The organism is Stutzerimonas stutzeri, assembly GCF_024448895.1.
Taxonomy (GTDB): Bacteria; Pseudomonadota; Gammaproteobacteria; order Pseudomonadales; family Pseudomonadaceae; genus Stutzerimonas; species Stutzerimonas stutzeri_Q.
Map to the genome: position 1 here is coordinate 1 of NZ_JAMOIC010000006.1, position 115,343 is coordinate 115,343.

The window sequence follows — 115,343 nt, forward strand, 5'->3', positions numbered from 1 at the left end:
AGTCACTGCTGGAAAACGTCTTCTGCTTGATTGGTTTTTCTGGTGACGATCCAAATTTTCTCCACTGGTTAGGCTGGGTTCGCGACATGCTGAACAAGCATGCGCTGCCGGTCTACCTATTCTTAGGAGAGGAACCGACCCTCGGTGAGCGTAAGTTGTATGAAGCCCGAGGCGTAGTTCCAGTTCTCCTCCCTATCGGCGCGAATGGCGATAGGAAAGATTATCAGACACGCTACTGGAAGCTTTTCAAGGATTTGGAAACTCCACTCTCCGACTCACCGCTCGACTGGGGAGATTATCCTTTGCTTCATTCTCTCCAGCAGGGCGACTCGACAAATAAAGAATTGTCCTGGTTCCTTTGCCAACTGCCTGCCCTAACTGACTACCGGAGCACATACCCCGGTTGGTTAGTTGCCCCAAGCAACATCCGGAATAGATTCCGTGCTGTCGCTAATTGGCTGGAATCATTTTTGCACCAAGCTCTGCGCCGCGAACAAATAGCGGCCTTACCCCCTCAAACAGTTTTTACGATCATTGAACTGTACTGTTGGGTTCAGCAGGTAGTGCTTGCACCGCTGGACGATAACCTTGCAGCGATCGGTCGCGATGCAGTATTAGCGCAAAACTCACACGCAATTGAGAATCTTCCAGAGGAAACGTCTCGTTTTTTGAAAAATATGGGCATTTCGGATGCGAGTTGCTTGCGAAAGACGTGGAAGCAAGCAGCTATTGCGCTCTTGGCGTGGGCACGACAGTCGCACCGGGCTGTGCCGTACAACGAACTCAGGGAAAAACTCCAGCAGGTGGCGAAGCAAGACCCGGTTATTCAAGACCGACTTGTCTACGAAGATGTCCTGCGCCACCTTCAAAACGCAGACCGTGTTTCTGCACTGGAAAGTGTCACGAAGTGGCGGCCAAAAAGCTCCGACACTTTCATTCAGGTACTCAAGGCATCACTGCTCGCGGAAGTCGGAGATCCATCGTCGGCTATTTCACTTTACGAGCAAGCCATTTTGTCTCTTCGGCGCCAGCAGCGCTCACGCCCCGACGATCCGGAACTCATATCGAAAGAAGCTTGGGCTTGCTTGATTGCAAGTCTCATTCAACGTGCCGTGGAATTTTCCGAAACATTACAAACGGCGTCGCGAGGGGTAGTGCAGGACGAAGGATATGAGGAGGAGCGTGAGCAACATGCCAAGGAGGACTTCAATGACCGCGTCAACGCTCTGGGTGCTAGAGGTTACTCTGCCCGAGAAGAGCTCAAGATATTAATGGCAGCGCTAAACGCTGAAGCTGAGATTCCGAGTTCGAATAGGCAGCGAGTAACGCACTTCGACCTAGGCTCTACCTCTATAACCACCCGACATGGCTCCCCATCGGACCTCCGCGAGAAAATCTCAGCCAGCTTCGCATGGCTGGAGCTCATTGAGCGGATCGGGTTGATGCCATACACACGGAACGGGAATTTCTACGCGAAGGAAATGCTGCAAGCTGCTTGGTGGGCACGCTTCGCTGACAGACCTGAACGCTCTACGGGGCTATTACTGCGAGCTAATCAAAAAGACGCCCTTAAGCCTCGCGACATTGCCCTACCCCCGCATCGGACGGGATGGCTCAATCGTTATGAAATAGCCCTGCTTAGCGAAGATACTGCTAAAGATCTCGTGCAAGAGCTGATTCGACTCATCACAGCTGAGTTCAATGGACGGCAACAAGCGTCTGGAACTAGCGGCCGAACAGAATTCCTCATCGAAGTGTTCGGGCGTCTCGTTATCCGCATAGGAGATGAGTCGCTTCTTTTGCACTTGGCACAACAGCTAATTAGTCTACATAGCACTGCATCCTTCCAATCTACGCCATCTATGTGGAAGCCAACATGCCAGGCTCTTTCTAGAACACTGGAGTCGATGTCCAATAGAGCTCAGTCCCGCACGCTATTTCTAGTTTTTCAACTTCCAGTGGCACCTTCGATTGGGATTAACGATTACCATCTAGAGGATTGGTTCAACGTACTTGAACTCACAAGGCACTTCTCGGCGGACGGAGAAAGGGACACCTCGCTTGATTGGCGCCTAATTGCCCGAGACCTCATATTCAAACTGAGGGCACCAAGAAGCAGTGAGCCCTCCTGGTTAGTTTGGCGTCGCTTGGAGGAACTGCGCCAGGTTGGTTTGCTTACACCAGAGGAGACGCAAGAGGTGGGCGACTTGCTTTGGGGAACTGTAGAGCCTGGACAATGGCCGGTGATTCCTAACTCTAGGGCTGCCCTCACGTTGAACTGGCCGGTGCCGTCTGGTGACGCCGCTTCTCAGTTTCTTGACAAACTACTGAACAACACACTTAGACCGTTCGGTAGCGGATACATGCAGCTGAGCCCCGCGCATGGGCGACGTAGTTACAGCATTGGCGGAGCAAGCCTTCAACTATCAGAAATATGGTTCGCATTAATGCGTAGCAAGCCATCGACTGCCCAAATTTCTAAGCTCCTTGATGTAGTCGAGGAGTGGATCAGCGTAGATCAAGATGATCTTTTGAATGATCTCAATGCCAGTGATGACCTTCGAGACTCCGTGGGACTAATCATCGACTATCTAGACGAGATTCTGGCTCATTGCGTTCATCTCTGCTCTCTAAAAAAGAAGGACCGTCAGATTGCAAAGATAAGGACGCGAGTGCTCACACTTGATGAAAAGCTGAAGAAATTTTCCTTTGAACGGATGAAACTTCATTTCTCCCTCATGAGCAGTGGAGATAGGACTGAGGGAGAGTTGGACGATCTGCTGAGAAATATCGTCTGCAATATCAATTCTGACTGCACAAGAACTTCAGGCCAAGCTGTAAGAGTTGCGGCCACCCTCTTGATGGACTCGAGCGAGAACTTTCAGGAACGCTTCCAGCCCATTTTTGATGCAATGGTAGCGAGCGTATACGCACGTCGCATGCCTTCATTGCCCAAAGCACTGGATATATTGGCAAGTTTGCGACAAGAAAATTGGAATCAACGGCTGGATAGCCGCTCTCTACTGTTTCTTGATGTCGCTCTAGATGACTTGGCAATTCAGCTAGCCTATGGCTCAACCTCACGGGATCCATCAATCCCTGAGGAGTTAGTACCTCTGCTGCGGTATAAAACCGTTCAACTCGCGTACTCGATCATTGAAACCGCCGGTGCTGAGTCGGACGGAGCGATGCTGTGGCTGAAGCACGCACCTGATGATCCACTGCCAGAGTTACGCTTAGGTCGGTATAAGGTTTCCAAGTAGCCCAACCTTAAGTGACTCGCGGAGCGATACTGCTCAAACGGGCCTAACGGGTTCAACGATTGGACAATAGGGGGCGTGCATAACTAAGGGGGCGGAGTGGTTTATTTTTAACCACTCCGCCCCCTTTAGTTACGCTTCACTGCGGGAATCTCCATAAATAGTGGCGCAGATAATATTTATTCCTTGAACATTGACTTGAGCTAATCATCGCTAGGCCCGCGCATGGCAGTTTCAAATAACTTGAGGTCTTCGTCTGAGGGGACGATCATTGCCGGTATCGCTCGAATCCCATCCGCAATGTCTCTGCGGCTCAGATTGCAGATGATCACCTGGCCGCTGTTGATCTGGTATTCCAAGGAGCCACACCAGCGATTCATGTACCCAACGGTAGGTGTCAGGACAGCAGCGCTGGGACGCTTTCTCATCTGATGCTTTGCTAGCGACATCCGCAGGATCTCCATCTGAGTGAACAGCATTTGAGTACGCTTTAGGTCATCCCTCATCGTCTCGACGAACTCTGGATTCTCGATGAGTAGGGTAATTTCATCGATGCGTCTTTGGATCGTGTAGTTCTCGTAGCCTATGGGCTTCTGCTGCTCCTTCAGCTTTAGCGGAAGGCCGCCGTTGTCTGCTGCTTTGAGGTACTTACTTATTTTCTCACGCCATGTACGCATCAGCTCGTAAGCAGAGAAAATCCACATCTGTGACTGCGCAGATAGGAACATCGGCTGGTAAGGCGTATTTGTCTCATCGAATTTACTACGAAGGTATCCGTACTCAAGATCCATGATGAACTCATCCACAATCGTGAGATTCATCGCTTGGTTGCTGAAGTCGAGATTGTTTGCGAAGAACACCAGGCTGTTTAGGGCTGAGTAAATCGCCATTTGACCAATATCTTCAGGGTTCTGGTAAGGAATTTCTTCGTCGTACTCTTCGTAGTCATCCATGGTTTAAGCCCCGATCCCAAGTGTTAGCAGTAAGGTAGCTTGGATAAGAATTGGCGGAAACCGCTCTGCGGTTTTTCACCCTGCGCAAACTTTGGAGCTGTGTAGAGTGAACAACTTTTACTTGTCCACCAGCCTGCGACCGGCCGCTCCTGGCCGATAGCCGCCGGTTACAACGGACAGCTGTCGGCCACAGCGGACGCTCCTAGGGATGGTCTGAAGTAGCCCTGCATTTCCGGCCCAATTCTACCCTTGCCGATTTTTAAAGCGGCGACTTGCCGAAAATTGATCAAGCCATCCGTTCATCTCTGTGTTTTTTGCCGCCGCGAGCACCTCGCGGTAGCCTTTTCCCACATTACAGGCGCACCTCTCCTGCATTCGTCAGTAAATGTCGGCGTGCCATCCATAGGTTCGACAACGCAAGATAGTGTCACCAGTTGCGCCGTGTTCTTTGCCAGACCCCGGAAGCGCGTCTTCATATAGCCGAACTGGCGCTTGATCACTCGGAACGGGTGCTCGACCTTGGCGCGCGCTTGGGCCTTGGCCTTTTCGATGTTGCGCTTGGCCTTGTACAACACGCTGCGCTTATCGAGTTTCTTGTATGTGCTACGACGGGCGGCGATCTGCCAGATCACCTCGCGGCCTTCATGCTCAAGACGTTTCTCAACGCCGGTGTACCCCGCGTCGGCACCTACCATGTTCTCTTCGCCGTGCAGCAGTTTGTCGACCTGCGTGACATCCGCCACGTTGGCGGCCGTGCCCACCACGCTGTGCACTAAGCCCGACTCGTCATCAACGCCGATATGCGCCTTCATACCGAAGTAATACTGGTTGCCCTTCTTGGTCTGGTGCATCTCCGGGTCGCGCTTGCCGTTCTTGTTCTTGGTCGAACTTGGCGCGTTGATAAGCGTGGCATCGACGATGGTGCCTTGACGCAGCGACAGGCCCCGGTCACCCAAATAACCATTGATGACGGCCAAGATGCCAGCAGCCAGCTCATGCCTCTCCAGCAGCCGACGGAAGTTAAGGATCGTGGTTTCGTCGGGGATACGCTCCAGACTCAGCCCGGCAAACTGACGCAGGATAGTGGTCTCGTAAAGCGCTTCTTCCATCGCCGGATCGCTGTAGCCGAACCAGTTCTGCATCAGGTGCACGCGCAGCATCGCCATCAATGGGTACGCCGGACGACCGCCTTCGCCCTTCGGGTAATGAGGCTCGATCAGGGCAATCAAACCCTTCCACGGCACCACCCGATCCATCTCAAGCAAGAACAGTTCTTTGCGGGTCTGCTTGCGCTTGCCGGCGTACTCGGCATCGGCGAAGGTCATCTGCTTCATCGGAAAACTCGGCGGGGTGGAGTTCGGGCATTCTGCCAAAATCAGCAAGTCTTCTTCAGAGTTTCCCTAGCCGCTTAGGGCCTGTCACTACAAGCTGAACACGGCCAGGAGCGGCCTTTCTCTATTTCCCGAAAAATGGCTGTGGTTGCGAAACCTGCGGCTGAAATATCTTTCATGATGAGCCATTCTGTGTGGTAACAGTTGCCAGCCTAAGTGAAATAGCTTGAACTGACAGTCATTGTATTAACGCAAACCTAAACTGTTTTTCAGATAATAGTCGGAATATCATGGCTCAAATTTCTTATGTCCTAATAGCTCCTATCGATGAAGATGAAGATGAAGACACTATTTTTCAAGGATGGCAACGCGGCGTGGCCTCTGAGGATTTTATTCCGCTCCTAGTAAGCGCTGCTCTTGCGCCAATAGATTCTGCGGAGATTTTCTTGTCTCAAGATGATCTAATTTCATACCGTACTAGCGGTGTGTTCAAAAACATAATTACTATTGGATCCCACTTAATAGATGCAATAGCAGAATTAACTACTGGCGACTTTATTATAATAATCACGCCATCCGAATATCTTGACAAGATAATGACGCTAGATATTTCAAAGGAAAAATCTGTACTCGTGGCAGCGCCTAGCGAGTCCCCGGGTGTAATCAATCTTTCTAAAGTACATTCTTCTGACTTGATTTATGCGTTTGACAAGGCAATACATGAAGAGCTCATAAAAATCTCGCGCGACTCTGGTAGCCAGCAAGATATACCAGCACAAACTCGTGCTAAATATACACGCTCCGCAAATTGCCCCTATTATGGCTCCGGGGCCACCCTGGCAAATGAGATTCTGCATCTGTCGCTTGGGTTCAAATTCACAACCCATGACAGAATCCCGCCAGATCAAATTAACGAATTTTACAGCGCAATAAAATGCGGCGTTGAGTCGATAATTGGACTGATCCCCAAGAAGGGTGCTGGCGAGGCAATTGTTTATAGCCCGTCGATTATGGGGCTTTATTATAATACGAACTCAATTTTCTGGAATCAGCTATTCAGGCAGGTCAGAGCTCCGTGGCAAAGGGAGTTTGTAAGAAATGGTCTTATCAAGAACCCTGGATACTCTGGCATCTCTATATCATCAGATATGGGTAAACTTGAAAATCCCTACGACCTGCCATATATAGGTGAGATACTTAGAGAAAGGCAGCTGGAGCTAGCTGCTACAAATTATTCAATTGGGCTGCTTGGCACCAATGAGTGTATTCCGGCTATTCGATTGCCTAACGCAGTAAATCTGCACCAGGCAAAGCTAAAGGACTTAGAGTTCACTCACAAGAGAACAGACCCCAAGTCGCTTCGCCAGCTGCAATTGAAGTTTAAGTCGCTTTCCGACGAGATTAAATCCAATATCAGTGACCAGCTCACCGATTTGATAGTGACTAATTTTGATAGCTGTAAGATTTGTAGCGATGCCCCGTTAGAGTGGGTGTATTTGGGGAACTTGCCATTGATGATAAGTCATGAGGTAAGTAAGATTCCCATGACTCCGGGGAATATGCTTCTTCAATTCGCCGCCCTTGGCGCACCTATAACATTGCCAGCCCAAGACCTTCACAATGTGCTTGTGATTCGCTCATTTACAAACCACGATAAAATTAGAAAGTTTCTTGAGGTTGCCATCGATTGCTTTCCGTTAGAAAACGGTACCAGCGTCCAATTCGTCGATGTTAGTTCCATAGCTGAAGTCATTGCGGCCCTAAACAGTTTTAAGGGTTCTATAGTCATCTTCGACTGTCACGGCGACCACGGCGGACTTACGCAGCCAGGTTGGCTTCAAATCGGGAAGGAAAAATTGGATAGCTGGAAACTGTTCAACCAGGCCCGTGTGCCGCCTATTGTCATGCTTAGCGCTTGCTCGACTTCCGCTGTTGGGGGATCTCATGCTTCAGTGGCCAACGGCTTTTTACGCTCAGGAGCTTTAAGCGTAATCGGAACAATGCTACCAGTTGATGCCGTCAAATCATCAGCATTTATTGCTAGAATTATATTTAGAGTGGATGCCTTTCTACCGGCAATACATAAGCTGGGCTACAATCTGATATCTTGGCGCACACTCATATCACTGTTTTTTCGAATGTCGTATGCAACTGATGTGCTGCATCAATTTAGGGATGTGGAGCGCATCATCACGCCTGAACAGTATGCTGAGATTCACTCTGATGCGAATCAGCATATAAACCTACTTAACCCTTCTTGGTATGAGATTATGCTGGAGCAAGTGTCCGAAGCTTCTGGACTGATGGTTCCAGAGGTTCTCTCCATGATAAAAGACAATAAGCCATTCTTAGAAACAATGCTCTATTGTCAGCTAGGGCGCCCAGAACTTCTGAATATATTTCTAGGCGGCGAAGAGCGAGCGTAGTCATTATATCGTGCATATAGGCTTCGGCGTCAGCGTGGACTGCTCGTTTTTGATCCCGCAACCAGGCAATTCAGCCGGGTTTTACGATGTGCTGACATCGGGTCGGGATCTGCGGTAGCGCTGCCCGATGAACTGCTTGTATGGGCGAATAGCGTCTACAGAATCGCCGATAATATGCACCATAGCTTGAGCGGCGAGCTTGGTATTGAATTCAACGACGATTGCCTCGTCGACTAGATTCTTACCCTGGCTAAACCGCGTCGAATCGCAAATCGCGTATGCGATTCGAGGTGAAATGGGGTAATGAAAGTCGGCGTATTCGGGTGCTATTAACTCGGTTTCCGACACGCGTGCATGGACATTCACGACAGGCTGATCGCTGGTGATGAAAGGCAGCTTGGTATCGTTTATCAAAAGGGCATGTTTAGCAGTGTGGCGGCCGGCGTAAAGGTCGAAACCAATGTTCATCCCAAATACGTAGCTCAGAAACCACCATGCCTGGGCCATCGCGTCTCCTCGGTCGATCTCCATTGTGCTGTTTCGAGAAAGCGCCTGAATGGCACTGTCGCGAAACGTTTTAGTACGGGTTATCTGTTGGCCCAAGAAAGCCATGAAGTTAATCATGTGCTCCTTCTTTTCGAGAATGTCGAAATTTTCTTTGGCCAAGGCGGCCAGTACAGGGAGCGCGTCTTTTTCATGGGAGGCGTGAAGATTTTCCAGTAGGTTGTTCTTCAGTACATCAAGTTGCCGCTCGATCTCACGATCCTGGATACCTGATTGTCGGTACATTGCCTCTCCTGCTTGAGCCGACAGGAACTCTGCGAGGTAGGCTCGATGCTCCTCACGCAGACCCTTGCAGCTTTGTCTGATTACGGACTCAATGACTTGAATATGCTGACGACTAAGGAAGGTCGTCGTATAGAAGTAGTCGTCTATGACCAAGCCGCGCACGCTGTCGTGCGCAAAATTCCCGAGTTTCGTCGTGTAGGAGACATTATTCGTCCCGTTCCCCCAGCGAGTCAGGTAGTTTGCCCACACATAATGGTGACGTTTCTTCACTTCTAGACGCTTGCTGGGCATGGCGTGAGTCCCGACTGATGCTGGCCCAAGAGAGGCAGCGCACTGCCAGTCTGACATATCGATGTGTGCCTCAGCGGCTCCATGTGCAACGGGAAAAATACGATTTGGGCTGAAGCTTTGGCGTCTAAGCGAGAGAGCAAAATCTGATCGAGCGACCTGAACATCACCAAGGGGTGAACCGCTAACTGGTACAAAAACGTATTTAAGTAAGTGTCGACAAGTGAGTTGCGAAAGGAGCATCAAAGGATTGCTTCTGGCTTGGCCCAATGACTCCTATTGGCCGAGAGCGGCCTTTCGAATTCGCCCTCAACAAGATTCACCAAGCCTCCTCTCAACTACGCCCCAGCATGTTTGCCCTTCACTAACCCCCGCGCTAGACTGCGCCGGTCGTGGTAAATCCCGCGACCGGGTGTGACAACCTGAAACCGTTCGAGGGCGCGGCAGCGCCATAAATGTCCGGCCGGCACTTCACTGTGTCTGGTTCCGGCATTCTATGGTGGGCCGTGCGGGGCAGGCTTCGGCCTGGCCGGTTCCCTCGGACGCCGGTTTGTCACCCCCGTGCGGTCCACCTCCATTCCGCGTGACAACGGGTGGTTGTGGCTCCTTAACCAGTTCGAGGAGCATAAGCAGAATGCGCTATCCCCTTTTTACGCCCGCGCTCCACCTTGATTCCTCAGCTCTGATTGATGTCGCCTCTTCGGAGGTGTGCCATGGCTGATCTTGAATCCAGGCTTCTCCCCTTCCCTCACCGTCCGAGAGCGCCTTCGGCGCCGTCATTATCTGTGTGTTCGTCTGCACGACAGCCCGTATTGGCTGAGGCCGAACTGCGTGCCGACATCGTCAAGGATCTGCTGCAGCAGATTGGCGGGCCTGACGGGTTCTATCCCCAGGACGTGCGGCTGAAGATGACGCTGTATGCCGCCGAAGCGCTGCTCGACGAAATGGTCGTGCTGTATCGACGAGCTGTTTCTGGCATGGCTACAGGCTAGGCTAGGTCGCGGGCCGTTCCTTTGGGGCGGCTCGCCTCCTTTCATAGCGTTAGTTGGAGCGTCCTAATCGGTTCGCTGAGCCCGTGCGTCATCGTGGCGGATCAGTGTTAGCCGCTCTTGATTTGGCCGTCACTGTTTTTTATCCAACGGACAGTGCTGATGGCTTTGAATTGACTGATCCCAACCGAACCGCGCTCGTTTCGGGCCTTTGATCCAGGCTTGGTCAGTAATGCTTCGACAGCAACGCGTTCGGCTTCGTACATCACAAGGGCATTCAGATCCATATCCAATAAGACCAGCAGTACGGTATCGAACGGCTGCCTGAGGTCGATCTTTCCAACCCGTCCTGTTACGAGCTTCGGATCAGCGATGCATCGTCCTTTGATCTGTACCCGAACGAGCTTCCCCTCTCGCATCTCGGTTGCGTCATACCCAGCGGTTCGGGCCGCGTGCAGATCCAGACCAAGAATCGCCGCTGCCACAAATTCTGCAACTTCCCCCGTAATGCCCAGCGGCTTGCCGGTTAGCTGGCGGTAACGCACCGCAAGGACTTTGGCCTGGCGCAGCAGCTCCACGACCTCTTGGTTGTCACCGCTAGCGTCCTCTATTGCATGGCTCATGTCGCACGTCCTTGTTCGAATGGGTGAACGCTTTCGGTCTGCTTAGCTGCTTAGCTTGGGGGATCGAAGTGGCTATCAGCTGTTGTTGTTGGGATAGTCGTATGGCGAAGCCCGGTGTTGAAGTAGGGGTCTGTTATTCACCGCTTTTGCGTTGCATGAACTCGAAGAAATCATCCGATGCGTAGCCCATGCTGCCGTTGGCCTCGAACGGTGCGTCGACCTTGTGCAGGACCATGGTGCTAGCTTCGGCAGGTGACGTTGGGAAAAACGCACCACCCGGCTCTGAATGCATATAGAAGTCGCCGAGCTTCGCCCCGCAGTGCTCGCAATGATTCATGAAGTAGGTTTCGCCAGCCTGCTGGCTATAGGCAGGCTTGTAGCGGCTTGTATGGGTTCGAAGCTGCGCTACTACCGAGAGAGACAAGCCATAGACGTTAGACACCTTTCCCCTTTCACCGTAGCGCTCCCAATAACCGCGCGGGCTGCCTAGGGTGAACCCCTCGTCCTCCTCGTCTGCGTATTCGAACTGCTCGTGCCCCTCGGGCAACATAAATGCATGCACACGCGTTGAGCTGCCGCATTTCCAACAATCGGATTTCGACTCGACAACAAAGTAATAAGGCGACCGTATGGGGTATTCAGGCTCGGGTTCGAGATCCGACTCGTGGTGCTGGGGAAGCCATCTCGCCAATGGTGCTAAATCTCTACCGTCGGGGACGTACCAGGCTTTCGCCTGCGGATCCCAGCGGGCGCCGAGTGCTTTCGCCTCGTCTTTTTCAGAAAACGGAACGTTTAGGTCAACGCGAGCCAAACGGGATCTCCTTGAGAATCAATAGCCCCCAGGGCCGGCAATGGGTTTGTTCTAGCTGAGGATAGCAGTCGCCCTGTTCCGCTAGTCCGCTCTGAATCGTCCCCTCGGCATAAGCTGTGTTTGCGCGGCGTGCGGCGCTTCCCTCTGTCGCAGAGACGCGACAGTTGTCGCAGCTGTGCGACGGTCCGGTTGCGACAGAGCGCTTTAGCTGTGGGGGTATGGGATTGCGCCAGGCCTCGCCATGCCTGGCTTTGCGGCCTTATTTGAATGGCTGGCACAGCGGTTGCTCTCTCTGAAAGACCTGCCCCACGGGGCGGCCAGACCAATAACAAGAGAGAGCCTTCGATGAATCAATTCGATCCCTGTTCGGGCCGACGGCCCACCGCCCTGCTTGGCGCCAGCCTTGCCGCCCTGCTGTCCCTGCCGCTGCACGCCGCCGATGTAGACGGCAAGCGCATTGCCAATGCCGACGCTGAACCCGGCAACTGGATGAGTCACGGTCGTGACTACGGCGAGCAGCGCTACAGCCCGCTGAAGAAGATCACCGACGGCAACGTCGACGAGCTCGGCCTGGCCTGGAGCTACAAGCTCGACATCGACCGCGGCGTGGAAGCCACGCCCATCGTGGTCGACGGCGTCATGTACACCACCGGCCCCTTCTCCATCGTCTATGCGCTCGACGCCCGCACCGGCAAGGAAATCTGGAAATACGACCCTCAATCCGACCGCTCCCGCGCCGGTGAGGCCTGCTGCGATGCAATCAACCGCGGCGTCGCCGTGTGGAAAGGCAAGGTCTATGTCGGCGTGCTCGACGGCCGCCTGGAAGCCATCGATGCCAAGACCGGCGAGCGTGTCTGGTCGGTCGATACCCGCTACGACAAGGAGCGCAGCTACTCCATCACCGGGGCCCCGCGAGTGGTCAATGGCAAGGTGGTAATCGGCAACGGCGGCGCCGAGTTCGGTGTGCGCGGCTACGTCACCGCCTACGATGCCGAGACCGGTGATCAGGCCTGGCGCTTCTTCACCGTGCCCGGCGATCCGGACAAGCCCGCCGAAGGCAAGGGCATGGAGATCGCCAAGAAGACCTGGCACGGCCGCGCCTTTGTCGAACAAGGCGGCGGCGGTACCGCCTGGGATTCCTTTGCCTACGACCCGGAGCTGAATCTTCTGTATATCGGCGTCGGCAACGGCTCGCTGTGGGACCCGATCTGGCGCAGCGAGGGCAAGGGCGACAACCTCTTCCTCTCCTCCATCGTCGCGGTCAACGCCGACACGGGCGAATACGTCTGGCACTACCAGACAACCCCGGGCGATGCCTGGGACTACACCGCCACGCAGCACATGATCCTGGCTGACCTGGAGATCAAGGGTAAGCAGCGCAAGGTGCTGATGCAGGCGCCAAAGAACGGCTTCTTCTATGTCATTGACCGCGCCACCGGCGAGCTCCTGTCAGCCGAGAATATCGTGCCGATCAACTGGGCCAAGGGTGTGGATCTGAAGACAGGCCGCCCGATCGTCGACGACGAAGCCGCCGCTTATTGGAAGGGTGAGAAAAAGGCCAAGCTGGTCCAGCCGGGCTTCTGGGGTGCGCACGACTGGCACCCCATGTCCTACAGCCCAGATACTGGCCTCGTCTACATCCCGGCACACATCATGTCCGCCTGGTACGAGCACGTGCCGGATGCGCCGGCGCGCAACAAGTTCAAGAGCATGTACCAGCTGGGCCTGAAGACCGGGATGATGCCGGAGGACCCCGAAGGCCTCGGCAAGTACGCCGACACCTGGTCCGGCAAGCTGATTGCCTGGGACCCAGTCAAGCAGCAACAGGCCTGGGAAGTGCCCTACGTCACCATCTTCAACGGCGGCACCCTGAGCACCGCTGGGAATCTCGTGTTCGAGGGCAGCGCCGACGGCCGTGTCATTGCCTATGCCGCCGACACCGGCAAGAAGCTCTGGGAGCAGCCCGCTGCGAGCGGTGTCATGGCTGCCCCCATCACCTACAGCGTGGACGGTGAGCAGTACGTGACCTTCATGGCTGGCTGGGGCGGTGCCTTCTCGACCTTTGCCGGCGCTCTGTCGCTGCGCGCCGGTGTGCAGCCCTATGCACAGGTGCTGACCTACAAGCTCGGCGGTACGGCCGAACTGCAGGAACCCGCGCCGCGTGAGGATGCGCCCAAGCCACCGCCTTTGACCGCCGATGCGGCGACGGTCGAGGCCGGCGCCAAGCTCTATGACGGCTACTGCTCGCAGTGCCACGGCATCCACGCCGTCAGCGGTGGCGTGCTGCCGGACCTGCGCATGCTCTCGCCGGAAACCCACAAGCAGTTCCTCGGCATCCTCCACGGCGCACGCATCCCCGACGGCATGCCCTCCTTTGGCGAGGCGTTCGATCAGGAGCAGATGGAGCAGATCCACCAGTACCTCATCAAGCGTGCCCACGACCGCATCGAGCACGGCCCGGACGACCTGCCGCAGCCCACCCCGAAAACGGCCAGCAACTGACCCTCAGGAGACCGACATGACTGATCCAATCACCTACCAGAACTACATCGACGGCGCCTTCGTTGCCTGCGACAACCACATCGAGGTGCGCAATCCGGCCACCGGTGCGGTGCTTTCGCGCGTGCCCGAATCCGACGCCGCCACCGCTGAACGCGCCATAACCGCTGCCCGCGCCGCGCAGAAAGGCTGGAGCCAGAAGCCCGCCATCGAGCGCGCCGGCCACCTGCGCGCCATCGCCAGCAAGATCCGCCAGAACGCCGAGCGTCTCGCCCGCGTCATCACCGAGGAAGGCGGCAAAATCCAGAGCCTGGCGCTCGTGGAAGTCAACTTCACCGCCGACTACCTCGACTACATGGCCGAGTGGGCGCGGCGCATCGAGGGCGAAATCATCACCAGCGACCGCCCGGGCGAGAACATCTTCCTGTTCCGCAAGCCGCTGGGCGTGGTGGCCGGCATCCTCCCGTGGAACTTCCCCTTCTTCCTGATAGCCCGGAAGATGGCCCCGGCGTTAGTGACGGGCAACACCATCGTCATCAAGCCTAGCGAGGAGACGCCGAACAACTGCTTCGAATTCGCCAAGTTGGTAGCCGAGACCGACCTGCCCAAGGGCGTGTTCAATGTGGTCTGCGGCAGCGGTGCCGGCGTTGGTAGCGCGCTGACGACCAGCGACAAGATCGACATGATCAGCTTTACCGGCAGCGTCGGCACCGGCCAGCGGATCATGGCCGCTGCTGCTCAGAACGTTACCAAGCTCAACCTGGAGCTGGGCGGCAAGGCCCCGGCAATCGTAATGAACGATGCAGACCTGGACCTTGCGGTTACCGCCATTCGCGCGTCGCGAATCATCAACACCGGACAGGTCTGTAACTGCGCCGAGCGGGTCTACGTGCAGCGCGGCGTGGCCGAGCAGTTCATCGAGCGCATGGCCGGCGCCCTGGCCGAGACGCGCTATGGCGATCCCATCGCCCAGGCGGACGTTGAAATGGGCCCGCTGATCAACGAGGCCGGCCTGCGCAAGGTCGAGCAGATGGTACGGACCGCCCAAAGCCAGGGCGCGCAGCTGGTCACCGGCGGCGCCGTGGCGGACCTGGGCAAAGGCTTCCACTACCAGCCGACGCTGCTCGCCAACTGCTCGCACGACATGGAAATCATGCGCAAGGAAGTCTTCGGCCCGGTGCTGCCGGTGCAGATCATCGACGACCTGGACGAAGCCATCGCCCTGGCCAACGACTGTGAGTACGGCCTCACGTCCTCGATTTACACCCGTGATCTTTCCACCGCAATGAAGGCGGCCGCCGGTCTGGACTTCGGCGAGACCTACATCAACCGCGAGAACTTCGAGGCGATGCAAGGCTTCCACGCCGGAGTGCGCAAGTCAGGCATCGGCGGTGCGGACGGCAAGCATGGCCTGTACGAGTACACCCACACCCATGCGGTGTATCTGCAGAGCTGAGTGACTTGAGGTGACCAAGACCCCCGCCCCGGCGGGGTTCTTGTTATTAAGCCGAGCGAACGTCTGGTTTTAAGAAGATGCCGAGTTGCCTGCGAGACATCACGTGCGCAGCACGGCCAGGCCGTAACGGTGCAGTTTGCGATACAAGGTGGCGCGGTTGATGCCGAGCGAACGCGCGGCCGACGTGACGTTGCCGCCGTGGCGCTCAAGTGCCGATTGCAAGACGGCCGCTTCGGCAGCGTCTCGGGTCGTCTCAAGCGACTGCGCCACCGACGGCTGCTCGTTGGGCACCGACATGACCTCCGGCGGCAGGCAATCGAGATCGATCATTCCGTCGTCCGCCAACGCGACCGCACAGCGCAGCACGTTGATCAGCTGGCGCACGTTGCCGGGCCACCCGTAAGCGGTCAGATGCTCCGTCGCCTCGGCCGTCAGCTCTACATGTTCATCCCCAGCCTCACGTTGCAGAACGCGACGGATGAGCCCCACGCGATCCGCCCGGTCGCGCAACGCGGGCAGCCTGACCGTCAACCCGTTGAGTCGGTAGTAAAGATCCTCACGAAACTCGCCCGCGCCCACCATGGCTGGCAGGTCGCGGTGCGTCGCACACACCAGCTGCACGTTCAGAGACACCGGCGTTGCGCCGCCCAGCGGCACCAGTTCCCGCTCGGCCAGCACGCGCAACAACCGCGTCTGCAAATGCGCCGGCATATCGCCTATTTCGTCGAGGAACAGCGTCCCGCCATTGGCCTGTTCCAGCTTGCCCTTCATCCCCTGTCGGCTGGCCCCGGTAAAGGTACCGGCGCGATAGCCGAACAGCTCGCTCTCGATCAGCGACTCCGGAATCGCCGCGCAATTGAGCGCAACGAAGGGGCCCTTAGCGCGCACGCTGGCCTGATGGATCGCCCGCGCAAACGCTTCCTTGCCGGTGCCCGTTTCGCCCGTCAGCAACAGCGAAATGTCTCGATCAAGCACGCGTCGCAGCTTCTGGACGGAGCGCTGCAGGCCTGGGTCCTCCCCTGCCAAGTGCTCAAGCGTCGGCTCTGTCGGGGTGACGCTCAGGCCGCGCTCGTTCCTGGCGCGCCGCGCGGAGGCTGCCGGCATACGCAGCGTGACCTCCAGCGCCGGCCCGCCGGCCAGCCGCAGAGAAGCGCTACGCTGGCCACCGTGGGTCAGCGTGATCAGTTCATCCAGTGACACCGACAGGACATCCTGAACCGCCTCGCCCAGCAGTGCGCGGTCTTGGCCGGCTGCCACAAAAGCCGCACGGTTGGCTCCGAGAATCCGGCCAGTCACATCAAGCGCCACCAACCGCTCATTGCCCAGGTCCCCTGCATCGCCGCCCAGGGTCACCATGGCGCTACTGGCGTAGCGCTGGCGGAAACTGGCGTTTTCGATAAGTCGCGCGTACAGGCTCACCAGCTGAAGTGTCAGGTACTGCGCCTGCTTCGGCCCGCCGCTGTTCAGACACGAGGCGTTGAGGCATCCCATCAAGTCGCCCTGTGGGTCGAACAGTGGCGCGACTGAGCAACTCAGCATGGCGTTGCTGCTAAAGAAATGTTCGTCCCGATGGATGATCAGGGGTTGGCAGGCGGCCAGCCCCGTGCCGATGCCGTTGGTTCCCACCAGCGACTCGTCCCAGCAGCTACCGATCACCAGCCCCGAGTCCGCGTAGGGACTGTGTTGGCCGGGGAGCCTTGCGTCGAGCGTGATACCGCGACGATCGCTGAGCAACACCGCAAACCCCGCCGGGTTCAGACGGCGCGACAGCCCTTCCATGCCCTGGCTCGCAATGGCCAGAAACTCATGGTGCTCCTCTTGATGCAGCCGGATTTCCTGATGCTCAAGCTGAACGTGAGAAGCGGATTGAGCGGGATTGAGCCCATGTTCGTGGACGCTGCGATACCAGGATTCCGCAATCAGCCGATCCGGACTGGATGCTCGGCCGGCGAAATGGGTAGCGACGAATGCTGAGAGCTCGGTTGGAAGCTCTGATGGCGGACGCGCGATCATGCGGGACTCCAAACAAGGCGCCGAGTCGGGCCATGCATAATTGTTCGTATCGGCTTGTGGGAACAGCCAAAACCAAGCCTAGCACGGCCGTTCAACGACGGGCTGGCTCCAGCAATGCGTTCTTTAGCGTTGCTTGATCTGTCTTCTTAGGCCTGGCGAATACCGCTCGCACTCCGGGGCAACTGGCTAGATTCAGATTGCTTCGGGCAGCCTCTCGGCCACATGCGGATGATTTTTCCGCGAGCGGGACATGTGAGAGAGCCAGACATGGCAATTTTTCGTCAGCTCTTTGCACGCATCCCAAGGCAGAAATTCTTCCGATAGTCAGCTGGCGACGTACCGAGCTGAGCGCCGAAGTGTTGTCTCAATGACACAGGCGTTCCAAACCCTACTTCCCCGGCGATGCATTCAATGGGGAGTTCAGTCGTCTCCAGCAACGCCTGCGCTCTGGCAACACGTTCAGCACTTACCCACTTGGATACGGTTGTGCCGGTCGATTCCTTGAACCGGCGAGTAAAGGTGCGCCTGCTCATTTTCGCCATGCTTGCCAGGACGTCGAGTGACAGATCGTCAGCCAGATTCATGCGTGCCCATGCCAGCACGTCAGAGAAATGGGTCTCGCTGGATAACTGCGGCACCGGATGCTCCACGTACTGGGCCTGGCCTCCCTGCCTGTGTGGCGGCGTCACCAGCATCCTTGCGGTGCGATTCGCCACCTCGGCACCGAGGTGCTGGCGTACCAGGTGCAGGCAACAATCGATCGCCGCTACGGTTCCTGCCGACGTCACGATGTTGCCGGCACTGACATAGAGATCTTCCGGCCTATACCGAACCTTGGGAAAACGACGGGCAAACTCGCTTCGGGCGGCCCAATGCGTGGTGGCTTCCTTGTCGTCGAGCAGCCCCGCATCTGCGAGCACAAACGCGCCTAGACATAGCCCGACTATCAGCTTGCCTTGGGCGTCGGCGCGCTGGAGGGCTTTTATGAGCGGAGCAGATGCCTCGACCGACTGGTCGCCCCAGGCTGGAATGATGATCACATCGGATGTTTCCATCAGTTCCAGACCGGCGTTTACCGACAGCCCAATGCCCTGATCACAGCTCACCGCTCCGGGCCTTTCTGCGCAGTAATTGATCTCATAGCGAGGCTCGCCAGGTGCGGCTTGAGCTGTTCCCAGCACAACGCCTGGTACGGAGAGGTGGAAAAGACTTACGCCGTCGAAAGCGAGAACAGCAACGCGTATGGGCTGCATCGGGAGCCTTGGATTCATCTGGCCTTGGGGTTGATGGTGGCGCTCGGGGTGACGACTGCTTAACAGGCGAGCAGACCGCGGGAGCGAGACGTGGCCCGATTATATCGGAATATGTCATTCAGGCCACTGTCAGGCTCTGGGCGGTTCGGCAAGAATGACTTCTCGATGTGTACCAATAGGATGATCGTTATGAAATACAAAGCGCTTTCTCTCGCCCTCGGTATTGCATATGCCGCCCTCGCTGCACCAGCGTTTGCCGGCGCGGATGCCTCCGACGCTCCCAAAGCAGTGCATAAAGTGGATCTACAGCAGATTCGTAACGCAACGGTGAAGATCTCGTACGGCGGTACGACCTTCCTGATTGATCCCATGCTGGCTAAAAAGGCTGCCTATCCAGGGTTTGAAAACACCTACCGAAGCAACCTTCGCAATCCGTTGGTTGATCTGACCGAATCACCAGAACAGGTCATCTCCGGTGTCGACGCAGTAATCGTCACCCATACACACCTGGATCACTGGGACGAGGCTGCGCAAAAAGCCCTGCCGAAGGACATCCCGTTATTCGCCCAACATGAAGACGATGCGCAGCTGATTCGTTCCCAAGGGTTCAGGAATGTACGCGTACTGACTGACGAAGCGGAGTTCGGCGGCGTCAAGCTCACCAAGACTGGAGGCCAACATGGTACTGACGAAATGTATGCCGTGCCCGCGCTCGCAGAACCGTTAGGCGAAGCGATGGGCGTCGTTTTTCAAGCCCCAGGCTACAAAACCCTTTACCTGGCAGGTGACACGATCTGGCGTAAAGAAGTCGATGAGGCGATCGAAACGTTCCGCCCGAAAGTTATCGTGCTCAATGCAGGTAAGGCGAAAATGATCGGGTTCGAAGGCGCGATCATCATGGGCGAGGAAGACGTTCTGCGTGCTTCCAAGGCAGCGAAAGACGCGAGAATCGTCGCCGTGCACATGGACGCAGTGAACCACATGTCCCTGAGCCGCGAAGACCTGCATACCTACGTCAGAAAGCAGGGCATCGAGAGCCGCGTTGATATTCCTGAAGACGGCGCTTCATTGGCGTTTTGACTCATTTAGCAAAGCTCGTCGCTGAGGCAGTTGGATTCGCCCGACCTGTAGAGATCTGGCCATTCGTGCTCCTCTCTACAAGCCCCTGCACTCGACGAGCAGCCCACTCGCCAACACTACGTTGGTACCTGCCATCGAGCGAGCAAACCTGAATCGCCGCCTCAGCATAAGCATGTGATAACGCGGCGTGCGGCGCCGCCCCCTGTCGCAGCTGTGCGACGGTTCGGTTGCGTCAGACCGCTTCAACTGTGGGCCCATCGCTGGTCAGTCGGGGACCCTCTGTTGAGCAACCGCTCTCGTCTTGAGAACCGCCCCTTCTCTGCGAGAACTTAGCGTCTCGGTCTTGTTCACATAAAAGACAGTCCAACGGGAGAACGAGAATGAAAAAACCAGTTTCCGCTCTACTAGGCTTGGTCTTCGCTATTCCAGTCCTCGCCCAGGAGCCCCTGGTTGCCACGCGACTGCACGGGATGGACCTGGAACTCGAAGAGCTGGGCGTGCCTTCGGCTTCGTCGGAGAAAGTCGATCTGAAGGGTGTCCCTGCCATCAAAGTAAAAAACAGAAGCCAAGAAATTGCCTCGTGTCAGTTTCACGCTCTGCCAGAAGAAACGGCAATGACTGCCACGCCCGCTGAGTCGATCAGTCCCAATGAAGAGGTCGTCATGCAGGTACCGGGCAAATATTCAGCTGGCGGGCCGATCGCCTTGCTGGTTTGCCAGCCAGAGGGCGCTTAAATCGTTGATTTATGCGAAGGCGGTTGCATGATGTGCTGGCACGGACGGCCGCCTCATAAGGTCTGTTCATCACACCTTAGGCGCGAGACAGCAGCTTTCTGGCAGCGAAACCCTGTGGCAGCCGTAACGGCAGACCGCCACCTACGAGTTTGCTGTTAAAGGGGCAAAGCTCGAATATCTCAATTATCTGATGCTGACCTGTAACTATAGAATTCAGGCTAGCAACCGATACCCTAGATCAGGACGATGTCGCGAAGCGTCGCTCGTGACCTGTGAATAAAGCACTGCCGATAGTCGACGTTTCTACAAAAGTTGAGCCTTTCTCCGGCTACAGCGTCGACAAAGGGGGACGATACTGCGATCGAGCCATGCCGCAGTAAACTTGTTGCTGAGCACATCGAAGCCAACAATCATGAGCACTTCGAACACACCGCTTCTTTCCGCCGTCTGGTCCACGGACGAGCTGGGCATCTGCGTCGCCAGTCAGGAAAGCCCTTGCGGACTTATCCCCGCAATGGAGGGCTTAACGTTATGTGCATGGCTGGCAGCGATACAGGCTGATGACGACCCAGAGATCGCGATGAACCTTGCGGTGGCCTTGGAGCGAGTCACTCCTTTTCAAATCGAAGCGCCCATTCATTGCATGGACGGAACGACGCGGCGTGTGATTATTTCAGGCCTGCCAGATTGCCGACTTGGTGCTTCTGGCATGCATTATCAAGGCTTCATTCTGGACATAACCGGGCACCGGGAGGCATTGGAGGACGCGCTGCGCACCGCGGCGGAGTACCGTCTGTTGATTGAAAACAGCACCGACCTGATCGCTCATTGCAACACCGACGGCAGGTACGTTTCGATATCGCCGTCTTACAGCAGAATGATAGGTTGGCCAGGCGATGAAATAGTGGGCCAACGGGTGTTGGATTTCCTGCATCCCGAGGACCGCGCACCTGCAGCGCATGCTCTGGATCAGATCTTAAACGGGGCCGTGCTGCCGGACGCAGTGGAGGTGCGCAAGCGGCATCGCGATGGCTACTACATTGCGCTTGGCACCAAGGCCTGTAGCGTCATCGATCCTCACACCGGCAACAGCATCGGTGCCGTACTGGTTTCGCGTGACATTACCCGCGACAAGGAAAAGCTTGGGAAGCTCGTGCACATGGCAACCCGAGACACGCTAACTGGATTGCCAAATCGCGCCTGGATCACCGATCGGGTCGGATGCATGCTCGCCGAGGGCGACGATCAGGCATACACGACCGTCTTTTTTATTGACCTCAATGGATTCAAGGCAGTCAACGACTCGATGGGACACGCGGCAGGAGATACTTTGCTGCAACAGGTAAGCGAACGGCTACAGCGCTGCATGCGCCCAGGTGACTCGGTGGCACGCCTGGGCGGAGACGAATTCGTAGTAGCAGCGACGTGCAGCGATCGCCAGGTGGCATCTGGAATCGCTCAGCGTCTGCTCGACTGCTTGGAAGTGCCATTCACCATCGATGGCAGGGAAGTAGAGATCGGGGCGGCTGTTGGCATCAGCCTGGCTCGATTCGGGACGGCATCGACCAAACTGTTATTTGAACGTGCCGATACCGCGATGTACCAGGCCAAAGCACGAGGTGATCGATCATATCGATTCTTCGAACCGCCAACGCCGCCTCTTACCTAATACACGTTGTTCTGGTTCCGGCATCGCCGCTCGCGATGAAATGCTTGAAATCATAGCAAGCCTTCAATCAGACATTCATACGCCCTCCTGGCCAAAAGCAGACTTGCGCCAGCCACAATCAATTCGATTGGCTAGCGCAGTCCGTTTTGCGCGCATCGTTGCTAATACTTACCTACCGCGTTGAAAAACCATCCTTGGCTTCGGTATGAGAGGTCGGTCAGATCGTCACTGAAATCGCTGAAGTTATAGCCGACCCCCGCTTTGAAGTGGTTGCCAAAGTGGCGGTACACGCCCACCAGCGCACCGGTTTTACTGTCTCTGGCCTCAGACTCCTCGCGACGACGCAACTCCATCATCAGGTCCCATTTTTTGACCACATGCCAGTCGACCCGGGCGGCGTAGAGTTGACCGCGACTGTCGAACCAGTCGGCCGAAGTGTCACGGCTCATGCGCAGCTCGCTCAAGCGATACGCGTATTTACCGCCCACGCTCCAGCGTTCGGTCAGATCGTAGATGCCATCGATGGCGAACACATGGCTGCGCTGGGCGTAATCGACGTTCGAGCCAGTGGCGGTCGACACCTGATCCGGCGGCGGCAGGTCTGCCAGATACGTGTACTTTGTCAGCAGGTTCAGGCGGTCGTTGAGCACCGGCCGATAGGCATAGCCGAGCGATGCCTCGACGAAGTCGCCATCGAAATAATCGCCACGGTCGGAATCACCGATCGAGAAGTCGAGCCTGCCGAGGAATCGCCAGTCCGGGTTCACCTGATAGCTCAGGTTATTTCGCATCAGCCACACCGACAGATCCTGAACCTGGCTGCTGTCCTGACGATACTCCAGCCGGCTCGCATAGCGCAGGTCACCGTTGCTGTAACCAACCTTGGCCCCGTAAGCGCGACGCTTGAGCTCGTACTCTGTTTCGGTATTGAAGGTACCAAACTCGGTGGTGATGCCGTAGTTCCAGTGTTCATCCGGTGCGAAATCCAGCCCATAGCCCTGTATCAGGCCTGCCTGATCACCGTGCTGCATTCGTTGCTCGGCATACACACTGGTGCTGTCTGCCCAGCGAGAACGGGCCCCTGTTACGACTTGCCCGGTACGGCCAGTGCCCACCAGCCCGCTGCGGCTGGCAAACCCGTCGTCGCCGCGGTCGCTGTCGAGCTAGTAGATGCCATCTTGACCGGAGTCGCCGCTTCATTGAGCAGGCTAAGATCAGTCGAACCTGACTATTCGGTCGGCTCGCGACTTGCTACACGAGGGCGCCACCCTGCAGATAGGATTGCCCTAATGCCTAACGTGTACTGCGCGACCTGCAACCTCATCGTGCCGTGACAACGTCGACCCGAACTTTAAACCCAATGAAAACAGCGGCGAGCAGCATCACAACGCCTGCGGCAATAAATACGCCTGTTACGCCACCGAATCCAAAGACTAGTCCACCCAGAGCCGCGCCCGCCGCGATCGAGAATTGTACGGAGGCAACCACCATGCCACCCGCTGTTTCCGCTTGATCCGGAACAGCGCGAGCAACCCAGTTTGACCACGCTACCGGGACGCCACCGAATGCCAATCCCCACAACGCCACCAGCAGCACCAGACCCGTTGTCTGGACGGGTAGCCAGATCATGGCAAGCGCTGCTACGCCCACCAGTGCAGGCATCGATATCAGAGTAGCGCGCAAGCTGCGCTGCATTAGCCAGCCGGCCAGCAGGGTACCTACGAAATTGGCCACTCCGAACCCAAGCAGCATCAAAGACAACCCATCTACGTCAATTCCAGCGATGCTTTCAAGACCAGGGCGAATGTAGGTGAACAGCGCGTACTGCCCTGTATGTGCCAGTATGCATCCCAGCATTCCCATTGCTATGCCGTGGCGGCGGAGCAACTCCATCACCGATGCTGCTCTTACGGTTTTGCGTGGGGCCATGCTGGGGAGCGTGAATAGCTGGAAGAGCAGAGTCAGTGTGCCAACGGCTGCTGCCGCTACAAAAGCACTACGCCATCCATATAGCCCGCCCATGTAGCTTCCTAGCGGTACTGAGACTACGGTACCGACGGCGATACCGCTGAAAATGATGGAGAGCGCACGTGGAACGAGATTCGCCGGAACCAGGCGCATGGCAATGGCTGCGGCCATGCTCCAGAACCCACCCAATGCGATGCCCAATAGGACTCGCATTGCCAGCAGAACAGTGAGGCTTGAAGAAAGCGCCACCAGTAGGTTGGAGACAATCATAAGTACCGTGAAGCCCAGCAGTACCAAACGCCGATCAAGCTTGCGAGTCAGGCCAGGAACCAGCAAGCCAGCGAACAGCGCCACCACTGCCGTTACGGTCACAGCCTGGCCGGTAAGTGCCTCCGAAACGCCAAGGTCTTCAGCCATCGGTGTCAACAGACTAGCGGGTAGATATTCCGCGGTCAGTAAACCGAATACCCCCATCGCCAGCGAAAAAACGGCCATCCAGGCCGACTCTGTCGATTCCGCATTGGCCGAATCGCCTGGCGCAGCATCAATCACTTCATTGCTCATCTGAATAGATCCTAGATAACGATTACAGCTCAAAGTCTAGGGACGAGCGCTAGGATGAACTATGATGTCGAGTCCGGTTTTTTTGATCAAAACACCTAGATGACTGAATTCGAACAGTTCGCCTTGTCGTCCGATCTCATCAGCGAGCTGTTGACGGGCATGCGCCTGCGGGGCGTTCAGTACCGTCGCATTCAAACCGGCCCATCGTTTGGCCTCGGCTTCGGTGACAGACCGAAACACGCGCACTTTTATTACCTCGCGGTTGGTACCGCCTACCTGCGTGAAGGTGGCGGTGCTGTACACGTGCTCTCGGCTGGCAGCGCAGTGTTCATGCCCCAAGGTACAAAGCATCAGTTGCTTTCGGACACGCAGGTAACGTCTCAACAGATCGACAGCTTCGAGGCCGTCCCTTTAGGGGAGGCTGTTAGCGGGGTCGATACATGCCCCAGTACTCACCCAACGCCAAGCGCAGTCCTTTTTTACGGTTGCATGGAGTTCGACCTCGGCGGCATGCAGGGTCTCGGAAAGCTGATGCCTGGCGTCATGGTGGCTGACACCGAGGGGCGGCGTTACGATGGCCTGCTGCCCATTCTGGACGCCATGAAACGTGAAATCTGCGCTGGGCGTATCGGCTTTGCTGGGATTCTGGCTCGATTGGCCGAAGTAGCCGCCGCAATGATCGTTCGTGGGTGGATCGAGTGCGGTTGTGAGAACGCCTCCGGCCTTGTAGCGGCATTGCGCGACCCACGTCTTGCACGCGCGATACTGGCACTGCATCGCCACCCTGGGAAGGAGTGGACTGTTGCTCAATTGGCTGAACAATCCTACGTCTCGCGTTCTGTTTTTGCCCAAAGGTTTCAGGCCACGATAGGAGTGCCGCCGCTACGATATGCAACGGAGTTGCGAATGCGCCTTGCCAGCCAGTGGCTCAGCCAAGAAAAGCTGCCGATCGATACCGTAGCTCATCGTCTTGGCTATGCATCTCAAGCTGCGTTCAGTCGGGCATTCAAGCGGATTACCGGGCAGTCACCGGGAGCCATTCGGCAAACGCTTGTGTAACCTGAAGCTAGCATGGTGCCCTATCTATTCGATGCGGTGCGAGGCTAGATAGTTACCTTCAGAAGCGGTGGCGCCTGACGTTTTCCGTTAGGCGCTCCCGGTACCGTTTCTACCTGGATGGCTGCTTCTAGCCGAGAGCGGCCCATTCAAACCTGTCACCGGCCGCCCCGACCGAACTTGCAGTCAGAAAGTAAGCAAGACTGGCCAATCATTACTCGTCCAGGCGCATGATTGGCGGCGTGCTTGGATCGACCGCTAGCCGCTGTCTCGAATGGCGCCAATCGCTGGCACCCTATGCATCATCAAGCGGAATTCCAGCGCTTAAACAACACGCTGGCGTTGACGCCGCCGAATCCGAAGCCATTCGACAGGGCGTAGTCGATCGGCATTTTTCGCGCGATCAGGCCAACCAGATCGAGTCCTTCGGCTGCCCCGTCGGGGTTATGCAGGTTGAGCGTGGGTGGCACGACCTGATCACGTAATGCCAGGACAGTAAAGATGGCTTCGATGCCCCCGGCCGCGCCCAGTAGGTGGCCGGTACTGGACTTGGTCGAGGAGATGGCAACACCCGATCCCGACCCGAAAACCGACCGGATGGCTGCCAATTCGCCCCGGTCGCCCACCTGAGTGGAGGTCGCATGGGCGTTAATGTGCTGAACCTCATGTGGAGATACGCCGCCCTGCTTGAGGGCCTGCTCCATTGCTCGTCGCGCACCGTTTCCATTGGCAGGGCCGGCTGTCAGGTGATAGGCATCGGCACTCGTCCCGTAACCGACCAGCTCAGCCAGGGGCTGTGCGCCACGCGCTAGCGCGTGCTCGAGCGATTCGATGACCAGCAAGCCCGCGCCCTCGGCCATGACGAAGCCCTCCCGGTCGCGGTCGAACGGTCGAGACGCCTGCTGCGGCCGGTCATTGAATACGGTTGAAAGTGCCCGTGCCGCCGCAAAACTCCCCAGAGTGACGCGATGAATGGCCGCCTCGGTCCCGCCGCAGATGGCAATGTCCGCTTCGCCGCTGCGGATCAGCCGCGCCGCATCGCCAATGGCTTGCACGCCGGCAGCACAGGCCGTGACAGGTGCGCCGAGCGGGCCCTTGAAACCATGCTGGATGGAGATGTGCCCGGCCGCCATGTTGGCGAGAAACGACGGCGCCGTGAACGGTGAGAGCCTGCGAGGTCCCCGACTGTCCGTGGTGCGCACCGCCTCGGCGATGGCATCGAACCCACCGACCCCTGAAGCGATAATGGTCGCGGTTCGCGCCTGCCCCGCCTCATCGGCCGGATGCCAGCCTGCTTGCGCAAGCGCCTCCTGCGCAGCCACCAGCGCAAACTCGATGAAACGATCCATCTTCTTGCGGTCCTTTGCAGCGATGTAGCGATCCGGGTCATAGCCCGCCTCGCTATCCTCCGCCACGCTTGGCACGCGCCCCGCGATGCTGCACCCCGTCCCCTCTGCCAGATCCTCAGGCAGTGCACGAATGCCCGACTGCCCAGCCAGCAGACGTGACCACGCAACCTGCGTCCCACAGCCCAACGGGCCCACGAGTCCAGTTCCCGTAACAACTACACGGACGGCATTTCCAACACTCATATCAAACCTCGTTTTCTTTGATGACCGCGATGGGGTCAGAGACCCCGCCTCCCGGTCTTGGCGGTGCTTACGTGTTCGTGCGCACTGACGCTGAATCTGCGTTGCGGGCGGTTAACCTCACGCGCCGGCCCCAAGAATCAAGCAGCTGGTCGAGCCGATGGCATAGAGGCGATCGTCCACGTCGTACAGCCGTCCCTCGGCCACCGCAGTAGAGCGTCCGACATGCACCACTCTCCCCTCTGCACGCACCGGTCCGACGCCGGCACGCAGCGCGCGGATGTAGGTCGTGCGCAGATCAGTCGTCGTATAGCCCTGCCCTGCTTCCAATCGGGTATGCACGGCGCATCCCATGCAGGAGTCGAGCAACGTCGCGGCATACCCGCCGTGAACGCTTCCCAGCGGGTTGTAGTGGCGCTCATCAGGTGTGCCCTGAAAGACGAAATAGCCTGGCGCCCACTCCACCGGTACGAAATCCATCAGGTCGCCCATGGCCGGGCGCGGCAGCTCACCTCGGCCGATCGCCTCGAAGAAGTCCAGCGGGGCCAGCCCCAGCGCCTTGCTCGGTGGCACGGTGCCGACCGGTCCCATTCGGGCACGAATGGCCTCTTCGGCGTCCAGCCAGGCGGCTAACCGGGCTTCACGATCTGCGTAGTTCATAGCGAGTCCTCGACTATCGGCGGTTTGAGCGCATTGGATTATGACCAGCATATAAAGCATATGATGCCCATCATGTAAAGCGTCAACCGGTGTACTTTCGATTGCTTTGCCGCCGCAACGGCAACGAAAGATTATGGGGCCTACCAGTCAGAGGCAGTGCTGGGAGAACTGGCGCCGGGGTGGCGTGCGAGTGCGAGCAGTGCTGCCCAGCATCACGCGCAGCGAGATATGGAAGCGCAGCGTGGCCGGCCTCGGGCAGTTGTCTAGCAACAGGTGATAGACGTCGAAGCGGTGGAGCACGCAGCCTTGCACGGCTGGAATCTGGGCGGTCCGTTACCCTTCCCTCATCGCCGGATGCCAAGGAGCGGAACGAATGTTGGCAGTGCGCGCAGCGCTCGGACCGAGCCTGTCGCGTGCCCAAGTAGCCCCCGCTATCGAAGCGAGTTCTAGGTCCCGGGCTGCTCGGCGCCGATGAGCCTAATCAGGCTGGCGCGGGTTTCATCAAGCAGGCGATCGGACAACTCGGGATCAACTACGCTGCGCGACAGCAGCAATGCGCCAACCATGGCACTGAGGACCAGCGCTGTATCCTTGCTGCCATCCATGTGATCGCTTATCTGAGCAAGCCGTTGACTCACCGCCTCGTCGGTAACTGGACTGGCCTGCCCGCGTCGGCCCAACTCAGCCGAGATGGTCGGGAATACGCACCCCTTAGCAGGCTCGGCTCGATGGGTCTTGGACAGATAGCGGCGGATGAAGGTCTCCAAAGGCTGGTCGCCGCCCAGGCGGGTGGGCGTGACCGCATCGAGCTCGGTTGCGCAATAACGCAGCGCCTCGTCAACCAGCTCGTCCTTCGATTTGAAATGGGCATAAAATCCACCATGTGTGAGGTTCAACGCCTTCATCAGTGTCGGCACACTGGTCGCGCTCACACCATCGCGACGAAAGCGGCGCGCGGCCTCTTCGACGATGCGCTGGCGAGTTTGAGCCTTGTGGTCTTCGGAATACCGCATGGTCGGCCTCGATAGTTCATATGCTGGGCGTCATGCTACGCCTCTGGACCGATTCGGCAAGGCGCGGCCAGGCGCCGCCGGAAGCCACGCGTCGACTGGGTTCAGAAGCAATGCGTTGCACGCGACAAGATGCGCCGGTTACCGGCCTGGGGTCGCATCCCTTTGCTCAAACTGGCGGGCAACATGCTTTACAGACGAAGCTATTTGCCATTAGCGGAACCCATATGACCCGAGGCAGGACGCTACCTCGACGTATCGCCGTTACCCTCTTCACCTTGTCGACGCTATGTGCCGCACTGCTGCTAGGTGTTAGCTATTGGGCGAAACCAACGGTCATCGTTCGAAACCATTCGAGCCTCACCGTGCAGGTTGAAGCTCTATGGAGCGCCAGTCGTAAGCAGCCTCCTGCCATCGCTCCAGGCGCAAAGCGAACGTTCAAAGTAGCGGGCGAGTCGTCGATAGCGCTTGTGGTGACTTATCCCGACGGAAGACAACTGACCAGTGCGCCAATGTACTTCACTACAGCCATGACGGTGACAGCTGTCGTCAACGATAACCACGTGGATGTAACCACGGAGCTTTGATAAATGTCAGTGCAATCCGCGCGGGTGAGTCTCATACGTTACGATCTAACTGAAGCCTGCCCCGCGACCAGTTGCTCGCTCAACGATCTCGTGAGCTCTGCAACATCAAACGGCTTGGACAGTACCCTGAAGCCATGTTCTGACACTGCCCGCTCCGTATATCCGGTCGCGAGCACAATCGGCAGGTCAGGATGGCGCGCACGAACAGCCTGCGCAAGAGCGACTCCATCCATGCCTCCGGGCATCACGATGTCCGATAGCATCAGGTCAATCGCTGGCATCATGTCCGACTCAAGTCGTTCCAGAGCAGAGTCGGCATCGATGGCTATATCAACCGAATAGCCGATCTGCTCTAACATCGACGCGATCACATCACGAACCTCCGGATCGTCATCTACTACCAGCACTCTCGCGCTAGAAGACGTCACCTCCGGATGAGATTCGAGCCAGAGCGCCTCAGGTTCACCTTCATTGGTAGCGGGTAGAAATATTGAAACGGCGGTCCCAGAGCCAACAGCGCTAGTTATCGAAACGGTACCGCCAGACTGTTGCGCAAATCCGTAGACCTGAGCGAGCCCAAGCCCGGTCCCCGCTCCGACCGCCTTTGTGGTGAAGAAGGGCTCGAACGCTTTTGCCTTAATGTCCTCGTCCATGCCTGTGCCCGTATCGGATACCTTCAGTTCAAAGTAGGGCCGTGGTTTCTGTTCCTGTCGGACCGTTTCAGCGGGCTGTACCGCGCTCAGACCCACCGTGAGCTTGCCCCCATCAGGCATAGCGTCACTGGCGTTGACAGCAAGGTTGAGAATCGCCAGCTCGCATTGAAGCGGATCCAGGACTACGGGCCAGCGACCCTCAGGCAGTTCAATGATGAGCTGAACCCGGCCGGGTAACGCCCCGGTGAGCAATTCTTTCATTCCAAGTATCAGGTCGCGCAGATCGGTGAGCCTGGCCTCGCTGTTACGGTTTCTGCTAAACGTCATCAACTGTCGGGTAAGACGCGTTCCTCGGTTCACTGATCGCAGACAGGCATCAAGCGCGCGCTGGGCACGTGGGTTCGGCGATAGCATCGCGGCAAGCTCGAGCCCAACCGTCATGCTCTGCAATAGATTGTTGAAGTCATGCGCAATGCCCCCAGTAAGCCTACCGAGGGCCTCGAGTTTCTGCCCTTGCAGAAGCGCGTGATGGGATCGCTCGGCCTGAGCGACCGCTTCGGCGACTCGCTCAGACAACTCCTGTTTCGCACAGAATATCTTTTCGCTGGCTGCGGCCAGTGCACTTGCCGTGCGATCCGTCTCGTCGATACCGGTAGGTGACGCCTTCACTATGTCCCCATTGGCCATGGCCTCTGCGGCTAAATCGAGGCGCTTGAGGGGGCGTGTGATGGTTCGTCCGACTAATACCGCGAGCGTTAATGCAATCGCCAAGGTCAGCATTATTCCTCCAACCATGATCGCGAGTGGCTTTGCAGCCTCTACGAGGAGATCACGCTGGGGGATGGCTATCAGCACCGTCCACTGGGATTTCTTGGCACGGCTAAAGAACGTCAGAACAGGGTGACCATCTCGAGTGATTGATTCGGTAATACCGTCTGCATCGGGGTGCGCCTGAAGTTTATCGACAATGCTGCCGGTGGCTCGCTGACCCACGTGCGCGGCCGGGTCTCGGGTCCGGACAACAATGGTTTGCCGCTGATCGAGTATTACGCCAAGCCAATCTTCCGGCAGGTCATGCTCCTTGAGAATTTCACCAAGACGCTCTGCTGGAAACTCCATGGACACGTAATACACCACCCGTCCATCACGATAGACTGGCCGATGAATAGCAAATGCGTAGCCGCCGTCGTGGCTGTCAATGAACAATGGACTAATGTCCAGACCCTCACTTCCAAGCACGCTCGGCAAACTCGGGGGCATGGGAATAGGCCCCTCGTTTGGTCGGTGGGTGTTTAACAGCGGAACGCCGTCAGGGTCGAATACGATCACTCCAGCGTCGAACGGCTGAAGAATCTCCTGAGCGTCCTGATAGAACGTCTTTAGGTCCCCACGTACCAGACTAGGTCTGACGGCCACCGTGGAGACGATGGCTTCGTACCGGCGCAAGTCGCTGTCGACAGCAAGCGCCACAGCACGGGTCGTCTCCTGCATGCTCCTGGAAATTCGCGCCCACTGAGCGTCGTACACTGTATAGGTGGCGACAAGCCCAAACACCAAAGTGGGGGCGAGTACGGCAAAGACTAACCAGATCAGGCGAGAACGGATCGACACAAAAAGGCTCTAGCTGTGGTACCGAAACGGTCGGGCTGGCTTTTCGATCGCCTAACCTTCGTCAGGAGGTGAGCTTCGGTCATAACACTGCCAATTACTAGACTGATAGTGTTCAAGGCAACGCAGCCAACGGTTCTTTTCATTCGCACCGATAGCTGCACCAGCACGATGATCGCCATTATGAACGAGGTGGCAAACAGCGGAATTGATCAGCTTGCCAAGGACGGTACGGGCCAGTGAGCGCATGCGTCAGCTGACCCGATGAGTCCTCGCATTTTGGGAGCCTTAGAAAGAAGGATCACCTGCGGCAAATGCCACTCCCTCTACGTGATAGACCTGCGGATCTTCCGAGAAGTATTTCTGCAGGCCCATCATGAACACCCGATGGTCTTCACTCGCTTCAAACCCCGGCGTGTGATCCTCTAGCGACTCCCACCGCACTATCAAGTTGAACAGCTGGGGCGTTTCGATACCTCGCGCGAGCAAGTGACCGCCGTACCCCTTTGCACGGCTAAGCAAAGGCGCAACTTCCGCGAATGCCTGTTTGAACCGATCAATGTGTTCCTCGTGAACAGGTAGCAAAGCAATTTCATAGATCATGGCGCACCTTCATAAAATTGAATTACGCAGTTAAAGATCTGCACTGATCACGTGAGCCTGCGGATCGACTGCGATTGCGATTTTTCCCCGAAGACCATTATTTGGGCGCTCCAGCAGTGCATGGGCCAAAGGGATGTCTGCAAGCGAGTACACCGCGCCAAGATGTGGTCGCAGCTGACCTCGCGCAATCAACGCGCTCAGTTCATCCAGCTTGCCGCGGTTCTGCCTTGTGAAAACAAAGTGATAACTAGCGTTCTTACCCCAGGCTTGGATTACGTTTTGTGGCTGTGCAATGTCCACAATAGAGACCATGCGGCCCAGCTGGGCGAGCACATCCGGGCTACGCGACAGTGTGTCGCCACCGATGGTGTCAAACACCACATCAACCCCGTTGCCACCGGTTTCACGCAGCACAGCATCGCCGTAATCTTCCTTCTCGTAGTCGATGACCACGTCGGCACCAAGACCTCGCACAAACTCTCCGTTGGCTTCGCGTACGGTAGTGAACACCTTGGCGCCAATGGCTTTTGCTAACTGAATCGCCACATGACCGACGCCTCCCGCGCCGCCGTGTATCAGGATGCTCTCCCCCACTCTGAGCGCCGCGCGTACGACAAGCGCTTCCCACGCCGTACCACCAACCAGGGTCAGGCTAGCTGCCTCCAAGTGACTCAGCGTCGGAGGCTTCCTCCCAATGATGGATTCAGCAGCAACGTGGTACTCGGCATAACTGCCGGGTCCGTCAAAGATTTGCGGGGTGTACCAGACTTCGTCTCCTGGCACGAAGCCCGTCACGCCCGGGCCGACGGCTTCGACAACACCCGATATGTCGTGCCCGGTAATGGTGGGCAGTGGCACCAGGTCGGAATAATCACCACGCCTGACCTGGAAATCCAACGGATTGATGGAGGTTGCGTGGACCCGTACCAGAACTTGTCCAGCTTGCGGTACGGGCTTGGGCACCTCGCGCAGCTCGAATGATTCAGGGCCGCCAAATGAGTTCAATATCATCGCTTTCATTGCTGCTCCTCACTTCGTTATAAAGGTATTTCGGGAATTTTCGATATATCGCTGCGGATCTTTGCGCCTGTGATGGGGCCTCATGGCATCGTACGGCTGCTCTTCTAGAAAAAGGGATATCGGGATTTTCCGATATATTCGGTTAAATGGTTTAGAGCTCTTTGTCTATCAGCGCGGCAAGAGCCCGTATGGTTTCTTCGTTGCGCTTGTAGTAGGTCCACTGCCCGATTCGCCTGACTTCGACCAGCCCAGCACGTTGCAGCGTCGCTAGGTAATCAGACACCGTCGACTGTGACAGTCCGACGCCTTCTTGAATGCTGCTCACGCAGACGCCCACTGTATTGACGTCCCCTTCATCCTGTGGAGGGAAGCTCTTCTCCGGATCCTTCAGACCTTTGAGGATTTGAAGGCGAGTCCGATTCGAGAGGGCTTTGAAAACTTCGAGTAATTCCATGAGCTGGATAATATCGGCGTTTCCCGATTTGTCAATAAGCTAATCAACCCTGTCGTTTCAGGCATGGCCGGGCCCAGTTTAATCGCTGCCAAACTCTGCCAGTAATTTACTCAGTGGCGTGCGGCTGAAACCATCCGCGACGTCACGATCAGCGACAGTCGCTTGCTGGACGGTTTCAGCGCCGTGCGCTTCCCCCAGCAACGGCTGTGGGCTGGAGGGAGGAACGGCAAAAAGCAGACGAGGCCAGGGTGGCCAGGATGACACTTGATAGCAGCTTTTTCAGGATGTTGTCCTCGGTGGTGGGTGCAGTGCGTATGCTACGCACGAGCCCCACGTGGACAAACGCGAGTGTGTCAATAGTGCTAATCGACGGTGCTAATACCGATTCGCTGTCGTTTGATCAACACCCCATAAAGTAGGGGAAGAACCTAGGACCGCAACGGCGCCTTGCGGTCCTACGCGAGGGTAACGGGTCGTCTGGATGATGCCGTTCCGCCTGGGTTAGAGCAATTAGCTTTTGCTGGCAGCGGCTGCTGCCCCTCTCTGTATGACCAAACAAACTCAGCAATCAGAACCAAGCAAAGCACCGAAAATATCCATTCCATTAAACAACTCTCTATAAAAACAAACAGCGCTCTATGGTGCGCTTCGCATGTCCGAAGCCGACGAGCCTAGGGTGGGTCTAGCCTCTAGCATCGACGCGGCATCATGGGTCGTTGATTACCAGGGTTTCGGATCACAAAGGAAAATCTTTAATCGTCTCGCCAGCTGCAAGGAGATCCGTCTTCTCCACGGATGCCGTCGCGCTCGATAACGCAGCTAGGGGCTTAACAAGCCGAGTTGTAATGATCGACCCGCGAACGGCAGCGGCATCCAGATGGACGCACTGAAGGTCCGATCAGAGGCATGAAGCGCAGCGTGACGCTTCGCGGGATATCGGCTTGCCGCAGCCTTGGATTGCCTTCTACAGTGGTTACTTACCTTTGCGCAGAAGCCTGCTCCCATGCTCACCGACGCCCTCGCCCGCTTCCCTCGCCTTGATTTGGTTCCCGCCGCTACGCCCCTCGAACATCTACCTCGCCTGTCACGTCACCTGGGTCGGAATATCTGGATCAAGCGCGACGACCTTACCCCGCTAGCCCTCGGTGGCAACAAGGCGCGCAAGCTCGAATATCTTGGCGCCGATGCCCTGGCCCAGGGGGCCGAGGTGCTGGTCACCGCCGGCGCGATCCAGTCCAATCATGTACGTCAGACCGCGGCGGTGGCGGCTAGGCTCGGCCTCGGCTGCCTCGCGCTGCTGGAAAACCCATTGGAAACTGCCGAGGGCAATTACCTGAGTAATGGGAATCGCTTGCTGCTAGACCTGTTCGGATGCGACATCGAAACGGTCGCCAACCTGGATAACGCAGATGAGTTGCTAGGGGCCGCTGCAGACCGTCTCAGTGGCGCCGGTCGTAAACCCTACGTAGTGCCCATCGGCGGCTCCAATGCGCTCGGCGCCCTGGGTTATGTGCGCGCCGGCCTGGAGCTGGCCGAGCAGATGCAAGGCACTGGCGAGGACTTTGATGCCGTGTTGCTCGCCTCCGGAAGCGCCGGGACCCACAGTGGCCTGGCCCTGGCGCTCGAATATGCACAGCCGGGCATCCGGGCGATCGGGGTAACCGTATCGCGCCCGGAAGCGGCGCAGCGGCCCAAGGTCGAAGGGTTGCTGGAACGCACCGCCGATCTGCTTGGCGTCGAGGTGCCGACGGGGCTACAGATCGAACTGTGGGACCAGTATTTTGCCCCTCGCTACGGCGAGCCGAACGCCGGCACACTGGCCGCGATCCGGTTGCTCGCCGAGCAGGAAGGCGTGCTGCTCGACCCGGTGTACACCGGCAAAGCTTTTGCAGGCTTGCTTGATGGCATTGCCCGAGGTGCCTTTCCTGGCCGGGGTCCGCTGCTGTTGCTTCACACCGGTGGTGCACCGGCGCTATTCGCCTATCATCCATGGGCACTATGAGAGCAAATTCTATATTCCATAAATACTGGTCATGATAATTACTAATTATTTTATGGAATAAACCCACACCCTTAAAGTTAGATGAATTTCCCATCGAGAGGTCAGCCATGCCATTCACCACGCTGCGTCGTCATTTCCTGCTCGGCAGCCTGAGTCTTCTGCTTGGCTCTAGCCTGTTCGCACCAGTGTTTGCCGCCGATCTGCTCGATGAGGTCAAGGCCAACGGAACCCTCAAGGTTGGACTGGAAGGTACTTATCCGCCGTTCAACTACCAGGACGCCAGCGGCCAGTTGACCGGCTTCGAGGTGGACCTCGCCAAGGCACTGGCAGAGGAACTGGGGGTCAAGGCCGCGTTCCAGCCAACCAAGTGGGACGGCATCCTTGCCGCGCTGGAATCGAGGCGGTTGGATGTCGTGATTAACCAGGTAACGATCTCCGATGAACGCAAACAGAAGTACGACTTTTCTACCCCCTACACCGTCTCCGGTATCCAGGCGCTGACCCGGAAGGCCGATGCCGACTCGATCAAGAGTCCGGACGACTTGGCCGGCAAGAAGGTTGGCGTGGGCCTTGGCACCAACTACGAGCAGTGGCTGAAAGAGAACGTGCCACAAGCCGAAATCCGCACCTACGACGACGACCCAACCAAGTTTCAGGACCTCAACGTCGGCCGCATCGACGTGATCCTGGTGGATCGGCTAGCGGCCTTCGAGATGGTGGAGAAAACCGGCGATCGTCTGGCCGTGGCCGGTGAGGCCTTCTCCCGCCAGGAGTCCGGTGTTGCCCTGCGTAAGGGCAACCCACAATTGCTTGCTGCTATCGACGCGGCCATAGCCAAGTTGCGCGCGGACGGCACCCTCAAAGAGCTATCCGAGAAGTGGTTCGGGGCTGACGTCACGCAATGATCGATAGCAGCCTGCAACTGGCGCTGGACTCGCTGCCATTTCTGCTCAAGGGAGCGTGGTGGACCGTCGTGCTGAGCCTGGGCGGGATGTTCTTCGGCCTGCTGCTCGGCTTTGGCCTGGCGTTGCTGCGGCTGTACACCTACTGGCCGCTGCAGTGGCTGGCGCGGGTCTACGTTTCGTTCTTCCGCGGCACGCCGCTACTCGTTCAGCTGTTCATGATTTATTACGGGCTGCCGCAACTGGGCATCCAGCTCGATCCGCTACCGGCTGCGCTGATTGGCTTCTCCTTGAACATGGCGGCCTACACCGCCGAGATCCTGCGCGCCGCCATCGCTTCCATCGACCGTGGCCAATGGGAAGCGGCCGCCAGTATCGGCATGAGTCGTGCCCAGACCCTGTATCGAGCCGTTCTCCCGCAGGCCGCCCGCACCGCCCTGCCTCCACTGGGCAACAGCTTCATCTCGTTGGTTAAGGACACTGCCCTTGCAGCCACCATCCAGGTCCCGGAACTGTTCCGCCAGGCGCAGCTGATCACCGCACGCACCTTCGAGATCTTCACCATGTACCTGGCCGCCGCGCTGATTTATTGGTTGCTGGCCAGCGTGCTGGCGTACTTTCAGGGTCGCCTGGAAGACCGGGTCAACCGACACGAGCAGGACGCCTGATGATTTCCGTGCGCAACCTGAGAAAGGCCTTCAAGGGCCAGGAGGTGCTCAAGGGCATCGACCTCGACATCGCTCCTGGCGAAGTGCTGGCGATCATCGGCCCCAGCGGTTCGGGCAAGACCACCCTGCTGCGCTGCCTCAACCTTTTGGAGCAACCCAGCGCTGGGCAGATCACCGTCGGGAATATCCACATCGACGCCGATAAACCGCTCAGAGCGCAGCAAGGGCTGATCCGCCAGCTGCGCCAGAGCGTGGGCTTCGTGTTCCAAAACTTCAACCTGTTCCCCCACCGCACGGCCCTCGAGAATGTCATCGAAGGGCCGGTGCAGGTGAAGAAGGAGCCGCGCACCCAGGCACTCGAACGCGGCCGCGCGCTACTGGCCAAGGTCGGCCTGAGCGGCAAGGAAGACGCCTATCCCAAACGCCTCTCCGGGGGCCAGCAACAGCGAGTGGCGATTGCCCGCGCCCTGGCCATGCAGCCGGACGTGATTCTGTTCGACGAGCCGACCTCGGCGCTGGATCCGGAACTGGTTGGCGAGGTGCTCGCCACCATCCGCGGCTTGGCCGAGGAAAAGCGCACCATGGTCATTGTCACCCATGAAATGAGCTTCGCCCGCGACGTCGCCGACAGGGCGATCTTCATCGATGACGGTGTAATCGTCGAGCAGGGCGAGGCCAGGCAGTTGCTTAGTGCACCGCAGCACGAACGCACACGGCAGTTCCTGAGCAAGTTCATCGGCGATCACTAGGCGCACTAGCCCGGCGAGCGGCCGTTCTCCTCACACATCTTCTAGAAGTATTAACGTTCCGCCTTTTGAGCGCTGTCGGCTTTTACTGCCGTACCTCGCCCCACTGGCAGCATGAGCACTGCCGATGCAGGGAAAACTTACGAAATACCAATGCCCGTTAGTATTTGAATTTCGTATGCACCTTCTCGCCATGACGGTAAGAAATTACAAACTCGCTCCAGTTCTCGCCGCGAGCCCTAGCTAAAGCTCGTAGTTTTTGGACGAGATCGTACAGAGCCGCACCATTGAAATCCGTTTCAGCGTTCGTGACCTCAACACTGTCTTTTTCGATTGTCAGCTCTTCCACAATATAGTCATCATTGACTTCAACTTCGAGCCGAAACGCGTCGTAACCGGAGACAATCCCTTCATCCACGAGGGAAAATATGGCCCTAACCAATTCAAAATCTTCAGTAATCACTGGTCTTGCTCCGGGTTCAATGACGGGGTGAGCGCGAGCCATACGCTCATTTCCAATCTGCCACGTTCGCCAATTGGATGCCTAGCGCGCTGACCTCATCTACCCTCACGCTCGTAGCCATCCTGCGAAACTCCGAAACTGCGAGTGTTAGCTGACCTGCTCCGCAAACGCATGCCGAACCTAGTTGGCTTGTGCATAGCAGGCTAACCACAGGAAGATAATGCGCGGAGAAAGGTAAGCTGCTTGCAGGTCATGTTCCAAAGATAAGGCCACTAAACGAAACCCTAGGCACACGATTGATTCAGCGTGAAGATAAGCTCGGCTGGCTCTAAATGAACCGACCACCACCGCCCAATCAGGCCTCAAATGGAGGCCTGCTTATGACCGACTCTAGCCTGCGCAAATAAATTCTCGCCACATGACGATAGCTTCTTCCAAGTCGTCAATACTTATGACTTCAAAATAATCGTCGTCGTATAGGGAATATATTTTTGCCATTTCACCGGATAGCTCTGCTCCCCAGCTGTCACGAATCCACTCGGCATTACTTACCGCATTATATTTTACCGCTTGTATCATCGACAGACCTTCATTCAACCAATTCACGGTGTCCTTATATTGTTGGCCGCCATTATCGGATAACAAGCATGATAGGAAATCCACTCCATCTATCCCTATCACATCGGAGTGACAGCTGGGTTCCCTCACATCCCCCGCCTCATTCCAAAAAAAATTAAGCTTCATTTCATTCTACTTTACATTTTTGACTGGCCTTTTCGATGTCCCCGCAATACGCGCCAGGTCATGGCCCACCGCATTCGAGGACCAAGCGTACCGGCGCCTCCCTATATCGAAGCAAGGAGCGGGGCCGGCGCGGGATGCGGCTGATCATGAATGGCTCTGAGACGCACCGCCTTAACGACGCAATTGATCAAGTATCATCAGGTGAACGTCCATGTTCAGCTTGACCATATGCTCAAGATCAGCCGTCCCGCCAATACACAACGGGGGCTCGAATGCATACATCTCATGCTCTGCAACCGGCCCTAGTTTCGCCAGCGCCCGTTGGAACAACGGCTTACCCTGATTATCTTCAAAGTCGAGGCTTTCCCGGCTGCTCAACCCAAGGAAAATACCCATTGCACGGTCCGGGTTTGGGTTGCGTTTCTGGAGCTGATTCTTCAGCGCAACGATACCGCCCGCCAAGCTCGATACCGTGATCTTGCGTTGATAGCGCTCACCCCAGGCATACAACGAACCGAAGGCATCACGGGCAATGACGTGATAATTGTCTATGTCGGCCAGTTCAGTGCCATGGAGCCACATGTCCAATATTTCCTGGTATGGTTCCGGATCAACTATCCAGAACAGACCATCGGCGTAAGAGCACCAGCCTTCCTCCTGCCAGTAGCGCAATAGGGCGTCCGGTAGCCGTGAGCGATACTCCTCAATACTCGACTCAGGCACAACTCGACGCGAACCCGCTTCGCCAAGATTTCCAATAAGCAGCTGAATGAACTCGTCTCTCATCTACCACCCTCTCTCCGAAGCGCCATCACGATTCAAATACAGCTGACAGTACGTCTCATAAAGCTACCCACCACTCGCTCACTAAGCCACAGACCACTGCACATCTTCATTTCCGCCGAGTGAAAAAACGAGCTATCAAGCTTCGCTTGGCAGAAGGCTGTGCAGGGCGTTCGTTTCTACTTTCATCTGACGCAAATGAGGCGGCCTCACTGCTCGACGGGTGTATCAGCTCATCAGGGTAATGTTGATGGCCAATGCATAGCGCGTCGTCAATGCTAAAAACTCTGGCAGCAGCGACGGCCTCTACGCACCACCGACCGAAGTAAGCGCCACCGGCAAAGTTTTCATCACCGTACTTATACCAATACGGATAGCCAACCTTTGTAGCTTGGGCGTATGTTGCATTTCGCGAAGCGACGCCAAGCCCATCGAACCAAGACTCAACAAACTGTTTGAGAAGGAAGGCCTGATTCTCAACTGGCGCCTCTATAGCCCCCAACAGCAACGCGTAAGGCTTCGGGTATAGCAGCTCATCCCCGATCACTCTTTCCGGTGTACGTTTGGATATGATCTTGTCAAGAAGACGGTCTTGCCCTTCATTTCCAACGAGCGCTATCAGTCGCGACCATTGATCATCCGGAATCTCTAACGCAAGTCCAAGTCCCACAAGCCAAAAGCAGCTTATATAATGATCGAGATTGACCTTCCAAGACCTGCGGATTACCTGCTGCTCTTCGCTCCATATTTTGCCGCCTAATTGCTCGGAACGCTCCCATGCATCGAGCAAGCCTGGGAAGTACTGCGCAAGACTGTCTACACGACAGCCAGCTGAGTAACGGCGAAGCATCTGGTGCCAATGCTTCTGCACTATGGTGAATAGATACTGTGGTAGATAGCTGGGATCGGCACCTTGCTGCGCGGCAGTTTGTTTTGCCTCAGCGATGTACTGGTCACCATACTCTACCCACTCTGACCAGTAATGAGCGTTTCCTTTATGATCCCTAGACATTACGTTCCCCATCTCTCGAGTGCGATTGGGTCACTTATTGGTTCCGCGGCTTCATTAGAGACATCCCACCGTCGATCGTAAATTCTCTCCAACCGACAAGCATTGAATATACTTCCGGCGCTAATTGTCCTTGAGTACGGTTAATTCGCTGAACTTGACAAGATCAGCTTATCTTCTAGCAGGAGCCCAACGCCGCCAATCTTCCAGAGATTAAAATAAAGTCCAAAATCGATATCAAGGTCTATCAACGTAGCACCCATGAAATAGGCGAGATAATAATCGGCAGCTACGCCATACAACGCCTCAAACAACGCGTACATTTCCTTCGAACAGGACACTTTAGCGTCGCTCACAGCATCCCCGATCAGCTCGAATGCCCAATTATTCGGAATATCCTCCATGCGCCACCTATCAAGCTCGGCTGGCGAAACAAATACATCCTTCGCACTATATGCGATCTGATACAGTTCGATGTCCCCAAGCAGATTACAAACACGCGCTATCTCAAGTCGCCATTCCTCCCCAGCTGATAGAATCTCACTCTCTGCGCCTTGGGCTTTCGGCAACAGATATAAACTGTTGGCAAGCGTACCAGATGACAACACTACACTCACGCGCTAACATAACTGATCGGTTCGTGGAAAATACTTGAAGATAGTTTGCAAGTCTGCGTCAGAAGGATGATCCTTTATGAGCCCCAAGAAATGGGATTTGTCATAATCCGATTTGCCTTCACAATAAGCACACCAATCAGCAATCAGTGATCCCATTAACTATCCTCAATTCTTCTTAGGCAACGGAGGCAAAAGCGCCGGATCAATTTTCCACCTATCTCTTAACAAAATGAGATGCACATTCAACTCATCAGTAACTTTCTATGCCGCAAAATTACGCGAACTATCCTCTTATGACAGGAGTGACTCTCATAATTAAAATGGGTTTGCACTTGATCCTCCTGTCGATACGAAATAGCAAACCCAATCCTCACCACATTTATGCCGATTCTTTCAGCTATTCAACCAGATTGTAGAACTTACCCGCAGACGTGTTTCGTTCCGCTTGTGCAGGCGTTCAGCACGGACCACCCGTACGGAGTAGCCTGGCCGCGTTAGCGCCGTAGATATCGACACGACCGACACTGTCAACCCTAGAGATTTTGTTACCGTCTACCCTATGGATGGTATCGGTTCTGGCCTATTAGCGTGTTGGTCCAAGCACTTCAGCGACGGGCCTAAGCTCGATCTCGTGGAAAAAGTATTTTTGTGCAAGTAAAAAGACTCAAACTCATGTCTGACGGTTGCGGATTGTAAGGAGCGTCGGATCCTTACCCTTCGGCCTTTTAATTGTCTATGTATGGAGAAGACTTTAGTATTTCATCAATATCAAGCCTCGCTAGCTCCGCCCACTCAGGCTTTATCTCGCCGAGTAGCTGTATAAATCTGGAAAAATAAAGCCTTCTTGTATCACAATCGCCCGCTCTATTTTCAAGCTCATACTTAACCGCCATCTGCCGCACGGCTCTGGCCATAATCCAATAAAGCAGTTCATCCAAGGAACTAGTGGACTTACGATATATTTCATAACCTCGTTCAGAAGACACATAACTAAAGCTATTTTCGTGAATCTCCACGTAAGGTGCTCCATCATCTGCGGGGGCAGACAGGATAATCAATAACGGTTTTGGCGCATCAATTCTTGCGCCAAGCTCGTCGATTATGGATTGTAACTCGCGAATAGAAGTGACCACTTTACCGCACCTCTTTTATAAAGTGATTATCAATAAGCCATTGCACGTTAACTCGCTCAGAAAGGGCCGGCAAAATTTGAATTCCACCACCTGGCTCATTGAATGCAGGGGCGATTTTCCCTTGAATCACAGGCAAAGGTTTTAGCACTTCATATTCGTAATATCCCCCAGCCTTTGAGCCGGGCGCTAATGCGCGCTCATCAAATGGCGTTCCTTTAGGCGATAGAAATGAACCATCAGGCCCACCATAGCGGTCCAGTTTGGTGCCAACTGGTAACGTGTTTTTAACCGGGTCTTCTGCGAACCCTAAGTTTTTAGGCCAATCCCACCCCCCGTCAGCTAACTTAAACTGGTCGTAGTAAGAAAACCCTGCAGCTTCATTATCGGCTATAGCACCGATTGAGCCTGGACTTTTCGCAGTACCGCCTGTTGCACCACCAGCCAGGTTAGGGGCCTCGATCTTAAGCAGCTTGGAGCTATCTACCGCCATTTTTTCCAGGCTGTCTCGGCCCAGCTTGATGCCGACGCTGGCGAGCTTGACCCCGCCTTTCGCTATTCCACCGACACCGGTGAGTATGCCGCCAACATCCCAAACCAGCTCACCCATGTCTCGGCCCAGTTGCACAGCATGCTCGTCGCCCCCGACCGTCAGCGCTTGCTCAATGCGGTCGAGCTTGGCTTGCAGCTGCTGCTTAACCTCGTCTGGGTAACCGGCCAAGGCGCCTGGCTCATTGATCAGCCTGCCGATCGCCTGGATGGTCTCCACCGGATGCATGAGCATCTGCGACAGCCCCTGGACATCGTCGAAGCCCGCTTCAACCAGGCCCAGGCCAACGCCACTCTGCGTCAGCAAATCCTGCTTTTTGCTGATAAATGCCCATTTCGCCAAGACCTGGAGTTCATCCAGGCGCCCTTCTGCCTCTTTCAGTTCCTTCTTCGCCTGCACAAGCTGCTGAGTCGCCAGCCAGTTGTTATCAATGGCTGCGCTGGCCGAGGCGTTTGCAGCGGCTGCATCGAGGTCACCTGCCGCGGCAAGGCCGGTGACTAAGCTTGCAATGAGATTGCGTTTTGCCTCGCGTTGGGTCTCACTCTCCTCCGGGCTCGCGTTGGAAAATAATCCGGTGAGAAGGCTGGATGCGGCTGCGCCTGCCGCACCGCTTCCACAGCTCTGGCTGCTCGCCGCTGCGCCCGCGCATCCCACGATGCCATGCAATGCAGCATGGGATAGGGATCCTTCGATCAAGGTGCCTTCCTCAACGAGTTTCCCAATGTAACCGGCGCCCTGCTGCTGTATGTAATTGACGACCAAGCCTTGAATGAACGCGCCATTACTTGCGCTTACGTTTCCTCCCGCTGCGGCGACAAGCGCTGTGGTGACCTGGCGATAGGTTCCGCCCGCCCCCCAATTGTCAGCAACTGCTGCGGCATCCTTTCTAAGTTGTTGGGCCGATTGCAGCAATGCGAGAGCCTGCTCGCTGGTCAGATCCGGATTCATTGCCGCGGCTTCCGCTTTGTCTGCAGCGCGACGTTTCTCGTCAACCTCGTTTGCTTTGTTGGTCAACAGGGTGCCGACCTCGTTGGTAAGCGCCCCAACGATCTGGAACCCGGTTCGAATTTCTTCCTCATTGAAGATGGGCTTGAGTGCATTCGACGTATCACGGTCACTCGACACGTCGCGATTCAGCGATGCGACCGTTTGCTCGGCGGTCGAGCCTGTCAACGCTTGCTGGCCGGCCTCGTCCCTGATTTCAATGACCGCCCCGCTGATGCCGCTGCGCGTGGTGCTGCTGGCGCTGTCACGTGCACCAATGACTACTGGCAGGGTCGAGCTGACTCCGGCTTCGCTTGGCAATGTCGTACCTGGCGTTTGGGCGCTGCCCGCCTGTGCATTGCCTTGCTGATCCTTGCCAACGGTTGCGCCATACCCGCCACCCAGGCTGATGCTGCTACCGCTGTATTTCGCCCCGTTCTCAATCTCGCGGGTCGTCAGCGTGGCCGTACTGAGCGTGTTCCGACCGTCCTGGATGGCCTTTTCAGAGCTGGTGATGACCGCGCCTACCAGGTCGGTATTGCCACCCACGCGGATCTGGAATCCGTCATCACCCGCCCGGATGCCGGACTGCTCGGTGACGCTTGCAAACTCGGAATTGATGTCTGTTTTACCGACATTTCCGGATACGGAACTCGCGCCATAGCAGAACGGCGGGATACATAGGCTCACACCGACGCTCATGCTCTTCTCATCGACCGTATAGGTGCTGGTGTCCTGCAGACTCTCGATATTCAGGTCGCGCCCGACGTCGGCAATAACCTGCTTGCCTGTCGCCACGGCGCCTTTAAGATTCGTGTCTCGACCAGATATCAATGCCAGCGTGTTCCCGGCATCGACCCGCGCGTTTGTATGGGTAACGTCTTCCCCGTCGCTTTCGCCTCGATTAGCAGATACACCCAGGTTGAAGGAAATGCCGTTCTGGCTACCGCCAAAGGAGATCCCGATTCCCACGCTGGCACTGCTTCCCTCGCTATCACTCTGCTGTTCAGCTCTGTCTGTAGCAGCGAGCAGATTGATATCGCCCTCTGAGACGAGGGTCGCGTTGTTCCCCGCTTTGATCTGGCTACCACGGACGGTGATGGAGCTGTTATCGCCGGCGCCACGGGCGTTCAACGTCACGTCGTTGCCCGCCGCAACGGTGGAAGCCGCGGAGGTGTCGGTACGCTGAGTGACGGTGTTTTCGTTCTTTTGACTACCCAGGGAGATACTGATGTTAACTCCCCCGACTTGCGCCGGATTCTGGGCAACGGCGGTGGCAGCATTGTTTGCAGACAGCGCGGTCGTGGCCAGCGCCAAAGCTTGCATGCGGCTGTTATCGGTTTTATCCGATGCCTGCTTCATCTGCTCGGCAGTTTGAATCGCACTGATCACCGGATTGGTGATCGTGATCGACACCCCTGCTTGCTTGAACTTGGTCTCACGTTCGCGCTCGCTGATATTGCGTGCTTCGAGAATATCGATGCGCTCGGCGCTGATATCGACATCGCCCCTGGGGGCGACGACCTGGCTGCCAACCTGGCGATAATCTTTCCCAGCGGCAATCAAGACATCGCCGTCGGTTGAGCCGATGGTGCTGCCAACCGCTGTCCGCCGAGTCGATTCATCTTCGACGCTTTGCTGCTGGCTCCCGATCGTGACCGCGATGCCGCCACCGCTGAACAAGCCGCTCTTTTTCTCCGTCTTGTCGTGACGCTCGGTGACGCGGTCGGCCGCCGCTTCAATATTGATGTTGTTGTCAGCTACCAGGATCGTCTGTTGCGTGGAAACCACATTGCTGCCGCGCACGTTGATGTCTCGACCGGCCTGCAGGTACGTTTGCTCACCACTGACGGTAGAGCCGGCCACCAGGGTCTGGGTGACGGTGTCTCGGGTCGTCGTGGTCTTGCTTGAGAACAATCCACTCTTGCCCTTGAACTTGTGCGCCTCGTCGGCGAACTGGTAGTTCTCGGCCTCAGTGAGATTGATGTCACGCTGCGCGTCAGCCAGTACCATCCCTTTGTCGCTTGTTACATCTGCGCCACGGGCGTTGATGTCTTGACCGGCGCTCAGCTGAAGGTCGCCGGTAGACTGAATGACAGAGCCGACCTCCGTTCGGCTGGCATCTTTACGCCAGTTGCTGGCGTTCCAGGCGATGGATTGCTCGTGCGCCTCTGAAACCGTCCCCAGGTTGATGTCTCGACCAGCACCAATTGCCGTTTGGCCGTCGCCGGCGTTGACGACCTGCGCTGCATCGAGATTGACATCGTTGCCTGCACTGACCTTCATGGTGCCGTTGGCGCCACTGACGAAGAGCCCTGCCACCCGGGACAGGTTCGTCCGGCTTCCTTGAGCGCCTGAGCTCTCATGGGTAGTGGACGCAACAGTGATGTCCTGTCCTGCGCTAAGGGACAGCGAATCCACCGCGCCGATCAGCCCGCCGAGGTTATTGAGGTTCTCACGTGCTTGAACCGATGCATTGTCAGCCTGGATGCGTCCACCGAGGTTGTCGATATTCTGTGCAGTCAACGACATGACGCTGCGGCCAGCCAGGCTACCGCTGTTGATCACATCACCGCTGATGTCCAGGTTGAGCTGCTGGCCGGCAATCAAGGCGCCTGAACCGTCAAGATCACCCTCTTTCACGCGAACATAGACCTGAGGTACCAGGACGGTCCTGACTTCTCCGGAGGGAAGCGTTACCGGCTGCTCGACTAGCCAAACGATGTCGCTGGTGAGCGACGCCATTTGCTCAGCCGTCAGTGCAATGCCTGGGACGAGCTGCCACTCGCTCGCGACGGTAACGGCATTGTCTATCAGCGATCGATACTGCTGCTCGTCGCTTGCATAGCCCTCCAGGAAGCGCCGCCCAGTCAATTGCGCGATCTGCTCGCGAACAAGTCTCTGCTCATAGAAACCATCGCCAAGACGAAGCTGGCTCTGCGCCGGATCGATTTTAAGCCGGTCCAGCATGTAGTCGGAGGACAACCAGGTCCGATAGCTTGCGAACTTGGGATCGGTTTCAATCAGGAAACCGGTGCGTGCGCTCGGGTTGGTTTTGAACAAGCTGCTGGTGGGCAGACTTACCGAGTATCCGCCGGTGCGAACATGCTCTGGAACAGCACTTCCTTGCTCGGATGATTGAGCGGCAACCTCGATGATCGATCCGACATGATGCATTCCACCGGCATTTGCGGTCAGTGCGCCGGTTGTGGCGACCTGCTGGGCTACTTGCTGGCTACCGTGTCCGGCCACCGACGTGCCGGTACCGACCACGTTGGCAGTCTGTTGGTAGACGGTGGGCGACAGGGATATCGATTGGATTACAGGCGCCGGCGTATAAGCCGCACGACTACTACCCTGGTCATCGCGTCCCTTTTTCTTCTTGCGGTAGAAATTGGTGACCGAGCCTTCATCTGCAATGACGCGCTCACCTTGCAGCTCGGTGTTGGTCAGCTGATCAATGTGGCCCTGCAGCAAACCGCCGGCAATGATCCGACTGTTGTCGTTAAGTACATCTCCTGACTTGATCAGCAGGTTGCCACCCGACAGAATCTGCGCAGGGGCCGAGGATACTATTTGCGTCTCTTGAATGACGCGCGTGTAGTCGTATCGATTCCAGGTATCGTCGCTCCCGTCAGGCGTGTGAAGGTAATCCACCTCGTCATGGGTTAGCGTGATTTGGTCTTTGGAGTAGCGATTGGATGATCCGGAGAGCTGGTACTCCTGTACCGCCTCTCGGCTGACCTCGGCAATGCGAGTACTGAAGTGCTCGTTGGTGTTGCGGATACTCTGCACATCTATGGACAGGTTGCCGATCGACTCAATCGTAGCGCTCGCGTTATGGAGCCACTGGACACGCCCCTGCGCCTTCCCATCGGCCGTCAGCGTCTTTCCGATCGACAGATCCCCGGCGCTGAAGATCAGCGACTGTTCGCGATTGCTAAGCACGTCGGCGCCAATATTGAGTTCGTCCCTCGCGGCAATGACAGCCGCACGGCCATTCTCGTCGCTGTTTACAAGGTTAGCTGCCTCAATGGAGAGCTGATCGGCGTACAGCCTTCCAGTCCCGAGGTTGGTTAACGCATTGGCTTGCAGCCGTACGCGCTGGCCATCGATTAGGCCCCGGTTAACGAGCGAGTCACTGGCTTCTACGCTCGCCTGTGCCGCGCTGATTTCCCCGCTGACAAGGTTGTTCAGGGATTTGGCGCTAAGCAGCAGAGTGGTACCAGCCACCAAGCTGCCGCTGTTGGTTATGTCGCCGCCAACAGCCAGATCAAGCACATTGTTCGCCTGAAACTGACCGCTATTGGTCAACCCATTGTGGCTGCGGAATGTCAGGTCACCCAGGCTCAAGGCCCGGCCGGTACCCGAGAAGTAGGCGGCGTTGAGCGATAGGAGATTGCCTGCTATCAGGGTTCCGCCGGTGTTCGATACCGACAGGCGCTGCAAGCTGGGGTCGCGGTCACTGACCTTCAGCTGCGTGCCTCCCGAGATAAGACCGCTGTCGTTGTCGACGGACTGGCTGGCACCGATCTCAATTGATTCGTCTGCCCGAATGGCCCCGGACCGGTTGATAACGCTGTCAACGGCCAGGCGCATCGACCGCCCCTCGATGCCGCTTTCGGCGCCTGAGGTCAGGCTGTTATCCAGTTTGGAAGTCTCGAGATCGAGGTGATTATCCATTCATGGAAGACACACCGCTTGGGCGCGCTGCCTTCGGGGCATTCGGCGTGGTGGTGCTGGTTGCAGCGCTGCGCATCGTCAATCGCAGCCCGACGATTCATTCGGTGGCATTCGTGCTTGCAGCCGCCATCCTTGTACTGACGGTGACAGCGGAGCTGGTAGCAGTGCCGGAACTGCGCCTGGTGCTGGTTGTGCTCGAAGCGGGATTCTACTTTTACGCAACTGCAGGTCTTATTGGCTACATGATGGAGGACGAGCGCACCACGACCGATGAACTGTTCGCGGTAGGTGCAACGTTCACGCTGCTCGCATGGGCCTTCGCCTACACCTATGCAGCATGCCAGCTTCTTGCTCCAGGCAGTTTTGTTGCGCAGCTACAGCCCGATGAACCACGCAGTTGGGTTGAACTGCTATTTCTCAGCGTGACCATACTGTCCGGCGTCGGGCTAGGGGACATCCTACCCATACGCTCCGCTGCTCGCTCTTTGGTCATGCTTGAAGAGATTGCAGGGTTGATGTATGTCGCCCTCGTCGTTTCTCGAGTCATTGGGCTCACCATTCGCCGTTAGCAAGGATGTTCCAGCGCTTGCGCTGATCGCATTTGGCCTGCCACTGAGCCGGTGGCTGCGGGCCCACCAGGCCCAATGTTCAATGCGCCGCGACTCTGGGTACCTCGCACCTTTGTGCGAGCTCGCTGCGGGCCAACAGAATTGGCCTGCCCACATGGATATTTGTGAACCAGCGCCCACCGGCGAGCGCTCGCCCTCCCACCCTCTGTCCTATCATCGACCTGAACGGTCGTCCCTCTCAAACCGGCCGATCATTTACCGCGCTCATGGCGCGGTTTTTTATTTTCCGACCCGTCCAATCCTGCTCCAGACGACATCGTCCACCGGATGAATCTAACCTGTCGGAAGCGCTCCTTGCTCTGGTCGTCGTTGTGCATCGAGATCTGCGCGCAAAAAAAACCCGCCGAAGCGGGTTTACTCGTTATCCATTTTCCTTGTGCCGCGTCCTGCAGCAAATTCCTGGCACCGTCCCGATGCTGTGCGAATCCCTTGCCACCGCGCGTTGGACGAGCCAGCCAATTGCGGTGCCGACTTTGCGTGCCCGTGTGAGGCAGGCATAAGCAGCGTGTGTATGAGCTGCCAGTGATGGCACAAGTTCACCAAAAAGCCATCAGCTTAAGCCACGCTGACGAACGGTCATTTGGAGGGGTGGGGCAGCCTGCTAGGCAACAACATTATTACGAACTGAACGGCTTCAGCGCATGCACTAGGCGCGCGCCCCCCAATACACTGTCCCTAATTCAGCCAGCGGTAACGGTCATGCCACCATCGGCCATGACCACGGAGCCAACCATGAAGCTCGCACGCTCCGAGGCCAAGAAGGCGACCACTTCGGCAATTTCTTCCGGCTGTGCGGCGCGGCCGATCGGCGCGCCTTCACCATGCTGGGCCAGGAAGCCTGGACCATCCTCCACCACGTCATTGAGAATGTTGGTGACCACATCGCCCACTCCGATGGCGTTGACGCGGATGCCATGCTCGATTGCTTCGAGCGCAAGCGTGCGCGTCAGCTGGGCCAGGGCGCCTTTGGATGCGGTGTAGGCCGCGATGGTCGGGAAGGCGAAGTACGACGCGTAGGACGCGATGTTGACGATGGCGCCGGACCTGTTTGGCATCATCACTTTGACCGCTTCACGGCAATGCAGGAATGCTGCCGTCGCGTTGACGGCCTGGATGCGCTCCCAATCCTCGCGGGTCATGTCGACCACCAGCTTGTTGATGATGGTCCCCGCGTTATTCACAAGTATGTCGAGCCGGCCGAACCGATCAACCGCCAGGGCGACGGCATGCTCGGCTGCACCATCCGCGGTGATGTCGGCCACCAGTGGAACCAGTCCGGGCCGAGCCAGCTCTTCGACAGCCGGATTCAGGTCCTCCGCAATGACCATTGCGCCACGTGCATGCAGCATCAGTGCGATGGCTCTACCGATGCCGCTGGCAGCACCGGTGACAAGTGCGGCCTTGCCTTCAACTTCTTGCGGGACGTTGTTCTTGATATCAGCCATGGTGTTTCCTCCAGAGTCGGAACCGAGCGAGACATTCGCCCGGCCTGCACCCTTCGGGGTGCCGTCGTTGATGACGGCCCTACTGTCTCGTAGCCATGTAGTGATTGCCTTTGGAAGCTTGCCCGGGCTGTCGGGGTTTTGCGATTTAATGAAAGCGGCGTGTCAGCAAGCTCTTTTGCCTGCGCAATCTCTGAGCTCCTGGCAATGGCGCTTTTGCATTCGAATGCCCGGGCAACCCCGCCTGCGGAATCGTCAGCGACACCCAGTATCGACATGCCGTTAGTGAGCAGTGCCGCCGCAATTACAAAAAAACGATACGAAATATTCATGGCTGCAATGTTCTTGGGCGTGGGACTTGGGAGACTTCAGGGATGGTCACATGGCGAACGAGGCCCTGAGGCTCAGAGATCGAGCCACATTTGTTCGGCACCATCGGGATCAACGGTTGGCGACAACGACGGAACCCACAGGGTGATGGCCTGGGCATTACTTGAAGCGCCAGCGTGACCCGGTATCGGGGAGCGGTATGTAGTCGTCATCACCAGGCACATCTGGAAATCGACGCGCGCGCCAATCATCAGCCGCCTGGAGTATTCGGTCCTGACGGCTGGAGACGAAGTTCCAATAGATATGGCGAGGCCCATCGAGCGGCTCGCCACCGAGCAACATCAGCCTTGCGCCTTTGAGTGCACGGATGGTGACGTCGCTGCCCGGCCGGAGCACCACCAGCTGATCCGCACCGAAACGACCAGCCTGACCGACCACCTCCACCTCACCGCTGACCACGTAGAGGGCGCGCTCGATGTGCTCGGCAGACAGGTGATAACGCGCGCCGGCCTGCAATTGCAGGTCTGCATAGAACAGGTCCGAAAACGTGCGGGTCGAGGCGCGCAGGCCTTCGAGCGAGCCTGCAAGCAAACGCAACGAGACACCGTCGCCCTCTATCGTCGGCAGCAAGGGCGCGGTCAAGTGCTGGAAGCCCGGCTCGGCTTCTTCATGCGCTTCGGGCAACGCCACCCATGCCTGTAGGCCCATCAACGTGCCGCCGCTGGCACGCACCGGGTCGCTGGAACGCTCGGAGTGAACGATACCGCGGCCCGCGACCATCAGATTCACCTCGCCAGCCTGCAACTGTTGAGTGTGGCCTGCGCTGTCGCGATGGAGCATTTCACCTTGAAGCAGATAGCTGACCGTGGCCAATCCGATGTGCGGATGCGGACGGGTGTCCAGGCCCTGTCCCGAGCCAAAGACCACGGGCCCAAAGCTGTCGAGGAAAACGAAGGGCCCGACCATGCGACGTTGCGCTGACGGGAGCGCACGGCGGACATCGAAGCCGCCGATGTCACGCACGTTGGGCAGGATGATCTGTTCGATCGAGAAGGCTGCGGTGTGAAGGGTCATGTCGGGTCTCGCTGAGCGGCTGAATGAATGTAAGGCCACTCTAGGCCCGCTAGCTTTTCAGCAAAACCCGGATAATATGCGCCGAAACGTTCGAGGAATTAGAAATGATCTCCGGTCCCGGCACCCCGACTCTGGACCAGCTGCGCGTGTTTCTGACGGTGGTAGACGTCGGCAGTTTTGCCGGAGCCGCACGCAAGCTGCATCGCGCCACCTCCGTTGTGAGCTATTCGATCGCCAACCTCGAAATGCAGCTGGGCGTCAGCCTGTTCGACCGCAAGACCACCCGCAAACCGCAGCTGACCGACGCCGGACGCGCCGTGTTGGCCGAGGCTCGCACTATCTATAGCGGCATCGACGGTCTACGCGCAAAGGTCCGCGGCTTGCTGCATGGGCTTGAGGCTGAAGTGCATCTGGTGCTGGATGTGATGCTCCCGAGCGAGCGCGTGGTGGATGCACTCAAGGCATTCCGCGAGCAATTCCCGACGGTCTCTCTGCACCTGCATATCGAAGCGTTGGGCGCAGTGACCCAGCGTGTGCTCGATCGGAGTGCGACGCTGGGTGTCAGCGGCCCGCTCACTATGAGCATTGACGGGATCGAGCGTATCGGCGCAGGCAAGGTCGCGCTGATTCCCGTGGCGGCGCCGACGCATCCACTGGCCGCTGCCGGCCTGCATGAGCCAGGCGCAGGACGAGGGCATGTGCAACTGGTGCTTACCGATCGCTCCAAGTTAACGGGTGATCAGGAATTCGCCGTGGTCGGGACACGGACCTGGAAGCTGGCGGATCTGGGCGCAAAGCACATGCTGCTCCGCGAGGGCATAGGCTGGGGGAACATGCCCGAACCGATGGTTCGTGACGATCTGGTCAGCGGGCGGCTTGTATGCCTGGACCTCCCCGATTGCGCTGGCGGCGACTATCTTTTTGACGTCATCTACCGCACCGACACGCCGCCTGGCCCGGCAGCGCGGTGGCTGATCGAACGATTCAAAGAACAAGTGGGAGCTGCCTTTTGCGCCAACGCTCGGACATCCGCCTCAGCTGGTTGAACTCGAACAGGTGGTGGGCCATGTGGGCTGGTTCCTGCGTGCAGGCGAGAACTTACGCATCTGTGATCAGCTGATTCCGGACCTTGCTGCTACGCCTCCCTGCGCTACCCTATCGACCGCCGCCCTTGCCTGAGGGCTTGTGGATGATGCCCCTTGTGAATCGATCCGACACTGCCGATCGCCCTGCTGACGCCATGCTCCGCTCCGTCGAACAGATTTCCAACGGACATCTCCACGCGGAACGTATTCACGCCGGCAGGATTTGCGCCGAGTCCATGCTTCAGTACCTGCCGAGCGAACACATTGCGCTGCCGCGGCGTGCTGGCTTTAAGGACGTGGTGCTGCAGCTGTTCACGCACCACAGCATCACCGAGCCCATCCTTGTGCCTGCCGTAGCTGAGCCACTGCTTGTGATGGTGCTGTCGGGCGCAGCCACCGTAGAGGAGCGTGCCTTGGGTGGCGAGTGGAAGTCGGCCGATGTCGAGGTCGGCGACTTTTATCTCACCAGCTCTGCCCTACCCTACGAAATGCGCTGGCAAACCCGAGGCGGCGACACCTTTGAGGTGATGCATCTCTACCTCGCCCATTCGCTGGTCGATCAGGCCACGCGCGATCTGCTGGGCAGTCAGGCTGAGCCCGCCAACTTTCTCGATGTCTCCGGCGGCCACGACGAGCTGGTGCGCATGCTGCTCGAGCAACTACGCGTTGAGCTCATAGAGCGACGCGAGCCCAGCCCTCTTTTCGTTCAGAGCCTGGCCCAGGCGCTGACGGTCCACCTGATTCGCTCCTACCGTGATCCTGCGTCGACAATGCGGCGTAGCAACGCACTGCAAGCCTACAAGCTGCGTCGGGTTATCGACCAGATGCACGGCCACCTGGCGAACGAGTTTTCTCTGGTGGAGCTGGCTAAGGCTGCGCAACTGAGCGAATACCACTTCAGCAGGCTCTTCAAGCGAGCAACCGGCGTGTCGCCCTCGCGGTACTTCATCCGCCTGCGCATGGCTCGAGCCCGACAGCTCTTGCTAGACACCGACCAAAGTGTGATCGATATTGGCATGGCAGTCGGCTATTCGAGCCCGAGTCATTTCTCGCAGGTGTTCCGGCGAGAGATAGGCGTCACGCCGACTGCTTATCGCAACCCTGACCGCGGCTAGAGTTTCTGGGGCTTGAGCGGGTTGCTGTAATCGAGAACACGACCGGCAACCCGAAACTGGTCCTGGCCGCGGTCCTGCAGGGTTTCCAGTTCGGTAACCGCAGGCGCCACATACGCCTTGACGATCTCTAGATGAGCAGCTCGCCCTCGTCAATCTGCCGGTCGTCGATCAGGCGGCACTCGAAGTTGGCATAGCAGCCATCCATCAAAGGAGCGGCCACACGGTCGGCTTGCGTGCCGGTAGGCCTCGAATTGTCTCGAGGTGACGGCGCGTCGTGCAAGGAATAGTCGGTCTTAATGTAACGGGCGTTGAGCGCAACTCCTGTCTGAACGGACAGGTCCAGCATCACCGAAAATCGGGCACACCGCTGTTGGCCATCTGACTTAGCTACTGCGAATTTGCGGGCACAAAAAAGCCGGGCAATGCCCGGCTTTTCTTTTTGCCTGAAGTGCGCCGGCTGGCAACGAGCACCCACTTGCCGCGGATGTGTAGCCCTCACCTTTTGCGCAGCGCCTCTAAGAGTTAACCGCGACGCGCGTCCAGGCTGAAGCGCCCAGCGCCGAAGGCTAAGACCTGCAACAGCCCACCGGCCATGGCAATGTTCTTGAAGAAGTGGATGAACTGGTTCTGGTCGCCCAACTGGTTATGGAACGCGAGCGCTGTTACCACCGTGAAGGCAGCGAGGCCGGCGGCCACGAGGCGGGTGCGGTAGCCAAGTATCAGCGCAACACCACCAGCAACTTCAACGAGAATGGCAAGTGCGAGCGCTAAGGTTGGAAACGGCAGGCCGACCGACTCGATGTAGCCGATCATCCCGGCTGGCGCTGTGATCTTCGAGACGCCGGAAAGAATGAAGATGGCGCTCAGGAAAATGCGACCCACCACAGCCGCCGAAGTGGAGAAAACTGTGGCGCTGTTGGTCGTGCTGTTGAGTGCGATTGACTGTGTCATGGCGAGTTCCTCTAACTGGGCCACCCCTGTGGTGAGCCGCAATGGAGAAATCATGCCCTTTTGCATCTTGACTAAATAGCTGGCTATTTTCGAACGCTATGTTCTATTTAATCGAACGAACCCACCACACCTAGCTCGCTCATTAGCCAGTGCAACGAGTGCCTGAGCGTACGTTGATAACCGACGTATAAGCCGCTCGGGATCGCCGGTTTGGCCCAATAAGTTGCATATGTGCGCGGAGACAAATCCGCAGCAACGCCAACGCTTCCATAGGGCGGCTCATGGCGAGATGAGGTGAGCTCGGCTTTACAGCACGGTCGAGCGACCAATCATGGCCGTCATAGCTCGATAGCTGTATATTTATACAGATAAAGTCCCTGCGCCAAGGATGTGCGAATGCCTCGCCTCTGCCTACTGCTGTCTTTCCTGTTTTTGCTATTTTCTGTCAGTGCCTTTGCTGAAGCGCCTCGAACCTTCGCCGAGGCGAAGAAGGTCGCCTGGAAGCTTTACGCCGGCAATCCCGAGTTCTACTGCGGTTGCAGCTTTACGGGAAAAAAGGCCGACCTTCAGAGCTGCGGCTATGTTCCGCGCAAGAATGCCCAGCGCGCCGCTCGAATCGAATGGGAGCACATCGTCCCGGCCTGGGTCATTGGCCATCAACGCCAGTGCTGGCAAAAAGGTGGACGGCCAAACTGCTCGAAGACCGACGCAACCTATCGGGTGGCCGAAGCCGATCTGCACAACCTTGTACCTAGCATCGGCGAGGTGAACGGCGATCGGAGCAACTACAGCTTCGCCTGGCTTCCACAGCAGCCCACCCAATATGGCGCCTGCCCCATGGTCGTAGACTTCAAGGCGCGCAGGGCGATGCCTCGCCAAAAGGTACGCGGCATGATCGCCCGCACCTACTTCTACATGGCTGACCGTTATTCGCTGCGTTTATCCAGACAGGATCGGCAGCTCTTTTCGGCCTGGAGCAAAACCTACCCACCCGAATCCTGGGAGCTGGCCCGCAATCAGCGCGTAGCCTGTGTAATGGGGCATGGCAACAAGTATGTGGCGCGAGTAGATCTTTCCCAATGTCCTTGAAGGTACAGAATCCGATTGGATTCATGTCTCAACGCTTATTGAGGGCCGTGTAATGCGGCTGAAACGCGCTTAGTGTCTAGCTTTGAAAGGTTATCCCCAGAAGCTGTGGATAAAGCTGTTAATAGATATGGGATGACACGTCCAATCGCCCGGCCGGCGTGGGTTCGCATCAGATCGGCGAGATTTTGCGCAGCTGCAATAACGCGTTATTAATCAGCTACTTAAGAAAACATGAAGTGCATCTACGAAATTGTCGCGGCTGCAAACCAACCTGCTAGCGGAATGTGCATAAGAATTTGTGTCAACGACTTTTTAAGAAATAAATGTAGTGAAAAAGCTGGACAAACGCCTCTTTGGACAACTAGAGGCGACGCTGAATGTATGACGGCGCCGTTAGGGTAGCTCGCCGCCCTACCAGTGCTTTACCCAGGTGGTTCATTCAGGGCCCACGCATGCCGTAGTCGACTGGCCAGGCTCGAAGCGGTGCGGATAGCACCTGATCCGCTCGATCGAGTAAGCCATCGATTGTCTTGTTGTCGCATGCTGACAGCGGCTAAACGCGGTCGCCCAACTCACGAATGGCAGCGGCGCCCTGGTTTCAGCGATCTTCCAGCTCGGCTCTAAGGATTTGAAGATCTTCCGGCGCTTCAATACCGATCTTCACCTGGCCGCTCTTCAGGTGACCGACACGGATTGTGATCCCATCGAGCAATAACTGCGCGAGTAGATCATCGGCGTCTGTGCCGGGCTGAACCCGAAGTGTAATTCGCTCGCCTTCGGTACGAGTAAGTACGAGATATCCCATCGTTGCGTCCTTGCTTATGGTGATTAGGCTCAGCCTTTTGAGCGAGCAAACGACACGCGTAGCCAGGGCCAGTTGGCCAGATTCGCCGTGCGTAGATAGAGGAAACCATACGCGCATCGCGGCGAATGTCTCCAGAACCTATGCTGCCAACTTCTTGCTTATGTAGCAGCAAGATTGCTGCGCCTTTGTGATAGCCGTCGAAGGTCTCTCACTATCGTGCTTCGAGCACGCACCCCAGCGATGGCCTCGCCATGAGTGAGCCATAAAACCGCGATTGCACCCCCGGCGTTGTACCGCTGCACTACGTCCTAACAGTCTGAGGCCGTGGCCCACTGCGAACGCTAGTATCCCAGGGCCGCGCGCGAAATAAATCATTCACAGGCAGGTAACAGCTCCGTCATGGGGTGCGCATAGCGTGATTGCAAAGTGTGATTTCAAAGCACGCTTAATCACGAAGGGTAATCTATGAGCCAGTACGACCCAGGCGAAGCGATATTGCAGGTCAGCGATCTGGGCGTTACCTATCCAAGAGGGGTGGTCGCACTCAAGGCAACGTCGATTGACTTCCACTGCGGCGAGTTCACTGTCCTACTTGGCTTGTCCGGCGCCGGCAAGTCGACCCTGTTGCGCACTTTGAATCACCTGGTTCGGCCCACGTCCGGTCAGGTCATCTCACGAGAGCACGGCCGCCTCGATTCGGCGCGATCGCTTCGCGCCCATCGTCGCCAGACAGCCATGGTGTTTCAGCAGCACCATCTGATCGAGCGCCACAGTGCGCTGGCAAACGCCCTTACTGGCCGTCTCGCCCATCACGGCACCTGGCGCACCCTCTTTCCGCTCCCCCGACATGACATGGAACTGGCGCTTCACTGCCTGGACCGTGTGGGTCTGGCCGACAAAGCCCTGAGCCGAGTCGACCAGCTCTCAGGGGGTCAACAGCAGCGTGTGGGTATCGCGCGGGCGTTGGCCCAGAAGCCGAGCATCATCCTTGCCGATGAGCCCGTCGCCAGTCTGGATCCAGCCACCTCGGAAACGGTCCTCGGATTGCTTCGTGACATCTGTCGCGAGGACGGCATCACTGCGGTGATCTCGCTTCACCAAATCGAATATGCAAAGCGGTTTTCAGACCGGATCGTCGGGCTCGCCGACGCCCAGGTGGTGTTCGACGGCCCGCCAGATTGTTTGAGCGACACCGACTACTCGCGCATCTACCGCACCGCACCCGGCAATGCGCATCAACAAGCAGCCTCCCCCTACGACCCACCCGCTCGCCGCGTGGCTAACCTGGAGTTGACCCGATGAACTTTATAAAACGCTTACTCGTAACCGCAGGCGTTGCACTCGGCCTTTGCCTGCCCGCCATTGCCGCTGATTCGGACCCCGAAACCCTGAAGGTCGCGTTGCTGCCTGATGAAAACGCATCGGAGCTGATCAAGCGAAACCAGCCGCTGAAGGACTATCTCGAGCAGACGCTCAACCGCAAGGTGCAGCTGATCGTCACCACCGACTACTCCTCAATGATCGAGGCAATGCGTTTCGGCCGTATCGACCTTGCGTACTTTGGGCCCCTGTCCTACGTCCTGGCCAAAACCAAGAGTGACATCGAGCCGTTTGCAGCCATGGTCACCGACGGCAAACCAACCTATCGATCAGTCGTGATCGCCAATGCAGATTCGGGCATCGACACATACGCCGACGTTAAGGGCAAGAAGGTCGCTTATGGCGACCGAGCCTCGACGTCGAGTCACCTGATTCCCAAGACCCTCCTACTTGAGGCGGGCATGACGGCAGGCAGCGACTACGAGCAGCACTTCGTTGGCACCCATGACGCCGTAGCGGTAAACGTTGCCAATGGCAATGCCGACGCAGGCGGACTATCGGAAGTCATCTTCAATCACGTGGTAAGCAAAGGGCTGATCGAGCCGAAGAAGGTCAAGGTTCTGGGATATAGCAAGGAGTACCCGCAGTATCCATGGGCCATGCGTTCCAACCTGACGGACGAACTCAAGGCCAGTGTGCGAGCCGCATTCATCGATCTCAAGGATCCGGAGGTGCTCAAGAACTTCAAGGCCGAAGGTTTTGTGGCGATCTCCGATGCCGACTACGACGTCATCCGCGAGATGGGCAAGCTGCTCAACCTCGACCTGGCAAAGATGTGAGAACGCAGCCATGAGCACCCTGTCCGGAAGCCCGCTCTCCACGCAGCCTGTGCTTGACGAGTACAGCCACGCCCGGAAACGAACCCTCACTCAGCTTCTGATCATCATCGCCATCGTCGGCGCGGCTTGCTGGCACGTGGGCTTGCTCGACCTGACGACCCTACTCGACGGAGTACCGGCGATCGCGACGTTGCTCGGCGAATCGATGCCTCCCGATTTCGCCAATGCCGCCAGCTGGCTTGATCCCCTGATCGACACCCTGGCCATGAGCATCGCCGGCACCGCGGTTGCCGTGCTGTTCTCTGTACCGGTGGCATTCCTGGCCGCGCGTAACACCTCGCCCCACCCGCTGGTGTTTCAAGCTGCTCGGGTGCTGCTGAACGGCTTGCGCTCGGTACCTGAACTGATCATGGGCATCATCTTTGTCGCCGCCGTGGGCTTTGGGGCACTACCGGGGGTGCTCGCCTTGGGTCTTCACTCGATCGGCATGGTGGGCAAGTTCTTTGCCGAAGCAATCGAGCACGTTGATGAGGCGCCCGTCGAGGCGGCGCGTGCAAGTGGCGCAAGTCCCATGCAAGTGCTCTACCACGCGGTACTTCCACAGGTCCTCCCGCAGTTTGCGGACACGGCCGTGTACCGGTGGGAGTACAACTTCAGGGCATCAACAGTAATGGGAATGGTTGGCGCCGGCGGTATCGGCTTCGAACTCATGGGATCGCTGCGCATCATGCAGTACCAGGAAGTAAGCGCCATCCTGCTGGTAATCCTGGTGATGGTAACAATCGTCGACGGCCTCAGTGGTCGCCTGCGCAAGTCTTTCAAGTAAGGGAATCAGATGAAGCCAACCGTTGTTTTGACTCACCGTGTTTACCCTGAGACCCTTGACCTGCTGCTACCCCATTGCCACCTAGTGACCAATCAAAGCGATGTCACCCTTGCTCGCGAAGCGGTCATGGCGAGGGCGCGTGAGGCCGATGCGATAATGGCGTTCATGCCTGACCGGGTCGACGATGCGTTTGTCAGAGCATGTCCGCGCCTCAGGATCGTCGCCGGCGCACTCAAAGGCTTTGACAACTTCGACGCGCAAGCCTGTACGAGGCATGGCGTATGGTTAACCATCGTGCCAGACCTGCTGACAGTGCCGACCGCAGAACTGGCCATCGGCTTGATGATCAGCCTGGTTCGCAACGTTCCAGCCGCCCATGACGACATGCGCCGCCGTGGGTATCGGGGCTGGCGCCCCACCTTCTACGGGCTGGGTATCGAAGGCGCGCGTGTCGGTATTCTCGGCATGGGCGCCATAGGCCAGGCCATTGCGCAGCGGCTGAATGGCTGGGGCGCGACACTGGCCTATACCGACCGAGCCCCTGTTCAGCCTGACATCGAGCAACGCTTGGATCTGCAATGGCGCACCCTCGATGCGCTACTCGGCGAGTCGGACATCCTGCTGCTCGCCCTTGCCCTGACCCCTGAAACGCTTCACCTGATGGACGCAGGACGTCTTGCCCAACTCAAGCGAGGGGCTTTCCTGGTCAACCCCTGCAGGGGCTCGGTCGTCAACGAAGCCGATGTGCTGGCGTCTTTGCAGTCAGGTCATCTTGGCGGGTACGCGGCCGATGTCTTCGAGATGGAAGACTGGGCGCGCGACGATCGTCCTCGGCAAATTGATCCGGCATTGCTGGCGGCGCGCAATACGCTGTTCACGCCTCATCTGGGATCAGCCGTTCATGACGTTCGACGGGCCATCGAGCGCTGCGCTGCGCAGAACATTCTGCAAGCACTGGCGGGCGAAACACCCAGCGATGCGGTAAATCTGATCGCCTGTCCGGAGCAGGCATCTTGCTAAATCTTGTCTGGGTAAATACGTTTCTGGCACTCGCTGATATTCGAAGTTTCCAACAGGCGGCGAGCCAACTCGGCATAGCGCAACCGACCGTAACGCAGCATATTCAGAAGCTTGAAGAAAAGTTGGGCGTTACGCTGTTCCAGCGTACTCGCCATGGCTGCAAGATGACGCAAGCGGCTCAGGTTTTCCTACCCTATGCACGCAGCCTGGTGCGCATAAACGACCAGGCGCTGGCGGATCTGAGCAGGCATCAACTGAGAATCGGTGCCAGCTCCAATGTCGGTATCTATCTTCTCCCTCCTCTGATGAAGCGGTATTTGGAAGAACGTGCGCATTCAGCGCTTGAACTTACAATCGAGGCCAACCCTTCTATCGCCGAGAAACTTCAAAACGGGGAATTGGACGTTGCGCTGATGGAGTGGTGGGATGGCCGACCAGGGTTTGACGCGTTCTGCTGGAAGCACGAGCCAGTAGTGCTTATCGTCCACCCCAGCCACCCTCTGGCGGCCTCATCAAGCGTTTCGCGCGACCAAGTCGGGCAGCTTCATCTGCTTGGCGGCGAGCCGGGAACTGGCACCGGTCGCCTGCTCAAGAACTTTTTTGAAAGTGACGGCGCAATGCCCAAGGTATCCCGCCAGCTTGGTAGCACCGAAGCGGTCAAGCAAAACGTCAAGGCCGGGTTGGGCGTGTCCCTCGTTATGCGCTCGGCAGTAGAAGAAGAAGTGGCTTATGGCAGTTTGTGCGCCATTCCTTTGGACGACCCGTCTCTTGCCAAACCCCTTTATTTGGTTACCCGTGAGGGTCAGCAGAATTACTCGCCACCCCTACGATTCGCAGCGTTTCTTAGAAACAGTGGCAACTGACTGCCTTACAGGCTGCATCATTTAGCTATGCGCAAGATGCACCATGACGGGCGGGAAATGTGCCAGTTGAAAGCCGCGGTTTTGAGAAAAACCGCTTGAAATAAGATCCGGATTATTCATTAGCCGATCGAACGAGATACATTTATCTCTCGATAAAGGGCTGATTCCGGAGTCATGAGCCGGGTGCTGCGAACTAACATGATGATTGAATCCAACTTCTAAAATCGATGCCGGCTAGTTGGTAGGCTTATTTATTGGCAGCGGCGCGAAGCTTGGACGCTTAGGACCATCGAGTTTCAACAGTCGTTCGAGTGCATCATTGACAGCCTGTCGGTCACGCCAACTCTTGATCTGAGCATCTGCCTGGTCGCGGAGAGCGCTGGCTTCCTCATGGATTGCTCTTATCTGTTCCTCACTTGGGCTGTCATGCAGAGCATTTTTCATGCATTGAAAAAGAGTGATCATCACCAGCGGATCGTGGCTGCCATAGACCCGTATAGGGGCAATGACTAGCTCCAGTATTTGCGACATGGCAAGCTGGGGATAGAAAAGGCGGGGCTGTCCTTCAAAACAACCGACATCGAACGCAGGCACGCCCCCGATCCGTTGCAAAAGGACGCTGATAAGGTTGATCGCCCTGATTGCAGTACCCGGGTCGTTCACGGCGGGACTTATCGCTTTGACCGCGATCTCCGTCATCTGGCGCATCCCGTAAGACACGTTCGAGCTGGCTAACTCAGCGCTGTGAAAATCAAAGCAGTCACTGGCCAACGCCTGGTCCTTTTCATTTAGCGGTTCGCTAAATCGAATCAGTGGGTGTCCTTGAACCAGAAAAAAGCCTGGCTCCACCTGAATCACCGCGAATAGGTTGCGCTTGCTTAACAGCTCGCCAAGCTGCCGTTCATTGACTTCCCTCAAGTAGCCGGCGCGCATAGTAGGTAGACACCACCAGTCGTCGTCGTCGGGAACCGACGCCACTAGTGCCAGTCGATTTTTTCTTTTTTCCAAATTGGCGTGGGCTCCTTTCGACAACTGCCTTAAGATCCAGTCGACCTGGATCGATTGAGATACAGAGCGGATGAACATTACGAACAGCGCTAAGCTAGCTACGCCCATTACTAGCGCAAGTAGTAAACCAATCGCAGGGACACTGGACGGCTCTTTGTTGGTAATGGTGCTTATAAGTAACAAATAATAAAGGGCGCTACCAAGATAAATACCCAGGATCACACGGTTACGTGTGTCGCTGATAAGCCCGGGCAGAACACGGGGCGTAAGACGATCTGCCGCGCCGTTCAGTACCACCATTACCATTGAAAAGCTAAACACCATCAAAGAAACGATGCTGGTGAGCAGTGTCCCGAGGATTTCACGACCATTGTCCGGATCGGTCAGACCCAAAGGCAATAGCTCGCGAATAGATGATGCAAGCGAGCTCGCTTCAAATAGCAGCACGGCCACAGCAAGTAATGCATAAGAGCTGGTGATGACTACTGGATAGAAGACTATGCTCTCAGGTATACGGTTGAGAATGTGGAAAAGGGTATTCGAAGCGGCTGGCATTCTGATCTATGGCCTTTTGAGACTGCGACGACACAACATTCGAAGCATTCCACTAAGCGCTAAGCACAATTCAATCAGGCTGATCGTTGAGATTTGAAGAATCGCAGCGGCCTCTAATCGAACGACCTAGTCCAATCTGGCACGTGATCCGCTCTAGCGAACCAATCAACCGGGCGCATATAAAAGGGACAGCCCCATTACAAAAAATAGCGCCGGGCCGATAGTTCTCAGTATCGGCTCGGCGCCAAAGTAACGCCATGCTTTAACAGGAGATTGCCAGACCCGGCTCATAATCAAGACGGGTCATTAACTATGAGCGCCTTGCACCAGAATAATTTTGTCCGTTCGTCGTGCATACATTGTCCAGTGCGCCTTTCGATGCGCCAGGCGGGGATTCAGACTCGGCAGCACAATGAAAATCCAATGGTGCTGGCCCGAGACGAACGGAGTTGGGAATTTAGCCCGGTTCAACGCTGGCAGGGACTTGGCCATCCATCGGGGCAGCGAAACCGCCCGGATCCAGCAAGGGTCTGTGTATTGCCTGCCGACAAGGCTGTTCACGGAGTCAACCATGCCTCATGTCGTAAACCATCCATCGTCCGATCTAGCCCCGCCTGAAGCCGATACCGCTGCGCTTTTGCATACATTGGATATTTTGCACCAGGAGATGCAACGTGGGGACTGGGTGGAGCGCTTAGAGGAGAAGCAACTGCATCATGCCTACAGACAGAGTGCCGCAAACCTGCTTGCCTACCTGTGTTTGCGACGTCACGACTTGCGGCCCGTGCAACTTCAGTTGGCCGATCTGGGGCTTTCATCGTTGGCTGGCTGCGAAGCGTATTGCATCAACGCCGTCGAGAATGTAATCGCCGCGTTGCACAGGCTTACAGGCGCAGTGCAGCCGCCCGACTCAAGCGACGCACCTGATCTTGCGAGTGGCCGTGAACACCTGCGCGTTCATACCGAAGCGCTGCTCGGCTCCGCGCACGATGATCGCCCCGTCAGAATCATGGTCACCCTGCCCGACCAGGCAGCTGATGACGTGAGCATCGCTCGAGACTTGCTTGCTCAGGGCATGAACTGCGCGAGAATCAATTGCGCCCACGGCGACCCAGACAGCTGGAAACGAATGATCGATCACGTCCGCAGCGGTGCCGATGCGCTGGGTCGTACCTGCAAGGTGATGATGGATCTCGCCGGCCCCAAACTGCGCACTGGTGATATCGAGGCGGAAGCGCCCGTGTTCAAGGTCAAACCGGAGCGCAGTCGCTTCGGACAGGTCACACGGCCAGCTCGGCTGTGGCTGACGGCACAGGCAACGGAGCCGCCCCAATCCGTGCTCGATCTGCAGCTGCCATGGGTCGCAGTGCCTGCCACGTGGCTTGCCAGCCTTCGCTCCGGAGATACGTTGAAGCTGCGTGATGCTCGCGGCGCCAAGCGCTTCTTGCGCGTAGTCGAATGCACCCCTCAAGGCTGCTGGGCCGAAGTCGAGAAAACCCTCTACCTCACGCCTGGCTTGAAGCTCAAGGTTATGAGCAACGGCAGAAGCAAGTCTTCGGGCAAGAGGCGGACGTGTAAGATTTCCGCCGTGCCGCAACGGGAGCCCTTCATCGAAGTGCACGTGGGCGAGCCGCTCGTGCTCCAACTCTCCGGAATCGGTCGGCAGGCCCTGCACGATGAAGAAGGCCGGCTCAAGGAGCCGCCCAGCGTTGTTTGCGACGTAGCTGAACTGTATCGCGACGCCCGGGCCGGGCAGCCAATCTGGTTCGATGACGGCAAGATCGGCGGGCGAATCAAAGCAGTTGACAGTGAACGGCTCGAAATCAGCATCGAGCATGTCACGCATACCCGCGGACACGCCAAGTTGCGCAGCGCCAAGGGCATCAACCTGCCCGAGACAGACCTGCAACTTGCTGCCCTCACAGATGAGGACATCACAGCATTGGAGTTCGCTGTCGCCCACGCGGACGCCATCGAGCTGTCGTTTGCCAACACGGTAGCTGATGTGCAGGCCGTTGCCGGTCATCTCCGCCGCCTGGGCGCCGAACACATGGGGGTGGTGCTGAAAATCGAGACACGAAAGGGCTTCGAGAACCTACCCTCAATGCTGTTGGCAGGCATGCAATTCGAGCGGTTCGGCGTCATGATCGCGCGCGGCGATCTGGCAGTCGAATGCGGTTTTGAACGATTGGCCGAAGTGCAGGAGGAAATTCTCTGCCTCTGCGAGGCAGCCCATGTACCTGTCATATGGGCCACTCAGGTGCTCGAAACGCTCGCTAAAAAAGGCGCACCCTCGCGGGCTGAAATTACCGACGCGGCCATGGGCGTGCGCGCCGAGTGCGTCATGCTTAACAAGGGTCCGCACGTGCTGGATGCAATCCGCACCTTGGATGACCTGCTCAAGCGGATGCAAGGTCATCACGTCAAAAACCGCGGAATGATGCGGCGCCTAAGCGTGGCACAGAAAGCCGTTTCAAGTATGCCTGGCGAAGAGAATTAGAACAGGCCCCACCGCCTAGAGGCTGCCAAAATGCACCTCGCAACGCGCCTCGACGCAAAGGCCGGGGTTGTTCTTGCAGGACAACAACGACTGACGTGAGCACGTGATATGTAATCCCACATCTGATCCAACATGCCTTTACAGGCGCTCCAGCCGGCCGATTAGCGGCCGACGCAGCCCCGATGTAAAAGAAGAATGTAGATACGCGCACTGGTTGAGAGTTGGGGGACACAAAACGGTTGGTGGGGCACTCGCGCCCCACCCCGTTAAGCTCGCGTCTGACGGCGGCCTGCGGCCTGCTATGAGATTTGAGTTAGTAAATCTCGACGCAGCAGAGTCTTGATCTTAATCAGATGATCATCTTCCTGCTCCTTCGCCTTATGGAAGCCCTTGGCGATTCGCGGATGGCCACCCGCCTCGGCCAGTTCGATCAGTAGCTCCCACGCCGCGTTGTCCTCGAGTTCAAGCGTCAGCAGCGCGTTGATGCCCTGGGAAATGTTGGTACGCGGGTCGGTCAGCACCTGCATCACGCCCATGGACTTCACCCCAACGATGTCGGCACAGGGCGTCTGCGCAGTCGGGTCGGCGCCCAGCGTCTCGATGGCGTCAGCGACCATGTTCATGTGCTCGAATTCTTCATCGCGGATGTGTTGCAACACCTGCACAAGATCCGACTGCGCCGTCTCCAGCGCCTTCGCCTTGGCAATCATGGCGTCGTAGAGCCGCACGCCGCTACGCTCGAAGGCCAGGCGCTCGCCGAGCTTGTCCACCAACAGTTCCGGGCTCTTGCCCAGCGCCATGTCGAAGGTGGACTTGATCATGCCTTTGGCTGAGCCCGGGACCGGTACCGAACCGATACGATCGGCTTCTTCGGCGCGGTTCGCACGCTCAAGCATCATGCCCTTGGAGTCGCCAGGCACGTCGGGATGAATGTCGTTGACCGCCTCGAGCAAGCTCTTGGTGTCTTTCGGGGACATCTGCACGCCGGTGAAATTGGTGCCTAATTTTGCTGAAGTCGCCATGTCAGTACTCCTCAAGAAACCTTGCGCATCTGCATGAGTTCACCACCCGGTGCCCACTGGTAGCCCGCCGAAACGATGTTCGAGGCGATGCCTTCCGAGTTGAGCTGGGCGCGGTAATCCAGGGAGCACTGGGCTTCTTCGCTCTTATCGACGTACTGGGTGGCGCTGGTACGCAGATTGACTTCGGCTGCCAGGACCTGGCGGACGAATTCACGCTGGCTCTTGAACTCGATCATTTTCGGCAGCGGGCCGCCGAGTATTTCGGCAGGGTCCCGGCGCTCGAGCTTCTTGAAATACTCGCAAGCGATATTCAAATGGCCTAACTCGTAATCGAGGAAACGCTCCCAAATGGCCTTGATGCGCGGGTTGCTTTCCTGCTCGGCACAGCTGGCGTAGGCATAGACCTCCATCGCCTCGTGCACCAGCCATTTCTCCATGAAGGATTCCTGCGGATCGGCCAGCGAGCCGTACTGGGTCACGTGCTGCTCCTCGACCGAGGCGATCTCGGCATACAGCTGACGCGCCAGAGGGTCAGCGAACAGCGGGCCTATGTTCATGTAGTAATCGTGGGTCTGGAATTCAGCCGCGGTGATCATCGCTGCATGAATCTTGGTGATCAGCGCCGCCTGCTCTTTCTCGTAGCTTTCGCGCAGGTCGTTTTCGGGGTGACGATGGTGCTCAGAAGTCCGCCGGCCCGGCACGATGTCGGTATAGCCCTGCAGGATGTTGTTCGCATCCTTGCCTTCGAGGCGATCGAGCATTGCCGAGTAGCGGTACAGGTGGTCGAAGTCTTCCAGCAGGCCGAAGCGGTAGGTTTGTGCCTGGTAAGGATCGGGCTCGGTCTGAGCAACTGCAGCAGTCACCTCGATCGCGACCTGCTCGTAGGCCACCGTGGTTTCCAGCGGCGAGTGATCGGCGGAGATAAGCCAGTTGACCATGGTGGCCTGGTGTTGCTCGACCCGGCGGATTTCCGCGAGTGGGCCGCGAAGCTGGCCAGTGATCCGCGCGATGCCATGCTTGAGACGCAGCGCATCGGTTTCGATGCCGTTCATGAGGATGATGCGCACGCGAGTAAAGGCGTCGTCATCGAGCTTGCTGATGGGCTTGCCCGCCATCTCCTTCCAGGTGAATTTCTGTTGTTCGAGCGGTGTGCCCTTGTTGTCGAGGATGCCGGTTAGGTTATCCATGGAGCCTCCGTTTCATACGGCTTTTTCTAGGTAGTCGTGCTTGCACGCACGGCTAATCACGCGTCAGCATCGCTGACTCCTAAAAATGGACGGAGGCACAGGCCAAACAATTCAAAAAAAACCAACAGGCTGACTTTCGTCGACAAATGGCAATTCCCGCTAGACTCTGGGTGAGAGCGCCATCACCCCGATTTGAAAACCCAGCGATACCATCCACTTATTATTGCGGCCGCTTTAAATAAGTGTTCGGCAATACCGTGCCGATCGGCTTGATGCACAAGGTGTGTTGGAATTTAAAAAGCGGTTACAACCTGGGCCAACGATGACAGTACACCCTACTTCACCCAGCCCTGAACTTCTTTTGCGCCGTACTGTGCCTTCCATGCGCTGATGATTTTATGATTTCCTCCTTTGGTCTCAACTATCTCGCCCGTATGCGGATTAGTATATTTTTTCATGACTCGCGCTCTACGGCCAAATGGAGGCATAGGCTTCGCTCCAACATCCGGGTTGAGGATATCAAGTGCGGTCTCGAGGTTGAAACCGTACTCTTCGAGTAGTCCCCTAAGCCTGGCTTCAAATTCCATCTCCTGCTGTAGTTTATTGTCACCCTTGAGCTTGTCCAATGCCGCGAGCTGTTCGGCGAGCTGAGCTTCCAGACGTTTGTATTCTGCAATTTTGCTCATTTTTCCCTCTCGTGCTGGATAAAAGACGTAAGTTATTTCGCGGTCCAAAGCTGCAAACCGCAATTTGAGTCGATTGTATTAAAATGTTCGTTTGACTGCACGCTATCCCATTCATGCATTAAGACAAATAGCGCAAAAGCTAATTACGACAGCGATATAATACGGATTGCCGCAATGCCTCAGTTAAAAATCTACGCATTACCGGCTTTACGCTTTCGTACACTTCATTCCCGTGCTCCGCGCCTAGGCTTCGGATTTAGACGAGGGTTGCGGTAGGCGCCTACTGCTCCCGATTGGCCTGTCACCACTGCGACAGGACGCGATGTAATCCCTGAAGCATTCCGACGCCGACTCGGTTGAGATCAAATCAGGCATGATCACCACCCCTGGCCGGACCAGGGTAAGCCTCCACCCACTGGAGGCCCAGACCATGTCCCATCACTCCTATCGCAACGCCCAACCCTGCGTCTCTCACGTGGCGCCAACGCACCGGCGTCGGGGCGGTACCGGGAATTCAGATCGCGACGACGCTCAAGCGCGTGGCCTGCGTACGAGCGATGCCCCGCAGTACCTGAACAACGACGAAGCGGCTGCATTCCTGCGACTCTCGCCACGAACGCTGGAAAAGCAGCGCGTGATCGGTGGGGGGCCGCGTTTTCGCAAATTCGGACGCCGCGTCATGTATGCCCAAGCCGACCTGCTTGCCTGGGCCGACGCGAGGTGCTTTGAAACCACCTTTGACCCGGAATACCTGGCCCACCATCAGGGAGCGGCACGCGATGATCTTTGAGTCCGTTACCCAACGTGAGCGTGAAGCGTGGCTCCATGCAACCAGAACAACTGCAGCTATTTCGGGCACTGCCAGGCGACATGGCGCCTCGCGATGCGCAGGACCTGATGGCACATCCGTTCTTCTCGCTGGCCAAGTCCCGCCGCACAAGCCCAATCGACTTTCGAACGGCCAAGGTCACCATTCGGGTCGAGGGTACCCTCGACCACGGCATTGCCACGATCTGGGATGCCGACATCCTTATCTGGGCAGCCAGCCAATTGGTCGAAGCGCGCGATGCAGGTATCCCGACGTCCCGATTGATCCAGGCAACGCCCTACGAAATTCTGCGGTTTATTGGCCGTGGGACGTCCCAGCGCGACTATCAACGGCTCAAGGCGGCACTGGACCGTCTTCAAAGTACGAGTGTTGCCACCTCCATACGCGAACCAACCGGACGCCGGTTGCACCGCTTTTCCTGGATCAACGAATGGAAGGAGTTGGCATCGGCCAACGGCAGACCTCTGGGCCTGGAGATGATCTTGCCCGACTGGTTCTACTCCGGCGTGCTCGACCAGGCACTTGTCCTGACGATCGACCCGGCATATTTCCGGCTTACCGGCGGTATAGAAAGATGGCTGTACCGCCTGGTGCGAAAGCATGGTGGGCAGCAGGTGGACGGCTGGCAATTCGACTTCCGCCACCTGCACCGCAAGTCCGGAAGCACGGCACGATATTCGGACTTTGCGTACGACCTTCGCGCACTGGTTGCCCGGCAGTCGCTGCCCGGCTACCGGTTGAGCACCGTGCGTTTTCCGCCGTCGACCGAACTGCTCGCCTTTCGCCCCGTGCCGCCCACGGCACGGGGATAACGCGCGGACAACCTGTGAATTCACTCGTGCTATCAGGCGCAGGAGCACCCGTGCTATCAGGCGCAGGCCTGTCGTGCTATCGGGAGTACCGAAATGCTTCGGTCCCAGCAATGGCAAGGCTTGCGGCTGGGCCTAACTTAGCTAACAAAAAAAACCTAACTTGTTATTGGTGTCCAGCTTCGCAGTGGAAGGCTGCTTGGCCTTGCATTTGGCTCATCCAGGGTGCGTCATGATCATCGCCCTGCTCAACCAGAAAGGTGGCGTGGGCAAGACGACCCTGGCCACCCATATTGCCGGTGAGCTTGCGCTGCGCGGTAACACGGTGATCCTGCTTGATGCCGACCCGCAGGGCTCTGCGCTGGACTGGACCCAGCGACGCGCTCAGCGGGGCCTGCCTAGGCTGTTCGGGGCGGTAGGGCTTGCACGCGAGACGCTTCACCAAGAGGCCCCGCAACTGGCCCAGCGGGCCGATCATGTAATCATTGATGGGCCACCTCGGATTGCCGCGCTGGCAAGATCGGCGTTGATGGCGGCCGACCGGGTACTTATTCCGGTGCAACCCAGTCCGTTCGACCTCTGGGCCAGCGCCGAGATGGTCTCGCTGCTGCAGGAAGCGCAGGTCTTCAAGCCCACGCTTCACGCCGCGTTTGCCATCAATCGACGGGTCAGTACCACCATCATTGGCCGCGAGGTACGCCAGGCGCTGGCCGATCAGCCGTTACCAGCATTGCAGGCCGAAGTTCGCCAACGGATCGTGTTCGCAGACAGCGCCGCAGGCGGGCAATTGGCGTGTGAGCTGGCTCCCGACAGCGCTGCGTCGCGGGAAGTCAGTTGCCTGGTCGACGAGCTTCTGAGGTGGACCACATGAGCGCCAAACGACCCGCCATTGGCGGCCGGCCACTGGCCGACCCGCAAGCAGAGGCATGGGTACGACAGCACAAGCGGACAGCCCTGGCCAAGGGGGCGGTATACAGTGCACGGCTGACCCTGGACGTTACGCCTGCCCTGCGAGCGCGCATCAAGGTCGCCGCGTTCAAGCAGGGAATTACGGTTGCCGAAATGCTGCGTGAGCTGCTTTGCACTCGATTCCCTGAGGACGAGTCGTGAGGCGCCCTGCCCTGCGCTTGCAGTTCTGGTCTGCAAGCATTCGCGGCAAACGCCTGGCACCGGCCAACCGGTTAGTGATTGGACTTGCCGCAACCGGCCTGTTCGCCCTTGGCTGGGCGCTGCTGCGAACGCCCTCTTCGCAGATCGTTTACAACGCATCAGCCAGCATGCCCACAGGCTGGTATCGCATCACGCCAACGACGTCGGTCAGGCAGGAAGAAACGGTTCTCGTTCGGCTCCCTCCCGCGCCCGCCAGCCTCGCCGCCACACGCGGCTACCTGCCTGCGAACATCCCCCTGATCAAAAGGGTGTTTGCCACCTCGCCAAGCCGTGTCTGTATCCGGGCAATGCAGGTGCTGGTCGACGACCGTGTCGTGGCAAGGTCGCAATCGCGTGACCGCTCCGGACGTGCACTGCCTCGATGGAGCGGCTGCCGGACGCTTGCAGACGATGAAATCTGGTTGATGAGTGCTGATCACCCGGACTCCTTCGATAGCCGATATTTCGGTCCGCTCACCCTCGACTCCGTACTCGGTGTTGCCGAACCACTGCGTCTTGATTGAGCTCCGTTGCGCTAGATGGTGGTTGCCAATAGTCAAAGCCCGCTACGCCTTCAGGGATGCCGGATTTTGCCTGTTTGTTGTGATCCCTTGAAGGATTTATCGAGAAAGAACGCGGCAAGGCGGAGGGAAAGGCGGAGGGCAAGATAAAAGGAGCCTGCACGAGCAGGTGCTGGGAGCGCGTCTGCACATGGGGTTGGGGAAGCACGCCGGCTCAAGCGTCCGTGCCTTGCAGGGGTGCAGGCGGCATTTTCAGGGCATCACAGCGGTGTCACCACGCTGCGCCACGCTGATCTGGGAGCAGTCAAAAACATGGCCAATCGACGCACCAAGAAAGCCGACGACCCGTTTCGGCCACAGGTAGGCCCGCCTCGCCAGCGAGGCGAGTCCTTTATCACCCAGATCGTCCGGCAGACGAGCAGGTCGGGTGCGGCCAGCCGCAAGGGGCGACATCAGCCTGGCGCTCGCCTAGGTCGTGGCCACGTCGCCGCCCGGATGAATGCCAGCAGCCCACGGGGGCGGCGTGTCACCGTCAAGACCCGTCTTGTGAATCTGGGTAAGGCTGGCGGTCGCTCAACGGCAACGCATTTGCGCTATATCGAGCGCGAAGGCGTAGGCCGAACCGGTGAACAAGGACGAGCTTACACACCGATAGACGACCGGGCGGACCTAAGCGCTTTTGAAACCCGGGGCCGGCAGGATAGGCATCAATTCCGATTGATCGTATCGCCCGAAGATGCCGAGTCTCTTGATGACCTGCGCCGCTACACCCGGCACCTGATGGAGCGCGTCGAGTCCGACCTGGGCACACGCCTTGACTGGGTTGCCGTCGATCACTGGAACACCGATAACCCCCACACGCATGTCGTCATCAGGGGCGTGGACGACACGGGCAGAGATCTGGTGATTTCAAGGGACTACATCGCCCATGGCATGCGGATGCGCGCCTGCGAACTGGCAACCGAATGGCTCGGGCAGCGCAGCGAACGGGAAATCCAGCTCGTCCACGTACGCGAAGTGAACCTTGAGCGGCTGACTGGCCTTGACCGCACCCTCCTGAAAGAAGGCCGAACCGCCGATATAGCGGTGGGACAGCTCAACCGGTATCCACATCGACAGCAACTGATTGGACGCCTGCAGCATCTCAACCGCCTCGGGCTGGCGCATGAGTCAGGGCATGGGCGCTGGCACATCGAGGAATCGACCGAACGAACCTTGCGGGCATTGGGAGAACGGGGCGACATCATCCGCACGATGCAGCGCGCCCTTGCCGGCTCAGACCGAGAGCTCAGCGTCCATGAGCCCGGCGCTGCCGCTGCCATAGTCGGTCAGCTGCTCGCCAAGGGCCTCGCAGGCGAGTCGCATGACCGGGGTTACCTGATTGTTGACGGCACCGATGGAAAGGCCCACCACCTGCCGCTTGCCCACACCGCCGATCTTTCAGCCTATCCGCTCGGCGCAATCATTGACGCCCGCTCGTCCCGAGTGCCAAGGGATATGGACAGACAATTGGCCTCGCTGGCGCCGGACGGCTGGTATCGAAGGGAGCACCACAAACTCCAGATGTTGGCTCAGGCTGGTAACGCTGCGGACCCGGACTTCGTGCTCGATGCCTACGAGCGCAGACTCGAGGCCCTGCGTCGCTCCGGTATCGTTGAACGATCAGGCGATGGCCACTGGCGGATTCCGCGTGATCTGGTTGAGCAAGGCCAACGCCACGACGCGCAGCGCACCGGGGACATGCACGTCACGGTGCGTGCGCGGTTGTCACTCGAGAGGCAGATCCGGGCACTGGGCGCCACATGGCTTGATGGCCAACTCATTGCGGGAAGCGCGACGCTTGCCGACAGAGGTTTTGGCGCCCAGGCGAGGATGGCGCTGGCCAAACGCGCCGACTTTCTGATTGAACAGGGTCTGGCCAAGCGTGAGCACCAACGCGTGTTGCTCGCGCCAAATCTGCTTTCAACACTGCGTGAGCGGGAGTTAGAAACAGTTGGCCGCAGGCTGGCCGGTCAGTTGGGAAAGCCTCATCACCCAACCCTCGATGGGCGGCCCGTCAATGGCATCTATCGCCGGCAGGTCGAGCTTGTCAGTGGCCGCTACGCGCTTCTGGAGACCGACTCCGGCTTTAGCCTGGTGCCGTGGAAGCCGGTGATCGAGGCAAGGCTCGGCCAGTCGATCGCCGCCGTCATGCGGGGCGGCCAGGTGTCCTGGCAGCTAGGGCGATCGCGCAGCCCTACGATCGGCTGAAGGCTAGAACGTCGTCGGCGGTCTGTTCTTCTGGATCAGCCAGCCATCGTTCGAACCGAGTGCTCTGAGGATGCTCTGGTTTAGCTGCGTAGTAGACAAGCCGCAGGTCTCGATCGACGTCGATGGTCAGCGAGGTGTGATCGAACACCACTTGGCCTACGCGGTCGACCTGCAAATGCCGGACGCCCTGGCAGGGACCATGGATATCCTGCTGGCGCCACCAGGTCCTGAAATCCGTATCAATCTTCTCCAAGTCCTTGACCAGCGCTCCGATATCCGGGTCCTGGGCCGCCCGGACAAAATCGCGGCGAAAGCTCGACAGGATTTGTAGCGCCTGGTCATCCCATGGATCGAACAGTGCGCGCATTGAAGGCGCAGTGAATAGCATCCACAGCAGGTTGCGGCGCTCGGCTGGAGTGCGTGAAAAGCCGAACAGCTTGTCCGCTGCCGCGTTCCATGCCAGCACATCCCACCGCAGGTTCAGCACATAGGCCGGGCGCAGGGGCAGATCTCCCATCAGCCGATGCACCAGGGGCGGCACCATGCACCACGTCTTGCCAGGCTCCGGTGGCAGCCGCTGGTGAGCGAGGAGGAACAGGTAGCGACGCTCGGTCGCATCCAGCTTGAGCGTTCTGGACAGATTCTCCAGAAATTGAGCCGATACGCCGATCTCCCTGCCCTGCTCCAGCCAGGTGTACCAGGACAAGCCCACCCCTGCCAGCGCAGCAACTTCCTCGCGACGCAGTCCAGGCGTGCGGCGCCTTGTGCCGGCCGGCAGGCCAACTTCCTCTGGGCTAATTCGCTCGCGGCGATTGCGCAGGAAGTCAGCCAGCTCTGCTCGGTTTCGCTCAAGGCTGCGCGGCGCGCTCATCCGGTTACCTCCAGTAATAGCATAAACGGTCAAATTGTAACCCTATCGAAGCGGTACTAAGAATACCTCCTGTCGCCTGTAAGGCGCGACCCAGAGGGCTAGCTCGCGCCATGGCGACCTTGACCGTTCAGGAGAATATGGATGTACCAATCAATACTTCGCCAACAGCTGGAGTTACTGAAGTCCTCCAACCAGTACCGCACGTTCACCACGTTGAGTCGCATCTGTGGACAGTACCCGCTGGCCAAGCTCGAAGGTGCGCCGGACACGCCAGTCGTGGTGTGGTGCAGCAACGACTACCTCGGTATGTCGCAGCATCCGCTTGTACGCCAGCAGATGCATCTGGCGCTCGAGACCTACGGGGCGGGTTCCGGCGGCTCTCGCAATATCGGCGGGTCACATGAACTGTATGCACGGCTGGAAAGCAGCCTGGCCGATTGGCACGACAAGGAAGCGGCACTCGTCTTTCCAACCGGGTTCGGGTCGAACGACGCAACGCTGCAATGCCTGTTGAGGCAGATCCCCGACTGTGTCGTCGCCAGCGATGAACGGAACCACGCCTCCATCGTCAATGGCATCCGTGCGACGCCCAACGAGCGCCGGGTTTTTCGTCACAATGATGTGGCCGAACTCGAACAGATCCTCTCGGCTTATCCGATCGATCGGCCCAAGCTCGTTGTCTTCGAATCGATCTACTCCATGGACGGCGACATCGCTCCCATTGCGCAGATCGTCAAGATCGCCAAGCGGTTCAATGCACTCACCTACCTCGACGAAGTCCACGCGGTAGGCATGTACGGTCCTCGAGGCGCTGGCATTGCCGCGAAACTTGGCGTCGCCGACCAGGTGGACATCATCCAAGGCACCATGGCCAAGGCAATCGGGGTGATCGGTGGATACATAGCCTCGACACAGACGCTCATCGATGCGGTTCGATCGTTCGCAACGGGATTCATCTTCACCACCTCCTTGCCTCCGGCCATCACCGCCGGCTGCCTGGCCAGCATTGAGCATCTCAAGACCAGCTCCGCCGAGCGCGAGCAGTTGCATCGCAGCTCAGGCATGCTGCGTGAACGCCTAGGCCAGCATGACATCCCGGTCATGCGCTGTTCCCAGACGCACGTGCTACCGGTACTTGTTGGAGATGCCGAGCGTTGCAAGGCGGCTGCGCATCGTCTGCTGAACGTCCATGGCATCTACCTGCAGCCGATCAACTCTCCCTCGGTTCCGGTTGGCACCGAACGCTTCCGAGTCAATGCAACGCCCAACCACGACCTGAACCAGATCGACCATCTGGCCGCTTCGTTGCGCGAGACGTTCGACCATTTCGCGATCCCGCTGGCCTCGCAAGCGTTTGCAGCGGAGGTGGCGTGATGACCAGCTCGTTGTTTTTAGTACGGCTCGCCACGGCCGACGACATCGCCGCGCTGACCGAACTCAGGGCCCTTCTGCTGGACGGCACCGGAGCAAGCTATTCCAGCCGCACCCCCGAGGACGCAGCGAAGTGGCGTGCGGCCTACAGGAGCTGGCTTGCGGGCGTGCTTGGCACACACGACAACGTCCAGATCCTGGTCGCCGAGCATCGAGCGTCGAAGCAGCTACTCGGCTGCGCGACGGGCATCATTGATATGAGGGCGCCCACCTCGGCAAACCCCAACGGCCAGAGCGGTTGGGTCCAATCGGTGGTGGTTGCCCAGCCGTGGCGCGGGCGCGGAATCGCGAACCAGTTGATGCAGGTACTGCTTCGCTGGTTCGCCAATCGGGACGTGGCAACCATTGCTCTACAGACCACAGACGGGGCGTCCGGGCTCTACGGCAAGCTCGGGTTCGCACCCAGCGGGGAGTGCCTTCTGGTCCGCCAGGAGGTACCGACATGAAGGTGCTGATCATTGGACTGGGCTACGCAGGCGATCGTTTTCGTCGCGCATTCGAACATGCAGCGAGCCAAACAGGTGTTTCGGTCTCGCTCGCCTATGTAGGGCGCCAGCAGAAGCCAACGGCATTGCGCTACTTCGATCGCATCGATGGCGCACTGCAGGATTTCAATCCCGACATCGTGGTGGTCAGCGTCAACGACATCAGCCACGCGAGCGTCTTGTGCGAACTGGCCGAGTACGAAGGCTTCGTCATTTGTGAAAAACCGCTCACGGCGCCGGCAGATGAACTTGCGAGCGTAGGAGCGGCACTTGCTCAGGTCCGCGGGTTTGCGCTGAACCTGATCGAGCGCTATTCGAATGCCACGCAGGCGCTACGCGACTGGGTCGCTCGTCATGGCTGGCAACCCGTTCGCGCCAGTTTTTACTGGGGCAAGGACCGTCTCAACGACTATCGGCCAACCTGCGGTGTTACCAGTGAAGCAATCCACGCGCTGGACCTTCTGAGCTGGATCTGTCCAGCTGCAGGGCCGCTACGCCTGAGCGATGCAATCGGCATCCGGTCTGACTTCTCGGTATCAGGCGATGCCGTACTCGACACCGTTCAGCTTAGTGCAACGCTCGGTGACACGCCGATAGCCGGGTATAGCAGCTTCGTCAGCGTGGTTCGGCAGCGCACGGTCGACTTCACGTTTGTCGATCAGGAAGACCAGTTGATTCATGCGCGGCTGACCTTCGACACACCGCGATGGGATCACGACCATCTTCGGATCTGGATGCGCGACACCGACGGCAGCGAACTCGTCCTGCACGACCTTCGTGTCTCTCTCGTGCAACCAGGGTTAGAAACGCTCAGTAAGCTCTCGAAGTTCTGCCAGCAGGTGCTGCAGTGGGTCACGCTGCGGCAGCAGCCCCCTGCCCCGCCCTTCGCCAGCCTGGACGAATCGCTTGACCTCCAACGGCTGCTCAATGAACTCGAGCGCCGTGCCCGCACGCCCGCGCCAGCACGCTACAACCACGGCGCGACTCGCTCGTTGCTGGTTGAAAGCAGCGACCTTGAAGTCCTCGGTTAATAGATCAGCAGGAGAAGACCATGTGTGGAATAGCAGGATGGCTTTCGTTCGGCCAAAACATGCAGACGCAACGAGACACGCTCCAACGAATGACCGAGACGATGTCCAAGCGAGGTCCTGACGCGGGAGGCCTATGGATCGATGGCCCGATAGGGCTTGGCCATCGCAGGCTGTCGATCATTGATCTTGAGGGTGGTCGCCAACCAATGCTGGCTCGTCGTGACGATGGCCTAGAAGCTGCGGCCATAACCTATAGTGGCGAGGTCTACAATTTCCGTGAGCTCCGTGCCGAGCTGAAGGTTCTTGGCCATCGGTTCGAGAGCCATAGCGATACCGAAGTTGTCCTGCGTGCCTACGTCGAATGGGGTGAAAGCTTCGTCGATCGACTCAACGGCATGTACGCCTTTGCGCTATGGGATTTGCGCACCCGCGAACTGCTGCTGGTACGCGACCGTATGGGCGTCAAGCCGCTGTTTTACTATGAGACGGCCGACGGCGTAGTGTTTGGGTCCGAACCCAAGGCATTGCTAGCCAACCCGCTCGTTCCGCGTACCGTGCGGGCCGATGGGCTTCGCGAGCTGCTCGAGATGGTGAAAACGCCGGGACAAGCCATCTTTGAGGGGATGCGCGAGGTCCTGCCGGGTGAGGTCGTACGATTCAATGGGCACGGCTCACATCGCCGTCGGTATTGGCAGCTCGAGGCGCGCGAGCACGCCGATTCGCTCGATCAGACCATACGGTATACGCGCGACCTGCTTGAAGACATAGTCCAGCGGCAGATCGTTTCGGACGTCCCTCTGTGCAGTCTGCTCTCCGGCGGGCTGGACTCATCCATCATCACGGCTCTGGCGTCTAAAAAACTGTTGGCCGCCGGCAAGCAGAACATCCGCTCTTTCTCGGTCGATTTTGTCGATCACGGCAGTGCATTTGCCCGCGACGCCGTGCGCGGCACCCCCGATGCGCCCTACGTCCGTGACCTCGTCGCGCGCATTCACTCGACCCACAACGAAATTGTGCTCGACAGTGGCGAGTTGGGCGATCCGGCCCTACGCAGCCTGGTCGTACAGGCACTGGATCTGCCACCCGCTTACTGGGGCGACATGTGGCCTTCGCTGTACCGATTGTTTGAACGGGTGCGCCAGCATTCCACCGTGGCCTTGTCCGGAGAAAGCGCCGACGAGGTCTTTGGCGGCTATCGCTGGTTTCACGATCCGGTGGCGATCGAGGCGCAAACGTTTCCTTGGCTGACGTCCGTGACGGGCAAGTATTTCGACGGCAAGACCCTGTTCGATTCCACCCTGCTGAATCAGTTGGATATGCCGGGCTTCGTGCAGGACAGCTACAGCCAAGCAATAGCCGAAACGCCTGTCCTCGCGAGCGAAAACACCACGGAACGGCGCATGCGCCAAATGAGCTACGTCAACCTGACCCGGTTCGTCCAGACGCTGCTCGACCGCAAGGATCGAATGAGCATGGCGGTCGGCCTTGAGGTCCGGGTGCCATTTTGCGATCACAGGCTAGTCGAGTATGCGTTCAACATTCCCTGGGAAATGAAGGCCTTCGACGGGCGAGAAAAAAGCATCCTGCGCGCGGCAACACGCGACCTCCTTCCCGACTCCATCGCCGATCGGGTCAAGAGCCCCTACCCATCAACGCAGGACCCTGCCTACGAACTGGCGCTACGCACTTCCCTGGCGCACATCATGGCCAGCGACAGTGCTCCCGTACGTGCGCTACTGGACGTATCGAAGGTCAAGCACACGCTGGACAGAGCGGTAGGCGCGTCATCGCCCATGCATGAGCGCATGGGCATGGAGCTCGCGGTTGGGCTGAACACCTGGCTGACCGAACAGGACGTCACCCTCGACCTGTAACCCGACCGGGCGCGGCCCGGCGGGCTGCGCCCCCTAATTTGTGGAGCGTCTGCAATGAACAACCCCTCTCCCAACCACCAGCTATCCGTCTACCTGATCGCCCTCGGCGCGTTCTCGCTGGGCATGGCCTCCTATGTGACAGCGGGGCTTATTCCGCTAATCGAATCATCGTTCTCCGTATCGGTCGCCGTCGCGGCGCAGCTTGTTACGGCCTTCACCCTGGCTTATGGCCTCGGGTCGCCGATATTCGTAGCGCTGACACCGCCTGACCGGCAGCGCACCGGGCTCCTGATCGCACTGGGCTTATTCGTACTGGCGAACGCGGCAAGCGCCATCTCTACGGACTTCATGGCTCTGGTCGTCTGGCGGGCCGTTACCGGCATCGGTGCCGGTGTCTACCTTGCAATGGGAATCGGCGCTGCCACCGCGCTCTCACCGCCCGAGCGCCGCGGCAAGTCGATTGCGCTCATTATGGGAGGGATGGCCAGCGGCGTCGTGCTGGGCGTCCCCCTGAGCCTTATGATTGCCGAGCGTATGGGGTGGCAAGCAGCCCTATGGCTGGTCACCTTGCTCGGCCTGATGGCGTTTGCCGGGCTGATGATTAGACTGCCCCGGCTACCGGCGGCGCCGGCGAGCTCACTTCGGCAGAAGATGGCAATTCTTGCCGATGGTCACGTCATGACCATTCTGCTTGTTTCACTGCTGGCAGCCGTCGCGAGCCTAGGCATGTACACCTTTATCGCCCCGCTGCTCGCAGACCCCGACCACGGCGCCGTCCGCTCGGTTACGCCCTATCTCTGGATATGGGGCATCGGGGGCGTGCTGGGCAGCTTTCTCGTGGGCCCGATAGTGGATCGCGTCAGGGGACCGGTTCTGGTCTTCGCCATTATGGCCATTCTCTCGGCATCGCTCTTCCTGCTGCCGTTTGCTGCGGGGTCAGGTTCCTGGCTGGTTGCTATCCCCATCGTTGTCTGGGGGGCGGTTGGCTGGGCGCTTCAGGTCCCACAGAACAACGAACTGATCCTGGCCCGGCAGGCGCAGGGAGACGGAAACCTTGCCATTGCCCTGAACGAGTCAGCGCTCTACCTGGGCAGCGCCATCGGTGCGGCAGCAGGTGGTTTCGTCCTCCTGCTTCGGATGCCGACGTGGTCGCTTGCCGCCTGTGCGGGATCAGTTGCCCTGGCGGGTGCATTGCTTCAGATCCTGAACCTGAGACGCCAGGAAGGCTCGCGGTGCGTCAGCCAGCCTGAACTCAACCATTGACCGGGCCGGAGAGACAATCATGGAATTACGTCATCTTCGCTGTTTCGTTGCGGTCGCCGAGGAGTTGCATTTCGCTCGTGCTGCGGAGCGGCTACACATCGAGCAGTCACCGCTGTCGAGGATCATCAAGGATCTTGAGTACAAGCTGGGTGTGCAGTTGTTTGAGCGAACCACCCGCCGTACTCGCCTGACGTGGGCGGGTACCGTTCTGCTGGCAGAGGCAAGGCGGATATTCGCGGTCGTCGACCAGGCGCGGGCCAGCGTCAAGGGCGCGGCCTCGGGTTACCGTGGGCGCTTGCGCGTCGCGCTGTCTGACGGCGTACCGCAATCACGGCTGGCAGCGCTTCTGGCGCTCTGCCGAGAAGAGGATCCCGACGTTGAGATCTGCCTGCACGAAGTCCCATCGTCAGCTCAGGTTAAGGGGCTTCAGGAAGACCTGTTCGACGTCGGCCTTGCCCAGCGTGCCGGCCTGGCGGAAGGCTTAACCGCGCTTCCGGTCTGGCTGGACCCGCTGGTTGTGGCGCTACCGGCTCGGCACCAGTTGCTGGCGCACCGCACCATTCCGCTCGAGGCGCTCACGCGGCATCCGCTGGTGCTTTGCGACCCGCAGGTGTGTGAGGGATTCTGGCAGCAGTTGCTGTGTGTTCTTAAGCCCATCGAGTCTAGGCTCACGATCGCTGAACGAGTGCCGACGCTCGACTTGATGATGGCCCTCGTGGCAGCCGGTTACGGGTTGGGCTTTTCGAGCTTGGCGCGCATAACCGAACTGAACAACCCCGACGTCGTCGCCCGTCCGCTCGCAGGCCAAGGGGCAACCCTTACCACCTTTCTGGTCAGGCGCAGCGGCGAACCCTCCGAACAGTTGAATCGGTTCATCGACAGGGTGACCGGTAATGAGCATGACGATGCGCGAGCTACACCCTGCGACGCGACGCCAAGCGTATGCGAGGCTCGGTCATGACCTGGCGTGTTTCAGACGAACCAGAACGGGAGCAGCATATTGATCCGCTGTTTTTGCCTGCAGATACAAGGAGTGCTATATTTGTATCTACAGACACAGCAGAGAAGCCTCCCGCCATGACAGCATTCCCCCAGGCACAGGCGTTCACGAAGGACCAGTGCGCTACGGGTCTTAGGGCCGCCGTCGCCATTCTGGAAAAATGGCAGGCGACCACCGAGCAAGCGTGCGACATCCTGCGCGTTTCGCGCAGCACGCACGCCCGCGCCAAGTTGCGCAATCGGGAGTGGTCCGTCAGCCTCGACTCGGACCAGATGCAACGGGTCAGCTTTATCCTGAACATACACGCTGCGCTGCGACTGATATTCGACAATCCCGAGAACGTGTACGGCTTTGCGGCCATGGCGAACCACAACGAGTTCTTCAACGGGCGCTCGCCTCTAGAGGTAATGGCCCAAGGTGACATGATCTCGCTGTACGAGACGTACCGCCGGATCGACAGCCTGCGAGGCGCTCAGTGGTAGCTCCGAACGAGCTACCGAAGCGCCCGGGCGGCCAGCGCCAGGCCTTTCGGCTGGTCAATTCGAAGTTTCCGCCGATCGCGCTGTTTGACGACGTAGCCAACGCAGACGAATTCGAGACCCTCTATCAGCTGCAGGCGCTAACCAACCCGCGCCTGCAGAATGAAACGGGCCGCCTTGAGCTGATCGCACGCTCCGAGATCCCATTTGGAATTCCAGGCTGCTCGTATGCGACAGCGCCATTTACGCATGTGAATCCGGCGGGCTCACGCTTCAGTGATGGCTCGTATGGGGTGCTGTATCTGGCAAGCACCATGGACACGGCGCTTGCCGAAGTTCGGTATCACCAGGACCGGTACTGGTCGAACGTGGATGCGCTGAGCTACGAGCGGTTCGTCTTTCGCGGCCTGGCTTGCCAGTTCGACGAACGCGAGATGCTTGATGCGACCGCTGTCGCGGTGACCGATCCTGTCTACGATCCCGACGACTACAGCGCCGGGCATCGTCTGGGCCGTCTCGTCAAAGAGGGAGGATATCCAGGGTTGCGCTACCGATCGGTGCGCAGGCCGGGCTCGGATTGCTGGGCACTCATGACGCCCAGGCCGGTGTCTTCGATCGTCCAGACCGCTCACTTCGAAATGATTTGGAACGGCCGGATATCCAGCGTCAGTACCCTCAGCGAAATCTGAGCAAGAAATTGCGCGGTACGCTGGCGCATGACTGATGCTGCCCCCTAACGCCTGCCGTTTCCCACGTTTGTTTTCTTGCCGCTCCTGCCACAGCACCCACCGAAACGGTCTTTGAACGGTTGACGCGCATTGGCGAACCTCCCGTACGTGGCGCAGCTAAGTGCCGCGACAACGGGGGGTGGTTCTGCGGTGAAACAGGCATCGAACGTGCTGTACGGACAGATCCTGGTGGTGTCGTCCACTGTGCTGCTTGGCACCTGGAGCGCGACCCAGTGGGCTGCCTCGGCGCTTGGCTACCAGCATCGGCTAGGCACGCCCTGGTTCGATCTGTTTGGCGTACCGGTCTATCACCCCTGGCGCCTGTTTGACTGGTGGTTTTTCTTTGGGCCGTACGCCCCCGATGTATTCGATGTCGCGGGAGCGATTGCTGCCGCCAGCAGCGGCGCGTCGCTCATCGTGGCGGTCGGCATGGCGCTGTGGCGAGCGCGACAATCACGGCGCGCCACGACCCATGGTTCGGCTCGCTGGGCCACGCCAGACGAGGTGGTCGCGGCCGGTCTCACCACGGGCTCCGGCGTGTTCCTGGGTCTGCATGAACGTCGCTATCTACGTCACGATGGCCCGGAGCACGTGTTGGCCTTCGCCCCGACCCGCTCGGGCAAGGGCGTCGGCCTCGTGGTTCCGACGCTTCTCTCCTGGCCGGCCTCCGCTGTCGTTCACGATATCAAGGGCGAGAACTGGCAGCTCACGGCAGGCTGGCGCTCGAAGTTCTCTCACTGCCTGCTGTTCAACCCGACCGACCCGGCGTCCGCCGCCTATAACCCGCTGCTGGAGGTTCGCCGAGGCAGTCACGAGGTTCGGGACGTACAGAACATTGCCGATATCCTTGTTGATCCCGAAGGTGCGCTCGAGCGCAGGAACCATTGGGAGAAAACCAGCCATGCGCTATTGGTCGGCGCCATCCTTCATGTGCTCTACGCCTGCGAGGACAAGACACTGCGGGGTGTCGCAAACTTCCTGTCCGACCCGACCTGCACGTTCGAACTGACCCTGCATCGCATGATGGGCACCACGCACCTGGGCGAGTCTCCACACCCGGTGGTGGCGTCCGCGGCCAGAGAGGTGCTGAACAAAAGCGAGAATGAACGCTCCGGCGTGCTCTCGACTGCCATGTCGTTTCTTGGTCTCTACCGGGACCCGACGGTGGCGCGCGTGACCTCACGCTGCGATTGGCGCATCGCCGACCTGATTGCTGCCCGGCATCCGGTTTCGTTGTACCTGGTGGTTCCCCCGTCCGATATCAGTCGAACCAAGCCGCTGATTCGATTGATTCTGAACCAGATCGGAAGACGGCTGACCGAGTCGCTCGATGGTGCGGACGGCATCGAGCGCAAACACAAACTGCTGCTGATGCTCGATGAGTTCCCGGCGCTCGGGCGGCTGGACTTCTTCGAGTCGGCGCTGGCGTTCATGGCCGGCTACGGGCTGCGGGCCTTTCTGATTGCGCAGTCACTGAACCAGATCGACAAGGCCTACGGGCAAAACCATTCGATACTGGACAACTGCCACGTTCGAGTCACGTTCGCCACCAACGACGAGCGCACTGCCAGACGCATTTCCGAAGCGCTTGGTATGGCAACTGAGATTCGCGCCCAGCGCAACTATGCAGGCCATCGTCTCGCTCCCTGGCTCGGCCATCTCATGGTGTCTCGCCAGGAAACGGCTCGGGCTCTGCTGACGCCGGGTGAGGTCATGCAGCTGCCACCCGCCCAGTCGGTCGTCATGCTTTCGGGGCATCCACCGATCCGTGCACAGAAGCTTCGCTATTACGACGACGCGAACTTCACCAGGCGCGTGTGTCGGGCGCCCTGGTTGGCGCCAGACACCTATATCGATGCTCCATCGCCCAGCCCGGATGACTGGACCGCCCTCATCGCGCCGGCGATACGTACGCGATTGTCTTCCGAAGGCGCGCCCGATGCTGACGCCGATGACGAGGACGGTGGGCCGTTGCGTCAGTGGACGCCGGCGCAGCCCGCCCAGGACCCGGACAGCGACCTGAACCTACTGGACGATGATCAAGACGCGTCCTGCTCGGCTCACCAACCAAACCGGTCCGCAAACCGGCAAACCTGGACCGCCCTGCCGGACCCCGACGACGGAATCATCCTATGAGACGCACTCGATTAAACCTGTTCATCGAACCGGAACACGCCAGGCGCCTGGACGAACTGGCTATCAAAAAGGCCGTCTCCAAATCATCGCTGGTTGCCGCGGCACTGGCCGCCTGGCTGGGACCAACGTCTGGCGACCAGCGAGAAACCGCGATGGCCAAGCGCCTGGATCGACTGTCCCGCCAGTATGAGCGCCTTGAACGCGACCAGAACATCCTCATCGAGACCGTTGCGCTTTACGTGCGCTATTACCTGACGGTTGTCACCCCCGTACCGGAAGCGCATCAGGATGCAGCCAGGGCTCAAGGCCGTCTTCGCTTTTCGCAGTTCGTCGAACAGTTGGGGCGGCGGCTGCAAAAAGGGCGACGCCTGCTTGATGATGTCCAGACCGGCTCATTTGCCGACAGCGCGGGTCCTGAGGCCGACCCAGGACGGGGCGAGCCAACATGATGCCACGCTCGGCTTCATCATCGACTGGCTCCCCTCTGGAGCGAAGCAGCCAGATGCTGCGTACCGCCATGGGCCCGCAGATCACAGGGGCGCTGGAAGACCCCGACGTACTCGAGGTGATGCTCAATCCGGACGGGCAGCTGTGGGTCGACAGGCTCGGTGCAGGCCGGTCTCCGCTGGGCATGCTTTGCGCCTCAGATGGCGAGCGCATCATCCGCCTGGTTGCGGCCCATGTCGGCGGCGAGGTGCATCGCGCAAGGCCCCTCGTAAGCGCAGAGCTTCCCGTGAGCGGCGAGCGATTCGAAGGCGTCCTGCCCCCGGCCTCACCTGCTCCCGTTTTCTCCCTGCGCAAACGCGCTGCGCATGTCATTTCTCTCGACCAATACGAGTCCGAAGCAATTCTCACGTCGCAGCAGGCCGACTGCCTGCGCGAGGCCGTGCAGCAGCGGCTCAACATCGTAGTTGCCGGCCCCACGAGTAGCGGCAAGACCACGCTCGCCAATGCCCTGCTCGCAGAAGTTGCCAAGACGGACGATCGCGTGCTGGTGCTCGAAGACACCGTCGAGCTCCAGTGCACGGCTCGCGATCAGGTCACCCTGCGCTCCCAGCCTGGGATCGTCGACATGGCGGACCTTATGCGCAGCACGCTTCGCCTGCGGCCGGATCGGATCGTCGTTGGCGAGGTAAGAGGCGCTGAGGCGTTGGATCTGATCAAGGCATGGGGTACCGGCCATCCCGGCGGTATTGCCACCCTCCATGCCGGGTCCAGCCTCGGTGCACTGTTGCGCATCGAGCAATTGATCCTTGAGGTCGCCCGCACCGCCCCTCGCGCCCTGATCGCCGACGCCGTAGACCTGATCGTATTCCTCGACGGTCGCGGGCGCGAGCGACGTGTGCGAGAGCTATCGAGAGTCCTCGGCTACGACGGGCATGGCTACCGGCTCGTAGGGGCCAACGGTGTATCCACGCAAATCCAAGCCACCCACCAGGAAAACCCTTCATGACCCGCCACTTCCTTGCCATGAACCTGGCGACCCTCAGCAGGCACGGCATATTGCTCGGCCTTCTCGGCGCCGCCATGCCAGCGCTTGCAGCCGGATCCGGCATGCCCTGGGAAGCGCCCCTTCAACTCATCCTCGAGTCGGTGCAAGGCCCCGTCGCGAAGATCGTTGCGGTGATCATCATCATTGCGACCGGGCTGGCCTTGGCGTTCGGCGACACCAGTGGTGGCTTTCGCAAGCTGATCCAGATCGTATTCGGCTTATCGATTGCCTTCGCCGCTTCATCGTTCTTTCTGACCTTCTTCAGCTTTGCAGGCGGGGCGCTGCTCACATGACCCAGCCGAGCCAGCACCTGCCGGGGTTCGAGTTGCCCCTGCACCGTTCCCTCTGCGAACCCATTCTCCTCGGTGGCGCGCCCCGCAGCGTGGCCATCCTCAATGGAACCGCCGCTGCGGTGGTCGGGCTGGGCCTCCAGCTGTGGCTGCCGGGATTGGTGCTATGGCTCGCCGGCCACGCCATGGCCGTTTGGGGCGCCCGGGCGGACCCGCAATTCATGGAGGTGTTTGCGCGCCACCTGAAATACCCGCCTCTGCTCGACCTGTAGGTAGCCGACAATGCTGAACCTCCGCGAATACCGTTCTCGACCAACCAAACTGGCCGATTGGCTTCCCTGGGTCGGCCTCGTAGCGCCTGGTGTCGTACTCAACAAGGACGGCTCGTTCCAACGCTCCCTTCGTTTCCGAGGCCCGGATCTGGAAAGCGCCACCGAGGCCCAACTGTTGGCCACCACGGCGCGCCTGAACAATGCCCTGCGACGTCTCGGTTCGGGATGGATGCTGCAGGTCGAGGCCGACCGGAGGGATGCCGTGCATTACCCGACGGGTCAGTTCGCCGACCCGCTGTCCTGGCTCGTCGACGAGGAAAGAAGGGGCAGTTTCGAGTCGGCAGGAAGCCATTTCGAAAGCGACTATCACCTAACGCTGGTGTACCTGCCTAGGGAGCAGGCCCATGCCAGCGCTGCCAACCTGCTCTATGCCGACCGGCCGGAACGCGGTGCCGACTGGCGCGGCCAGCTGGCCGCATTCATCGACGAAACGGGGCGTTTCGAGGCGCTTCTCGAGGGGGTGATGCCTGAGTGCCACTGGCTCGACGATGAACAGACACTGACCTACCTGCACGGTACGGTTTCAGCGAACCGGCATTCGGTAGCGCTGCCGGACGCGCCCTTCTATCTCGACGTACTCCTGGCAGACCAGCCGCTAACAACTGGGCTCGCCCCCATGCTCGGCGAGCAGCATCTGCGCGTTCTGTCTGTTCGCGGTTTCCCCACGTCCAGTTGGCCTGGCGTGCTCAATGAACTGAACAACCTTGGCATCACCTACCGGTGGTCGACCCGCTTCATCTGCATGGACAAAACCGAGGCATTGGCTGAACTGACGCGCTTGCGGCGCCAATGGTTCGCCAAGCGCAAGGGCGTCCTGACGCTGCTGCGAGAAACCATCTTCCAGCAGGAAAGCCCACTGCTCGACAACGACGCCTCCAACAAGGCCGCTGACGCCGACGCGGCCCTGCAGGACCTCGGTGCCGATCGGGCCGCGTACGGCTACTTCACCGCTACCGTCACGGTCCTCGATGGCGATCCTCAACACGCCGATGAAAAGCGCCGGCTGGTGGAACGAACCATCCAGAGCCGCGGCCTGGTGACGATCAACGAGCAGTTGAATGCCGTTGAGGCGTGGCTCTCCTCCGTTCCGGGCAACGCGTACGCGAACGTACGACAGCCCATTGTCTCCACGCTCAACCTGGCTCACCTGATGCCCGTCTCGGCCGTCTGGGCCGGACCGGTACGCAATGCACACCTGAACGCGCCACCGCTGATGATGACAAGAACCGAAGGCGCAACCCCGTTTCGCCTGGTCACCCATGTCGGCGATGTTGGGCATATGCTGATCGCCGGGCCTACCGGCATGGGAAAGTCGGTGCTGCTCGCCATCATCGCCCTGCAGTTTCGCCGGTACCGCGGTGCCCGACTGGTCATCTTTGACATGGGAGGCTCATTGCGTGCCACCACGCTCGGTCTCGGTGGCGACCACTATGACCTTGGCCGCGACGGGCATGTCGCGTTCCAGCCGCTCGCTTTTATAGACGACGACGGCCAGCGCGCGTGGGCGAGCGAGTGGATCCAGGCCCGGCTGCAGGCCGAGGGCCTAGCGCTTACGTCGGCACAGAAAACCTCGATCTGGACCGCATTGAATAGCCTTGCCGGGGCGCCGATCGGGCAGCGCACCATGACCGGCTTTACGGTGCTCTTGCAGGACAGGCAGATGCGCGAGGCCCTTCAGCCCTATGTCTGTGGTGGTGCGTATGGCCGGCTGCTCGATGCCGACGAGGAGCGGCTGGGTCGCGCTGATACTCAATGCTTCGAAATGGAAGAGTTGATGCACAGCAGAGCCGCCGTGGCGGCTCTGCTGGGATACCTTTTCCAGCGCTTCGAGGCGCGTTTTGATGGTGCGCCAACGCTACTCATCCTGGATGAGGCGTGGCTATTCCTGGATGAACCGCTGTTCGCCGCGCGCATCCGTCAGTGGCTCAAAACCCTGCGAAAGAAAAACGTGTCGGTCATTTTCGCAACGCAGTCGCTGGCCGACATTCGCTCGTCGAGCATTGCCACGGCCGTCATCGAAAGCTGTCCGACCCGGATTCTTCTGCCAAATCCTCAAGCGCGCGAACCCCAGGTACGCGAGCTGTACCAGGCGTTTGGTCTGAACGAACGGCAGATCGAGATGATCGCCCGGGCAACGCCCAAGCGCGACTACTACTTCCAATCCCGAGAGGGCAACCGCTTGTTCGACCTCGACCTGGGGCCGGTCGCACTCGCATTTGCCGCAGCGGCGAGCCCGCAGGATCAACGGGAGATGGATGCAGTTCTCGAGACTGCAGGCGTTGATGGCTTTGCTGGCGCATGGCTCGATGCGAAGGGGCTGCCATGGGCCGCCGGTCTGCTCGCATCGCACAGCTCGTTGCAGGTGGGCATATGAGCCGTCATCGCCGGTTCAACGCGGCGCTGGGCCTAGTTTGCCTATCGCTTAGTGCGCATGCCTGCGCGATGACGGTCATTGATCCAACGAATCTCGCGCAGAACACGCTGACTGCCGTGCGCACCCTGGAAATGGCGAACAACCAGCTCAGCCAGCTACAAAACGAAACCCAGATGCTTCTGAATCAGGCCAGACATCTCGCCACGCTCGATTTCAACGTGGTTGAAAGGTTGAAATCGTCCATCGCGACAAGCAACCAACTGCTCGCCCAGGCACAGGGCCTGGCCTATGAAGTATCGCGGCTCGATCGGGAATTTGCCCGCCTTTACCCGGCAGAGTACGCGAGGACCATGACAGGGTCCGAAATGGCCAGGCAGGCGCACGAGCGTTGGGGCCAGGGCCGTGACGGAATCCATACGGCACTTCGCATGCAGGCGCAGCTGTCGCGGAGCCTGGAGGGGGACCAGGCAGTACTGACCGACCTCCTCGCCCAGAGCCAATCGGCGGTAGGGGCTCTGCAAGCCAATCAGGCCACCAACCAGCTTCTCGCCCTGCGGGCCAAGCAAGCAATTCAGGCCCAGCAGCTGGCCATCACCCAGAGCCGCTCGATTGCACTCGATCAAGCCCGCCAGATTGCTTCGGAGGAGCAAGCACGCGAACAACGACGGCGGTTCATGGGAACCGGTACCCGCTACACGCCGCAGCCAGTCAGGCTGTTCGGGCGATGAGCCACAGGTTCGCGTTTGCTGCTCTGCTCGGCACGGTGCTGGTGGCGGGCGGCTGTGACCGGGCGAGTACTGCTCTCTCGTCTTGCAAACCAAGCCATATGCCCGCCGCATCGCAGCGGTTCTTCATGGGACAGGCAATCCCGGGCGAGTTTCTTACCCTGGAAAGTCTCCCTCCGATACCCGCCACCTTCGACGATGCCGAGCCATGAACGACGTCGGCGTAATCGACCGATTCCTAGAGGTGTTTTCACTCTACATCGACTCGGGCTTTGGTCTGCTGAGCGGCGAAATCGCGTTTCTCTCGGCCACCCTCGTCGCCATCGACATGACGCTTGCCGGTCTGCTTTGGGCGACATCCTCGGACGATGTCATTGTGAAGCTTCTCAGAAAGACACTCTATGTCGGCGCCTTCGCCTTCATCATCGGCAACTTCAACTGGCTCGCCGAGACCATCTTCAACTCCTTCGCGGGCTTGGGACTATTGGCGTCCGGGGCGCAGCTGACGCAGGACCAGTTCCTACAACCCGGACGACTGGCCGCCGTCGGTATCGAGGCAGGTCGCCCGCTACTCGATCACATCGGCAGCCTGACCGGTGTCACCAAGACCGTTTCGAACATCGACAGCATCGTCGTGCTGTTTTTGGCCTGGCTGGTGGTGCTCATCAGCTTTTTCATCTTATCGATCCAGCTCTTTGTCACCCTCATCGAGTTCAAGCTGACCACCCTGGCAGGCTTCGTTCTGGTGCCCTTCGCGCTTTGGAACAAGACGTCTTTTCTCGCCGAGAAGGTGCTCGGAAACGTGGTGTCGTCAGGAATAAAGATCCTCGTGCTCGCAGTGATCGTGGGCATCGGCACTGGCTTGTTCAGCGAATTCCTGTCCGCCCCGGACGAACCCTCAATCGACCACGCGCTGGCCACCATGCTTGCCGCCCTGGCCATGCTGGGGTTAGGCATTTTCGGCCCGGGGATCGCCACGGGCCTGGTCTCGGGCGCACCGCAGCTGGGTGCCGGCGCTGCTGCTGGAACAGCCCTGGGCGTCGCCGGGATAACCGCCGGTGCCGCTGCGATGGTAGCGAGCGCAGGTGGCGCCGCAGCCTCGGCGGCTCGCCTTTCACACATGGCCCCTGACGGAGCAAAGGCCAGTTCTGGGTCGGCAATCGCTGGCGCCACCCAGTTCGCAGGTGCATCCAGCGGGTTAACTGCAGGCGAAGCCGCTACCGCAGCGGCATCAACTTCTTCTGGAACGCAGCCGGCCTGGGCCCGTCGTCTGCAGCGCAAGCAGCAGGTCAGCCAGGCGACATCGACCCTGGCCCATACGCTACGCGGCGGTGACGCTGGCGGCTCGGCACAGGGGCCTCGCCTCAGGGATCCTTCAAACAGCTAGGGGAACGCAGATGCGGTTCAAACGAGCCAGGGTCCGGTATTCGGAAACGCCCTCTCCCATCACACCCTACCAGGCGGCCGGGCAGGCCTGGGATGAGCGCCTGGGCGCGAGCCGGGTTCAGGCCAGCAACTGGCGAATGATGGCGTTCGGCTGCCTGGGCCTTGCACTGTTGATGGCATCAGGGCTGGTGTGGCGCTCGTTGCAGTCGACCGTTACGCCCTATGTGGTCGAGGTCGATAGCGCCGGCCAGGTACGTGCCGTCGGCGAAGCGCCCATTCGCTACCAGCCAAAGGACGCGCAGATCGCCTATCACCTGGCTCAATTCATCAGCCTCGTGCGTGCGCTTCCGATCGACCCGATCGTGGTCCGGCAAAACTGGCTGGCCGCCTACCAATACACCACCGACCGTGGCGCCGCGACGCTCAATGAGCATGCGCGGACGCACAACCCCTTCACCCGGGTGGGCAAGGAGTCGGTGACGGTTGAAATCACCAGTGTCGTGCGCGCCAGCGACCGCTCGTTCCAGGTTCGATGGGATGAGCGTCGCTACGTCAACGGCGCGCCGTCTGGCGTCGAGCGCTGGACGGCTGTGCTCTCGATCGTTCTTCAAGCACCCCGTACCGAAGAGAAGCTTCGGAGCAATCCGCTAGGCATCTACATCGACGGCCTGTCCTGGAGCCGAGAACTGAACACCACGCAATGAGCCAAGCTGCCATGAATAATGCAACCCGCCTCTACGTCTACCCGCTCCTATTCGCCATGCTGACTGGCTGCACCAACCGAAGTGCACCGGCTCCGGTCGTTACGCTGGACGAACCCGTTCGGGCTCAAGAGCTGCCGAGCCCGCCCGAGCCCTTCAAGGTTGTCACGATCCCACAACCGCTGGCGCTGCCGGCACAACTTAAGCCACTGCCAACTTCCAATCCGGCGCACAAGCCTGTCAATGCAAGAGAGAGCGTTACACAAGCGAACCGTGATGCCCGTGTTGCACCGACTCGTGACGGCTACGTCAACGCCATCCAGGTCTGGCCTTACTCGGACGGCGCTCTGTATCAGGTCTACACCAGCCCGGGTCGAATAACGGCAATCAACCTGCAGCCGGGCGAGGAACTGGTCACGGTTGCTGCCGGGGATACCGTGCGTTGGATCGTCGGCGACACCACCAGTGGCAGTGACGACGACGCGAGAGTCAGCGTGCTCATCAAGCCGACCCGCACTGGATTGGAGACGAACCTGCTCGTTACGACCACACGGCGAAGCTATCTCGTCGAGCTGACCTCCACTGAAAAAACCTGGATGGCGTCGGTGTCTTGGGACTACCCGGACGACCGCATGCGCTCGCTCACGCGTCGAGCTTCTGCGGCGCGTTCTGCTTCGCCGGTCGACGTTGGCCTGTCGCTCGCGCAGCTGCGCTTTCGGTATGTTATCGGCGGTAGCAACCCGCCATGGAAGCCACTGCGAGCGTTCGACGACGGGCGCAAGGTCTACATCCAGTTTCCCCCAGGCATCGCACAGGGTGAGTTGCCGCCTCTATTTGTGGTGGGACCAGAGGGAGACGGGCAACTGGTCAACTACCGGTTTCGCTCGCCCTACTACATTGTGGACCGGTTGTTTGGCGCAGCCGAGCTGCGGCTCGGCGCTGACAAGGGTGATGTAGTCAGGATCGAGCGCACCGATGGGCTGGCACGGAAGGCACCGGCATGGTGAGCAAGTCAGACGATTCTCCACCGGGCGATGCTCAAGCCATGCCGCCGAAGGTGGCTCCCGAAACACTGGAACTGCGCGCCAGGCCACCACGCGTCACCCGTCTGAACCCACGGACACTAGCCGCGATCGTCGGCGGACTCGCCGCTGCCCTGCTGGGCGCTCTGCTGTGGTCGTTGCAGCCCCAGCATCGAGCCAAGATCGCGGCGAGGGACGAACTCTTTAACGTGGAGCGTATTCCCCGCTCAGAAGGACTGGAAAGGCTGCCGGCCGATTACACCCAGCTTGACCCGACGCCTGCACCGGTGCCGCAGCTAGGCCCTCCGCTTCCAGGCGACGTTGGAGCGGCCATAGTCAAGGTGCAAGACCAGGCCCTTGTCTCCGGTGATGCAGCTAAAGCTGACAACAACACTGAGGAGCTGCGCCTGGCAAGGCTCAGGGAAGCCGAGGACGCGGTGCGTTCACCCATTTTCTTCGGAGTCGGGGGATCGAATGCCCCGGGTGACCGGCGTTCGGGTCTCGCCGCTAATGGCTTGGATCGCGGCGCGCATCCGGTGAGAACCGAAGCTGGCACTGCATTAGCGAGCCGGCAGGATCCGAACGAGCCGTTTACCAGTAATTCAGCCAATGCACAGAAGCGGGATTCAGGATTTGTTCAACTCCCAGTGTCACCCTACCAACTGATGGCTGGCACCGTTATCGCGGCCGCATTGGTGACCGGAATCAAATCGGACCTGCCGGGCGAGGTAATCGCCACCGTGACCGAGCCGGTGTATGACAGCGCAACGGGTGAGCACCTGCTGATACCACAAGGCTCGCGTCTGCTGGGTCGCTACAACAGCCAGGTCAGCTACGGGCAGCGGCGCGTGCAGGTCGTTTGGCAACGCGTGATCTTTCCGGACACTACCTCCGTTCAATTGGATAACCTGGTTGGTACCGATGCCGCCGGGTATTCAGGCTTGGAAGATGGCGTTGACTGGCATTGGGACCGCATCGTTGCAGGCGCCGCCATGAGCAGCATGCTGGGGATCGGCGCCGAACTGGCAGCTCCTCAAAGCCGCAGCGACAGCGACCGAGTCATCATTGCCGGACGCGACGGACTGCAGGACACGGTCAACCAAGTCGGCCAGCAAATGACCCAGCGCAACCTTGATATCAAGCCTACGCTCACGCAGCGTCCTGGCTTGCCGCTTCGCGTGATCGTCAATCGCGACATGGTGCTCCATCCGTTTCCGGAGGCATTTGGTGAACGGACGGACCCACCCCTAACCGAGGGAAACGTCAGGTAGCGAAGGAGCGATTGCCTTCACTGAAAGCAATTTGAATCGAGTGTCGGGCGCCAGACACCCCTGCTGTTATTTGAGACGCCCAGCTGCCTTGCTATATGCCTGTTCGCGTTCACGGCGATCAACCGCAATCACAAATACCACCACCTCTTGGTGGAGCACCTGATACACCAAGCGGTAGCCGCTGCTTCGTAATTTGATCTTGTAGCAGTCCGGCAGCGAGCGGAGCCGATTAGCCTCAATTCGCGGATTCAGCAATACTTCCGCAAGCTTTTTCTTGAGCTGCTGGCGGACGGTGTCGCCAAGCTTTTGCCATTCTTTCAGTGCCCGCGCATCGAACTCGAGGCTATAGGTCATCCAGCGCAACCTTCACGCGCTGTGGGTCTGCAAGACGCTCACGAACAGTGGCGATCATCGCTTCGTCTTCCTCGGTCATCAACACTGGTCGAAATGGTAGCTGTCCGCGCTCGGCCACATACTGCAGAGTCTGCCGCATCAACTCAGAAGGGGTAATGCCGAGCTTTTCAAGTTCATGGTACGCCCGGGCTTTTAGTTCATCATCGATACGTATATTTATAGAAGCCATGGCGATAACACCTGTAATGACAATTGTCATTACAATGGCAGCTTTACTGTAACCAGGCAACCATTTCAAAGCCGACGGCACGCCTTACGTACCTGTCATTCTTGCCTTCTTCATGGGCCCGCTCGCCCATAGAGTTGGTACCTGCCAGCCCGCGCTCCGCAAGGCAAGTGCCGCATTGGGTCTGGATGATCGCCATCCTACGCCTACGTTCTCCCATGCCGGTTTCTGGAGATGAGTGGGTCGATCAGCATGCATTCGTGCATGTCGCGCGCCCTGCTAAGAGGACATCTCATGAACCGTACCGAATGTCAGCCAACTCGCGCCACAAACCTCATGGTGGATGCCAAAACGCTGTCCCGGACAGTCGGCGTCAGCGTCCCGACGTTGTATCGCTGGATGGGTGAGTTGGGCTTCCCGCGCCCCATCAAGCTTTCCGCCCGCTGCTCGCGCTGGCCTATGGCCGATGTCGAGGAATGGATCGAGAGTCGAAAGGCGTCGTCGTAGCGGCTAGATGGTCGAGATAATCGGCCCATCGCTGCATCATGTCCCGGCGCTGATCGACATACAGTGCATGGTTGTAGGCGCCGCGCACTTTGTTGTCGTCGGCATGAGACAGTTGCGCTTCAATCCATGGACTCGGATAGCCCATTTCATACAGAGCGGTAGACAGCGTGCCGCGAATTCCATGGCCCGTGAGCTTGTCGCCATATCCCATGCGCCTGATTGCGGTATTCAGCGTATTTTCGCTTAGCACCTTGCTCGGGTCGTTACGGCCCGGAAGAAGCAGGTCGTACTGCCGAGTGAACACCTGAATGGCTTTGACCACCTCGACCGCCTGAGACGATAGAGGAACAAGATAATCCGGTACGTCCGCACCCTCTGCCTTCACCCGCTTGCGCAACTGTTTGACCGAGCCTGCAGGAATCGACCAGACCCGGCTGTTAAGCTCGAACTGTTCATGACGTGCGTGACGGATTTCGGCGGTTCGCACGCCGGTGAGCAGCATCAACTCCACTGCCAACCGCACCAGCAACGAACCGTGATATGCCCTAAGCGTTCGGACAAACTCGCCTAACTCATCGAGCTTGAGCCAGGGATTGTGCTTAACCGGAGGCTGTTCGGCAGCAACGATGTCAAGATCCGTAGCCGGATTCACTTCCACGTATTCGTGGACCATCGCGTAGCGGAAAATCTGATGTAGCCAGGTGCGTACCTTTTCCGCGACATTCAGAGCTCCGCGTTCTTCTACTGCGCGGATTACATTAAGAACGTCGGACCTTCCCACCTCTGCAATAGGGATATCCCCAATGAGCGGAAGAATATCCTTGTCCAGGTAACGTCGTGCTTGCGCTGCCGAACCCTTGCGGCCCTGCGTAAGACGAGGGGTTCTAAAGGCGTCCCAATCGTTCGCAACCTGTCGAAAGGACACCAAGCGCGGCGATTGTTCCGGCTCTGCCCTCGGATCAATCCCAGCTGCAACCTTCCGCCGAGCCTCCTCTCGGCGCAACCGCGCGTCCTTGAGAGACACCTCAGGGTAAGTGCCTAGCGAGACGCGGTGGGCCTTACCGCTTGCTCGGTACCGGAAATGCCAGTACTTGCCGCCTCGAGGATGGACGAACAAGGCCAGTCCATCTCCGTCAGCAACTGTGTACGCCCTGTCCTTGGGCTTGGCTTGGCGTACTGCCGTATCGGTGAGCGCCATGTGTACATCTCCAGAACTCGAACTCGTGATGTACGCATTTTTGTACCTAAAGAGACGCGTTGGTACAACCTGCTACGAGGTGCTCTGAGAAAACAACAGGCACAAAAAAGCCCCTATTACGGGGCTTTCAGGGATTTCCGAGTCCTCAGGAGAGGCCAGGAAACCATTAGATGGTGCGGACGGAGAGACTCGAACTCTCACACCTTGCGGCGCCAGAACCTAAATCTGGTGTGTCTACCAATTCCACCACGTCCGCAAACTTCTAAACGAAAACGCCAGGCTTAGCCTGGCGTCTCGGAATATGGGGTGGACGATGGGGTTCGAACCCACGACCGCAGGAGCCACAATCCTGTGCTCTACCAACTGAGCTACGCCCACCATATTGCCTTTGCTTGTGCCAGAGCCGGAATGGCGCACCCGGCAGGACTCGAACCTGCGACCATCCGCTTAGAAGGCGGATGCTCTATCCAACTGAGCTACGGGCACTCTTATCTGCATTCAAACTGAGCGCAGACTTCAAGCTCCGGCCAGTGAAGGGCTGACCTTCAAAAGCCGTCTTACCCAGCAGCAGGCTGTGCTCGACAAGCGGGGCGAATCTTAATGGCCTGCCTAAACCTCGTCAACAGCAAATTCGAAAAAATTTCAGGCTGGTAAAGGAGTTACGGGAATCGGCTGCCGTATCGCCTTTGCCGAACGGAGTCGTCGTGCGAGAATGCGCGTCCTTTTTCAATCCTTCTCGATGGTTAATTACGCGTCATGACCGCAAAACTGATCGACGGTAAAAAGATCGCTGCCACTATTCGCCAGCAGATTGCAGGCAGGGTTGCCGAGCGTTCTCAGCAAGGCCTCAGAGTACCGGGGCTGGCGGTGATCCTAGTGGGCACTGACCCCGCCTCTCAGGTGTATGTCGCTCACAAGCGTAAGGACTGCGAGGAAGTCGGATTCAACTCCATCGCCCATGACCTGCCGGCTACGACTGGCCAGGACGAGCTCCTGACGCTGATTGATCAACTGAATGAAGACCCGCTCATCGACGGCATTCTGGTGCAGTTGCCTCTCCCCAAGCACCTGGATGCATCCCAGTTGCTCGAACGCATCCGTCCTGACAAGGACGTGGATGGCTTTCATCCTTACAACATTGGCCGTCTTGCCCAGCGCATGCCGCTGCTGCGTCCGTGCACCCCGAAAGGCATCATGGCGCTGCTAGAAAGCACCGGCATGGATTTGCATGGCCTCAACGCAGTGGTAGTAGGCGCGTCAAACATCGTCGGGCGACCGATGGCTCTGGAACTCTTGCTGGCCGGCTGCACGACGACCGTCACCCACCGTTTTACCAATGACCTGGCTGATCACGTCAAGCGTGCCGATTTGATCGTGGTTGCAACCGGTATTACCGGGCTGGTCAAGGGCGAGTGGATCAAGGAAGGCGCCATTGTCATCGACGTCGGCATCAATCGTCAGGCTGATGGCAAGCTGGTTGGCGATGTGGAATTCGAAGTGGCCGTTCAGCGCGCTGGCTGGATTACCCCGGTGCCTGGCGGCGTTGGCCCGATGACGAGGGCCTGCCTGCTGGAAAACACCTTGCATGCAGCTGAGCACCTGCACACTTGAGCCCTGTACAGAAAAACTGCGCATGAACAAAACGGCACCCGAGGGTGCCGTTTTTGTTGGCCGGACTTTTGGTTAATTAACGCTCCTGCTCCCAGGATTTGATCAGCTCGTTATAGCTGACGGTTTGCCCCTGAGGCTTTTCGTTCTCCAGTTTGGGCTTGGGTGAGCCAGGCTGGCTCAGCCAGTACTCTGGATCACGCGGCTCGTTCATCTTCGGCCCGCACTTGGGCTGCACCTTGGCGCGTTCAAGCCTCGCCATCATGGTGTCCTGCGCTTCGGCGAGGCCATCCAGCGCCTCCTGCGGCGTCTTATCGCCACTTGCCGCTTCGGCGATGTATTGCCACCAGAGCTGCGCCAGACGTGGATAGTCCGGCACATTGGTTCCGGTCGGCGTCCACTGCACTCGGGCAGGGCTGCGGTAGAACTCGACCAGGCCTCCCAGTTTCGGCGCCGCCTCGGTCATGGCATCCGAGTTGATGTCTGACTCACGGATGGGCGTCAGCCCCACCAGGGTCTTTTTCAGCGAGACGGTTTTTGCCACAGTGAACTGCGCGTATAGCCAAGCTGCCAGACGACGCTTTTCCGGGGTGGAATCAAGGAACGTCCAGGCACCTGCGTCCTGGTAGCCGAGCTTCATCCCCTCCTCCCAATAAGGACCTTTGGGCGATGGCGCCATCCGCCACTTTGGCGTGCCGTCTTCGTTTACGACCGGCAGGCCTGGCTTGGTCATATCGGCAGTGAACGCGGTGTACCAGAAAATCTGCTGGGCGATGTTGCCTTGGGCTGGGACCGGACCCGACTCGGAGAACGTCATGCCTTGTGCTTCACGCGGGGCGTATTCGCGCATCCAGTCGACGTACTTCTGCGTGGCATAAACCGCTGCCGGCCCGTTGGTCGCGCCACCTCGGGAGACGCTCGAACCTACCGGGTGGCAGTCCTCGACGCGAATGCCCCACTCATCCACCGGCAAGCCGTTTGGCAAGCCCTTGTCCCCCGCGCCGGCCATGGAAAACCAGGCGTCGGTGAAACGCCAGCCGAGCGATGGATCCTTCTTGCCGTAGTCCATGTGACCATAGACGCGTTGGCCATCGATTTCCTTCACGTGCTTGCTGAAGAACTCGGCGATGTCTTCGTAAGCGGACCAGTTCACTGGTACGCCAAGCTCGTAGCCGTATCGCTCCTTGAACTGCTTTTTAAGGTCTTCACGCTCGAACCAGTCGGCGCGGAACCAGTAGAGGTTGGCGAACTGCTGGACCGGCAGCTGGTAGATCTTGCCGTCCGGCCCGGTGGTGAATGAAAGTCCTATGAAGTCTTCCAGATCGAGGGTTGGCAGCGTGTAGTCCTTGGCCTCCCCCTCGATCATGTCGCTGATGGCGACTGCCTTGCCGTAACGAAAGTGGGTACCGATCAGATCGGAGTCGTTGATGTAGCCGTCATAGATATTCTTGCCGGACTGCATTTGCGTCTGCAGCTTCTCGACGACATCACCCTCTTGCATCAGATCGTGCCGAAGCTTGATGCCGGTGATCTCATTGAACGCCCGTGCGAGCGTCTTCGACTCGTACTCGTGGGTGGTAATGGTCTCCGAGGCGACGTTGATCTCCATCCCGCGGAACGGTTCGGCGGCCTTGATAAACCACCGCAACTCTTCCATCTGTTGCTCGGGCGACAACGTCGAGGGATTGAACTCCGACTCGATCCATTTTTTCGCCGCGTCTTCATAGGCGTCGGCCCATGCCGTTCCTGCAATGCCGGACAACGTCAGCAAGGCCGTGAGCGCCATGCCATGTCGGGTGTTGTTTTTATTCTCGAACATAAACACCTCCTTTGGGTTTTTCGGAGGGATGGGCCAGAAGGCTCAACCCCAGCGCATCACTGCAAACAACCAGACGAGAGACAGCGCGGACGCTATCCAGATGCTCCAGTCGGTCAGCCCTATCAGCAGAAGATGCCAATAGGCGCTGCCCAGAAGTCCAATGAATAATCGATCCCCACGTGTAGTTACGATGGGCAGAAAGCCTTTACGCGGTACGCAGGGCCGCTTCAGTTCCCAAGCGCTCATCAGCGCCAGCATTACGCCGATGACGGCGAAGAAAGCAGCAGTCGGCGTGGTCCATGCCATCCAGTTCATGAGCGGACTCCTATACCCGACCAAGGGCAAAGCCCTTGGCGACGTGATTGCGGACGAACCAGATCACCAGCATGCCCGGCAGGATGGTCAGCACACCGGCTGCCGCCAGTACGCCCCAGTCAATTCCGGAAGCCGAGACCGTCCGTGTCATCACCGAGACGATAGGCTTGGCGTCCACGGAGGTCAGCGTGCGCGCCAACAGCAGCTCGACCCACGAAAACATGAAACAGAAGAACGCCGTGACGCCGATGCCAGAACCAATTAGCGGGATGAAAATCTTCACAAAGAACTTGGGAAAGCTGTAGCCGTCGATGTAGGCCGTTTCATCTATTTCCTTGGGCACACCGGACATGAAGCCTTCAAGAATCCACACCGCGAGCGGCACGTTGAACAGGCAGTGCGCCAGTGCCACCGCGATGTGCGTGTCGAACAGCCCGATCGATGAGTAAAGCTGAAAAAACGGCAGCAGAAAGACTGCTGGCGGCGCCATCCGATTGGTCAGCAGCCAGAAAAACAGATGCTTGTCGCCGAGGAAGCGAAAGCGGGAGAAGGCATATGCAGCCGGTAATGCCACCGTCAGGGAAATGATCGTGTTCAGGCATACGTAATACAGCGAGTTGATGTAGCCGCTGTACCAGCTGCGGTCGGTAAAGATCACCTTGTAGTTGTCCAGCGTCAGGTCACGCGGCCAGAGGGTCAGCCCACCGAGGATCTCGGTGTTGCTCTTGAACGACATGTTGACCAGCCAGTAGATCGGCACCATCAGAAAGGCGATGTAGAGGATCAGTACGACTCGCTTGCGCAGGTTCATTCAGCAGGCCCTCTTCATTTCTGGTCGCCATGGGTCATGGCGGTATAGAACAGCCAGGACACCAGCAGGATGATCAGGAAGTAGATCAGCGAGAACGCCGCCGCTGGGCCGAGATCGAATTGCCCAACCGCCATTTTCGTCAGCGTCTGGCTGAGGAAGGTGGTGGCGTTGCCTGGCCCGCCGCCCGTGAGTACGAACGGCTCGGTGTAGATCATGAAGCTGTCCATGAAGCGCAGCATCACGGCGATCAGCAGCACGCTTTTCAGCTTCGGCAACTGTATGTAGCGAAACACCGCCCATGACGACGCCCTGTCGATACGCGCCGCCTGGTAATAGGCATCCGGGATGGCTCGCAGCCCCGAGTAACAGAGCAGCGCAACCAGGGACGTCCAGTGCCACACATCCATGACCAGCACCGTCACCCAGGCGTCCCGTGTGTTGGAAGCGTAGTTGTAGTCAATGCCCAGCTCGCGCAGGCCGTATCCCAGCAGGCCGATGTCTGCACGCCCGAATATCTGCCAGATGGTGCCGACAACGTTCCATGGAATCAGCAGTGGAATCGCCATCACGATCAGGCAAAGCGAGGCCCAGCGACCGCGTGTCGGCATCGTCAGCGCGACGGCGATGCCCAGCGGGATTTCTATAAGCAGTACACAGCCGGAAAAGATGAACTGACGCACCAGCGAATCGTGCAGCCTAGGGTCATGCAGGGTCTGACGATACCAATCGGCGCCCACGAAAAAACGCGTCGAGGAATCGAAGATGTCCTGCACCGAGTAGTTCACCACGGTCATCATCGGCAGGATGGCGCTGAACGCGACCAGCAGGAACACTGGCAGTACGAGCCACCAGGCGCGATTGTTCTGAACCTTGGTCATGGCCGGTCCTCCACCAGCCGATCATCGGCATAGAGCATCAGCCACTGAGCCGGGAACGTGACCCACGCTTGCTCCCTTGGCACGGCTTGATCCTCCGGCAGGCGCGCCTTCAGCAGGTGGTCTTGCAGGCGAAGCGTCAGGATCTTGTATGTCCCGAGGTCTTCTACCCGCACCACTTCGGCTTGCATCCCGCCGGTCGTCGCTTCGTCGGCGACTTGCACGAACTCGGGACGGATGCCGATCTGCAACCGGCTCGCTGTCAGCTCAGGCAACAGCGCCGCCTGGACGCCAGAGAGCGGAAGATGCAGGTCGCCAAAGCCTACGCCGCCCTCCTCGGCCCGCACATCGATCAAGTTCATCCCCGGACTGCCGACGAAAAAACCAACAAAGGTGTGTTGTGGCCGCTCGAAGAGCTCGCGTGGCGTGCCGAACTGGACGATCTGTCCACCGTGCATCACGGCAATCTTGTCCGCGAAGGTAGAAGCCTCCAGCTGGTCGTGCGTGACGTAGATCATCGTGATGTTGAACTGCTCGTGAATCTGCTTGAGCTTGCGCCGCAGCTTCCACTTCAGGTGCGGGTCGATGACGGTAAGCGGCTCGTCGAAAAGGATTGCCGAAACGTCATCCCGTACCAGTCCGCGCCCCATGGACACCTTCTGCTTCTCATCCGCGGTCAGGTTCCGGGCCTTGCGCTTGAGCAGCGGATGCAGATCGAGCACCTCGGCGATCTCATGGACCTTACTTGTGACCCGTGCTTCCGGCACGCCCTGATTGCGCAAGGGGAAGGCCAGGTTGTCGAACACGGTCATGGTGTCGTACACCACCGGGAATTGAAAAACCTGGGCGATGTTGCGCTGCTCCGGCGTCAGGTTGTTCACCTCGCGCGTATCGAACAGCACCTGCCCTTCGGACGGGCTGAGCAGACCGGAAATAACATTGAGCAAGGTCGACTTGCCGCATCCAGACGGCCCCAGCAAGGCATAGGCACCGCCCTGCTCCCAGACATGGTCCATCTCCCGAATGGCGTAATCTTCCGCGCCACGGGGATGCGCGTTGTAACTGTGGGCCAGGTTCTGCAAACGAATCTCCGCCATGGCGCTCTCCTCAGATCCGTCGGGCCGGCGCCTGAGCCAGCTGGCCAGCGGCATCGAACACGAACAATTTGTGAGTCGGGATGTACACCCGGATTGGCGAGTCCACCGCATAGTCGTGCACGCCCTGCAGATGCAGGACCAGACTGAAATGTTCGTTACGAACGTGAAGGAAGGTCTCCGAGCCACTGATTTCGGCGAGCTCGACCATGCCGGACACTTCCAGATCGTCGTCGTTGGACGGCACCAACCCGATATGGCTGGGCCTCACGCCAAAGCTGTATTCGCCCTCGCCTAGCGCTCGCAGATCGGCGTTGAGCGGAAAATGCAGGCAATCCTGGAAGCTGACCTCATTGGCCGCAATCCGACCCGGCAGCAGGTTGATTGGAGGCTCGGAGAACAGCTCGGCACTGAGCATCTGGCTGGGACGGTGATAGACCTCGGAGGTCGAGCCGCTCTGTATTACCCGGCCTTCATGCAGCACCGTTGCGGTTCCCCCCAACGCGAGCGCCTCGTTGGGCTCGGTGGTGGCATAGACAGCAATGCTGCGGCGGGTCTTGAACAGCTCACGCATTTCCTGACGGAGCTCTTCGCGCAGCTTGTAATCGAGGTTGACCAGCGGCTCGTCGAACAGCACCAGGTCGGCATCCTTGACCAGCGCCCTAGCCATCGCCGTACGTTGCTGCTGCCCTCCCGACAACTCCAGAGGATGGCGCTTGAGCAACCCTTCGATATGCAGCATTTCGGCGGTCTCGTGGACCTTGCGCTCAATCTCCGATTTGCTCACGCCGGCCTGTCGCAGCGGCGAGGCAATGTTCTCGAACACGGTCAGCGTCGGGTAATTGATGAACTGCTGGTACACCATCGAGACGTTGCGCTTGCGTACCGGTACGCCCGTAACGTCAGCGCCGTTCATCAGGACCCGACCTTGGGTCGGCTTGTCTAGGCCAGCCATCAGGCGCATGAGCGAGGTCTTGCCGGACAGGGTTCGCCCGATCAGCACGTTGAACGAGCCAGGCTCGAAAACCAGGCTGGCATCATCGATATGTAACTGACCATCGACGGTCTTGGTGACGTGTTCCAGTGTGAGGGACATGCCGCATCCTTCTAATTGTTATGGGGGATGCAGAGCGATATCCGTGCCAGCCAACCGCAGCCGCTCTAGCGCGGCGTTCATCAGTGAAACTGCTGTTCTCTACTGTTCGAAATGAACATTTGTGAACATTGACAGTGCGTAGAAATGAACAAAACTGTTCAAGGCGCCGCCAGGAGGCGACCGATAAAAATAAGAACAAGCATCATCAGAGAGGCAACATGGCCGATCCAGCCCAGTCCATCTCCCACCAGACCCTGATCGAAGATTCATGGAGTCGTTGCGAGCGCTATGGCTTGCACCCACATAGCATCCCGAGTTTTGGTCAGCCCGCAGAACACGATGTCAGCGAGTTGCTGGAACGCCAGCGCAGCCTGGTGCAGACCACCCAGCGCGAAGTGCTGCCCTATTACGAGAACATCCTCTCCAACTCCAGCTGCCTGATTTTGCTGGCGGACAGCGCCGGCCAGTTACTTGAATCCTGGGGCGACCGGCGCTTCGTGGATCCATCGCAACAGCGCGGATTCAATCCCGGCGCAAGCTGGATGGAGCGCGACACCGGGACCAATGCGATAGGCACTGCCTTGGCCAGCGGCCAGGCGGTACACATTCAGCGCGACGAGCATTTCCTCACGGCAAACCGTTATCTGTCCGGTGCGGCCTCTCCGATCTACGACGCCCAGCGCCAGCTGATCGCCGTGCTTGATGTATCCAGTGACAGCTACCTGCCCCCTTCGCACACGCTCGGCATGGTCAAGATGATGAGCCAGTCGGTGGAAAACCGGCTGATCCTCAACCTGTTCCACGAGGACTATTTTCAACTGACCTTCAATACCGGACAGGACAACCTGGACAGCCAATGGGCAGGCCTGCTTGTGTTCGATGAGTCCGGCCTGATCGTTTCCGCCAACCGACGTGCCGACAACCTGCTCGGCGTAACGCTGACGAGAACCCGTATCGACCACCTGTTCGACATCCCGCTTCTACAGCTGCTCAATCAGCCTGAAGACCAGCCGATGCTGCTGCGCGCCATGGGGCGTCATCGCTTTCACGGCAGTGTCCGGCGTCCGCAGAAGCCTCGTGTCCAACCGAGGGACTTTCGCACACCCGCTCGATCGAAACAGCACATCGATCTGGACGACATCGACCAGGGTGATCCGCAGGTCAACAAGGTGGTCCGTCAAGCGCAGTTGATGCTGGAAAAGGATGTTCCGGTTCTGGTGCATGGCGAAACGGGTGTCGGCAAAGAGGTGCTGGTGAAGGCGCTGCATGCCGCAAGCTCGCGAGCCAATTCATCACTCGTTGCAGTGAACTGTGCCGCCATCCCCAGTGAATTGATCGAATCCGAGCTCTTTGGTTACGAGAAAGGGGCCTTTACGGGCGCTCACCAGAAAGGCAGCCTCGGACTCATCCGTAAGGCCAATGGCGGCGTGCTCTTTCTCGATGAGATCGGCGACATGCCGTTGAGCTTGCAAGCGCGTCTGTTGCGGGTACTTCAGGACCGGAGCGTTCAGCCGCTCGGCGGTGGTGAGCCCTTCCCTGTCGACTTCCGGCTGATTTGCGCGACGAATCGGTCGCTGCGCGATGAGGTCGTGAATGGGCATTTCCGCCAGGACCTGTTTTACCGGGTCAGCGGCCTCAGCGTAGAGCTGCCCCCCTTGCGCCATCGCCGGGACAGGAACGCGCTCATCCAGCGGGTGTGGGAGCAGCACCGTGAGCCTCAGCAATGGGCGGGGCTGACGCAAGAGGTTCTGCGCCTGTTCGACACTCATCCATGGCCGGGCAATTTACGGCAGCTCAGCAGTGTCATTCAGGTAGCGCTGGCACTGGCGGGCGATCAGCCGATTCGCTCGGAGCATTTGCCAGATGACTTTTTCGTGGACCTCAACGGCGCAGCGGGCGGCCCGTCTCCCGTTGATACGCCTCAACTCCAGGCAAAAGTTGCGCAGCCGCACGTTGCATCTAGTCAACCGCTGCGCTCGCAGTTCGAGGCGTGCCACGGAAACGTCTCACATCTGGCCAGACACCTGGGCGTCAGCCGCAACACGCTTTACAAGCGCTTACGTGCCGAGGGCCTTTATCCGAGCTATCTTAATCGCCTCGACGCCCATTGATCACAAAGCGATCAGGCCTCGGCAAGATTGAATCGACACTTGCCAGGCGCCCACAAAAAAGGCCGCGCAAGGCGGCCTTCAAACCTATGAAGCATCTATTCGCCAAGACGCCAGGTCGTTCCACCTTTGCCGTCTTCCAAGACGACGCCCATGTCAGTCAGTTGGTCGCGAATGCGGTCCGATTCGGCCCAGTTCTTGTCAGCACGCGCCTGCAAGCGAGCGGCAATCAAGGCCTCGACTTCGGACGCATCCACCTTGCCAGCAGCGCCCGCTTGCAGGAATGCATCAGGATCCATCTGCAATACACCAAGCACACCTGCCAGCTCTTTCAAGCGCGCTGCCAGTGCACCGGCAGCCTGAATATCGGTATCGCGCAGACGATTGATCTCTCGCGCCATTTCAAACAGCACGGCGCAGGCTTCGGGTGAATTGAAGTCGTCATCCATCGCTTCACCGAAGCGGGAGACGAAATTTTCCCCGCCCTCGGCCGGTAATTCGGGAAGGCCCCTTAGCGCGGTGTAAAACCGCTCAAGCGCGCCCTTGGCTTCCTTGAGGCTGTCCTCGGAATAGTTGATCGGGCTGCGGTAGTGGCTCGATACCAATAGGTAGCGGACGACCTCCGGCTGATATTTCTCCAGCACTTCACGAATCGTAAAGAAGTTGCCCAGCGACTTGGACATTTTCTCGCCATCGACGCGCACGGCGCCAGCATGCATCCAGGCATTGGCGTACTGCTTACCCGTCGCTGCTTCGCTCTGTGCGATCTCGTTCTCATGATGCGGAAACACCAGGTCCGGCCCGCCGCCGTGAATGTCGAAGGTCTCCCCCAGGCAGCAAGTCGACATGACGGAGCATTCGATATGCCACCCCGGACGACCCGCACCCCATGGCGATTCCCAGCTCGGCTCGCCCGGCTTGGCTGCCTTCCAGAGTACGAAGTCCAGCGGATCTTGTTTGGCTTCGTCGACCTCGATGCGGGCGCCGATCTTGAGATCCTCGATCCTGCGCCGCGACAGCTTGCCGTAACCTACGAATTTCCCGACCCGGTAGTAAACATCGCCATTGCCCGGCGCATAGGCGAAGCCCTTGTCGATCAGCGTCTGGATCATGCTGTGCATGCCAGCGATGTGCTCGGTGGCGCGCGGTTCCTGATCAGGACGCTGCACATTCAGACGGGCCTCGTCCTCATGCATCGCAGCGATCATGCGTTCGGTCAGCGCGTCGAAGCTTTCGCCATTTTCCTGCGCGCGGCGGATGATCTTGTCATCGATATCGGTAATGTTGCGCACATACGTCAGGTCGTAACCACGCTGACGCAGCCAGCGCGAAACTACGTCGAACGCCACCATGACCCGCGCATGCCCGATGTGGCAAAAGTCATAGACGGTCATCCCGCACACGTACATGCGCACCTGATTACCAACCAACGGCTTGAGCGGTTCCTTGACTTTGGACAGCGTGTTGTAGATCGCCAGCGTCATTTACTGGCCTCCCCAGGAATCACGCAGGGTCACGGTGCGGTTGAAAACCGGCGAGCCCGGTTGGCTGTCCTTGAGGTCTACCGCGAAATAGCCCTCGCGCTCGAACTGGAAGCGCTCTTCAGCTTCGGCCGAGGCCAGTGACGGTTCTGCGCGGCAACCTTTGAGCACGACCAGCGACTCAGGATTGATGTTGTCCAGGAAGCTGCCGCCATCTTCGTCTTTTTCCGGGTTGGCAGAGCGGAACAGGCGATCATACAGGCGCACTTCACATTCCACGCTTTCGGCAGCCGGCACCCAGTGAATGACGCCCTTCACCTTGCGGCCTTCGGGGTTCTTGCCCAAGGTTTCGGGGTCATAGCTGCAGCGAAGCTCGACCACATTGCCCTCGGCATCCTTGATGGCCTCATCGGCGCGGATCACGTAGCTGCCGCGCAAGCGAACCTCGCCGTTGGGCTCTAGGCGCTTGAAACCTTTTGGCGGATTTTCTTCGTAGTCGCCCGCATCAATGTAGATCTCTCGCGAGAATGGCAGCTGGCGCACGCCCATGTCCTGCTTCGGGTGACGCGGCAGCTCCAGATTCTCGACCTGGCCTTCTGGATAGTTGGTAATAAGGACTTTGATCGGCTTGAGCACGCACATAGCGCGCGGCGCATTGGCGTCCAAGTCTTCGCGGATGGCAAATTCAAGCATGCCGATATCTACGACGCCGCCTGCGCGGTTCACACCGATCATGTCGCAGAAGGTGCGGATCGACGTGGGTGTATAACCGCGACGGCGATAGCCGCTGAGGGTCGACATGCGTGGATCGTCCCAGCCGCTGACGTGCTTTTCATCTACCAACTGCTTGAGCTTACGCTTGCTGGTGATGGTGTAGTTCAGGTTGAGACGCGCGAATTCATACTGACGCGGGCGCGCTGGAACCGGCAGGTTCTCAAGGAACCACTCATATAGCGGACGATGGTCTTCAAACTCCAGTGTGCAGATCGAATGGGTGATGCCCTCGATTGCGTCGGACTGGCCATGGGTGAAGTCATAGCTCGGATAGATGCACCAGTCGTTACCGGTCTGGTGGTGATGCGCATGGCGGATTCGATAGAGAATCGGGTCGCGCAGGTTCATGTTCGGTGAGGCCATGTCGATCTTGGCGCGCAGCGCCTTGGCGCCGTCCGGGAATTCGCCGGCCTTCATGCGCGCGAACAGGTCCAGGTTCTCTTCCACGGAGCGATCGCGGAACGGGCTGTTCTTGCCTGGCTCGGTCAGGTTGCCACGGTATTCCCGGGCCTGATCGGGTGTCAGATCGCAGACGTAAGCCTTGCCAGCCTTGATCAGCTCGACCGCCCAATCGTGCAGCTGGACGAAATAGTTAGAAGCGTAGCGCTCCTCGCCAGCCCACTGAAAACCGAGCCACTGAACGTCGCTCTTGATCGCATCGATGTATTCCTGGTCTTCCTTCGCCGGATTGGTGTCGTCGAAGCGAAGATTGCACTCGCCGCCAAATTCCTTGGCCAGGCCGAAATTCAGGCAGATCGATTTGGCATGACCGATGTGCAGGTAACCGTTGGGCTCGGGCGGAAAACGCGTGATGATCTTGGCATGCTTACCCGAGTCCAGGTCGGCCTGGACGATCGGGCGGAGAAAATTGGTGGCTGCGGTAGTCTCAGGCTTGCTCATGGTGTCCTTAACGATCTGCGAGTGTGCGGCTCAGAGAGAGGTTTACAAAAGTAGCGAGCGATGGCCAGGCAAGGCGAAATCAGTCAAAAAAACGGAATGTACTGTTTGTACATGAGCATTTTGAGACTGGTTTCAACGCGGCATGGCCGAGCGCAGTAATTCGTAAACTTTTCTCAGGGTAGGCCGGCCAAATGTCGGGTAGGGACAGGCCATTACTGGCCCGTCCCCCCCTAAGAACCGTACGTGCGGCTTTCACCGCATACGGCTCAAGTTTACGAAAAGTCAGCTGATGGCTGACCGGCAACAATGTCGCGTGATCTTAACATTCCAGACCACCGTATCGCAGAGTTACCTTTTCACGCTGGCTATGCACCAGCGCATGGCAGTTGGGATGAAGCAGCACACGGTTCCTCAAAGTATCCGTCCCGCCGTCCACACGCCTGATGACGTGATGGTCGTGCCAACCGGTTTCCTTACTGATCGCATGCCCGCACAGGGCACAAAGCCCCTTCTGTCTGCGAAAGATATTGAGTATCTGCCCCCGATAACGCAGCTTGTGCTGCATCCGTTGGACCCTCAACGCCTCCCACTTCAGCTCATGCGCCGCGTCGTAGGGCTGATACTCACCCGGTAAACGCTTGTGGCGCACGATTGCGGTTTCCGCCAGCTTGTACAGCCGTCGGTAATGCCTTTCTCCCTTGCCATTTTTGTAGGGATGCGCAAACACCCAGTTCTGCCCGCCTATGGATCGGAAGTATTTATTCCTGATCCATTCAGCCGACTTCTTCGAATGCCTCCGCTTCGCCCACCTCCAGAGTCGCCAGAAAAGAAGGCTATCCAGCTTACTGAAGGCTTGTTTTGCCACGACCGGGGAGTGGTATTGCGCCCACCCCTTCAGTACCGGGTTCAGCTGGCCGATCAACGCATCCTGCGTCAGGGCCCCGCTGTTTTTGATGATTTCCCGCACTTTCCGATAGAACGCCGAGGCGTTCTTCTTCGAGGGTTTGATCAACAGCTTGGCGTTCCTATGCAGCGATTTCGGCACGTACTTCCTGAAATTCCACCCCAGAAAATCGAAGCCTTGGTGGATGTGCGTGATCTGCGTTTTTTCCCGTGACAGCGCAACCCCTCGTACCGACAGGAATTGCTCCACCCAAGGTTTGACCTCCTCTTCCAGCAGCTCTTTCGAGGCAGCCGTGATGACAAAGTCATCCGCATAGCGCACACACTGCACTTTGAGCTTCTTGGCTTTTTTGGGCCCCAACTTCTGCACCAGATGGCGCTTCAGCTGGGTTTCCAAGCCATTCAGGGTGGCGTTAGCCAGACAGGGTGAGATGATCCCTCCCTGCGGCGTCCCGGCCTCCGTAGCCATGAGTTGTCGCCGGTCGATAAACCCGGCCCTCAACCACTTGCGCAGCACCGTCTTATCCATCGGGACATTCCGGCACAGCCATTCATGGTTGATGTTATCGAAGAAACCTTTGATGTCGCCTTCCAGAATCCAGACTGGCGCCGTTTGCGGCGACAGCAGGTGGAAAAGCTCGACCATTGCGTCAGCAGTCGAACGATCCGGACGAAATCCATAGGACTTCGGATCGCTGGTGCTTTCCACAACAGGCTCCAACGCTTGCAGATACAGCGCTTGCATGGCCCGATCCAACATCGTCGGGATGCCCAGCGGGCGCTTCTCATACTTTCCAGGCTTCGGTATCCACACCCGCCGCAGCGGCTTTGGCCGATAACCTCGTTGTTTCGACAGACGTCCCACAGCATGGAGCTTGGCCTGAGGCGTTCCCCAGGTTTCTCCATCGACACCCGGCGTCTTGCGACCCCGGTTCTCCGTGACTCGCCTTACGGCCAGACAGCGGCCATAAAACGAGTGGGTCAGCAGTCGTTGCAGGCGTTTAACCCTGCGCCAGTCGCTTTCCCTCGTTGCCTGCGCAATCTTTAGCTGCGTTTTCCGAACGGATTGTTGAATCCTGGCCCAATCGAGATCGTGCCAGTTCGTCATTCCGCCAGAAGGCGCAGAGGCGACCGCTATTGCTGGTTGCGTTTTCATACAGTCCTCCTGATATGCACGACATTCAGGACGGACTACTCCCCTATGGGCAGTAGTCGCCCATAGGGTCGTTTGGTTATCGCTGGAATCAGCGGCTCTTCTTGCGCTCGTAAACCAAATGCACGTCAGCCAGGGTTGCCCCTGCCGGTAATGTCTCAACCGGTATGCAGCCCATTACAGGCGGCCCTTCGCTTTTTGCATCCTCCCATTCCCCACACCCATCAGCGCCCCTTGCGGTTTGCCTGCCTGACCGATACTGCTGGCCAGGCGAGTGGTCGGGATTGCCACGTTCCCCGAGCCGCATCAATTCCCCGTTTAGGCTTCGTCTATCCCCCGACAGTTGTGTGGTACCGCATCACAAGCTTTGACTGTGATGCCAACTGCTGTGCCGTTTGGCTGAGGCCAATAATTGCCGTAGGCCCGTCGATAGTTACGAGGGTTCTGGCGACGATTCACATGCGTTAGCCATGCGGGTTGGGTCATTAGCCTCGTTACGTCCGTGCAATTCGGACGCATAGCGTTCTCCGTCACCGGATAACACCCTCTAAATGAGCAAGACATTGTTAATCGGGCTTCACACCCCAGGGTTGGCCCCTGACGCATGCCGATCTAATGAACTGGCGGGTACACGCCAGGCTCGGTACTCCCTTTACAAGCAGAGTTGAGCAATGCGATTCGGAGCTTGACGCTCCGTACTTGGTTCAACGTCCCCCAACGTCTCACGACGGTGATAAAGGCGCTATGCCGAACGAGAGGGACGAATTTCTACCCTAAGGGCAAAATTCACCCTCAGGCTTAGACATTATTTGTAACAATCCAGGCGGACCGGAGAGCTACTTTCTGGTTTTCTACACCCATTCTTAACCCATTTAGGGTATGAACTGATGCAGATTTCTTGCCTAGCTTCGTCAGAACGCATAGCGTCCGAAGCTAGGATTACCAGGCAGAGCCGGGTACATTGACTGCTGTTTTAAGCATTAACCCCTTGATAGCAAAGGATTTGGAGCTATGGTGCAGTGAACCAGACCAAGCACAACACGTACACACGTGTCGCACCAAAGCGCTTATCATAGCGGACCCGTCAACCCCCTGACAGAGCAAAGCGCCCTGCCGCGCCATGCGCTACAGCAGCGGCTTCCCAGGGCCATCGTGCCGGTCGCGTTGTCGCGACACATTCCCCCTCTACATTAGGAAGGCTTTCAATGATCAAGCTGCATACCAATCATGGCGTTATCACCGTCAAGCTGTTCGAAGACAAAGCGCCGGAGACCACCGCCAACTTCAAGGAATACGTGAAGAGCGGCCACTACGACGGCACCGTCTTCCACCGCGTGATCAGCAACTTCATGATCCAGGGCGGCGGTTTCGAGGCCGGCATGAAGCAGAAAGCCACCCGTGGCCAGATCAAGAACGAAGCCAACAACGGTCTATCCAACAAGATCGGCACGCTGGCCATGGCGCGCACCATGGAGCCGCACTCGGCATCCGCACAGTTCTTCATTAACGTAAAGGACAACGACTTCCTCGACCATACCGCTCCAACGGTTCAGGGCTGGGGCTACACGGTGTTTGGCGAAGTAGTCGAAGGCATGGACGTGGTCGAAAAGATCAAGGGCGTGCCTACCACCATGAAGTCCGGGCACCAGGACGTTCCGGTAGAAGACGTAGTGATCGAAAAAGCCGAGATCGTCGAGTAATCCCGTTGATTCTGCTGATTTCAGATCTGCATCTGGAAGAGAAACGCCCGGACATTACCCGGGCGTTGCTCCGTTTTCTGGAGACCAGAGCCCGGCAAGCGGACGCGCTCTACATCCTGGGCGACTTCTTCGAGGTATGGGTCGGCGATGACGGCATGACGCCTTTCCAGCACGAGATCGCCAGCGCAATGAAATCACTGAGCCTCACTGGAACCCGCATCTACTTGATGCATGGGAACCGTGACTTCATGATCGGCAAGGCGTTCTGCCGCGAGGCTGGCTGCACGCTGCTCGCCGATCCCCATGTGGTGAACCTGAGCGGTGAGCGGATACTGCTCATGCACGGCGATAGCCTGTGCACCCGCGATGAAGGCTACATGCGGCTCAGACGCTGGCTGC

General features: G+C 58.4%; 96 protein-coding genes, 3 tRNA genes and 2 pseudogenes (1 of these 101 running past the window's edge). 53 read left to right on the forward strand and 48 right to left on the reverse strand.

Annotation, left to right across the window (positions count from 1 at the left end; all coding sequences use genetic code 11):
- Positions 1-26 precede the first annotated feature (26 nt).
- Positions 27-3,263, forward strand: coding sequence for an SIR2 family protein (locus NA619_RS08855; protein ID WP_255961497.1), 3,237 nt, complete (start codon positions 27-29; stop codon positions 3,261-3,263).
- A gap of 200 nt (positions 3,264-3,463) precedes the next feature.
- On the opposite strand, the gene NA619_RS08860 is transcribed toward NA619_RS08855, so the two are convergent.
- Together NA619_RS08860 and NA619_RS08865 are read right to left on the reverse strand one after the other, a co-directional pair.
- Positions 3,464-4,213 (reverse strand): hypothetical protein, encoded by a 750-nt coding sequence (locus NA619_RS08860; protein WP_255961498.1) that lies wholly within the window; start codon positions 4,211-4,213, stop codon positions 3,464-3,466.
- Positions 4,214-4,565: 352 nt separating this feature from the next.
- Positions 4,566-5,547: pseudogene (locus NA619_RS08865) on the reverse strand (IS5 family transposase).
- Positions 5,548-5,834: 287 nt separating this feature from the next.
- Between NA619_RS08865 and NA619_RS08870 the strand changes: the two are divergent.
- Positions 5,835-7,970 carry a CHAT domain-containing protein gene (locus NA619_RS08870; protein ID WP_255961499.1) on the forward strand — a complete coding sequence of 712 codons (2,136 nt, stop codon included), beginning with the start codon at positions 5,835-5,837 and terminating at the stop codon, positions 7,968-7,970.
- An 81-nt stretch (positions 7,971-8,051) separates the two neighbouring features.
- On the opposite strand, the gene NA619_RS08875 is transcribed toward NA619_RS08870, so the two are convergent.
- Positions 8,052-9,050, reverse strand: coding sequence for a DUF4238 domain-containing protein (locus tag NA619_RS08875; RefSeq protein ID WP_255961500.1), 999 nt, complete (start codon positions 9,048-9,050; stop codon positions 8,052-8,054).
- 809 nt (positions 9,051-9,859) lie between these two features.
- Here NA619_RS08875 and NA619_RS08880 point away from each other — a divergent pair.
- Positions 9,860-10,039, forward strand: a complete 180-nt coding sequence (locus NA619_RS08880; protein WP_255961501.1) for a hypothetical protein — start codon at positions 9,860-9,862, stop codon at positions 10,037-10,039.
- 107 nt (positions 10,040-10,146) lie between these two features.
- Here the strand turns inward: NA619_RS08880 and NA619_RS08885 are convergent, their stop codons facing one another.
- Both NA619_RS08885 and NA619_RS08890 read right to left on the reverse strand, forming a co-directional pair.
- Complete coding sequence (locus NA619_RS08885; RefSeq protein ID WP_255961502.1) at positions 10,147-10,614, reverse strand: DUF6998 domain-containing protein; 468 nt, start codon at positions 10,612-10,614, stop codon at positions 10,147-10,149.
- Between the two features lie 178 nt (positions 10,615-10,792).
- The gene (locus NA619_RS08890) at positions 10,793-11,470 is read right to left on the reverse strand and encodes a DUF5710 domain-containing protein (RefSeq protein ID WP_255961503.1); all 678 of its coding nucleotides are present in this window, start codon (positions 11,468-11,470) and stop codon (positions 10,793-10,795) included.
- 345 nt (positions 11,471-11,815) lie between these two features.
- Between NA619_RS08890 and NA619_RS08895 the strand changes: the two genes are divergently transcribed.
- Both NA619_RS08895 and aldA read left to right on the forward strand, forming a co-directional pair.
- Positions 11,816-13,972, forward strand: a complete 2,157-nt coding sequence (locus NA619_RS08895) for a PQQ-dependent dehydrogenase, methanol/ethanol family (protein WP_255961504.1) — start codon at positions 11,816-11,818, stop codon at positions 13,970-13,972.
- 16 nt (positions 13,973-13,988) lie between these two features.
- Positions 13,989-15,425: an aldehyde dehydrogenase gene (gene aldA / locus NA619_RS08900; RefSeq protein WP_255961505.1), complete on the forward strand. Its 1,437-nt coding sequence runs from the start codon at positions 13,989-13,991 to the stop codon at positions 15,423-15,425.
- A 99-nt stretch (positions 15,426-15,524) separates the two neighbouring features.
- Here the strand turns inward: aldA and NA619_RS08905 are convergent, their stop codons facing one another.
- Positions 15,525-17,438 carry a sigma-54-dependent Fis family transcriptional regulator gene (locus tag NA619_RS08905; RefSeq protein WP_255961506.1) on the reverse strand — a complete coding sequence of 638 codons (1,914 nt, stop codon included), beginning with the start codon at positions 17,436-17,438 and terminating at the stop codon, positions 15,525-15,527.
- A gap of 281 nt (positions 17,439-17,719) precedes the next feature.
- Positions 17,720-18,691: a GlxA family transcriptional regulator gene (locus tag NA619_RS08910; protein WP_255961507.1), complete on the reverse strand. Its 972-nt coding sequence runs from the start codon at positions 18,689-18,691 to the stop codon at positions 17,720-17,722.
- 189 nt (positions 18,692-18,880) lie between these two features.
- On the opposite strand from NA619_RS08910, the gene NA619_RS08915 reads away from it, so the two are divergent.
- The 3 genes from NA619_RS08915 to NA619_RS08925 all read left to right on the forward strand — a co-directional run bounded on the left by NA619_RS08915 (position 18,881) and on the right by NA619_RS08925 (position 22,174).
- Complete coding sequence (locus NA619_RS08915) at positions 18,881-19,771, forward strand: MBL fold metallo-hydrolase (RefSeq protein ID WP_255961508.1); 891 nt, start codon at positions 18,881-18,883, stop codon at positions 19,769-19,771.
- Between the two features lie 380 nt (positions 19,772-20,151).
- Positions 20,152-20,505, forward strand: coding sequence for a hypothetical protein (locus tag NA619_RS08920; RefSeq protein WP_255961509.1), 354 nt, complete (start codon positions 20,152-20,154; stop codon positions 20,503-20,505).
- 412 nt (positions 20,506-20,917) lie between these two features.
- Complete coding sequence (locus NA619_RS08925) at positions 20,918-22,174, forward strand: sensor domain-containing diguanylate cyclase (protein WP_255961510.1); 1,257 nt, start codon at positions 20,918-20,920, stop codon at positions 22,172-22,174.
- 161 nt (positions 22,175-22,335) lie between these two features.
- Here NA619_RS08925 and NA619_RS08930 read toward each other — a convergent pair whose 3' ends face one another.
- Together NA619_RS08930 and NA619_RS08935 are read right to left on the reverse strand one after the other, a co-directional pair.
- Complete coding sequence (locus NA619_RS08930; protein ID WP_255961511.1) at positions 22,336-23,205, reverse strand: hypothetical protein; 870 nt, start codon at positions 23,203-23,205, stop codon at positions 22,336-22,338.
- Positions 23,206-23,494: 289 nt separating this feature from the next.
- The gene (locus NA619_RS08935) at positions 23,495-24,706 is read right to left on the reverse strand and encodes an MFS transporter (protein ID WP_255961512.1); all 1,212 of its coding nucleotides are present in this window, start codon (positions 24,704-24,706) and stop codon (positions 23,495-23,497) included.
- Positions 24,707-24,805: 99 nt separating this feature from the next.
- On the opposite strand from NA619_RS08935, the gene NA619_RS08940 reads away from it, so the two are divergent.
- On the forward strand, positions 24,806-25,765 hold the full coding sequence (locus NA619_RS08940; RefSeq protein WP_255961513.1) for an AraC family transcriptional regulator: 960 nt from the start codon (positions 24,806-24,808) through the stop codon (positions 25,763-25,765).
- A gap of 302 nt (positions 25,766-26,067) precedes the next feature.
- Here NA619_RS08940 and fabF read toward each other — a convergent pair whose 3' ends face one another.
- The 7 genes from fabF to NA619_RS08975 form a co-directional block, all read right to left on the reverse strand.
- Entirely contained in the window at positions 26,068-27,354 is a 1,287-nt protein-coding gene (gene fabF / locus NA619_RS08945) for a beta-ketoacyl-ACP synthase II (RefSeq protein ID WP_255961514.1), read from the reverse strand.
- A gap of 117 nt (positions 27,355-27,471) precedes the next feature.
- Positions 27,472-28,011 (reverse strand): PaaI family thioesterase, encoded by a 540-nt coding sequence (locus NA619_RS08950; RefSeq protein ID WP_255961515.1) that lies wholly within the window; start codon positions 28,009-28,011, stop codon positions 27,472-27,474.
- A gap of 446 nt (positions 28,012-28,457) precedes the next feature.
- Positions 28,458-29,024: a TetR/AcrR family transcriptional regulator gene (locus NA619_RS08955; RefSeq protein WP_255961516.1), complete on the reverse strand. Its 567-nt coding sequence runs from the start codon at positions 29,022-29,024 to the stop codon at positions 28,458-28,460.
- Between the two features lie 622 nt (positions 29,025-29,646).
- The gene (locus NA619_RS08960) at positions 29,647-31,872 is read right to left on the reverse strand and encodes a hybrid sensor histidine kinase/response regulator (protein WP_255961517.1); all 2,226 of its coding nucleotides are present in this window, start codon (positions 31,870-31,872) and stop codon (positions 29,647-29,649) included.
- A 285-nt stretch (positions 31,873-32,157) separates the two neighbouring features.
- A complete protein-coding gene (locus tag NA619_RS08965; RefSeq protein WP_255961518.1) occupies positions 32,158-32,472 on the reverse strand; it encodes an antibiotic biosynthesis monooxygenase family protein in 315 nt (104 codons plus the stop codon).
- A 30-nt stretch (positions 32,473-32,502) separates the two neighbouring features.
- Complete coding sequence (locus tag NA619_RS08970) at positions 32,503-33,492, reverse strand: zinc-dependent alcohol dehydrogenase family protein (protein ID WP_255961519.1); 990 nt, start codon at positions 33,490-33,492, stop codon at positions 32,503-32,505.
- 151 nt (positions 33,493-33,643) lie between these two features.
- Positions 33,644-33,946, reverse strand: coding sequence for an ArsR/SmtB family transcription factor (locus tag NA619_RS08975; protein WP_255961520.1), 303 nt, complete (start codon positions 33,944-33,946; stop codon positions 33,644-33,646).
- Between the two features lie 1,003 nt (positions 33,947-34,949).
- On the opposite strand from NA619_RS08975, the gene NA619_RS08980 reads away from it, so the two are divergent.
- From NA619_RS08980 to tcyN, 4 genes are all read left to right on the forward strand, one after another.
- Positions 34,950-35,948 (forward strand): D-cysteine desulfhydrase, encoded by a 999-nt coding sequence (locus NA619_RS08980; protein ID WP_255961521.1) that lies wholly within the window; start codon positions 34,950-34,952, stop codon positions 35,946-35,948.
- Between the two features lie 107 nt (positions 35,949-36,055).
- Positions 36,056-36,853, forward strand: a complete 798-nt coding sequence (gene tcyJ / locus NA619_RS08985; protein ID WP_255961522.1) for a cystine ABC transporter substrate-binding protein — start codon at positions 36,056-36,058, stop codon at positions 36,851-36,853.
- Positions 36,850-37,518 carry a cystine ABC transporter permease gene (gene tcyL, locus NA619_RS08990; protein WP_255961523.1) on the forward strand — a complete coding sequence of 223 codons (669 nt, stop codon included), beginning with the start codon at positions 36,850-36,852 and terminating at the stop codon, positions 37,516-37,518. The genes tcyJ and tcyL overlap by 4 nt, the downstream gene beginning before the upstream one ends.
- Positions 37,518-38,267 (forward strand): L-cystine ABC transporter ATP-binding protein TcyN, encoded by a 750-nt coding sequence (gene tcyN / locus NA619_RS08995; protein ID WP_255961524.1) that lies wholly within the window; start codon positions 37,518-37,520, stop codon positions 38,265-38,267. The genes tcyL and tcyN overlap by 1 nt, the downstream gene beginning before the upstream one ends.
- Before the next feature lie 157 nt (positions 38,268-38,424).
- On the opposite strand, the gene NA619_RS09000 is transcribed toward tcyN, so the two are convergent.
- The 7 genes from NA619_RS09000 to NA619_RS09030 all read right to left on the reverse strand — a co-directional run bounded on the left by NA619_RS09000 (position 38,425) and on the right by NA619_RS09030 (position 49,227).
- On the reverse strand, positions 38,425-38,769 hold the full coding sequence (locus NA619_RS09000) for a hypothetical protein (protein ID WP_272891718.1): 345 nt from the start codon (positions 38,767-38,769) through the stop codon (positions 38,425-38,427).
- Positions 38,770-39,117: 348 nt separating this feature from the next.
- On the reverse strand, positions 39,118-39,471 hold the full coding sequence (locus NA619_RS09005; protein ID WP_255961525.1) for a hypothetical protein: 354 nt from the start codon (positions 39,469-39,471) through the stop codon (positions 39,118-39,120).
- A gap of 171 nt (positions 39,472-39,642) precedes the next feature.
- A complete protein-coding gene (locus NA619_RS09010) occupies positions 39,643-40,257 on the reverse strand; it encodes a GAD-like domain-containing protein (protein WP_255961526.1) in 615 nt (204 codons plus the stop codon).
- Between the two features lie 106 nt (positions 40,258-40,363).
- Positions 40,364-41,266: a PoNe immunity protein domain-containing protein gene (locus NA619_RS09015; RefSeq protein ID WP_255961527.1), complete on the reverse strand. Its 903-nt coding sequence runs from the start codon at positions 41,264-41,266 to the stop codon at positions 40,364-40,366.
- A 140-nt stretch (positions 41,267-41,406) separates the two neighbouring features.
- Positions 41,407-41,880, reverse strand: coding sequence for a hypothetical protein (locus tag NA619_RS09020; RefSeq protein ID WP_255961528.1), 474 nt, complete (start codon positions 41,878-41,880; stop codon positions 41,407-41,409).
- 725 nt (positions 41,881-42,605) lie between these two features.
- Positions 42,606-43,013: an Imm63 family immunity protein gene (locus NA619_RS09025; RefSeq protein WP_255961529.1), complete on the reverse strand. Its 408-nt coding sequence runs from the start codon at positions 43,011-43,013 to the stop codon at positions 42,606-42,608.
- Position 43,014: 1 nt separating this feature from the next.
- Complete coding sequence (locus NA619_RS09030; protein WP_336605449.1) at positions 43,015-49,227, reverse strand: hemagglutinin repeat-containing protein; 6,213 nt, start codon at positions 49,225-49,227, stop codon at positions 43,015-43,017.
- Between NA619_RS09030 and NA619_RS09035 the strand changes: the two are divergent.
- Positions 49,221-49,796: pseudogene (locus NA619_RS09035) on the forward strand (ion channel); the annotation flags it as partial. The gene NA619_RS09030 and the pseudogene NA619_RS09035 overlap by 7 nt on opposite strands.
- 740 nt (positions 49,797-50,536) lie before the next feature.
- Here NA619_RS09035 and NA619_RS09040 read toward each other — a convergent pair.
- Together NA619_RS09040 and NA619_RS09045 are read right to left on the reverse strand one after the other, a co-directional pair.
- Positions 50,537-51,301 carry an SDR family NAD(P)-dependent oxidoreductase gene (locus tag NA619_RS09040; protein WP_255961530.1) on the reverse strand — a complete coding sequence of 255 codons (765 nt, stop codon included), beginning with the start codon at positions 51,299-51,301 and terminating at the stop codon, positions 50,537-50,539.
- Between the two features lie 486 nt (positions 51,302-51,787).
- Entirely contained in the window at positions 51,788-52,702 is a 915-nt protein-coding gene (locus NA619_RS09045; RefSeq protein WP_255961531.1) for a pirin family protein, read from the reverse strand.
- A 104-nt stretch (positions 52,703-52,806) separates the two neighbouring features.
- Between NA619_RS09045 and NA619_RS09050 the strand changes: the two genes are divergently transcribed.
- Both NA619_RS09050 and NA619_RS09055 read left to right on the forward strand, forming a co-directional pair.
- Positions 52,807-53,748, forward strand: coding sequence for a LysR family transcriptional regulator (locus NA619_RS09050; protein WP_255961532.1), 942 nt, complete (start codon positions 52,807-52,809; stop codon positions 53,746-53,748).
- Positions 53,749-54,023: 275 nt separating this feature from the next.
- Positions 54,024-54,902: a helix-turn-helix domain-containing protein gene (locus NA619_RS09055; RefSeq protein WP_255961753.1), complete on the forward strand. Its 879-nt coding sequence runs from the start codon at positions 54,024-54,026 to the stop codon at positions 54,900-54,902.
- Between the two features lie 127 nt (positions 54,903-55,029).
- Here the strand turns inward: NA619_RS09055 and NA619_RS09060 are convergent, their stop codons facing one another.
- Complete coding sequence (locus NA619_RS09060; protein WP_255961533.1) at positions 55,030-55,248, reverse strand: flavin reductase family protein; 219 nt, start codon at positions 55,246-55,248, stop codon at positions 55,030-55,032.
- Between the two features lie 176 nt (positions 55,249-55,424).
- Entirely contained in the window at positions 55,425-55,853 is a 429-nt protein-coding gene (locus NA619_RS09065) for a DoxX family protein (protein ID WP_255961534.1), read from the reverse strand.
- A 396-nt stretch (positions 55,854-56,249) separates the two neighbouring features.
- Between NA619_RS09065 and NA619_RS09070 the strand changes: the two genes are divergently transcribed.
- Positions 56,250-56,942, forward strand: coding sequence for an endonuclease (locus tag NA619_RS09070; protein WP_255961535.1), 693 nt, complete (start codon positions 56,250-56,252; stop codon positions 56,940-56,942).
- 598 nt (positions 56,943-57,540) lie between these two features.
- Here NA619_RS09070 and NA619_RS09075 read toward each other — a convergent pair.
- Positions 57,541-57,747, reverse strand: a complete 207-nt coding sequence (locus tag NA619_RS09075; protein ID WP_255961536.1) for a carbon storage regulator — start codon at positions 57,745-57,747, stop codon at positions 57,541-57,543.
- 465 nt (positions 57,748-58,212) lie between these two features.
- On the opposite strand from NA619_RS09075, the gene phnC reads away from it, so the two are divergent.
- The 5 genes from phnC to NA619_RS09100 are packed head-to-tail and all read left to right on the forward strand — an operon-like array spanning position 58,213 to position 62,615.
- A complete protein-coding gene (gene phnC, locus NA619_RS09080) occupies positions 58,213-59,049 on the forward strand; it encodes a phosphonate ABC transporter ATP-binding protein (RefSeq protein WP_255961537.1) in 837 nt (278 codons plus the stop codon).
- A complete protein-coding gene (phnD, locus tag NA619_RS09085) occupies positions 59,046-59,906 on the forward strand; it encodes a phosphate/phosphite/phosphonate ABC transporter substrate-binding protein (RefSeq protein WP_255961538.1) in 861 nt (286 codons plus the stop codon). Before phnC ends, phnD begins: the two co-directional genes overlap by 4 nt.
- A 10-nt stretch (positions 59,907-59,916) precedes the next feature.
- Complete coding sequence (gene phnE, locus NA619_RS09090) at positions 59,917-60,732, forward strand: phosphonate ABC transporter, permease protein PhnE (RefSeq protein WP_255961539.1); 816 nt, start codon at positions 59,917-59,919, stop codon at positions 60,730-60,732.
- A 9-nt stretch (positions 60,733-60,741) separates the two neighbouring features.
- Positions 60,742-61,752 (forward strand): phosphonate dehydrogenase, encoded by a 1,011-nt coding sequence (locus NA619_RS09095; RefSeq protein WP_255961540.1) that lies wholly within the window; start codon positions 60,742-60,744, stop codon positions 61,750-61,752.
- Positions 61,746-62,615, forward strand: a complete 870-nt coding sequence (locus tag NA619_RS09100; RefSeq protein WP_255961541.1) for a LysR family transcriptional regulator — start codon at positions 61,746-61,748, stop codon at positions 62,613-62,615. Before NA619_RS09095 ends, NA619_RS09100 begins: the two co-directional genes overlap by 7 nt.
- A 234-nt stretch (positions 62,616-62,849) precedes the next feature.
- Here the strand turns inward: NA619_RS09100 and NA619_RS09105 are convergent, their stop codons facing one another.
- Complete coding sequence (locus NA619_RS09105) at positions 62,850-64,178, reverse strand: DUF2254 domain-containing protein (RefSeq protein ID WP_255961542.1); 1,329 nt, start codon at positions 64,176-64,178, stop codon at positions 62,850-62,852.
- A 571-nt stretch (positions 64,179-64,749) separates the two neighbouring features.
- Between NA619_RS09105 and NA619_RS09110 the strand changes: the two genes are divergently transcribed.
- Positions 64,750-66,678 carry a pyruvate kinase gene (locus NA619_RS09110; protein WP_255961543.1) on the forward strand — a complete coding sequence of 643 codons (1,929 nt, stop codon included), beginning with the start codon at positions 64,750-64,752 and terminating at the stop codon, positions 66,676-66,678.
- 299 nt (positions 66,679-66,977) lie between these two features.
- Here the strand turns inward: NA619_RS09110 and NA619_RS09115 are convergent, their stop codons facing one another.
- The 3 genes from NA619_RS09115 to NA619_RS09125 form a co-directional block, all read right to left on the reverse strand.
- Positions 66,978-67,700, reverse strand: coding sequence for a ferritin-like domain-containing protein (locus NA619_RS09115; RefSeq protein WP_255961544.1), 723 nt, complete (start codon positions 67,698-67,700; stop codon positions 66,978-66,980).
- A gap of 11 nt (positions 67,701-67,711) precedes the next feature.
- Positions 67,712-68,887, reverse strand: coding sequence for a hypothetical protein (locus NA619_RS09120; RefSeq protein WP_255961545.1), 1,176 nt, complete (start codon positions 68,885-68,887; stop codon positions 67,712-67,714).
- Between the two features lie 335 nt (positions 68,888-69,222).
- On the reverse strand, positions 69,223-69,573 hold the full coding sequence (locus NA619_RS09125) for a histone-like nucleoid-structuring protein, MvaT/MvaU family (RefSeq protein ID WP_255961546.1): 351 nt from the start codon (positions 69,571-69,573) through the stop codon (positions 69,223-69,225).
- 430 nt (positions 69,574-70,003) lie between these two features.
- On the opposite strand from NA619_RS09125, the gene NA619_RS09130 reads away from it, so the two are divergent.
- The 6 genes from NA619_RS09130 to NA619_RS09155 all read left to right on the forward strand — a co-directional run bounded on the left by NA619_RS09130 (position 70,004) and on the right by NA619_RS09155 (position 75,131).
- Positions 70,004-70,363, forward strand: a complete 360-nt coding sequence (locus NA619_RS09130) for a helix-turn-helix domain-containing protein (RefSeq protein WP_336605450.1) — start codon at positions 70,004-70,006, stop codon at positions 70,361-70,363.
- A gap of 35 nt (positions 70,364-70,398) precedes the next feature.
- On the forward strand, positions 70,399-71,214 hold the full coding sequence (locus NA619_RS09135) for a replication initiator protein A (RefSeq protein ID WP_255961547.1): 816 nt from the start codon (positions 70,399-70,401) through the stop codon (positions 71,212-71,214).
- A 229-nt stretch (positions 71,215-71,443) separates the two neighbouring features.
- Positions 71,444-72,082: a ParA family partition ATPase gene (parA, locus tag NA619_RS09140; protein WP_255961548.1), complete on the forward strand. Its 639-nt coding sequence runs from the start codon at positions 71,444-71,446 to the stop codon at positions 72,080-72,082.
- The gene (locus NA619_RS09145) at positions 72,079-72,321 is read left to right on the forward strand and encodes a hypothetical protein (RefSeq protein ID WP_255961549.1); all 243 of its coding nucleotides are present in this window, start codon (positions 72,079-72,081) and stop codon (positions 72,319-72,321) included. Before parA ends, NA619_RS09145 begins: the two co-directional genes overlap by 4 nt.
- Positions 72,318-72,884: a S26 family signal peptidase gene (locus tag NA619_RS09150; protein WP_255961550.1), complete on the forward strand. Its 567-nt coding sequence runs from the start codon at positions 72,318-72,320 to the stop codon at positions 72,882-72,884. Before NA619_RS09145 ends, NA619_RS09150 begins: the two co-directional genes overlap by 4 nt.
- Before the next feature lie 309 nt (positions 72,885-73,193).
- Entirely contained in the window at positions 73,194-75,131 is a 1,938-nt protein-coding gene (locus NA619_RS09155) for a relaxase/mobilization nuclease and DUF3363 domain-containing protein (RefSeq protein WP_255961551.1), read from the forward strand.
- Here the strand turns inward: NA619_RS09155 and NA619_RS09160 are convergent.
- Complete coding sequence (locus tag NA619_RS09160; RefSeq protein WP_255961552.1) at positions 75,118-76,002, reverse strand: helix-turn-helix transcriptional regulator; 885 nt, start codon at positions 76,000-76,002, stop codon at positions 75,118-75,120. The two genes, NA619_RS09155 and NA619_RS09160, sit on opposite strands and share 14 nt — an antisense overlap.
- Before the next feature lie 141 nt (positions 76,003-76,143).
- On the opposite strand from NA619_RS09160, the gene hemA reads away from it, so the two are divergent.
- The 19 genes from hemA to NA619_RS09255 all read left to right on the forward strand — a co-directional run bounded on the left by hemA (position 76,144) and on the right by NA619_RS09255 (position 96,022).
- A complete protein-coding gene (hemA, locus tag NA619_RS09165; protein ID WP_255961553.1) occupies positions 76,144-77,376 on the forward strand; it encodes a 5-aminolevulinate synthase in 1,233 nt (410 codons plus the stop codon).
- Positions 77,376-77,879 carry a GNAT family N-acetyltransferase gene (locus tag NA619_RS09170; protein ID WP_255961554.1) on the forward strand — a complete coding sequence of 168 codons (504 nt, stop codon included), beginning with the start codon at positions 77,376-77,378 and terminating at the stop codon, positions 77,877-77,879. Before hemA ends, NA619_RS09170 begins: the two co-directional genes overlap by 1 nt.
- Entirely contained in the window at positions 77,876-78,949 is a 1,074-nt protein-coding gene (locus NA619_RS09175; RefSeq protein WP_255961555.1) for a Gfo/Idh/MocA family oxidoreductase, read from the forward strand. Before NA619_RS09170 ends, NA619_RS09175 begins: the two co-directional genes overlap by 4 nt.
- Positions 78,950-78,969: 20 nt before the next feature.
- The gene (gene asnB / locus NA619_RS09180; RefSeq protein ID WP_255961556.1) at positions 78,970-80,823 is read left to right on the forward strand and encodes an asparagine synthase (glutamine-hydrolyzing); all 1,854 of its coding nucleotides are present in this window, start codon (positions 78,970-78,972) and stop codon (positions 80,821-80,823) included.
- 54 nt (positions 80,824-80,877) lie between these two features.
- On the forward strand, positions 80,878-82,086 hold the full coding sequence (locus NA619_RS09185) for an MFS transporter (RefSeq protein WP_255961557.1): 1,209 nt from the start codon (positions 80,878-80,880) through the stop codon (positions 82,084-82,086).
- A 19-nt stretch (positions 82,087-82,105) separates the two neighbouring features.
- Positions 82,106-83,047, forward strand: a complete 942-nt coding sequence (locus tag NA619_RS09190) for a LysR family transcriptional regulator (RefSeq protein WP_255961558.1) — start codon at positions 82,106-82,108, stop codon at positions 83,045-83,047.
- A gap of 116 nt (positions 83,048-83,163) precedes the next feature.
- Positions 83,164-83,568 carry a hypothetical protein gene (locus NA619_RS09195; protein ID WP_255961559.1) on the forward strand — a complete coding sequence of 135 codons (405 nt, stop codon included), beginning with the start codon at positions 83,164-83,166 and terminating at the stop codon, positions 83,566-83,568.
- Positions 83,562-84,254 (forward strand): RES family NAD+ phosphorylase, encoded by a 693-nt coding sequence (locus tag NA619_RS09200; RefSeq protein WP_255961560.1) that lies wholly within the window; start codon positions 83,562-83,564, stop codon positions 84,252-84,254. The genes NA619_RS09195 and NA619_RS09200 overlap by 7 nt, the downstream gene beginning before the upstream one ends.
- A 189-nt stretch (positions 84,255-84,443) precedes the next feature.
- Positions 84,444-86,429 carry a conjugal transfer protein TraG gene (locus NA619_RS09205; RefSeq protein WP_336605451.1) on the forward strand — a complete coding sequence of 662 codons (1,986 nt, stop codon included), beginning with the start codon at positions 84,444-84,446 and terminating at the stop codon, positions 86,427-86,429.
- Positions 86,426-86,878 (forward strand): CopG family transcriptional regulator, encoded by a 453-nt coding sequence (locus NA619_RS09210; RefSeq protein ID WP_255961561.1) that lies wholly within the window; start codon positions 86,426-86,428, stop codon positions 86,876-86,878. Before NA619_RS09205 ends, NA619_RS09210 begins: the two co-directional genes overlap by 4 nt.
- Positions 86,878-87,882 carry a P-type conjugative transfer ATPase TrbB gene (trbB, locus tag NA619_RS09215; RefSeq protein WP_255961756.1) on the forward strand — a complete coding sequence of 335 codons (1,005 nt, stop codon included), beginning with the start codon at positions 86,878-86,880 and terminating at the stop codon, positions 87,880-87,882. Before NA619_RS09210 ends, trbB begins: the two co-directional genes overlap by 1 nt.
- 17 nt (positions 87,883-87,899) lie before the next feature.
- Positions 87,900-88,214: a TrbC/VirB2 family protein gene (locus tag NA619_RS09220; RefSeq protein WP_423836820.1), complete on the forward strand. Its 315-nt coding sequence runs from the start codon at positions 87,900-87,902 to the stop codon at positions 88,212-88,214.
- Positions 88,211-88,483, forward strand: a complete 273-nt coding sequence (locus NA619_RS09225; protein WP_255961563.1) for a VirB3 family type IV secretion system protein — start codon at positions 88,211-88,213, stop codon at positions 88,481-88,483. Before NA619_RS09220 ends, NA619_RS09225 begins: the two co-directional genes overlap by 4 nt.
- A gap of 10 nt (positions 88,484-88,493) precedes the next feature.
- Positions 88,494-90,917, forward strand: coding sequence for a conjugal transfer protein TrbE (gene trbE / locus NA619_RS09230; protein WP_255961564.1), 2,424 nt, complete (start codon positions 88,494-88,496; stop codon positions 90,915-90,917).
- Entirely contained in the window at positions 90,914-91,645 is a 732-nt protein-coding gene (gene trbJ / locus NA619_RS09235; RefSeq protein WP_255961565.1) for a P-type conjugative transfer protein TrbJ, read from the forward strand. Before trbE ends, trbJ begins: the two co-directional genes overlap by 4 nt.
- Positions 91,646-91,850: 205 nt before the next feature.
- A complete protein-coding gene (gene trbL / locus NA619_RS09240) occupies positions 91,851-93,029 on the forward strand; it encodes a P-type conjugative transfer protein TrbL (protein WP_255961566.1) in 1,179 nt (392 codons plus the stop codon).
- 10 nt (positions 93,030-93,039) lie between these two features.
- A complete protein-coding gene (gene trbF / locus NA619_RS09245) occupies positions 93,040-93,732 on the forward strand; it encodes a conjugal transfer protein TrbF (protein WP_255961567.1) in 693 nt (230 codons plus the stop codon).
- An 11-nt stretch (positions 93,733-93,743) separates the two neighbouring features.
- Positions 93,744-94,736, forward strand: coding sequence for a P-type conjugative transfer protein TrbG (gene trbG / locus NA619_RS09250; RefSeq protein ID WP_255961568.1), 993 nt, complete (start codon positions 93,744-93,746; stop codon positions 94,734-94,736).
- Positions 94,730-96,022 carry a TrbI/VirB10 family protein gene (locus NA619_RS09255; RefSeq protein WP_255961569.1) on the forward strand — a complete coding sequence of 431 codons (1,293 nt, stop codon included), beginning with the start codon at positions 94,730-94,732 and terminating at the stop codon, positions 96,020-96,022. Before trbG ends, NA619_RS09255 begins: the two co-directional genes overlap by 7 nt.
- Positions 96,023-96,088: 66 nt before the next feature.
- Here NA619_RS09255 and NA619_RS09260 read toward each other — a convergent pair whose 3' ends face one another.
- Positions 96,089-96,376: a type II toxin-antitoxin system RelE family toxin gene (locus NA619_RS09260; protein ID WP_255961757.1), complete on the reverse strand. Its 288-nt coding sequence runs from the start codon at positions 96,374-96,376 to the stop codon at positions 96,089-96,091.
- Complete coding sequence (locus NA619_RS09265) at positions 96,366-96,605, reverse strand: type II toxin-antitoxin system RelB/DinJ family antitoxin (RefSeq protein ID WP_255961758.1); 240 nt, start codon at positions 96,603-96,605, stop codon at positions 96,366-96,368. Before NA619_RS09265 ends, NA619_RS09260 begins: the two co-directional genes overlap by 11 nt.
- 396 nt (positions 96,606-97,001) lie before the next feature.
- On the opposite strand from NA619_RS09265, the gene NA619_RS25205 reads away from it, so the two are divergent.
- Positions 97,002-97,109 carry a helix-turn-helix transcriptional regulator gene (locus NA619_RS25205; RefSeq protein ID WP_415846337.1) on the forward strand — a complete coding sequence of 36 codons (108 nt, stop codon included), beginning with the start codon at positions 97,002-97,004 and terminating at the stop codon, positions 97,107-97,109.
- On the opposite strand, the gene NA619_RS09270 is transcribed toward NA619_RS25205, so the two are convergent.
- The 4 genes from NA619_RS09270 to NA619_RS09285 form a co-directional block, all read right to left on the reverse strand.
- A complete protein-coding gene (locus NA619_RS09270; protein WP_255961570.1) occupies positions 97,060-98,307 on the reverse strand; it encodes a tyrosine-type recombinase/integrase in 1,248 nt (415 codons plus the stop codon). The two genes, NA619_RS25205 and NA619_RS09270, sit on opposite strands and share 50 nt — an antisense overlap.
- A 171-nt stretch (positions 98,308-98,478) precedes the next feature.
- Positions 98,479-98,563: transfer RNA gene (locus tag NA619_RS09275), tRNA-Leu, on the reverse strand.
- 46 nt (positions 98,564-98,609) lie between these two features.
- Positions 98,610-98,685, reverse strand: a tRNA-His gene (locus NA619_RS09280).
- A 31-nt stretch (positions 98,686-98,716) separates the two neighbouring features.
- Positions 98,717-98,793 (reverse strand) — tRNA-Arg (locus NA619_RS09285).
- 270 nt (positions 98,794-99,063) lie between these two features.
- Here NA619_RS09285 and folD point away from each other — a divergent pair.
- Complete coding sequence (gene folD, locus NA619_RS09290) at positions 99,064-99,918, forward strand: bifunctional methylenetetrahydrofolate dehydrogenase/methenyltetrahydrofolate cyclohydrolase FolD (RefSeq protein ID WP_255961571.1); 855 nt, start codon at positions 99,064-99,066, stop codon at positions 99,916-99,918.
- A gap of 76 nt (positions 99,919-99,994) precedes the next feature.
- Here the strand turns inward: folD and NA619_RS09295 are convergent, their stop codons facing one another.
- Genes NA619_RS09295 through NA619_RS09320 form a run of 6 tightly spaced genes read right to left on the reverse strand, consistent with a single transcriptional unit; the run spans position 99,995 to position 105,925 of the window.
- A complete protein-coding gene (locus NA619_RS09295; protein WP_255961572.1) occupies positions 99,995-101,734 on the reverse strand; it encodes an ABC transporter substrate-binding protein in 1,740 nt (579 codons plus the stop codon).
- Between the two features lie 42 nt (positions 101,735-101,776).
- Entirely contained in the window at positions 101,777-102,049 is a 273-nt protein-coding gene (locus NA619_RS09300; RefSeq protein WP_255961573.1) for a DUF2160 domain-containing protein, read from the reverse strand.
- A 10-nt stretch (positions 102,050-102,059) separates the two neighbouring features.
- Positions 102,060-102,860, reverse strand: a complete 801-nt coding sequence (locus NA619_RS09305; RefSeq protein WP_255961574.1) for a carbohydrate ABC transporter permease — start codon at positions 102,858-102,860, stop codon at positions 102,060-102,062.
- A 14-nt stretch (positions 102,861-102,874) separates the two neighbouring features.
- Positions 102,875-103,738, reverse strand: a complete 864-nt coding sequence (locus tag NA619_RS09310) for a carbohydrate ABC transporter permease (protein WP_255961575.1) — start codon at positions 103,736-103,738, stop codon at positions 102,875-102,877.
- Positions 103,735-104,832 carry an ABC transporter ATP-binding protein gene (locus NA619_RS09315; RefSeq protein ID WP_255961576.1) on the reverse strand — a complete coding sequence of 366 codons (1,098 nt, stop codon included), beginning with the start codon at positions 104,830-104,832 and terminating at the stop codon, positions 103,735-103,737. The genes NA619_RS09310 and NA619_RS09315 overlap by 4 nt, the downstream gene beginning before the upstream one ends.
- A gap of 10 nt (positions 104,833-104,842) precedes the next feature.
- The gene (locus NA619_RS09320; protein ID WP_255961577.1) at positions 104,843-105,925 is read right to left on the reverse strand and encodes an ABC transporter ATP-binding protein; all 1,083 of its coding nucleotides are present in this window, start codon (positions 105,923-105,925) and stop codon (positions 104,843-104,845) included.
- 218 nt (positions 105,926-106,143) lie between these two features.
- On the opposite strand from NA619_RS09320, the gene NA619_RS09325 reads away from it, so the two are divergent.
- Positions 106,144-108,036, forward strand: a complete 1,893-nt coding sequence (locus NA619_RS09325; RefSeq protein ID WP_255961578.1) for a sigma-54-dependent Fis family transcriptional regulator — start codon at positions 106,144-106,146, stop codon at positions 108,034-108,036.
- Between the two features lie 95 nt (positions 108,037-108,131).
- Here NA619_RS09325 and cysS read toward each other — a convergent pair whose 3' ends face one another.
- The 3 genes from cysS to ltrA all read right to left on the reverse strand — a co-directional run bounded on the left by cysS (position 108,132) and on the right by ltrA (position 113,247).
- On the reverse strand, positions 108,132-109,517 hold the full coding sequence (cysS, locus tag NA619_RS09330; RefSeq protein ID WP_255961579.1) for a cysteine--tRNA ligase: 1,386 nt from the start codon (positions 109,515-109,517) through the stop codon (positions 108,132-108,134).
- Complete coding sequence (locus NA619_RS09335; protein WP_255961580.1) at positions 109,518-111,188, reverse strand: glutamine--tRNA ligase/YqeY domain fusion protein; 1,671 nt, start codon at positions 111,186-111,188, stop codon at positions 109,518-109,520.
- 319 nt (positions 111,189-111,507) lie between these two features.
- Complete coding sequence (gene ltrA, locus NA619_RS09340; RefSeq protein WP_255961581.1) at positions 111,508-113,247, reverse strand: group II intron reverse transcriptase/maturase; 1,740 nt, start codon at positions 113,245-113,247, stop codon at positions 111,508-111,510.
- 1,202 nt (positions 113,248-114,449) lie between these two features.
- Here ltrA and NA619_RS09345 point away from each other — a divergent pair.
- Both NA619_RS09345 and lpxH read left to right on the forward strand, forming a co-directional pair.
- Positions 114,450-114,944, forward strand: coding sequence for a peptidylprolyl isomerase (locus tag NA619_RS09345; RefSeq protein WP_255961582.1), 495 nt, complete (start codon positions 114,450-114,452; stop codon positions 114,942-114,944).
- 5 nt (positions 114,945-114,949) lie between these two features.
- Positions 114,950-115,343, forward strand: the 5' portion of a protein-coding gene (gene lpxH, locus NA619_RS09350) for a UDP-2,3-diacylglucosamine diphosphatase (RefSeq protein WP_255961583.1). The gene runs 329 nt beyond the window's last position; only the first 394 of its 723 coding nucleotides appear in the window; the start codon lies at positions 114,950-114,952; its stop codon lies beyond the right edge, outside the window.

Excerpts from the sequence above, each read along its gene's own strand:
- NA619_RS09255 (WP_255961569.1), top strand. The coding sequence starts at position 94,730 with ATGGTGAGCAAGTCAGACGATTCTCCACCGGGCGATGCTCAAGCCATG.
- NA619_RS09270 (WP_255961570.1), bottom strand. The coding sequence starts at position 98,307 with ATGGCGCTCACCGATACGGCAGTACGCCAAGCCAAGCCCAAGGACAGG.
- tcyJ (WP_255961522.1), top strand. The coding sequence starts at position 36,056 with ATGCCATTCACCACGCTGCGTCGTCATTTCCTGCTCGGCAGCCTGAGT.
- trbF (WP_255961567.1), top strand. The coding sequence starts at position 93,040 with ATGCGGTTCAAACGAGCCAGGGTCCGGTATTCGGAAACGCCCTCTCCC.
- NA619_RS08935 (WP_255961512.1), bottom strand. The coding sequence starts at position 24,706 with ATGAGCAATGAAGTGATTGATGCTGCGCCAGGCGATTCGGCCAATGCG.
- NA619_RS08910 (WP_255961507.1), bottom strand. The coding sequence starts at position 18,691 with ATGCAGCCCATACGCGTTGCTGTTCTCGCTTTCGACGGCGTAAGTCTT.
- NA619_RS08860 (WP_255961498.1), bottom strand. The coding sequence starts at position 4,213 with ATGGATGACTACGAAGAGTACGACGAAGAAATTCCTTACCAGAACCCT.
- NA619_RS09075 (WP_255961536.1), bottom strand. The coding sequence starts at position 57,747 with ATGGGATATCTCGTACTTACTCGTACCGAAGGCGAGCGAATTACACTT.
- trbL (WP_255961566.1), top strand. The coding sequence starts at position 91,851 with ATGAACGACGTCGGCGTAATCGACCGATTCCTAGAGGTGTTTTCACTC.
- NA619_RS09110 (WP_255961543.1), top strand. The coding sequence starts at position 64,750 with ATGCCTCATGTCGTAAACCATCCATCGTCCGATCTAGCCCCGCCTGAA.
- NA619_RS09220 (WP_423836820.1), top strand. The coding sequence starts at position 87,900 with ATGAACCTGGCGACCCTCAGCAGGCACGGCATATTGCTCGGCCTTCTC.
- NA619_RS09190 (WP_255961558.1), top strand. The coding sequence starts at position 82,106 with ATGGAATTACGTCATCTTCGCTGTTTCGTTGCGGTCGCCGAGGAGTTG.
- NA619_RS09265 (WP_255961758.1), bottom strand. The coding sequence starts at position 96,605 with ATGGCTTCTATAAATATACGTATCGATGATGAACTAAAAGCCCGGGCG.
- NA619_RS09305 (WP_255961574.1), bottom strand. The coding sequence starts at position 102,860 with ATGAACCTGCGCAAGCGAGTCGTACTGATCCTCTACATCGCCTTTCTG.
- NA619_RS08870 (WP_255961499.1), top strand. The coding sequence starts at position 5,835 with ATGGCTCAAATTTCTTATGTCCTAATAGCTCCTATCGATGAAGATGAA.
- NA619_RS09320 (WP_255961577.1), bottom strand. The coding sequence starts at position 105,925 with ATGTCCCTCACACTGGAACACGTCACCAAGACCGTCGATGGTCAGTTA.
- fabF (WP_255961514.1), bottom strand. The coding sequence starts at position 27,354 with ATGAGTGTTGGAAATGCCGTCCGTGTAGTTGTTACGGGAACTGGACTC.
- NA619_RS09315 (WP_255961576.1), bottom strand. The coding sequence starts at position 104,832 with ATGGCGGAGATTCGTTTGCAGAACCTGGCCCACAGTTACAACGCGCAT.
- NA619_RS08965 (WP_255961518.1), bottom strand. The coding sequence starts at position 32,472 with ATGATCTATGAAATTGCTTTGCTACCTGTTCACGAGGAACACATTGAT.
- NA619_RS08955 (WP_255961516.1), bottom strand. The coding sequence starts at position 29,024 with ATGCGGTATTCCGAAGACCACAAGGCTCAAACTCGCCAGCGCATCGTC.
- NA619_RS08940 (WP_255961513.1), top strand. The coding sequence starts at position 24,806 with ATGACTGAATTCGAACAGTTCGCCTTGTCGTCCGATCTCATCAGCGAG.
- NA619_RS09185 (WP_255961557.1), top strand. The coding sequence starts at position 80,878 with ATGAACAACCCCTCTCCCAACCACCAGCTATCCGTCTACCTGATCGCC.
- folD (WP_255961571.1), top strand. The coding sequence starts at position 99,064 with ATGACCGCAAAACTGATCGACGGTAAAAAGATCGCTGCCACTATTCGC.
- NA619_RS09030 (WP_336605449.1), bottom strand. The coding sequence starts at position 49,227 with ATGGATAATCACCTCGATCTCGAGACTTCCAAACTGGATAACAGCCTG.
- phnC (WP_255961537.1), top strand. The coding sequence starts at position 58,213 with ATGAGCCAGTACGACCCAGGCGAAGCGATATTGCAGGTCAGCGATCTG.
- NA619_RS09210 (WP_255961561.1), top strand. The coding sequence starts at position 86,426 with ATGAGACGCACTCGATTAAACCTGTTCATCGAACCGGAACACGCCAGG.
- NA619_RS09300 (WP_255961573.1), bottom strand. The coding sequence starts at position 102,049 with ATGAACTGGATGGCATGGACCACGCCGACTGCTGCTTTCTTCGCCGTC.
- NA619_RS08925 (WP_255961510.1), top strand. The coding sequence starts at position 20,918 with ATGAGCACTTCGAACACACCGCTTCTTTCCGCCGTCTGGTCCACGGAC.
- trbG (WP_255961568.1), top strand. The coding sequence starts at position 93,744 with ATGAATAATGCAACCCGCCTCTACGTCTACCCGCTCCTATTCGCCATG.
- NA619_RS09065 (WP_255961534.1), bottom strand. The coding sequence starts at position 55,853 with ATGACACAGTCAATCGCACTCAACAGCACGACCAACAGCGCCACAGTT.
- NA619_RS08980 (WP_255961521.1), top strand. The coding sequence starts at position 34,950 with ATGCTCACCGACGCCCTCGCCCGCTTCCCTCGCCTTGATTTGGTTCCC.
- trbE (WP_255961564.1), top strand. The coding sequence starts at position 88,494 with ATGCTGAACCTCCGCGAATACCGTTCTCGACCAACCAAACTGGCCGAT.
- hemA (WP_255961553.1), top strand. The coding sequence starts at position 76,144 with ATGTACCAATCAATACTTCGCCAACAGCTGGAGTTACTGAAGTCCTCC.
- NA619_RS09310 (WP_255961575.1), bottom strand. The coding sequence starts at position 103,738 with ATGACCAAGGTTCAGAACAATCGCGCCTGGTGGCTCGTACTGCCAGTG.
- NA619_RS09170 (WP_255961554.1), top strand. The coding sequence starts at position 77,376 with ATGACCAGCTCGTTGTTTTTAGTACGGCTCGCCACGGCCGACGACATC.
- NA619_RS25205 (WP_415846337.1), top strand. The coding sequence starts at position 97,002 with ATGGGTGAGTTGGGCTTCCCGCGCCCCATCAAGCTTTCCGCCCGCTGC.
- NA619_RS09120 (WP_255961545.1), bottom strand. The coding sequence starts at position 68,887 with ATGGATAACCTAACCGGCATCCTCGACAACAAGGGCACACCGCTCGAA.
- NA619_RS09070 (WP_255961535.1), top strand. The coding sequence starts at position 56,250 with ATGCCTCGCCTCTGCCTACTGCTGTCTTTCCTGTTTTTGCTATTTTCT.
- ltrA (WP_255961581.1), bottom strand. The coding sequence starts at position 113,247 with ATGAAAACGCAACCAGCAATAGCGGTCGCCTCTGCGCCTTCTGGCGGA.
- NA619_RS09055 (WP_255961753.1), top strand. The coding sequence starts at position 54,024 with ATGCTTCAGTACCTGCCGAGCGAACACATTGCGCTGCCGCGGCGTGCT.
- NA619_RS08895 (WP_255961504.1), top strand. The coding sequence starts at position 11,816 with ATGAATCAATTCGATCCCTGTTCGGGCCGACGGCCCACCGCCCTGCTT.
- NA619_RS09000 (WP_272891718.1), bottom strand. The coding sequence starts at position 38,769 with ATGGCTCGCGCTCACCCCGTCATTGAACCCGGAGCAAGACCAGTGATT.
- NA619_RS09105 (WP_255961542.1), bottom strand. The coding sequence starts at position 64,178 with ATGCCAGCCGCTTCGAATACCCTTTTCCACATTCTCAACCGTATACCT.
- NA619_RS09060 (WP_255961533.1), bottom strand. The coding sequence starts at position 55,248 with ATGCTGGACCTGTCCGTTCAGACAGGAGTTGCGCTCAACGCCCGTTAC.
- NA619_RS09345 (WP_255961582.1), top strand. The coding sequence starts at position 114,450 with ATGATCAAGCTGCATACCAATCATGGCGTTATCACCGTCAAGCTGTTC.
- NA619_RS09010 (WP_255961526.1), bottom strand. The coding sequence starts at position 40,257 with ATGAGAGACGAGTTCATTCAGCTGCTTATTGGAAATCTTGGCGAAGCG.
- NA619_RS08950 (WP_255961515.1), bottom strand. The coding sequence starts at position 28,011 with ATGAACTACGCAGATCGTGAAGCCCGGTTAGCCGCCTGGCTGGACGCC.
- NA619_RS09175 (WP_255961555.1), top strand. The coding sequence starts at position 77,876 with ATGAAGGTGCTGATCATTGGACTGGGCTACGCAGGCGATCGTTTTCGT.
- NA619_RS08975 (WP_255961520.1), bottom strand. The coding sequence starts at position 33,946 with ATGGAATTACTCGAAGTTTTCAAAGCCCTCTCGAATCGGACTCGCCTT.
- NA619_RS09155 (WP_255961551.1), top strand. The coding sequence starts at position 73,194 with ATGGCCAATCGACGCACCAAGAAAGCCGACGACCCGTTTCGGCCACAG.
- tcyN (WP_255961524.1), top strand. The coding sequence starts at position 37,518 with ATGATTTCCGTGCGCAACCTGAGAAAGGCCTTCAAGGGCCAGGAGGTG.
- NA619_RS09225 (WP_255961563.1), top strand. The coding sequence starts at position 88,211 with ATGACCCAGCCGAGCCAGCACCTGCCGGGGTTCGAGTTGCCCCTGCAC.
- NA619_RS09115 (WP_255961544.1), bottom strand. The coding sequence starts at position 67,700 with ATGGCGACTTCAGCAAAATTAGGCACCAATTTCACCGGCGTGCAGATG.
- NA619_RS09005 (WP_255961525.1), bottom strand. The coding sequence starts at position 39,471 with ATGAAGCTTAATTTTTTTTGGAATGAGGCGGGGGATGTGAGGGAACCC.
- NA619_RS08930 (WP_255961511.1), bottom strand. The coding sequence starts at position 23,205 with ATGCAGCACGGTGATCAGGCAGGCCTGATACAGGGCTATGGGCTGGAT.
- NA619_RS08915 (WP_255961508.1), top strand. The coding sequence starts at position 18,881 with ATGAAATACAAAGCGCTTTCTCTCGCCCTCGGTATTGCATATGCCGCC.
- NA619_RS08970 (WP_255961519.1), bottom strand. The coding sequence starts at position 33,492 with ATGAAAGCGATGATATTGAACTCATTTGGCGGCCCTGAATCATTCGAG.
- NA619_RS09040 (WP_255961530.1), bottom strand. The coding sequence starts at position 51,301 with ATGGCTGATATCAAGAACAACGTCCCGCAAGAAGTTGAAGGCAAGGCC.
- parA (WP_255961548.1), top strand. The coding sequence starts at position 71,444 with ATGATCATCGCCCTGCTCAACCAGAAAGGTGGCGTGGGCAAGACGACC.
- NA619_RS08875 (WP_255961500.1), bottom strand. The coding sequence starts at position 9,050 with ATGCCCAGCAAGCGTCTAGAAGTGAAGAAACGTCACCATTATGTGTGG.
- NA619_RS09095 (WP_255961540.1), top strand. The coding sequence starts at position 60,742 with ATGAAGCCAACCGTTGTTTTGACTCACCGTGTTTACCCTGAGACCCTT.
- NA619_RS09125 (WP_255961546.1), bottom strand. The coding sequence starts at position 69,573 with ATGAGCAAAATTGCAGAATACAAACGTCTGGAAGCTCAGCTCGCCGAA.
- phnD (WP_255961538.1), top strand. The coding sequence starts at position 59,046 with ATGAACTTTATAAAACGCTTACTCGTAACCGCAGGCGTTGCACTCGGC.
- trbB (WP_255961756.1), top strand. The coding sequence starts at position 86,878 with ATGCCACGCTCGGCTTCATCATCGACTGGCTCCCCTCTGGAGCGAAGC.
- NA619_RS09135 (WP_255961547.1), top strand. The coding sequence starts at position 70,399 with ATGCAACCAGAACAACTGCAGCTATTTCGGGCACTGCCAGGCGACATG.
- tcyL (WP_255961523.1), top strand. The coding sequence starts at position 36,850 with ATGATCGATAGCAGCCTGCAACTGGCGCTGGACTCGCTGCCATTTCTG.
- NA619_RS09145 (WP_255961549.1), top strand. The coding sequence starts at position 72,079 with ATGAGCGCCAAACGACCCGCCATTGGCGGCCGGCCACTGGCCGACCCG.
- trbJ (WP_255961565.1), top strand. The coding sequence starts at position 90,914 with ATGAGCCGTCATCGCCGGTTCAACGCGGCGCTGGGCCTAGTTTGCCTA.
- NA619_RS09335 (WP_255961580.1), bottom strand. The coding sequence starts at position 111,188 with ATGAGCAAGCCTGAGACTACCGCAGCCACCAATTTTCTCCGCCCGATC.
- NA619_RS08905 (WP_255961506.1), bottom strand. The coding sequence starts at position 17,438 with ATGATCGCGCGTCCGCCATCAGAGCTTCCAACCGAGCTCTCAGCATTC.
- NA619_RS09050 (WP_255961532.1), top strand. The coding sequence starts at position 52,807 with ATGATCTCCGGTCCCGGCACCCCGACTCTGGACCAGCTGCGCGTGTTT.
- NA619_RS09160 (WP_255961552.1), bottom strand. The coding sequence starts at position 76,002 with ATGAGCGCGCCGCGCAGCCTTGAGCGAAACCGAGCAGAGCTGGCTGAC.
- NA619_RS09195 (WP_255961559.1), top strand. The coding sequence starts at position 83,164 with ATGACAGCATTCCCCCAGGCACAGGCGTTCACGAAGGACCAGTGCGCT.
- NA619_RS09295 (WP_255961572.1), bottom strand. The coding sequence starts at position 101,734 with ATGTTCGAGAATAAAAACAACACCCGACATGGCATGGCGCTCACGGCC.
- cysS (WP_255961579.1), bottom strand. The coding sequence starts at position 109,517 with ATGACGCTGGCGATCTACAACACGCTGTCCAAAGTCAAGGAACCGCTC.
- NA619_RS09045 (WP_255961531.1), bottom strand. The coding sequence starts at position 52,702 with ATGACCCTTCACACCGCAGCCTTCTCGATCGAACAGATCATCCTGCCC.
- NA619_RS09015 (WP_255961527.1), bottom strand. The coding sequence starts at position 41,266 with ATGTCTAGGGATCATAAAGGAAACGCTCATTACTGGTCAGAGTGGGTA.
- asnB (WP_255961556.1), top strand. The coding sequence starts at position 78,970 with ATGTGTGGAATAGCAGGATGGCTTTCGTTCGGCCAAAACATGCAGACG.
- NA619_RS09130 (WP_336605450.1), top strand. The coding sequence starts at position 70,004 with ATGTCCCATCACTCCTATCGCAACGCCCAACCCTGCGTCTCTCACGTG.
- NA619_RS09325 (WP_255961578.1), top strand. The coding sequence starts at position 106,144 with ATGGCCGATCCAGCCCAGTCCATCTCCCACCAGACCCTGATCGAAGAT.
- aldA (WP_255961505.1), top strand. The coding sequence starts at position 13,989 with ATGACTGATCCAATCACCTACCAGAACTACATCGACGGCGCCTTCGTT.
- phnE (WP_255961539.1), top strand. The coding sequence starts at position 59,917 with ATGAGCACCCTGTCCGGAAGCCCGCTCTCCACGCAGCCTGTGCTTGAC.
- NA619_RS09260 (WP_255961757.1), bottom strand. The coding sequence starts at position 96,376 with ATGACCTATAGCCTCGAGTTCGATGCGCGGGCACTGAAAGAATGGCAA.
- NA619_RS08920 (WP_255961509.1), top strand. The coding sequence starts at position 20,152 with ATGAAAAAACCAGTTTCCGCTCTACTAGGCTTGGTCTTCGCTATTCCA.